We start from the raw sequence: 112029 nt of genomic DNA on the forward strand, positions 1-112029 counted from the left end.
TCGCCGGATGCGGGTTCTGATTCTGGGCGGCAACGGTTTCATCGGGGCGGAAGTGGCGCGGTCGCTGGCGGCACGCGGACTGTCCGTCACGGCACTTGCGCGAGACACGGCGACTGCCGCCCGCCGCCATCAGGGGATCCAATGGGTCAAGGCTGACCTGGCGCACTTTCTGCGACCAGAAGATTGGCGCCCGTTGCTGAAGGAAATCGACGCCGTGGTCAATTGTGCCGGAGCGTTGCAGGACGGTCCGCGTGACAATGTCGCCGCAGTCCAGTTCGACGCCATGAGCGCGCTCTATGGCGCCGCCGCACCTTCGCTGCGTATCTTCGTCCAGGTCTCGGCGCGCACCGACGACGTCGCCACTGACACTCCGTTCTTCGCCACCAAACGCCGGGCCGACGCGGCCCTTCGCGCTTCCGGCCTGCCATTTGCCATCCTGCGCCCGGCCGTCGTCATCGGCCGGACGGCGCATGGCGGTTCCGCGCTCCTGCGCGCACTGGCCGCATTCCCGGTCATCACCCCGCTGGTCTTTGGCCAGAGCCGGATGCAGTTCGTGTCCCTCGACGATGTCACTGACGCCGTGTTCGATGCCCTGTCAGGCGACATCGCGCCAGGCAGCGACATCGACCTTGCAAGCGATCAGACGCTCTCGCTCGCCGAGGCCGTGGCCGTCCACCGCCGCTGGCTCGGCCTGACTGAAACGCGGACCGTGCGCTTGCCCGGCCTGTTCGCCCGCCTCACCGCACATATTGCCGATCTTCTCGGCCGTCTTGGCTGGCGCTCGCCCTTGCGTTCGACCGCCCTCGAAGTGGCAGCCGGTGGTATAAGCGGCCACGCACGGGATTCCGGCCGACGCCTCCTTACGCTGGCCGCAGCACTCGACCTCTACCCCGCCGGGGTGCAAGACCTCTGGTTTGCCAGGCTCTATCTGCTCAAGCCGGCGATGTTTGCAACGTTGAGCCTGTTCTGGCTGCTGTCGGGCATCATCGCTCTGCTGCGCTTCGACGTTTCGGCGGCACATCTGGTTTCAGCCGGCGCGACGCCCACACTCGCAGCCATCGCCACGGTGGGCACCAGCCTTGCCGATATCGCCCTGGGAATGGGTGTTGCCATCCGCCGCCACGCCAGGGCAGCGCTGATCGGCATGGTAACCGTGTCGCTCGGCTATCTCGCGGCTGCCACCGTGCTGGCGCCAAGCCTCTGGGCAGACCCGCTCGGGCCCCTGGTCAAGGTCCTGCCGTCGATCGCGCTGACACTCGCAGCGCTTGCCATCCTGGAAGAGCGCTGAGTCATGGAAGAGCTGCTGCGCCTTGTCCATGTCGTCGGCGCTGCGGTGCTCCTGGGCACCGGTGCCGGCATCGCCTTCTTCATGGTGATGGCCCATCGCACCCGGGACCCCACAATCATCGCCCATGTCGCAGGAACCGTTATTATCGCCGACTTCCTGTTCACGACGACGGCCGTAGTCCTGCAACCGGTCTCGGGAGCCTGGCTGGCACATGAGGTCGGATGGTCGCTCAGCGAAGGCTGGCTGCTGTGGTCGCTGGCGCTCTACGTCTTCACCGGCCTGTTCTGGCTGCCGGTCGTGTTCATCCAGATCGAGCTGCGCAAGCTTGCCCGCCAGTCCGCCGCCACCGCCAGGCCGCTGCCGGAACGCTATGACAGGCTCTACCGTATCTGGTTTGCCTGCGGCTTTCCGGCCTTCCTCGCCGTCATTGCCATTTTCTGGCTGATGCTGACGCGGCCGGCGATCGAATTGTTCTGACTATTTCAGCATCGGCCACAACGTCGCCGCCAACAGCAGGCCCATGCCGATGTTGAACCATTTCAGCCGTACCGGATCGGCAAGAAACCCGCGCAACACCATGCCAAATCCGGCCCAGCTCGACACGCTTGGCAGGTTGACCAGGGCAAAGGCTCCGGAAATCAGGAGGACGGAGAGAAACGGCGATTCCGGGCTGGTGTAGACGGCCATGGCAGTCACGGCCATCACCCATGCCTTGGGATTGACCCACTGGAACGCTGCGGCCTCGAGAAACGTCATCGGCCGCGCCTGCGCCTCGCCATCCTTGCCGAGCGAACGCGACATGCCGATGCGCCAGGCGAGATAGAGCAGATAGGCGCCGCCGGCAATCTTGAGGCCGCCATGCAGCATCGGAAAGGCAGATAGCACCGCTCCGAGGCCAAAACCGACGCCAAGCAGCAGTGTCAGGAAGCCGATGCCGATGCCCAGCATGTGCGGGATGGTACGCACGAAGCCAAAATTCACGCCCGAGGCAAGCAGCATGAAGTTGTTCGGCCCCGGCGTGATCGAGGTCACGAAGGCATAGACGAGCAGTGCCAGAAACGCTTCGGACGACATACGGCCTCCTCTGAATATGTCAGCAGTATTGTCTCTTTTTTGGGGGCGCGGAAAAACCAGGTCCGGACGGACCTTTGTACCAGATGCTGTTTGCAGGAAAGGTTGGCGGCGACCGAAGTCGCCGACCCCGATCACATGCCCTGCGGGCCGCGGTTCATCGCCGCCACGCCGGTGCGGCAGACCTCGACCAGGCCGAGCGGCTTCATGATGGCGATGAACTGCTCGATCTTCGACACCTTGCCGGTCAGCTCGAAGATGAAATGCTCGGTATTGGCGTCGATCACCTTGGCGCGGAAGGCGTCGGCCAATCTGAGCGCTTCGACGCGGGCGTCGCCGGTGCCGGAGACCTTGACCAGCGCCAGTTCGCGCTCCAGCGCGCCGCCGGTACCCAGTTCCTGCGCCGTGACGGTCAGGTCGACGACCCGATGCACCGGCACGATGCGCTCGAGCTGGTGCTTGATCTGCTCCAGCACGTGCGGCGTGCCGCGCGTCACGATGGTGATGCGCGACAGGTGCTTCTCATGCTCGGTTTCGGAGACGGTCAGGCTCTCGATGTTGTAGCCGCGGCCGGAAAACAGGCCGATGACGCGGGCAAGCACGCCCGGTTCGTTGTCGACCAGCACCGATAGGGTGTGGATTTCCGGCTTCTCGGTTTCCTTGGCGATGAAATAGGCCGAACCGGTGGGTTGTAGCTGTGCGTTCATAGAATGATTCTCGATCTCAGGCGGTTGCGCCAACTCGTTGATTGTGCGGCCTTCTTCGGAAGGCCGCACGCGATCCGTCAGACCAGTTCGCGGCCCTTGGCGTCGATGGCGTTGGCCACCGCCTCATCGGTCGCCTCGTCCGGCAGCAGCATCTCGTTATGCGCCTTGCCCGACGGGATCATCGGGAAGCAGTTGGCGAGCGTGGCCACGCGGCAGTCGAAGATCACCGGTTTCTTCACCGAAATCATCTCCTTGATGGCATCGTCGAGCTCATCGGGCTTTTCGCAGCGGATGCCGTGGCCGCCATAGGCTTCCGCCAGCTTGACGAAGTCGGGCATCGCCTCAGTGTAGGAATGCGACAGCCGGTTGCCGTGCAGCAGCTGCTGCCACTGGCGCACCATGCCCATGTAGGAGTTGTTGAGGATGAACACCTTGATCGGCGCATCGTACTGGAGTGCCGCGCTCATCTCCTGGATGCACATCTGGACCGAAGCGTCGCCGGCAATGTCGATGACCAGCGCCTCGGGATGCGCGATCTGCACGCCGAGTGCCGCCGGCAGGCCATAGCCCATCGTGCCCAGGCCGCCGGAGGTCATCCAGCGGTTCGGCTTCTCGAAGCCGTAATGCTGGGCAGCCCACATCTGGTGCTGGCCGACTTCCGTGGTGATGTAGGTATCCAGGTGCTTCGTGTTCTCGTAGAGCCGCTGGATGGCATATTGCGGCATGATCACGTCGCTGTTGGGCTTATAGGCATAGCTGTCGCGCGCGCGCCACTTGGCGATCTGTTCCCACCATGGATAGAGCGTCTTCTTGTCCGCCTTGGCGGTCGCCCGCCACAGCCGCACCATGTCTTCCAGCACCCGACCGACATCGCCCAGGATCGGCACATCGGCGCGCACGTTCTTGTTGATCGACGACGGGTCGATGTCGATGTGGATCTTCTTCGAGTTCGGCGAGAACGCGTTGAGACGGCCGGTGATACGGTCATCGAAGCGCGCACCGACGCAGATCATCACGTCGCAATCATGCATCGCCATGTTGGCTTCGTAGCTGCCGTGCATGCCCAGCATGCCGAGCCAGTTCTTGCCCGAAGCCGGATAGGCGCCCAGGCCCATCAGCGTCGAGGTGATCGGGAAACCGGTCAGGTCAACCAGTTCGCGCAGCAGGTGGCTGGCCTCGGGACCGGAATTCACCACGCCGCCGCCGGTATAGATGATCGGCCGCTTGGCCCCCGCCATCAGTGCGACCGCTTCCTTGATCTTTTCCAGGTCGCCCTGGACCTTGGGCTGGTAGGACGTGCGCGGCGCGGTCTGCGGCGGCGTATAGATGCCCTTGGCGAACTGCACGTCCTTGGGAATGTCGACCACGACCGGGCCGGGGCGGCCGGTGGTGGCGACATGGAAAGCCTCGTGCAGGATGCCGGCCAGGTCATTGACGTCCTTCACCAGCCAGTTGTGCTTGGTGCACGGCCGGGTGATGCCGACCGTATCGCACTCCTGGAAGGCGTCGGAGCCGATCAGCGAAGTCGGAACCTGGCCGGTGATGCACACCAGTGGGATCGAATCCATCAAGGCATCCTGCAGCGGCGTCACCGCATTGGTGGCGCCCGGCCCCGAGGTCACCAACATCACGCCTGCCTTGCCGGTCGAGCGGGCATAACCCTCGGCGGCGTGGCCGGCGCCCTGCTCGTGGCGCACCAGGATGTGCTGGACGTCGTCCTGCTGGAACAGTTCGTCATAGATCGGAAGGACGGCGCCGCCGGGATAGCCGAAGAGGTGCTGGACGCCGTTGTCCTTCAGCGCCTGCACCACCATCTCGGCGCCGGTCATTTCGCGTCGTCCGCTGTCACTATGTCCGCTCATCGGTCCGTCCCGTCTTCCTTTTCGCCGTTCTCGGCGGTTGCTGCTCGTTTAGTCCTGTTTCGGGCAATAAAAAAGGCCCCCGAGGGAGCCTTCACATTTGCGCATGGGGGATTTCGCCCGGCGGTTACACCGCCTTGCCCATGCGCAATCCTACTACGAGAATGAGTATCGTGTTCATGGGCGCGGACGTTAATGCGCATGACCGCGAACTGTCAACCTGACCTGAGCAAATTTTCCGCAGCGTCAGCTGCCGGCACAACGGTCGAATTGCAGCTTTCCGGTTAACCCCGGCTATACCATCCGCCATCACCCGACCTTAACCGCGCTGCGCTAGCCTTGCGGCTTGGGGAATAAGGGACGTGGCATCAATGTACATCGAACGTCAGGCGGCGGGTGGCGAAACCACCTCGCAGGAGCGGCGCGATCCGAAACAGGATGACGCCCGCATCCTCGGCAACGTCGTGCAGTGCGACGGTGCGCGCGCGGTGATCAGCGCCTATGCCGAGACCGGCAGCGCAAGCATGGTCGGCCTCTGGACGGTCGGGCGCATGATCTGCATCAATCTCGGCGAAACCCGGACGATCGGACTGGTCTATTCCATCGCCAAGTCGGATCGTTCCTGGAGCAGCGAGGGCGACAACCCCATCGAGGTCAATGTCGAGCTGATCGGCGAAGTCCGTGACGTCGGCGCGGACAAGAAGCCTGTCTTCGACCGCGGCATCACTGCCTATCCCTATATCGGTGCCATCGCCCACCGCATCCGCAGCCGCGACCTTCAGGCCGTCTACGACCTTGCCGGCCGCCACACCGTGACCATCGGGCAATTGTCGCAGGACGACAGCATCGATGCCTGCATCGCCATCGATGAGACATTGGCCCGCCATTTCGCCGTCGTCGGCACCACCGGCGTCGGCAAGTCGACTGCCGTCTCGCTGTTGCTGCGCAAGGCCATCGCCGCGCGGCCGGACCTGCGCGTGCTGATCATGGACCCGCACAACGAGTTCGCCGGCTCGCTGCCCGAATACTGCGTCAAGGTCGACAGCAACACGCTCGACCTGCCGTTCTGGCTGTTCCGCCTCGAAGAATTCGCCGAAGTGCTGTTTCGCGGACGCGAGACCGACGCCGACGAGATCGACGTGCTGCGCGACCTCATTCCGGTGGCGAAAAACCTCTACCGCAGCCCGCAGGGCGGCGCCTTCCTGCGGCGCGGCGTCGATGCGCTGACCGCCGACACGCCGGTCCCCTACCGCATGGCTGACCTCATCAAGCAGATCGACGAGCGCATGGGCCTGCTCGAATCCAAGAACGAGCGGCCGATCCTGAAATCGCTCAGGACGCGCATCGAATCCGCCCTCGCCGACCCGCGCTATCGCTTCATGTTCCATTCCAGGCTGATCGAGGACACCATCCACGAGACGATCGGCAACATCTTCCGCGTCCCCACCCATGGCCGCCCGGTCACATGCTTCGAGATGGCCGGCATGCCGTCGGAAGTGGTCAATTCGGTCTGCTCGGTGCTGGCCCGCCTCGCCTTCGATCTTGCCCTGTGGAGCGAAGGCCGGCTCAAGCTGCTGCTTCTGTGCGAGGAAGCCCATCGCTACATGCCCGCCGACCACCGCCTCGGCTTTGCGCCGACCCGGCACGCCCTGTCGCGCATCGCCAAGGAAGGCCGCAAGTATGGCTGCTATCTCGGCGTCGTGACCCAGCGGCCTGGCGAACTCGACCCGACGATCCTTTCGCAGTGCTCGACCGTTTTTGCCATGCGGCTCGCCAACGAGCAGGACCAGGCGATCATCCGTTCGGCGATTGCCGACTCGTCCGCTTCCAGCCTGTCATTCCTGTCCTCGATGGGCCAGCGCGAAGCCATCGCCTTCGGCGAAGGCGTTGCCACCACCATGCGGCTGAAGTTCGAAAAGCTCTCGGCCGAACTCATTCCCGGCACCGGCAAGCGGGCCGCGGAGGCCCCGTCCGGCAGTGGCGACGACGTCGATCTTGTGGCAGTGGTCGAGCGCCTGCGCAACGTGCCCAAGCCGCAGGCAGCAGCCATGGGTTTCACCGAGGTCGTCGACAGCCAGCGCCAGGCTGGCGACAGCGACTATCAGAAGCCTCCGGCCAAGCCGCAGCCCGACGACGATTTCGACACCCGCTTCGGCTTGCGTCCGTCGACGTTTGGCGGACGCCCGCCAAACGGCTGAGATTTCTGAGGAAGGCTGCCGGTGCAGGCGGCAGGCCAAGCCGGCTATAGCGCCTCAGATTCCCGAGCCGTCCAGTTGCTCCTCGTCCTCGCCTTCCCAGGGCGTCGGCATCAAGGGCGAATTCTTGCTCAGATTGGCCTTCGGCAACGGCATCCAGCACTTCAGTTCCGGGTCGGCGTAGCCGATCACGCAACCCGGATAGGAGTCTGCGGCACGCCAGCCTTCGATGCCGAACGCGTCGGGCCTTGCCCAATAGGCGACATCGACCTCGGCCGGTCCCTGTTCCGACGAACGCACCGTCACCAGGATGCGGCTGCCGTCCTTCGGCGCGCTCGCCATGTTTCGCCACCGATCGGGTTCGTCCATCGCATTCCTCCTATGCACTCGGGCACCCGCAGCCTTGGCCGGCAAGCGGACAAGCCAGTGTTGCTGCGATGAAGAAGGACGTCCAGCGGCAAGTTCAGGGAAAAAGCCGGCATGGCGAGATCGGGGATGGCGAAAGTCAGGCGCAGACGCGGTTGCGGCCCTGCCGCTTGGCCTCGTAGAGCTGCTTGTCGGCGCGGCGGTAGAATTCCTCGGCGGTCTCTTCCTTGTCCCACAAGGCCAGGCCGACGCTGGACGTCACGTTGAGCTGGGCACCACCGGTCTCGATGGCGAGCGAGGCGATCGCCTTGCGCATGCGCTCGGCAACGCGTTGCAGCAGCTCCAGGTCCATGTTGGGTGCGACGATGGCAAATTCCTCGCCGCCGAGCCGCGCCACCACGTCGTGGTAACGCGTCATGCTCTGCAGGCACTTGGCGACGGAGCGCAACACCTCGTCGCCGGCATCATGGCCGTAGGTGTCGTTGACCTGCTTGAAATGATCGAGATCGAGGATCATCAATCCGACCGGCTTGTCGATGCGACCGAACTCCCCGAGATACTCCCTCAGCGCGTCGTCGAAATAGCGCCTGTTCTGCATGCCGGTGAGCCCGTCGGTCAGGGCCGCCTGTTCGAGATTGCGCGAGCGCGCACTCAGCGAAGCCGTCATCTCGCGCAGCTTGCCGCCTTCCTTCACCTGGGTTCGTATCTCGGGGAAAATGAAGAACAGCCCATAGACCAGCGTGCCAGCCAGGAGCACGGCGATGGCCAAAAGCAGCTTCTGGAGAATTTCGATGCTCTCGACGCGCCCGGGCATGTACAGCGCATCAGCCGGACCCTCGACAAGCGTCCAGGCATAGAAGGTCGCCAGCGCTGCGGTCAAAATCAGCGCTATGAAGACGAAAAACGCGGTTTCAGCCTTGTGAAAGCGCATGGCTACCCTGATTGATCCCTAAGGGCCTTATGCCATGCCGCGACTTACGGAGGGTTAATCCGTCGCGCGCAAATGGCTATGTCGCAGCGGTTTCGTCCGCTCTGCCGGCCTCGCCGCCGATCCTTTGCCATTCCGGTCCGAACTGGTTGCGGAACCATGTCGACTGCCGCTTGGCATATTGCCGGGTCGCGATCTTGGCCCGTTCGATCGCCTCGTCGAAGCTCGTTTCGCCAGCGATTGCGGCAGCAAGCTCGCGCACGCCAATGGCCTTCATCGCCGGCAGTTCAGGCGCAAGCCTCATCGCCGTGATCGCCTTCACCTCGTCCAGCGCACCATTGTCGAGCATCCTGTCGAAGCGCAGGTCGATGCGCTTGACCAGCAGGTCGCGCTCCGGCTCGATGACGATGAACCGCGCTGTTGCCAGGTCGATCATCGGATGGCCGCGATCGGCCTGCCACTTCAGGATCGAGCGCCCCGATGCCTCGAGCACCTCCAGCGCGCGCACGATACGCTGGCCGTCGCTGGCCTTGAGCCGCATCGCCACCTCGCTGTCGACCCGCATCAGCAGCCGGTGCAGCCTGGGTGCGCCTTCCTCGTTCAGCCGCCAGCGCCAGCGGTCGCGGATTTCGGTCGGAATTTCGGGCATCTCCGAGATGCCTTCTGCCAGCGCCCGGAAATAGAGTCCGGTCCCGCCGACGAAGATCGGCGGCCTGTCGTCGAACAGGCCGCTGTCCGCCAGAACCGCCACGTCGCGCAGCCATGTCCCCGTGGAATAGGCCGTCGCCGGCGACACGTGGCCGTAGAGGAAATGCCGCGCGCGGCGGAGATCATCGGTGCCCGGCCGGGCCGTCAGCACGCTGAGCACGTCATAGACCTGCATCGAATCGGCATTGACGATCACGCCGCCGTCGCGCTCGGCAAGCTTAAGCGCCAGCGCCGACTTGCCGCTGGCCGTCGGCCCGGCTATCAGGGTCGCGTTCTTGATGCGCCCCTCGCTTGTTCCGGAATTTTCGATGCCGCTCGTCGCCACGCTCATGTCCCATCCCGACCGCGCTCTGCTGCTGCCGTCCCTTGCCGATAAGGCCTGCCGCGCCCTCGGTGCAAGCGCCATTGTGTGGCTCGACGCCAACATCGCCTGCGACATGGCCTTGCCATCGGGGCTTTCGGTCGACGACGCGAACGCAGCGCTGGCTGCCTCCCTTGCCGGCGAAACCATCGACTTCGTCGTCCAGGACAACGCGACGCGTAGGAAAAAGATCCTCATTGCCGACATGGATTCGACCATGATCGACCAGGAATGCATCGACGAACTGGCCGACGAGATCGGCGTCAAGGATCGTGTCGCCGACATCACCGCACGCTCGATGAATGGCGAAATCGCCTTCGAGCCGGCACTGCGCGAGCGCGTGGCCCTGCTTGCCGGCCTCGACGCCTCCGTCATCGACCGCATTATCGACACCCGTCTGACCCTCGCCTCGGGTGGCCAGGCGCTGGTCGCAACCATGAAGGCGCACGGCGCCTACTCAGCGCTGGTCTCCGGCGGCTTCGACGTGTTCACCTCGCGCATCGCGGCCAAGCTTGGCTTCGACGAAAACCGCGCCAACCACCTGATCGAAGCCGACGGCCGCCTCGCCGGCAAGGTTTCCGAGCCGATCCTCGGCCGCGCCGCCAAGGCCGATGCGCTGAACGAGATTTCCCGGCGCCTCGGCCTCACCGTGGACGATGCCATCGCCGTCGGCGACGGCGCCAACGACCTCGACATGATCCGCCTGGCCGGCAGCGGCGTTGCTCTCCACGCCAAGCCCTCCGTGGCCGCTGAAGCCAGGATCCGCATCGACCACGCGGATCTCACCGCCCTGCTCTATCTCCAGGGCTACAGCCGCAGCGACTTCGCCTGATGGAACCGCTCCGCACCCACCGCCTGATCCTGCGCAACTGGGAGGAGCGCGACCGCGTACTTTTCCATCGCATCAACGCCGACGACACGGTGATGGAGTTCTTCCCGATGCGCCGCAACCGTGCCGACAGCGACGCGCTGCTCGACAGGCTGGCGAGCGGCGTCGATCGAGATGGCTTCGGTTTCGCCGCCGCCGAGATTGCTGGGACCGGTGAATGCATCGGCTTCGTCGGCATCACTCGTACCGATCTGGAGCCCTTCATCCCACAGGGAACGATGGAGATCGGCTGGCGGCTTGCCCCCGAATTCTGGGGCAAGGGTTATGTCACCGAAGCGTCCGAGGCCTGGCTCGCTCACGCCTTCGACGTGATTGGCGAAGACGAGGTCGTTTCCTTTGCCGTCTGGAACAACCATCGTTCGACCGCCGTCATGCAGCGGCTCGGCATGCAGCACGACCCGTCTGGCGATTTCGACCACCCGCGCGTGCCCGAGACACATCCCGAATTGAAGCGGCACCTGCTCTACAGATTACCGCGCAGCCTGTGGCAGGAACGAAAAAAGGCGGCCAGATAACCGCCTTTTTCTTTTGTTTCAGTGAGTTGTCGCCGTTTCCGGACTCAGTCCATGCGGATCGTCACGAACCGCAGCTCGCCGGTCTTGGAGGCGAGCATCAGCAGTGCGTTCTTGCGGCCCTGTTCCTTCAGCGCGGTGATGCGGTCCATCACCTCCTTGGGCGTCGACACCGATTCCTGGGCGATCTCGGTGATCACCTCGCCGGCGACGATGCCGCGCTCCGCGGCAGCCGAATCCTTGGCGACCGCCGTCACCACCACGCCCGACACGTCGGCCGCGATGCCGAATTTGGCGCGCGTATCGTCGTTGAGCTCGCCGATGGTCATGCCGAGCATGCTTGCGGTTGCGACTTCGGCGCCCTTGTCGGCGCCCTCGTCCGGCTTGGCCGCTTCGCCTTCGGCCAGCTTCTCGCCATCCTCCAGCCTTCCGAGCGTGACCTTTACCGTCTGCTCGACGCCTTTGCGCACGATCACCACATCGACCGCCTTGCCCACCGGGCTCTCGGCGACGACGCGCGGCAGGTCGCGCATCTCGACGACATCCTTGCCGTCGAACTTGATGACCACGTCGCCCGGCTGGATGACGCCGTTGTCGACAGGTCCGCCCTTGATGATGCCGGCCACCAGGGCGCCCTTGGCGGTCGTCATGCCGAGGCTTTCGGCGATATCGTCGGTCACCGGCTGGATGCGCACGCCAAGCCAGCCGCGGCGCGTCTCGCCGAACTCGGTCAGTTGCTGCACCACGCCCGTCGCGATTTCGGCCGGGATCGAGAAGCCGATACCGATCGAGCCGCCCGACGGCGAAATGATCGCCGTATTGATGCCGATCACCTCGCCCTCCATGTTGAACAGCGGTCCGCCAGAATTGCCACGGTTGATCGCAGCGTCGGTCTGGATGAAATCGTCATAGGGGCCGGAATTGATGTCGCGGTTGCGCGCCGAGATGATGCCGACCGTCACCGTGCCGCCGAGGCCGAACGGGTTGCCGATGGCCATTACCCAGTCGCCGATCCGCATCTTGTTGGAATCGCCGAACTTCACCGCCGTCAGCTTCTTGGCCTTCGGGTCGATCTTGAGCACGGCAATGTCGGTCTTGGTGTCGGTTCCGACCAATTCGGCCTTCAGCTTCGAACCGTCCGAGAAATTCACCTCGATCTCATCGGCGTCGGCAATGACGTGGTTGTTGGTCACCACGATGCCTTGTTCGGCATCGACGACAAAACCGGAGCCGAGCGACTGCACCTTCTGCGAGCCGCCATTGTTCTGGCCTTCGCGGTCCTTGAAGAAGTCGTCGAAGAAGTCCTGGAACGGCGAGCCCTCGGGCAATTGCGGCATCGGGACAGCATTCTCGCCCTCCCCGCCCTTCACCGTCTGAGAGGTCGAGATGTTGACCACCGCGCCCAGCAGGCCCTCGGCGAGATTGGCGACCGATTCCGGCCCTTGCGCGAATGCAGGTGTCACGAAGGACGGGGCGGCGGTCGCACCGATCATCAGCGCCGTCGTGGCGGCCAGAGAGGCCTTTCGCATGGCGCGCAAAAGGGGCGTGGAAATCATCGATGAAGCCTCCCGGGCTGTCTTGGCTTTCAGCGCGCCGGGCCGTCCGGACGCGAAGCGCCATGATCAAAATAAATAAGGCCTGTTTGCGGCTATTGCCATCGGCGCGGAATAAATCATCCGTTATCCCCGGATGAGCCAGACAATGCCGACGCCGATGGCGATTGCGGCAAGGCCGACTGTCCTGAGGACGGCGTCGGGCATGTCGGTCACCTGCGCCGCCATCTTCCTGGCGGCGGCAGGAAAGCCACCATAGACCAGGCCCTCCAATACGAGGACCAGGCCTATGGCGACGATAAAGTCCCGCACCTGCTTAGTTGCTGGTGCTGGGGGCTGCAGCGCCGGCGGCGGGAGCCGGCGTTGCGTTGTTGCTGCTGTCAGGGCTGCGGAAGTAGCGGAAGAATTCCGATTCCGGCGACAGCACCATGGTCGTGCCGTCTGCATTCAGCGCGGTTCCATAGGCGCTCATCGAGCGGTAGAAATCGAAGAACTCCGGATCGCGGTTGAACGCATTGGCAAACACCGCGGAGCGTTGGGCTTCGCCCTCACCGCGCAGGATTTCCGATTCCTTCTGCGCCTCGGCGACGATCTCGACCACTTCGCGGTCGGCACGGGCGCGAATACGCTGTGCCGCTTCGCGGCCGCGCGCCCTCAGCCTTTCGGCCTCGGCCAGACGCTCGGCCTTCATGCGGTCGAAGGTCTGCTGCGACACCTCCTGGGTAAGGTCGGTGCGGCGAATGCGGACGTCCTGGATTTCGAGACCCAGCGACGTCGCGTCCGGCTGCAGCTGGTCGCGAACCTCGCGCATCATTGCCGCGCGCTCTTCCGAAAGTGCCGCTTCGAAGCCACGCACGCCGTAGACACGGCGCAGGGCCGCATCGAAGCGGGTGCGCAGGCGCTGTTCGGCCAGTTCCACGCTACCCGAAACCGTCGAGCGGAACCGGCGGGCGTCGTTGATGCGATAGGCGATGAAGGCATCGACGTCGTAGAACTTGCCGCCCGAAACCTGGACGCGGATGTCGTCGAGGTCGAGACGCAGCACGCGGTCCTCGATGACCTGCACATTGTCGGCCTCGAACATCGAGAACGGCGCCTTGAAGTAGATCCCCGGCTCGGTCTTGACGTCGACGATCTCGCCGAAACGCAGCACGATGGCTTGCTGGCGCTCGTTGACCACGAAGATCGACGACCAGATCAGGAACAGGATGATCGCGGCGAAAACGCCGATGATGGGAAGACGATTGGACATTAGTTGCCTCCCGCCGCCGGAGCGCGCTTCTGCAGTTCGGGCAATGGCAGATAGGGCACCACGCCCTGTCCGTTGCCCTGCTCGACGATCACCTTGCCGGAGCCCTGGAGCACCTTTTCCATCGTTTCGAGATAGAGGCGCTTGCGGGTCACGTCGGGCGCCTTGGCATATTCGTCATAGACCGAGATGAAGCGCTGGGCCTCACCTTCGGCTTCCTGCACGACACGGTTCTTGTAGGCGGCGGCGTCTTCGCGGACTTGCGCCGCCTCGCCTCGCGCCTGGCCGAGCTTCTGGTTCGAATACTGGTTGGATTCCTCGACGAAGCGGTCTTCGTCCTGTTCGGCACGCTGCACCTCGTCGAATGCATCGGCCACTTCGCGCGGCGGCGCAGCATCCTCGATCGAGATCGCGTTGACGGCGAGGCCCGCGCCATACTGGTCGAGCGTCGCCTGGATGATGTCGCGAACGCCGGCGGCAATGCCCTGGCGGTCGTCGCGGAAGATGTCCTGAGCCGGACGGCGCCCGACCACTTCGCGCATCGCGCTTTCGGCAATCTGGCGAACCATCACGTCTGGTTCGGAAACCTTGAACAGATAGGCTTGCGGGTCGGAGACCTGGTAGGCAACGGAGAACTTCACGTCGACGATGTTCTGGTCCCCCGAAAGCATCAGGCCGGACGAGGTGCTGCCGCGTACTTCGCCGATATTGACCAGCTTTTCAGCCGTGTTGACCTTCTCGACGGTTTCGATCGGCCACCAATGGAAATGCAGGCCCGGCTGCGACAGTTCCTGCTTCGGCTTGCCGAAGCGCAGTTCGACGGCCAATTCGTCAGGCTGGACGGTGTAGATCGACTGGAATGCCCACAGCGCCAGCAAGCCCGCGCCAATCAGGCCGAACACCATGGCGCTCGAACCGCCGCCGCCCGGAAGCGCACGCTTCAGCCGGTCCTGCCCCTTGCGGATGATGTCTTCGAGATCGGGAGGCGAGCCCTGCGGTCCACCTGGCCGCGGTCCCTGCCCCCAGGGGCCACCGCCGCCGCCGCCACCGCTGCCGCCGCCCCATGGGCCGCCGCCGCCTCCATTTTGATTGTTCCAGGGCATGAAAGTCCTTTCGACTACGTATTATTGGCGGCCGCGCCTGAAACGGCCGGATATTTCCTACCACCATCTATAGGCATGCGATCAAGCGCTTTCAACGCAATGGGCCGTAAGCGCTTCTGATTTCACTACATATGTATGAAACCACGACCTCAATGCACCTCGTGGCGCTTCTCGTAAACTGTATAGCGTGTCGCATGGCTGTCTTTTTCGCCGGCGGGCAATTCCTCCGAACGGACAACCGTCCAGACCGCCGGGTCGATCGTCGGGAAGCGTGTGTCGCCGTCGGGGCTGGCCAGCACATGCGTGACATGCAGCCGGTCGGCCAGCGGAAGCGCCTGGCGATAGATCTCGCCGCCACCGATCACGCAGATTTCGGTGACGCCCGGCTTCAGGCGTCCCTTCGCGGTGGCCAGTGTGATCGCGTCTTCGACCGATTGTACCGTCTCGGCGCCCTCGACCCGGTAGGCCGGATCGCGGCTGACGACGATGTTGAGCCGGCCCGGCAAAGGCTTGCCGATGCTCTCATAGGTTTTTCGCCCCATGATGATCGGTTTGCCCATCGTGTCGGCCTTGAAGCGCTTGAGATCGCTCGACAGCTTCCACGGCAGGCCGTTGTCGCGCCCGATCACCCCGTTTTCGGCAATCGCCACATAGATCGCTACGTCCATCAGCCGCCGCTCCCTTTGCCCGCGGCCTTGGCCTTGGCACGTTCGAACCCTCGTCAGGGCAATTTCGCTGCTCCCGCCACAATATGGACGGTCGCTTGCCATGACAGGCAAACTGTATGTTGCCCCCCGGCCATAGTCCAGATTCAGCCAAGGTTGTCCGCACCTTGAGACTGCGGCAATTGTGCAGGCCCGGGCCGTCGGCTTGCACAGATACGGTTGATGCTAGGAGTACAGGTAACCCACGCCGCGTATCGTCTTGATCACTTCCGGCTTGGAGGGATCGTTCTCGATCTTCTTTCGCAACCGGGAGATCCGGATGTCGATGCTGCGGTCGAAGGGATCCCAGCCGCGATCGTGGGCGAGTTCCAGCAACTGGTCGCGATTGAGCGTCTTTCCGCGATTGTCGGCGAAGACTTTCAGCAGCCGGAACTCCATCGGCGTGATGGCGATGTCGGCGCCCTCGGGATCGGACATCTTGTGGGTTTCCAGATCGAGCCGGCAATTGCCGAACCTGACGACATGCGGGCCCAGATGGTCGCCCAGGCCAATCGCCTGCTCGTGCCCCGATGTGCGCCGCAGCACGGCCTTGACGCGCGCAAGCAGTTCCCTGAGGTCGACGGGCTTGGCGATGTAGTCATCCGCGCCGACCTCCAGGCCGACCACCCGGTCGATGATCTCAGCCGAGCCGGTCAGCATGATGATGGCGACCTTCGAATGCTCGCGCATGTAGCGGGCCAATGACAGGCCGTCTTCGCCCGGCATCCGGATGTCGAGGATGACGACGTCGATGGGCTGGGTGTCGACGAGCTCGCGCAGCGCCGGCCCGGCGTCGGCGGTCGTCACGGCGTAGCCATTGCGTTCCAGATACTCCGCGACCGTGTCGCGTAAATCCGGCTCGTCGTCGCAGACAACGATGTGCGGGTTAGCGGTCAACGATTCCTCATCTCTGCTAAAAATAGCCTTCTTCGCAAGGGCAGGCAAACGCTGGCTTTCAGGCGTCACGGTTGACCAGCCGGGAGACGAAGGTCCGGAGTTCGAACGGCTTGACGGGCTTTTCCAGGTAGGGCCGTTTCGTCGCGCGCAAGAACACCTGAGCGTCCGGACTGATCGTGTCTCCGGTCAGGAAAGCCAGTCTGTCAGCCTCCGCCGGATGGAAGTCGGAGACATGATTGTAGAACCTGCGGCCATCCATGTCGGGCATCTTCAGATCGCTAAGAATAACATCGAATGTCCGCGATTTCAGCTGTTTCAACGCCTCCTTGCCGGATCCGGCAACGATGACGGTGAACCCATCCTGGGTCAGGATCTCGGCAATCAGTTCGCGGACGTCCTTTTCATCGTCCACCACCAGGCAGACGCGTCCCGTCGATTTCGGCAGTTCGATGGCCTCGGCCTCGGACCGCTCGGCAAGCCGGTCGGACGCGGGCAGCGAGACCACGAAGGTCGACCCACCACCCTCCGCCGTCTCCACCTGGATGGTGCCCTGGTGGGATTGGATGATGCGATGGCAGAAAGACAGTCCGATCCCGGTACCGGCCCCGACCTCCTTGGTGGTGAAGAACGGTTCGAAGATGCGCGGCAGGATCTCGCTCGGGATCCCGGGACCGGTGTCCGCCACCTTGACGAGAATGTTGCCGCTCTCCGGCTGCAGTTCGGTCGACACCATGATCTGCCTTTGCCCCTCCCAGCCATGCACCGCATGCTCGGCATTGACCAAGAGGTTGATCAGCACCTGGGTCAGTTGGTCGGGGTCGGCCCAAATCGCCGGCAGGTCCGGCGCGCGCCGGACCGAAAGCGATATGTCGGACGACTTGATCGAATAGCCCACGACCTCGACCGCTGCCGTAACGATGTCGTCGATGACGACGTTCGAGGTTCTGGTCGGCTGCTGCCTCGCCATCGCCAGGAACGTCCTGACGATGCGCGCGCAGCGCTCCGCGGCCCTGCTGATCTTGTCGGCCCGTTCGACCGTCTTGGGATCGGACGCCGTCTCCTTCAGAGTAAGGGACATGCCGAGGACCACCGACAGCGGGTTGTTCAATTCGTGCGCCACGCCGGCCAGCAAGCCGCCGAGCGCGGAAAGCTTCTCGTTCTGGTGCAGGGTCTCGCGCTGGCGCTCCAGCTGTTGCTGCATCTCGATACGGTCGGAAAGGTCATAGGTGTGGGAAACAATGACCTTGTCGCCGTGAAAATCGATCAGCCTGGCCGAGAGCGAGCACCAGCACGCGTCTCCGTTCTTGCGCTTGAGCTGCGTTTCGAAGTCATCGACCTCTCCCATCAGCAGCAGCCGTTCGACGAACTGCTTGCGATGCGCAGGATGGAGGTAGCTGTCGAAGGCGTTGTCGACGTCGCCGAGCAACTCATCCGAGGCCGGGCTCCGGTAAAGCAGCTTTCCATCGTCAGCGCGGGTCATCTGGATGCTGGCCGGGCAGGCCTCCAGCACCCTGCGAACCAGTTCATCGGCCTCCTTCGCAGCCAGTTCTGCGCGCTTGCGTTCCGTGATGTCGACGCGCGTGACCACGAAGCCGCCCTCGCGGGTCGGACAGTTCGAAACGAAGAACCAGCCACCATCGGTATGCTGGAACTCCTGCTGCCGAAACTCGCGCCGATCCTTGGCCCGCTCGACCAGCCAATCGTCGATCCTGTCCTGTGAAACCGGAAACTGGTTGCGCTGTGCGGTGACGCGCAGGAAGTCGAACCAGTTGACACCGGGAACCAGCACATCCGCGCTGAGGGCGTGCATCTTCCGGTACTGGCTGTTGGCCAGGACAAGGCGGTCGTCCTTGTCATAGAGCGCAAAACCTTCGGCAAGGGATTCGATGGCATCGATCAGGCGCTCGCTCGCCTGTCGGGTCTGGGTCTGGGCTTCGATGATGTCGGTGATATTGGACGCGTTGGAAACGATCACCGGCCGCCCCTGGAAATCGATCAGCCGCGCCGAGATCGAGCCCCAGAAGACATTGTCGTTGCTATCGTACTGCCGCACCCGAAAATCATCGATGCAGCCCTTGTCGAGAAGGACGCCGACCAGCGTCTTGCGATCGTCGGGATTGACGTAGTAGCCGCCGATCTGGCCGCGGTCGCCGTAAAGTTCCCTGCTGGCAGGGTTGCGGTAGAGCGTTTCGCCCTCGATCGTCGACATCCGCGTCGGCACCGGGCAGGCGTCGAGCACCTTTTGCATAAGTGCTGTGGCTTCATGCTTGATGGCTTCCGCCTTCTTGCGCTCTGTGATGTCGAGAACGCCGATGACCAGCGACGGCCGGCCGCGATAGTGGCTGCGGCGGCAATTCGTCGAACACCAGACGCTGGAGCCATTCGGCCGCCTGAGCTCGATTTCGTGATCGCGCAGGATGTCGTCATGGCCGACGCGTTCCGTGATCTTCTCGAAATCGTCGGGGTCGGCGAAATGATCGATGATGAACTGCGGCTCGTTCGGCCGCCACTTGCGCCCCAGCAGGCGCGAACCGTCGAGGCTCTCGTAGACGATCTGCTTGCTTTCCTCGTCGACGACCCAGACCGGAAGCGGATGGCTGTCGGTGATGCAGCGAAAGATTTCGGCACTGTCGAGATGTGCGATCTGGATACGCTTCATCTCGGTGATGTCGGTGCTGATGAGAGCGACGCCGCCATTGGGCCTGGGATGGCTGGTCAGCAGCCGCCAGCCGCCATCGACCGTCTGCGCTTCGAACGGGGGCACGTTGTCCTGGCGCCAGCGCGTCGCGACGTGGCGCGCAAATTCGTCCGTCGGCTCGACCTCGATGCCGTCGAAGCTCTTCAGATTCCGGAGAACCTTGCCGACGACGCCACCGACATCGGCCGGCCCGTCCTCTCCAGCAATGCTGGCGCCGCTGTCGCCGTAGATTGCGGCATTGGCGTCCTCGAGCACGTCGTGGATATCGAACAGCGCGTAGCCTGTTCGCGCATCCGCAACTCGGCATTCAGCTTGCATAGGTCGTCTCCTCGACGGAAGCCCGGCATCGTCTTCACGGCGGCGTGATCGCCGATCGCTGAATAGTCGCGCTTTGTTTCGACTTGAGGTCGAACCAAACCGATTTGTTTCAGTCTTTCCGGCATCCGGGCCGCCTGGGTGAACAAACGAAACTTTTTTCCCGCGACGCCGAGAACGAACTGAAACACGCGCGCGCTACGCTCAATTGCATCGACTTCGCTGGAAACGGTCTGCGCAGCGGACCCGACAGCCTACCAAAAAACCGGCAGGCTGTTGATGCCGTTGGCCGCAGGGCTCGAACGAGGTCAATCGACCATCCCAAGAGGAGAATTGAGATGAGACGGACCCTGATGGCGTTGTCCGCCATTGTTTCGGCATGCGGCGCGGCAGATGCCACCGACCTCGCATCGATCATGCAGTTTCCAAGCTTCCAGGGCATCGCATCGTATCAGCCCCACCAAGCGCCACGCTCGAAAGGCACCGAACCGAAGTCCGCGGCAACGGCGTCGCTCGGAGCCCCGTTCGTGCCAGGGCGATTGCGCTACATGTTCAAGGGCGCGCCGATGCGCTCCACCATTCATGGCGCGCCCGGTCTTTCTCCCGAGATGATGGCACCCCGCGGCGCCAATCGGCTCGTTCCGTGCCCGGCCATGCACCCGCCTGGCGATTGAGCGGCAAGCCACGGCGCCTCTGGCAATGGCCAGATTGAAACAAACGAAACACTTCCATCGCCTCCCTGAAAACGAGCTGAAATGAAAATGAACTATTCCTGAAGTGTCGCCGGTCCCTGGCGTCGCCAATTGACGGAGTCCTCCCAAATGTCTGCCCTTGCCATTCGGTCCCCCGCTGTTGCTTTCGTCCTCTCCCAGGGGGCAAGAATTCGCCTCGTCATCGAGGCATATCTCGCCCGCCGGGCCCATCACCGCGCCGTTCGCAACCTGTCCGAGCTGGACGACTACCTGCTCAAGGACATTGGTGTCGCGCGCTGCGAGATCGACTCGCTTGCCTACGGTTCGTCGGAACGGAAGCGTGGCCATGAACACGACATGGGCTGAGTTGAGCAGGTCGACCTTCACCGAGGTCGAGTTTCGGCTGCCCGTACTTGCGTTGCATGGCGCAGCCAGCAGCAGCACGCAATGGCATGGCCTGTCGGACTATCTCCGGGGCAGCTACCATGTCGTTGCGCCCGATCTGTCCGCCTTTGCCAGTTCCGATTCCGCAAAAAGCGCGATCGAGGCGATGGTCGACGAGCCCGTGCATCTCGTCGGCCATCTGCACGGCGCTGCGCTCGCGCTCGAGATCGCCCTGGAGCGGCCCGAGCTGGTGCGCAGCCTGACGCTGATCGAACCGACGGCTTTTCACCTGCTGCGGGACGGCGCCCCGTCCGACCGGGCACTGTTCGCCGAGCTTGTCGGGCTGGCCAACAGGATGAAAATTGCCGTCGAGGCGCATGACCCGGCAGGCGGCATGAGCGCCTATGTCGACTTCTGGTACGGCCGCGGCGCCTGGCAGCGAACCAGCCCGGGCCTGCGGCAGATGCTCGCCTCCCATCTGCCCCGGACTGCCGCGGGTCTGGCCGCTTCCCTTGTCGCCTCCTGGCCGGCCGACGGCTGTGCCCGGATCCGATGCCCGACGCTCGTGGCGATGGCGCTGGAAAGCCCGGCGGTCAGCCTGCGCGTAACCGAGATCGTCGCCGAAACGATCCCCGGCGCGCGCCTTGCCATGATTGCGGATGCCGGACACATGGCTCCGCTGACCGATCCGCACATCGTCGACCCCATGATCGGCGCGCATCTGAAGGCGGTGGACCGCCCAAGGCGCAAGCGCCGGCCATGGCACAAAGCCAGCCCGCGCAGCCCCGCGACCTGCCTGCCGGCGATCTGACTTTTCCCGCCTTCGACACGTTCAATCTCCACCTGTTGCCTGCACGGCGACAGGTGGAGATTTGCGTTTCGGCACCGCCAGCCTGCCCCAAGGAGCAACCGGCTTGATCGCCTGTCGCCCCTACCCGTCGAAGCCGGCGCCGCTGCCGAAGATTCCCTGCTGTTTCCCTGTCGCTCGCCCTGCCTGCTGCTCCAGCCGCCACCAGGCGACATCTTTCGCGGCCATGCCAGGCAGCCGCTGTGGCGGTCGATCCCTCCATATTTCCGCACCCGACGCAGATCTGAAACAAACGAAACACTTCTCCCCGGCGACAGAAAACGCCCCGCAACAGGAGACCGCTAGAAATGGGACGTCGCCGACATTGGCGTCACTCCCAAGAAAGGAATACTCGATGAAGACTCTGGTTCTCGCCGCCGCCTCACTCGCCATGATGTCCGGCGTCGCACTCGCCTCCTCGCAGAACGGCATGATCGCCAAGTTCAATTCGTCCGCTCGCGTCATCACTCTCGAGAGCGGCAAGAGCTTCACCATCCCGCGTGACGTTGCCCTTCCGCCCGTCCAGGTCGGCGAGCAGGTCTCGATCCAGCTCAACGACGAAGGCGACAAGGTTACCACCGTCCTGCGTTAATTCGAATCTCGACTGCCGCAGCGGCCGGACCAGCCGCCACAAAAGCCATGGACGCTGACGCGCTCCATGGCTTTCTTGTTCAGGCCGACAATGTCGCCGCGCACATGTCCGGTTTGGGCTGCCGTCAGACGGCCACGTCCGCAAGGATCGGTGGATAAGGATCGTAACCGCTCACCTCGAAGTCTTCGATCCTGTAGCCGTCGATGCTGTCCGGCTTCCGGAGCAACTTCAGGGTTGGGAACGGCCTCGGCTCCCTCGTCATCTGTTCGCGGGCCTGGTCGAGGTGGTTGAGGTAGAGGTGGATATCACCGCCCATCCAGACGAGGTCGCCGAGTTGCAGCCCCACCTGCTGCGCAACCATCGCCTGCAATGCCGCTCCACCGATGCAATTGAACGGCGCGCCGAGCAGCAGGTCGCAGGACCTCTGGAAGATCAGCATGTTCAGCCGCCCGGCGCTGGTGACATGGAACTGATACACCATGTGGCAGGGCGGCAGCGCCATCTGCCCGATCTCGGGCACGTTCCATCCATGGAAGAGCATCCGCCGGCTCGAGGGGTTCGTCTTCAGCGTCTCGATGACACTGGCGATCTGGTCGTGCTCGACCCCGTTGGCGTCCTGCCAGCGGCGCCACTGCTTGCCGTAGACCGGGCCGAGCTCACCCCATTTGAGCGCAAACGCCTGGTCTTCGACGATCCGCTGTTCGAAATCCTGCTGGGAAATGCTCTCGCCCGTCTCCTTCCGGTACTTGGCCAGCGGCCAGTCCGTCCAGATGCGTACCTTCTCCTGCAGCAGTGGCCGGATGTTGGTTTCGCCAGTCAGGAACCAGAGCATCTCCTTCACCGCCAGCTTCCAGTAGACCTTCTTGGTCGTGAGGATCGGCACAGTGCCATCGGACAGGTCGAAGCGCAGCATCGCGCCGAATGTCGACAAGGTGCCAACGCCCGTGCGGTCGATCCGCTTGTCCCCCTTTTCGAGGATGTGGGACATCAGGTCGAGATACTGGAATTCCGGATGGCGCAAGTTCGCTCCTTTGGACGGAGTTAGGCCCGCGTACTCGGGCAGGAAGCGGCTACGGCATTCCTTGGAAAGCCTCTAGCCATGTGGACGGAACTACTGGCTGCCGTCCGCTGCGCCCATGTCGGCAAAGTCGAGATCAAGGCGCAATCGGTCGGGCTCGATTCGGGAGTTCCCGATCATAGCGGAGCTGCCGGGCCTGAGGCAACGCGAGGCTGCGGCACCGCGCTGCTGCGCAGGCAAGTTGCCCACACGTCAAAACAACCAACGCCGGGCGGCAAAGCCCGGCGCTGGACGATCGACTTGAAGCAATGCGGCTTAGAGCGCGCCGAGCTTTCCCAGTTCCTTGGCCACCAGATAGTAGAAGGTGACACGGTTCTTGGTGTTGTCGGCCGACATCGCCTTGCAGACCTTCTCGAGCGCGCCGTCGGCCTTCTTGGCATCCTCGACGCCCAGCTTCTTGGCGATCCAGCCTGCCTTCACGCGGTCCAGTTCCTTGGGATCGGTGCACGAGACCAGCGAGGAATCGCGGTTCCGAAGCGCGATGCCCAGGTGCTTGACGATCTTGCTCACCACCTCTTCCTTGGCGCCGGCATCGTATTTCTTCACGTCTGCAAGATAGTCGCTCATGTGAATTCCCCTCGTCGACGAATTGGACTCATCTCGTGGGGACGGCCGGCCTTGACCGGTTCACGCAACGCAGGCTCCCCCAGCGCCGGGAGCTTCGGTTCGCGCAACGCGCGAGTCAACCCTGCGCCTTCGCGTGGTCTGATAAAACTGTTGCATATGGCTGCCTTGACTGGCCGTTCGACCTTTTCTTTTGCGCCGAGCCTCCCTATATTCGACGCGTCAGCTTGACTGACTATGGCGATAAACTGCCGATGAAATAAGCCATTCGGACCCGGGGGCGGTACCCGGCGCCTCCACCAAAATCCGCCGCGCAATGAGCGACGGTTTTTGCTGGGGGCGAAATAGGATCGACGAGGGTGTAAAGATCGGACTTTTGCTCGGCATTGTACCACCGTTATCGGGCTAAACTTGTAGTTGCAAACGACAACTATGCGGAAGCACGTCTCGCTGCTTAATGCGGCGCGATAGCTTCAAATCAAGTCCTAGCGGTTCGCACTGCTAGGCGGGGTTCGGAGGTACCTGGCAACAGAAACCTCCACTTCCCTCCCCCCATCTGCTTTCCCCAAGATATCAATTGCCGGCCTGCGTTGGCTTGCCGTTGCGTGGTTGATCCCGCAACGCCAGCCATCCTGTGCATGGCCGGTCCCCTTTTGCCTGGAGACCTTTCGATGACCCTGTATACCGATCGCTTTTTCGTGCTCACCGGCGGCCCCGGCTCGGGCAAGACCACGCTCGTCTCGGCACTGGCCGAAGCCGGCCATGCCACGTCGGTCGAGGCGGGCCGCGGTGTCATCAAGGATCAGGCCGCGATCGGTGGAACCGGCCTGCCCTGGCACGGTCGCGCACTCTTTGCCGAACTCATGCTGTCATGGGAAATGCGCTCGCACGCGATTGCCGGCGAGGCATCCGGGCCGGTCTGGTTCGACCGCGGCGTGCCCGACGTCATTGGCTATGCCAGGCTCGTCGCGCTGCCTGTTCCGGCACATTTCGAGCGCGCCGCACGGGAGTTCCGCTACAATCGCCAGGTCTTCATCCTGCCGCACTGGCCCGAAATCTTCACCCAGGACAGCGAGCGCAGGCAGGACGAGGATGAGGCCCGGCGCACCCACGCAGCGATGATCGAAAGCTATGCGGCGTGCGGCTACGATCTCGTCGAAGTGCCGAGGGCACCGGTCGCGGAACGGCTCGCCTTCGTCCTGGAACGCTCGCGCCAGCCCTGAACCTGGCTCATGCAGCACTTGGCAGTTGCAACCCTTCCGCGAACGTCCGGTTGCGGCCGGCGCGCTTGGCGGCATAGAGGATCTTGTCGGCGCGGCCGATCACGTCCCACAGCCCCTCGCCGGGATGGGCCTTGGCGATGCCGAAGCTGCAGGTCACCGCGAAATCCTGGGGCAACCCGGAAAAATGGGCGATTGCGATCTCGCGGCGCAATTTCTCGGTCAGGCTGTATGCCTGGTCCAGGGAACAATTCAGCACCATGATGAACTCTTCGCCTCCCGTCCGCGCGGCTACGTCGCCGGCCCGCAGCCTTTTCCTCATGATCCCGGCGAAGGTCGCCAGCACGAGGTCGCCGGCGGCATGGCCGAACCGGTCATTGATGTCCTTGAAACGATCGATGTCGCAGGCAACGACGCCGAGCGGCTTGCCCCGACTGGCCGACAGCAGGCGTGCTTCCCGTCCCTGCAGGCCGCGGCGATTCAGCAATCCCGTCAGCGGATCGGTGTCGCGTTCGCTCTTCAGCGCCAACACGATGTCGGCGCAGGCGACCACCAGCAGACCGAGACCTAGCGCTGCGCCAATCAGGGACATGCTGAACTGCGCCCAGATCCAGAACTTGGATTCGAAGAATGCGTCGACATCGTCGGTCGGAACCGAATTGCCGTCGAGCAGGACGCGCGCGAAAAAGGTCAGCCCCAGTCCAAGAAACAGCCAGACCATGGCGCGGTCAACGACATTGCCGCGCATCAGGTCCCTCAGTTTCCACGCTCCGCTCAGGATGATGCTGCCCATGCCGATGTTGAGGGCGTAGACGCGGACCTGGAGATTGTTGTCGACGAAATAGAAATAGCACAGCAGGCCAACGATTGCCGCGAACCAGGCCGCATGCAGGGCCGCCGGCATCGACCTGCTTGAGCGCGCCAGCGCGCCTTCGACCAACAGCAGCGGCCCCGCGGCATAAAGCATGGCCGAGACGATGGTGTTGTAGCCGATATCGGGAGGCCAAAGGGCGAACTGCACGATAGTGGCGCTTCCGACTGCCGCAAAGGCAAGCGAGAAGAACAGCAGATGCCGCCGGCGTCGCTCAAGCAGCCACACGCAAAAGAACGTTGCCGCAAACAGCAGCAGCAAGGCGGAGGGGATAAGCTTCAAGATTTTCGATGGCCTCGGCGTCGTCGCTCTACTTCCGGTGGTCTTGGCAATGACTTACCGACCCATAGGTAAATAAGACGATATCAAGGCTGCATGAAGGTAGGCGCGACATTTCGGCTCGATCCCGACAGTCATCGCACGACCATCGGCACTGACGATTGCGGGGCCGGACGACCATCGTCCGGCCCCGCAAAGTTCATTCGGCCGGCGCCTCCATCGCCACGTCGCGATGACGGCCGAGCGTCACCTGGGCAAGCGCGAAGGCGATGACCGCCGACGTCGTGATGCCCACCACCATTGGCAGCGGCGTGCCATCGAAGAACAGGCCGGCTACCGCCATTGCGACCGCGCCGGTGGCAAAATGCAACGTTCCCATCAGTGCCGACGCCGTTCCGGCAATCTCGCCATGCTCTTCCATCGCCAGCACCGAAGTCGTCGGGATGACCAAGCCGAGGAAGCCGTAACCGATGAACAGAAGAACAGCCAGCACATCGAGCCGGTCAACGCCCGAGGCGAATACGGCGAGCAGCACCACCATCATCGTGGCATAGCCGACCACCGCGACCCGCACCACGCGCCGCAGCCCGAATCGTTCGGTCAGGTATCCCGTCAGCTGCGACATGCCGATGAAAGCCACGGCATTGATCGAGAAGAACACGCTGTAGACCGACGGCGACAGGCCGTAATGGTCGATCAGGATGAACGACGAATTGGCGAGATAGACGAAGAAGCTGGCGATGCCGAAGCCGCCAATAAACGTCAGGCCGAGGAAATTGCGGTCGCCGAGCAGGAAGCGATAGCCGCTCAGCGCGCTGCGTACCGAGCTTTCGGCCCGATGCGCGGCCGGGCGCGTTTCCTTGAGCGAGGTCGACAGCAGGACGATCGCCAGTACCGCCGCACCGGTCACGACCCAGAACACGGCGCGCCAGCCGAAACCTTCGATCACCAGCGAACCGGTCAGCGGCGCCAGGATAGGCGAGACGGAAAAGACCAGCATCAGCAGCGACATCAGCCGTGCCGCCTCGGTGCCGGTGTGCAGGTCGCGCACGATGGCACGCGGCACCACCATGCCGGCCGAGGCACCTAGGCCCTGGACGACGCGGAAGGCGATCAGCCATTCGATGTTGGGCGCCAGTGCTGCCCCCACGCCGCCGATGGCAAACAGCACCAGCCCGATATAGAGCGGCGCCTTGCGGCCTATCATGTCGGAGATCGGCCCGACGACGATCTGGGCCAGCCCCATCGCCAGGAAGAAAACGAGCAGGCTCATCTGCACGGCGGCAGTGCTGGCATTGAGATCGGCGCCGATCGTCGGCAGCGCCGGAAGATACATGTCGATTGCAAACGGGCCGATGGCCGACAAAAGGCCGAGGACGACCGCTACGCGGAGGAATTGGGGTGTCATGGGCGTGATTCTTTCGGATCTGGTTTCCGCCGCGACAAGGCGGCGACGTGTAATCCAAGGACGTTCCGCAATCCGTGTTTCCGACTCCTCCCGAACCGGCCGCATCGAATTGAGTACATATTTTTAGACAGACTTGTCCAAATCGTCAATCACCTGTATATAAAAACTCCATGACACCTGCCATCGCTCCTGACATTGCGGTCGTCCCCCGCAGCCACACCGCCAAGCGCCTCTCGATCATCGATGCTGCGGCATGCGTCTTTTGCCGCGAAGGCTTTGCCGGCGCTAACATCGACCTCATCGCAGCCGAGGCCGGCGTCTCGCGCCAGACCGTTTACAATCATCACGGCGATAAGGAGAATTTGCTGGTTGCAGTAGTCCGAGAAATCACCGAACGGATCAATGCAGGCGTTTTCGACACGCTCGCCACCTTCCCCGACAAGCCGGTCGATCTCGAGGCCGACCTCGTGGCTTTCGCGGTGCGGCTCAACCAGAATTGCATCTGCAACCGCGACGGCAAGTTCCTGCGCAAGCTCCTGCATACGGAGGGCGAGCGTTATCCCGCGCTTTTCGCCGGCTGGCGCGAGGATGGTCCGGCAAAGACCTGGGCTGCCCTTGCCGCGCGCTTTGCCCGCCTGGCGCATGCCGGATGGCTTGAAATCGACGACCCCGACGTCGCCGCCCGCCAGTTCCTGGCCCTCGTCAACGCCGATCTGCAGATGGCGATGATCTTCGGCGACACCGTCTCGGAGGAGCAATTGAGGACCGCCGCGACCAACGCGGTGCGCTGCTTTCTCCGCGCTTACGGCAAGCCTCGCCCGGCTGCAATCTGATCATCTTCAATACCGCGCTATATCCGGTTTACGCCGGGCTCAAGCTTGATTACAGGTAAGGGGACGATTCAATCGGACCCGCATCGACATATGGCCGAAGACCAGATCCGCTACGATATTCTCGCCCAGGAGGCACTGCGCGGCGTTATGCGCAAGGTCCTGGCGGAAGTCGCGCGAACGGGCCTGCCGGGCAACCACCATTTCTTCATCACCTTCATGACCGGCGCGCCCGGCGTGCGCATCTCCAGCCGCCTGCACGAGCGCTACCCCGAACAGATGACCATCGTCATCCAGTTCCAGTACTGGGACCTGAAGGTCACCGATACCGGCTTCGAGGTCGGCCTGTCGTTCTCCGACGTGCCGGAAAAGCTCGAGATCCCCTTCTCCGCCGTGCGCGGCTTCTATGACCCCTCGGTCAATTTCGAACTCGAGTTCGAGGTCAAGGCCGAGCCAGCAGCCGCGGCAGAGGAAACACCGGCCAAGCCGGAACCGATCGCCGTCGTCAAGCCGGCCGAGCGCAAGGCTGCACCGAAGAAAAAGGCCAGCGCAGAGGCTGAAACGCCGGAAGAACCGGCTCATGGCAAGGGCGCCGACGTCGTATCGCTCGACGCTTTCCGCAAGAAGTAACCCCGGACGGGGCCGTCCATGGCCGACATCGTCAATCTTCGCCAGTTCAGGAAGCACAAGGCGCGTGCCGAGCGCGAGGCGCTTGCCGACCAGAACCGCGCTTTGCACGGCCGCAGCAAGGCTGAAAAGACGCGCGACCGGCTGACCGCCGACCGCGCCGAGAAATTCGTCGACGGCCATCGCCGCGACAGCGACCCGGAAAAACCCGGCCAGTGAGCCTCGTCGAAAAACGCTCGGTGACGATCCGCGGTCACCGCACCAGCTATTCGCTGGAAAAACCTTTCTATGACGACCTCGTCGCCATCTCGGCCATGCGCGGCATCACCCTTGCCGGCCTTGTTGCCGAAGTCGACGCCCAGCGCCCGCGCGAGGCAAACCTGTCCTCCGCACTCAGGCTCTTCGTCCTGGAACAGGCAAAGCTTGGCGCGACCGAACGGCCCGGCAGCTAGCCACCAGGCTGCAGGGGTACCATCCTTGCGAGACACATTTTTCGTAACACGTTTATTCTTGCCCCCGCCAATTAAAAGTAATACTTTTAATGAAGATCGTCTGGGACGAACCGAAACGGCTGGCCAATCTCGAAAAGCATGGCTTCGACTTTGCCGACGTCGTGTTTTTCCATTGGCATTCTGCAGTCATCCAGCCCGCTCGACCAGACAACGCTAGCCGTCGCCGCATGAAGGCAGTCGGATATTTCGACGATCGGATCGCTGTGGTGATCTTCGTCACGCTGGGCACGGAAGCGATGTCCGTCATCAGCTTCAGGCCGGCAAGCGCTCAGGAAAGGAAGGTTCTGTCATGACCGGCAAAGCACTGAAAAAGGCGTTCGAACCCGGACACGGCTATACCAAGGAAGATTGGGACGCCGTGGACAGCCCGGAACTGACTACAGAAGAGCTAGCCCAATTTCGCCCGGCTCGGGAAGTCTTGCCGCCAGAATTCTTCGAAGGCATCGAGAAAGCACGCCGCACCCGCGGTCGTCCTTCGGTCGAAGCGCCCAAGCAGGTCGTCTCGATCCGGCTCGATCCCGATGTGATCGCCAAGTTCAAGGCCACCGGCAAAGGCTGGCAAAGCCGTATCAACGACGTCCTGAAAAAGGCCAAGGTCGGCTGAGCCGAGACGAAGGCAGCGGCGCGAGCCGGTTCTCGTCTACTGGCTCTGCAGCGACTTGAAGAAATCGTCCAGGCTGAGCGGCTCGAGTTTTTTCACGGGAGTGTCCGTGGGAGCCGCCGCTGGCTCTTCGGGGGTCGTCTCGCCAGGCACGCCCATCGGCCGCACCCCAGGCAGCGGCGCGCGCTCGATGTCGGCGGCCGGCTTCGGCCTTTCTGCCTCCGCCTCCTGCCTTGCCTTCTGCTCGGCCTCCAGATGCGCCTTTTCCTCGGCATCCCGGCGCGCCTTCCCTGCATCCTCGAGCGCCTTTTGCCGGGCGGCTTCGGCCTGTGCATCGGCAGCAGCCTTCGCGGCGCGGGCTTCCTCCTCCGCCTTGAGCCGCGCTTCCTCGGCTCTCGCCTTGGCTTCTTCCTCGGCGCGGATGCGGGCTTCCTCGGCCAGCCGCGCCTCTTCGGCGATCCGTTCGCGCTCGGCCTGAAGCCCGGCGAAATAACGCACCTCGCGCCGCAGCCGCTGCTTTTCCAACAACACCGCCTGCATCGCCTCGACGCGGGCCTGCTCCTTTTCCAGCGCGCGCTGAGTCAGGAACTGGGCCATCGGTTCGCTGTCGAACAGCAACACGGTAGCCTCCGGCGGGCCTTCTATGCGGAAGCCAAGCACCGGCTCCGAACCCACCAACGCCTCCTTGCCCGGCGCGTAGGTGATGTTGCCATCCGCGGCAACGACCCCGTCGTTGAGATCGGCACGTAGCTCCGCCGTCAAGGTGGCTGACGGATTCTTCAGCGTCAGCGGTGGTGCCCGCAGGATGCCGCCGGCAATGGTGAAAGCGACCTCGGCCTTTGTCGCAGCGAAGCTGCCGTCGCCGGCGATCTCGGGGGCGAACTCGGCAACCCGCGCCCCGTTGATGTCACGGCCCAGCGCATCGGCCTTGACGATCAGCGGAGCGAACGCATCCGGGTTCAAGCCTGGCACTGTCAGCCCGTCGACGTCGGCGGTGCCGGAGCCCGACAAGGACGCGACCAATCCCTCGACCGACTTGCCGCTGCCGGAGAAGGTCGCCGAAAAATCGCCCTTGCCGCCCAGCGAACCCGCACCGGGAACCTGGGCAATGTCGGCGGAGCCGAGTTTCAGCTGGCTGGTCAGCAGGGCGGTGCCGTCATTGTTCTTGAGTTCGACCAGCCCTTCAAGCGCGCCGCCGAACAGCTTCGCCCTGAGATTTGCGAGCCTGAGCGACTGGCCGTCGAGCTTCAGCGCCAGCACCGCATCATTGGCAGTCGCCAGCGGTTCGGCGGCAAGCGTACCCGCAATGATTTCAAGATCGGCGGTGAACGGCGCCACCGGCTTCTGCTCGAACGGCACTGCCGGCCAGGCGCCGTCGCCGCTCTCCAGCGCCCTGGCGCCCAGCATCATCTCGGCAAAGGGCGCGAGGTCGAGTTCGTCGAGCGTCAGCGAACCGCCGAGATGCGGCACGCCCCCGACCAGTTCCGCCCTGAGGTTGCCGACCATGGCCCCTTCGTTCACGGTTCCGTCCAGCCTGTCGAGCAGCAACGGCCCGCCGGCATAACTTGCGTCCGCGGCAAGATCGACCGCCTTGCCCGTGCCCATGCCCGGCAAGGCCACCCCTGCCGTCATCAGCCACGGCTCGATGTCGGCGGCGCGCAACGTCGCCCTGCCCTTCAGGCTCGCGCCCTCGTCGCGCAGCGCAACCGTTCCGGCAAAACCCGCGGCCGCGTCGTCGCCCTTCAGGCTTGCAGTGACCTCGAGGCCGCTCTGGGCCGCGCCCTTTGCTGCCACGTCCATTTCACCCGCTCCGATCACCCCAAGCGGCAGCGCCGGCAGGCCGGCAAGCGCCATCAGGCTGGTCGCGTCCTCGTTGCGGGCAGAAAAATTGAGCGTGACTTGCGATGCTTGCATCGAGCCGTCAAAGGCAGGCGCGGAAAGGGTCGCCACCAGATCGGAACCGCCGGCCTTGCCCTGCGCGCTCAGGGCGACGCCGGTCGAACCGTTGCCGTTTTCCACAGCACTTGCCACGAAATCGATCCGGGCATCGGCAAGCAGCCCCGGATAGGCCGCGGCGCGCTCGGCAAGCTCCGCAAGCAGCCTGTTGTCGGGCGACTGCGCGGCAGCGAGCGCAACCAGCGGTGCGAGATCGACCGCCACCACCGAAGCATCGAGGTTGCCGGTCGGCGTGGCGGGAAAATCCCTGATCCGGCCGGTAGCGCTCAGCGATGCGCCGGCCAGCCCGCCTAGCGACAGCTTGTCGATCTCCAGCACGCCCTCGCGCAGGCGCAGCGCGGTGTCCAGGCTGTCGGCGCTCAGGCCGCCAAAACTTACCGGTCCGGCCTTCACCGCCAGATCGAGATCGCTGTCGGCAAAGCGATTGGCCCCCTGGTCGGTCACGAACAGCGAAGCGAAGGCGCGCAGGCCTTCGAGGTCGAGTTCGCCACCATCGAGCTTCATCATCACCGAGGCCCGTGCGTCGCCCGGCTGCAGGCTGTCCAGTTCGCCAGTGAACTTGGCCTTGCCCAGGATCAGTTCGATGTCATCCAGTTTCTGCTGTTCGCGCGTCAGCGCCACCTTGGCCTTGAACCCGGCGGCAGGCAGCCGGCGCACCGCCTCGTCGACATCCTTCGCCACCCAGGCGGCAAAACCCGAGGGCTGTCCGACCGCCAGCAGCAACTGGCCATCGAAGCCCAGGCTATCTTCGGTTTTCAGGAAGCCGTCGGCCTCGAGCCGGGTGCGGCCGGGCAGCGTCGCTGCCACCGAATTCAGCTTCCAGCCTCCCTCGCCCGGCTCTGCGGACAGCTTGACGTCGCGGACCGTCGTGTCTCCGGCGACGATCGCCGGCAGGTCGACGTCGACGGTGCCCGGTATCGTCGGACGCGGCAGGTCGACCAGCACATTCTCCAGCGCCGTCAGGCGCTGTGTGATCGAAAACCCAGCACCTGTCGCTTCTCCGCCCACCGCCTCGTCGAAGCGCACCTGCGCACCGTTGGCGGCAATGGAGAAATGCGGCGAGGATCCAAGGTCGATCTCGGCCGTGCCGTCGGCGGTATAGGGATTGTCGAGCGGCCCGCTTTCGAAGCGGAACTCCTCAACCCCGAGCTTGGCGTGGTCGAGCGCGAACTTGCCCTTCAGCCTGAACCCTGGACCCTCCGCCTTGCTTTGCGCCTTGGGCTTGTCGCCCTTGGCGGCCGGCGGCTCGGCTTGGGCCTCGATGACGCTGAAATTGCCGGCATAGAGCCCGCGTCCCTTGTCCATGCTGGCATTGCCGTCGCTTTCCAGCACGAAACCCCGGCGTTCGGGCGTCGCCCGCAACCTGAGCCGCATCTGGCCGCTCGGGTCAACCGAACCGGTCGAGGCCGACAGCTGCGTCTTCATGCCATTGACGCGCAGCGAGCCGTCCATCCGCCACGGGCCGGCCAGCGACTTGGCCGAAACCTCGGTGTTGATTTCCGACAGAAGCTGGTCGCGCCCGCTCGTCGCATGCCGCACCCTCACCTGCCCTTCGGTGACGGTCAGCTTCTCGATGGAGATCTGCCTGGCATCGAAAGGCGCCGATGGCCGCATCGCCCAGTCGACGGCGCCATCGGCAGCGACATCGATCGTTGCCTTGGGCCGCACGAGCCGCATGTCGTAGATCAGGAACTCACCGCGCAGCAGCGGCGCCAGTTCGGCATCCATCGAGAACGTCTCGACGGTCATCGCGTCTTCGCCGTCGGCCCCGCCCCCGACTGTCACATCGGAAAACGTCACCGAGGGAAACGGCAGGATTCGCGCGCGCACGTCGCCCTGCACGGCCACCTTGCGGCCGAGGATGGTGCCCGCCTCGCGCTCGAAGTCGGCCTTGTAGCCGGACCAGTCGATAAAATACGGTCCCACCAGAGCCGCGAGCAGCGCCAGTACGAACAGTCCACCGAATATTACGAACAGGCGAGCGAGCATTGCCTCGGGGCAAATCTTTTCAGGCGTCCCAGGCGTCTAGCGCAGGAGCATGGTCATTTGGTGACATGTTGGGCTGTACGCCGCGGCGCGTCAACGCCGCGGCGTAGCCTGTCCCGCAAAAAGCGACGGCTGGACCCTACGCCGGTCGGCGCATGCGAACCACTTGCAGCGGCCGCTCCTCCTCGTCCTGGTCATGGCGCTGCGTTTCGGCGAAGCCCAGGCGGCGATAGAATACCAGCGCAGGCCCGTTGTCGGCATAGACCTCGACGTCGAGCGCTCCCTTCAGCCTGGCGGCGTGCAGGACCAATGCCTTGCCGAGACCACGGCCATGGCACGCCGGATCGATGAACAGGCCGCCGATGAAGTCGTTGTCGAGCAGGCCGATGAAGCCCACCGTCCGGCCATCGAGCTCGATCACCCAATTTTCGGCTTGCGGCAGATAATCCTCCCGAACGTTGGCCTGCTGATCGAGCAGTCTTGCCTCGCCCAGGAATGGATGGCCGACACGCGATGCCTCGAGCCAGATATCTGCCAGGCGGTCGCGGTCGGTTGCGGAATAGGCGCGGATCGTCGCGCCGTGAGCGTGTGTCATGGATTTGTCCTTGGATATGCATTTCAGAGAAGGCGCAAGCACCCGTTGGCCTTTCAGCCACCATCGGCTCGGGGCCGACGCTTCAGCGATGGAAGTCTCTGCGCATAAGTTTCCTGGTTGGACTGGGCCGCACTAGCAAGCCGGCGCGGTCGGGTCAACGCCCGTCCTATCCTGCCGGCAGGATCTTGCCGGGATTCATGATGTTGTTCGGATCGAGCGCCTGCTTGATGGCCCGCATCACCGCCACGCCATGGCCGTGCTCGCGCTCCATCAGTCCCATCTTGCCCTGGCCGATGCCGTGTTCGCCGGTCGAGGTGCCGTCCATGGATATCGCCCGCTCGGCCAGCCGCTTCACGAATTCCTCGGCCCGGCCGATGTCTGCCGGATCGTTCGGGTCCATCAGCACCAGCGTGTGGAAATTGCCGTCGCCGACATGACCGACGATCGGGGCGATCAGGCCCAGCCGCTCGATGTCGGCTTCGGTCTCGGCGATGCATTCGGCCAGCCGCGAAATCGGCACGCAGGCGTCGGTCGACAGCGCGCGCGCACCGGGACGCAGGGTTTGCGACGCCCAGTAAGCGTCATGCCGCGCCTTCCACAGCTTGGCCCGCTCCTCGGTCACCGTGGTCCACAGGAACGGCCCGCCGCCATATTCGGCGGCGATCTCGCCAAAGCTTTCAGCCTGCTCCGCCACGCCGGCATCCGAGTCGTGGAACTCGAGGAACAGGCACGGGCTCTCGGGATAGTCGAGCTTGGAGTAGATCTTCATCGCCCGCATCTGCAGCGCGTTGACCAGTTCGATGCGCGCCACCGGGATGCCCATCTGGATGGTCGTGATCACCGCCTGGCACGCCGCCTCGACGCTCGGAAACGGACAGACGCCGCCCGAAATCGCCTGTGGGATGCCCTGCAGCTTGAGCGTCACTTCGGTGATGATGCCGAGCGTTCCCTCCGACCCGACAAGCAGCCGCGTCAGGTCGTAGCCGGCCGAGCTTTTCCTGGCCCGGTGCGAGGTCGTGACCTCGCTGCCGTCGGCCATGACGGCGCGCAGCGACAGCACGTTCTCGCGCATGGTGCCGTAGCGCACCGCATTGGTACCCGAAGCGCGCGTCGCCGCCATGCCGCCGAGGCTGGCATTCGCTCCGGGATCGATCGGAAAGAACAGACCGGTGTCGCGCAGGTAGGTGTTCAGTGCCTCGCGCGTCACCCCGGCCTCGACCGTGCAGTCGAGATCGTCGGTATTGACGGTGACGATCTTGTCCATGCGCGAGGTGTCGACCGAGATGCCGCCGGCCGGTGCGTTGACATGGCCTTCCAGCGACGTGCCCGTGCCGAAGGCGATGACCGGCACGCGATGCGCCGCGCAAGCCCGTACCACCCCCTGCACGTCCGCCGTGCTTTCGGCGAACACCACGCCATCGGGCGCCTGGTTGGGCAGGTAGGTGGTGGTGTGGCCATGCTGTTCGCGGATCGCCTGGCTGGTCTGGAAGCGCTCGCCGAATTTCTGCTTGAGGATGCCGAGCGTCGTGGCGATCCCCGCCTCGTTCCGCGCCATCGCCTTCAGGTCGCTCAGAGCCATGTTTTCCTCCGCGATTGGAACAGCCTGGCGCCTTGCCGGCACCTTATGCTCGGGTAATCTGCCACCCCGTCCGGTTTGTCCAGCGCAACCAAAGACCAAAGGATCAAGCCATGCCAGCTCCGTTCGTGTCGCGCGTCATGGAGATCGAGAAAGACTGGATCGACTATAACGGTCACCTCAACATGGCCTACTACAACGTCCTGTTCGACCGCTGCAGCGACGAGGCGCTCGATCTGCTCGGCATGGGGGCTGCTTACGTCCGCGACAGGAAGCTCACCATCTACACGGCGGAAGTTCACGTCTGTTATGTCCGGGAACTGCATCTCGAACACCGCGTCACCGCGAGCTTCCAGTTGCTTGACCATGACGACAAACGCCTGCGCGTCTACCAGGAACTGCGCCACGTCGATGGCTGGCTGGCGGCGACCTCGGAATATCTCGCTTTGCATGTCGACATGACCGGTCCGAAGGTCGCGCCCTTCCCCGAAGACATCATGGCGAGCCTGCAGGAAATGGGCGCCGCCCATGCCGCACTGCCCATGCCCGAGCGCGCCGGCCGCTCGATCGGCATCAGGCGCAAGCCGGCATAGTGGCTGAAGGGCCACAGGCGGTTAACCTTACCTGTTCATAACCTGCATCACAGCCTGCGGTTCGTTGATCGGCCGCACCCTCACCCCGACAATCCCACACAGCGAAATTGAGTCGCGGCGGGCACCGGACGGCTTGAGGCAAGGCATGCAACCAGACATCGAAGCGACAGCCAACAAGCTCGCCTGCGACCCGCGCATCAGCGACTACGACTTCTGGCGTTCGCTCCGCAACATCAACAACGAAATCTTCGAGATCGCCAACAACAACGGGCCGATCCCGATCGAGATGTTGCGCTGGCGCGTCATCCTGCGCCAGGCCCGCTCCAAGCGCGGCGTGGCCTGAGCTTCGTACGGCCAGGCGCGCGAACGGTCGGCGCGCCTGCCACCAGACGGATCAGGACAGTTTTTCCCTGAAGAAGGCAATCGTCCGACCCCAGGCCAGGTCCGCTGCCTCCTTGTTGTAGCGCGCTTCGGAGGTGTCGTTGTTGAAGGCGTGCTGGGCGCCGTCATAGACGTGGACCTGGAAATCCTTGCCGCCTTTTTCCAGCGCCGCCTTGTAGGCGTCGATACCGGCGTTGATGCGCTCGTCCATGCCGGCATAGTGCAGCAGCAGGGCCGCCTTGATGTTGGCGACTGCCGCCTCGTCCTTGGGCTGGGCGCCGTAATAGGCGACGCCGGCGCCGAGATCCGGCGAATTGACGGCGAGCAGGTTGACGGTGCCGCCGCCCCAGCAGAAGCCGACCGCGCCGACCTTGCCGTTGCCGCTCTCATGGCCCTTCAGGAACGCCACCGTCGCGATGCCGTTGGCCACGGTCTGCGCAGCGTCCAGCTGGCCGAACATCTCGCGCGCCTTCTCCTCGTCCGGCGGCGTGCCGCCGAGCGGCGACAGATAGTCGGGCGCCAGCGCGACGAAGCCTTCGAGCGCGATGCGCCGCGCCACGTCGCGGATATGCGGGTTGAGGCCCCGGTTTTCGTGGATGACGATGACCGCCGGCAGCTTGCCGGCACGATCGGCCGGCTGGACGAGATAACCCTTCATCTCGCCGGCACCGCCGGGATAGGCGACATCCTCGGCCTTGAGCCGCGCGTCGTCGTCGGCAACGATGGCCGCCTGCGCTTGGCTGGCCGCGAGCATCGGCGCGATCACAGCCGCCGCCGCGGCCGATCCGGTCAGCTTGGTCAGCGTCTCCATGAAATTGCGCCGGTCGAGCGTCAGGTGGGTGTATTCGTCATAGGCATCGATCATCGCCTGGGTGATGGCAGGTCTGGTCATGGCTCGCTCCCTGTCTTCGACATCGGGCGGCGAGTTTAGCGTATGCAAATGTAGTTGGTGTCACTGTTGCGTGAACGGCGCCCGCGCCATCGGGCGCGAGCGCGCACGGGACGTCGGTCAGTCCTCGCCTTCCATGAAGCGGATGCGGTTGCCGAACGGGTCGATCACCTCGCACTCCAGCCCCCAGTCCTGATGCTGCAGGCCCGGCCGATTGTATTTGTAGTCCTTGGCGATCAGCCCCTTCTGGAAGGCTTCCACGCCTTTCATGTAGCAGACCGCCGTGGCACCTGGACTGGCGTCGCCCGAATGCTCCGACAGATGCAGCTTCAAACCGCCGCGCGACACCTGGCAGTAGAGCGGCGCGCCGGGATGGAAACGATGCTCCCAGTCGACCGTGTAGTCGAGGAACCCCTCGTAGAAGCCCCGCGCCTTGTCCTCGTCGAAGATGCGAAAGATCGGCACCGGCTGGGTGAAGGATAATGAGCCTGCGGAAGGCTCTTCCCCCTTGTCCAGCTTGCTCGACAGGATGTTCCAGTTGTCGACGCCGAACTGCCGGGCGACGATTTCGAGCGCCTCGCTGTGGCTGACATCGAGGTTCTTGGCGCCAAGCGCCTCGCGCATGGCCTTCGCCATCGCCTTTGCATCACGATAGGTTCGCATGATCTTCCGATCCCAGGGTTCCGGTGAGCCTGTCCATCAGTGCCCGCATTGCCGATGCCCTCACCGTCCGTTGGACCGGGTTCAGGAAGCGCTCGGATGTGTTCGCCATACCCCTGCGGGCGCGGACTGCCGGCCACGTCCAGCCGTGCGGTTACCTAGCCACGCCCCCGGCATCCCGGTCAAGGGTGCCACTTTCCCCGGCTAAACGAGAACAAAACAGAGACACTTCTGGCCTTTCCGCCCCGAATCACTACATTCGGGGCAAATGTCAGACTTTCCGGACGACATGCCGTTTTTCGACGAGCCCGGCGGAATGCCGCCCCGGACCGCTGGTGCCTCTGCGCCGGGCGGCATTGCCGCGCGCGCCATGGCCGCCCGCCAGGCGCCGCATGCGCCGGACTACCTCAAGGGCCTGAACCCCGAGCAGCGCCAGGCCGTCGAGACCACCGAAGGCCCGGTCCTCGTGCTTGCCGGCGCCGGCACCGGCAAGACGCGCGTGCTCACCACCCGCATCGCCCATATCCTCAGCCAGGGCCGCGCCTGGCCCAGCCAGGTTTTGGCCGTCACCTTCACCAACAAGGCGGCGCGCGAGATGAAGCAGCGCATCGGCCATCTCGTCGGCGAGGCGGTCGAAGGCATGCCCTGGCTCGGCACCTTCCACTCCATCGGCGTCAAGATGCTGCGCCGCCATGCCGAACTGGCCGGCCTGCGCTCCGACTTCACCATTTTGGACACCGACGACGTCATCCGCCTGATCAAGCAGCTGATCCAGGCCGAGGGCCTCGACGACAAGCGCTGGCCGGCGCGCCAGTTCGCGATGATGATCGACGGCTGGAAGAACAAGGGCCTTGGCCCGGCCGAAATCCCCGAGGGCGATGCCCGCGCCTTCGCCAACGGCAAGGGCCGCGAGCTTTACAGGGCTTATCAGGACCGGTTGCAGACCTTGAATGCCTGCGACTTCGGCGACCTCTTGTGCCACCCGATCCGCATCTTCCGCGCCTATCCGGACGTGCTCAAAGAATACCACAAGCGCTTCAAATACATCCTGGTCGACGAGTACCAGGACACCAACACCGCGCAATACATGTGGCTGCGGCTCCTGGCGCAGGAAACCGGCGCCCCCGGCCAGAAGAATGTCTGCTGCGTCGGCGACGACGACCAGTCGATCTATGGCTGGCGCGGCGCCGAGGTCGACAACATCCTGCGCTTCGACAAGGATTTCCCGGGCGCCGTGGTCATCCGGCTTGAGCGCAACTACCGCTCGACCGCGCACATCCTCGGTGCCGCCGCCCATCTCATCGCCCACAATGAGGGCCGTCTCGGCAAGACCCTGTTCACCGAGCAGGCCGACCCCGACGACGCCAAGGTCAACGTCCACGCCGCTTGGGATTCCGAGGAGGAGGCCCGCGCCGTCGGCGAGACCATCGAGCAGTTGCAGCGCCAGAAGCACAATCTCAACGACATGGCGATCCTCGTTCGCGCCTCGTTCCAGATGCGCGAGTTCGAAGACCGCTTCGTCACGCTCGGCCTCAACTACCGCGTCATCGGCGGCCCGCGCTTCTACGAACGCCAGGAAATCCGCGACGCCATGGCCTATTTCCGCGTCGTTGCCCAGGGCGCCGACGACCTCGCCTTCGAGCGCATCGTCAACGTGCCCAAGCGCGGCCTCGGCGAAGCCGCCATCCGCCAGGTCCACGACACCGCCCGCGCTCTTGGCGTGCCGATGCTCCAGGCAGCCGCCCAGTTGGCCGAAAGCGACGAGCTCAAGCCCAAGCCGCGCGCCGCGCTGCGCGAAGTCGCGGCCAATTTCGAGCGCTGGCAGAAAGCGCTCGACAACACGCCCCACACCGAACTCGCCGAGATCATTCTCGAAGAGAGCGGCTACACCGACATGTGGAAGAACGACCGTTCGGCCGAGGCACCGGGCCGGCTCGAAAACCTCAAGGAGCTGATCCGCTCGATGGAGGAATACGAATCGCTGCGTTCCTTCCTCGAGCATGTCGCGCTCGTCATGGACGCCGAGCAGGACGAGCAGCTCGACGCCGTCTCGATCATGACGCTGCATTCGGCCAAGGGCCTCGAATTCGAGACCGTGTTCCTGCCCGGCTGGGAGGAAGGCCTGTTCCCGCACCAGCGCGCACTCGACGAAGGCGGCCGCTCAGGCCTCGAGGAAGAACGCCGCCTCGCTTATGTCGGCCTGACCCGCGCCAAGAAGAACCTGCATCTGTGGTTCGTCTCCAACCGCCGCATCCATGGGCTGTGGCAATCGACGATCCCCTCGCGCTTCCTCGACGAACTGCCCGAGGCCCATGTCGAGGTGGCGGATGCCGGCAATTCCTATGGCGGCTATGGCGGCGGCCGCCAGAACCCCTACGGCGCCTCGCGTTTCGACGACGTCGGCCAGAAATCCTTCTCCAACACCTATGCCACGCCGGGCTGGCAGCGGGCGCAGCAGAACCGCACCGAAGCCACCGACCGCAACTGGGGATCGCGCTCCGGCCATTCGGTCGAACGCATCGGCTATGGCGAAACCGATTCCGGCTTCGGCGCCGGCCGCGGCTCGGTGAAAGGCCGCACCATCGAGGGCGAGCTGATCGCTAAGTCGGTCGCGACCGAGCCCTCGCGCTTCAAAGTCGGCGACCGCGTCTTCCACCAGAAGTTCGGCAACGGCAACATCTCGGCCATCGACGGCAACAAGCTCACCATCGACTTCGACAAGGCCGGCCAGAAGAAGGTGCTGGACGGCTTCGTGAACCCGGTGTGATGAAAATAACGGATTTTCAACCAGAACCTTGGGTCCGCAATTTCGATGTGCATACTAGCGATCCTGGTTGGCTCTACGTTCTAAAGAGCGGTAGCCGCCTGAAGATTGGAACGACTACAGATTTCAACTCCCGTTTCAGGACAGCGCGTACGTGGATACCCGATATCCAAGTTGTCGGTGTCAAGCCGTTCTGGGAATGTATCCATCTAGAAAGAATTCTCCACATAGCGTTGTCAGATTACTGGATAGGGGGCGAGTGGTTTAATTTTGACAGAGATGAATTCGAGCAGTATTTCCTGGAAACATTTTGCGAATTTTATGACAAAGACATAAACCGAAACTCTGTTGAGTTTACATATTGGATGAACAGTACGGGAATGTCTGAGTTTACGATTGAATATAGCAGACGAGGCGTATCGCTTCCGGAATGGAGGAGACAAGAAAACTATCGGCGGCGAAATAGCCGCAACGGGGCGTAAACCCCGCATAAAGTGCTTCATCGACGCTTCCGCCCAGGATGCAAGGTCACTGCTCGCGCCGGGTTCGCCGCAAAACTCCTGAGCATCTTGTCGTTCCAGGTCACCAAACGCTTGGTGAGCGCAGCCACATATCGGTTGCCGCCCTCTCGCCACAGGCATAAAATTAGCAAGTGCTAATTTTTAATCATAGGGAGGCGAAGACGATGCGCCAGTATATCGATTGCCGTGAATTCCCGAGCGAAATGAAGTGCACGGTGGCGATTGCCGCGGACAACGAGGACGAACTGGTCAATGCCGCCGTCCAGCACGCCGTCACCGTTCATGGCGAGCACGACACGCCCGATTTCCGTGCCGAAGTCAGGAAAGCCATCCACGTCGGAACTCCGCCGGCCTGAGCAACGCCAGCTCGCCCGCGTCGGACGCACCCAACTGTCGGCAGAAGCTTTGCTATTGCTGGCGAGTCGCCGTGCCGCTGCGCATGGCTTTCAGCCGCTCGGCCGCGGAGGCCGCCAGTTCGGCATAGCGGTCTTCCAGCTTTTCGGCGGCAACCAGCACCTCGGGCTCGAAATCATTGGCCTCGAGCACCTGCCGCAGCCTTTCGACGAATTCGGCCTGCTGCTCGAGCGCGGCAAACAGCTTCTTCACCTGGTCGCGACTGATGTCGGGGTTGGCCAGCGTCGTGGGCACCTCGCGCGCCATCTCCGCGCCGGTCCTGGCCTGCTCTTTCAGGATGTCCAACCAATCAGTCACGCCACACAACACCCTACCCGCACCGATCTTGTTCCCCTCGCCGCCCAGCGTCAACCTTCCAGAGGCTGGACGGCGCCGCAGTCACGCTTTCGCACCCGCTTTCGCGTCGTGCCGCTTGGCTGCTTCCTCGCATTTGCGCCTGATTTCCTCGACCTCGGTCTCGGTCAGGTGCTCGATGCCGATGAAATGGTTCTGTGCCCTGCCGACGCGGATGAGCTCGTCGAGCTTCGCCTGCATCGCCGCGCCATCGCGGTTCTGCGTATTTTGGATCAGGAACACCATCAGGAATGTGATGATCGTCGTGCCGGTGTTGATGACCAGCTGCCAGGTGTCGGAAAAGCCGAACACCGGACCGGACACCGCCCAAGCCACGATGATGAGGCAGCACATCACGAACGACAGCGGCGTGCCTGAGGCATAGGCAACCTTGTTGGCGACACGAGTGAACAGGCGTTCGAACATCGCGGCTTTTCCTGACAATGCAGGAAAACCGCCGGAATGCCGGCTGGTTCCATCGCGCAGGTGCTACAGGCCTTCCAGCACGTCCCTCAGCACGACGGCCTGGTTTTGGATCTGGTCGCGGGCCGAATAGACCAACGTCAGCCGCCTGCCGCCGGCCTGCTTGCGCATTGCCTCCAGCCGCTCGTGCTGGCCGTCGAGTTCGGCCAGGTATCGCCTGCGGAATTCGCCCCACCGGGCCGGGTCATGGCTGAACCACCGTCGCAGTTCGGTCGAGGGCGCGATTTCCTTCGCCCACAGCTCCACCGCCGCGGCTTCCTTGCTGATGCCACGCGGCCAGATGCGGTCGACAAGCACCCGGAACCCATCCTCCGGCGCCGGTGCGTCGTAGACGCGCTTGATACGGAATTCCGGCATGCCCTCCTCCTGGGATATGGCCAGGCGCAGTTCCGGCCGTCCTAGCTCCAGCGGTCGAGAAACGCCTCGATCGGCAGGCTCTGCATGTCCGGAATGGCCTCGAACAGCCGCTCGGCCGGCCAGTCCCACCACGCCAATGCCTCGATGCGGGCGGCGATTTCGGCGGGAAAGCGCAGCTTCAACCGCCTCGCCGGCACCCCGGCGACTATCTCGAACGGCGCCACGTCCTTGGTCACCACCGCATTCGCCCCGACAACCGCGCCATTGCCGATCGTCAACCCGGGCATGATCACCGCGCCATGACCGATCCACACGTCATGGCCGACCGTCACCGGCTTTGCCCTGCGGCGTTCGCGGAAATCGCCGTCGACACCGAGATAGCGGAAGTATTCGTTGGGCCGGTAGCTCACCTTGTGGGTGGTCAGCCGCTCCATCGGATGATCGAGCGCATTGATGCGGGTATTGGCGGCGATCGAGCAGAATTTTCCGATGGTGGTGTAGATCGCCTCGGCGTGGCGCTCGAAATAGGAATAGTCGCCGACGACGACCTCGCGCAGCACGACGCGTTCGCCGATGGCGACATGACGGCCCAGCCGGCAGCCTTTCAGCTCTGACGTCGGGTGGATGCGCGGCTCGTCATCCTTGAAGCGAAGGTCTGCAGGTGTGTCCATGACGCGGATTTACGCCCGCGCCACCTTGCCCGCAAGCTATTGCGGCTTGCCCTTGGTCCAGGTGACGTTCTGGTTGTACAGCGGCACGGTCGTCATCGACATCTTCGCCGAGCCGTCCTGCACCTGGCGCGAATGCGCGAGATAGATCAGCGTCTCGTTCTTCTTGTCGTAGATGCGGTTCACCACCTGCTCCTTCCAGATCAGGCTGATGCCCTGCTTGAACACCTCCTCGCCCTCTTCGCTGAGATCGATCTCGCCGATGGTGATCGGCCCGGTCTGGCGGCAGGAGATCGCGCTGTCGGAGGGATTCTCGAACCAGTTGCCCTTCTGCAGCCGGTCAATCACGCCGCGGTCGAAATAGGAAACGTGGCACGTGATGCCCTCGACCTCGGGATCCTTGATCGCCTCGACGATGATGTCGTTGCCGAGCCAGTCGACGCCGACCTCGCCCACCTGCTGGGCATTGGCGGGGGCCGCAGCCGCGGGCGCAAGGGCGGTAGCTAGGACAAAAAAGGCAAGCCTCATCGAAACCTCCTGGAATGCTGTCCGCCCACACTTGGGTCGGCGGTCCGCGCGTTGCAAGCCGCATCGTCATGCATCCTGCTCGCGAAAAGGTGTCTTGTGGGCAAATGAGGGCGTCAACATGTCCCTTTTGGCAACGCGCGTAGCGCGCTATGTAGGGTGATGAAACAGGCTCTGCCCATATCGCTTTCGACGACCGCGTGGATCGCGCTCGGCCTGACGGCGTTTGCGGCTGCCACCGGCCTCGCTTTCGCCTCCTGGCTCGACAAGGACGCCGGCATCTTCATGTCGCTGGTCGAAGCAGGCATGTCCTGGTGCTTCTGAGGCGGTCACAAATCACACCATGGAATCACAATCGATGATGCGCACGATCCTTGCCGGCATTCTGATCCTGATGGCAGCCGGCGTCGGCTGGCTGACTTTCGACTGGTACAGCAGCAGGAACAGCGCTCAGGCCTTCGGCGCGCCATTCGTGCTGGTCGACCAGAAGGGCGGCGAAATCACCGAAGCCGCCTTCCGCGGCCAGCCAAGCGCCGTGTTCTTCGGCTTCACCCATTGCCCCGAGGTTTGCCCGACGACGCTGTTCGAACTCGACGGCCTGCTCAAGCAGATGGGCGACGAGGGCAAGAACATCCGCGCTTATTTCGTCTCGGTCGACCCCGAGCGCGATACGCCCGAGGTGATGAACACCTACGTCACCAACGTCTCCGACCGCATCACCGGCATCACCGGCTCGCCCGACAAGATCGCCGCCATGACAAAGTCGTTCGGCATCTACTCCAAGAAGGTCGAGACCGAGGGCGGCGACTACACCATGGACCACACCGCATCGGTCCTGCTGCTCGACAGCAAGGGTGATTTCTTCGGCACCATCGCCTATGAGGAAAAGCCAGAGACTGCGCTCGCCAAGCTCAAGCGCCTGGCGAACGAAGGCTGACCCTCCTCGACCGGACCCGACATGACCCAGACACGGCTCTACCTCACCACCGGCCGCGAAGCTGCGAACCGCATCTTCTCGGCCCTCGAAACCGCCTTCGAGGAAGATGGCTGGCCGATCGCCGTGATCGAGGTCGATGAGGACCGCGACATCCACGAGGTCTCGCTCTACACCGACGGCGATGTCGAAGACATCGCCCGCCGCATGGCCGAGGTCGTTGCCGAAGCCGGCCACAAGGGCGCCCTGGACCGCGAGGTCCTTCCCGACATCGACTGGGTGGCGAAGTCGCTCGAAGGCCTGAAGCCGGTCCAGGCCGGCCGCTTCATCGTCCACGGCAGTCATGACCGCGACGACGTGCGCCCCGGCCAGATCGCCATCGAGATCGAGGCCGGCCTTGCCTTCGGCACCGGCCACCACGGCACCACGGCTGGCTGCCTGGAAATGATCGAGAAGGTCGTCGCCGAGGAGCATCCGGCCAACGCGCTCGATCTCGGCACCGGCAGCGCGGTTCTCGCCATCGCCGTCGCCAAGCTGGCGCCGATCCCGGTGCTCGCCACCGACATCGACCCGGTCGCCACCGACGTCGCTGCCGCCAATGTCCGCCTCAACGGCGCCGGCGACCATGTCGAGACCGCGACGGCGGCAGGCTTCGACGATCCGATCTTCGCCGCGCGCGGCCCGTTCGACCTGATCGTCGCCAACATCCTGGCGCAGCCGCTGATGCAGCTTGCGCCCGACATGGCAGCGCATCTCGCGCCAAACGGCTCGCTGGTCCTTTCGGGCATCCTCGACCGTCAGCACGACGCGGTGGTCGAAGCCTATGTCGCGGCGAAGTTCCGCCATGTCGAGACCTTCCACAGGGAAGGCTGGGTGACGATCCACCTCAAGAACTGACGGCCGTGGCACAAGCCGGCGGCGTTGCCAGTGGTGGCGCACGAAGATAGGTTCGCCGGACATCCAGATTCCGGGAAACCACCATGTTCCAGTCCTTCGATTCAGCAGGCGATCCCTCCGTCGGCAAGCCGCGCACCGCGCTCCTCAGGCAGTGGCTCAGGGTGAACGGCCTCGACGGCTTCATCGTGCCGCGTGCCGACGAGCACCAGGGCGAGTATGTCGCGGCGCGCTCGAACAGGCTGCGCTGGCTGACCGGCTTCAGCGGTTCGGCCGGCGTGGCGATCGTCCTTGCCGACAGCGCCTATGTCTTTGTCGACGGACGCTACACCCTGCAGGTGCGCGACGAGGTCGATCTCGGCATCTTTTCGATCGAGAGCCTGATCGAAAACCCGCCGTCCGCCTGGATCAGGGACAGCCTGCCCGCCGGCGCGCGGCTGGGTTTCGACCCATGGCTGCACACCATCGGCGACGTCAAGGCGCTTTCCGCCTCGGCGGAGAAGGCAGGTGCAACCCTGGTTCCCCTCGCCCGCAACCCGATCGACGCGATCTGGGAAGATCAGCCCGACGCGCCGCTGGCCCCGGTCGAGATCCATCCCGAGGCTCTGGCGGGCGAGCTCGCCAAGGACAAGCTCAAGAGGCTGGCTGCGGCGATCGATGCCGAAGGCGCAACCCACGCGATCCTCACTGACCCGTCGTCGCTGGCCTGGGCCTTCAACATCCGCGGCGGCGACGTGCCGCACACCCCGCTCGCGCTCGGCTTTGCCATTCTGGCGGCCGACGGCGCGCATGCCGTCTTCATCGACAAGCGCAAGCTCGGCCGCACCGAGGAGGCCTATCTCACCCAGCTCGCCGACATCAAGGCGCCAGGCAAGCTCGACGACGCAGTCACGGCCCTCGCCAAGGCGGGCGCGAGGATCGCGCTGGATCCCGTGCTCGCCGCCGACAGGCTGCGTGCCCTGATCGAGGACAATGGCGGCACAGTCGTTGCGTCGCCAGATCCGGCCCGCCTTCCCCGCGCCACCAAGAACGCCGCCGAGATCGCAGGCTCCCGCGCTGCCCATCGCCGCGACGGTGCGGCGGTGGCCAAGCTGCTCTGCTGGCTCGACCGGCAGGAGCGGGGCAAGCTCGACGAGATCGCGGTGGTGACCAGGCTGGAGGAATGCCGCCGGCAGACCGGCGAAGAGACCCAGATGCCGCTGCGCGACGTCTCCTTCGACACCATCTCGGGTGCCGGACCCAACGGCGCGATCATGCACTACCGCGTCTCGCGCGCCACCAGCCGCGTGCTCGGCGACGGCGAGCTGTTCCTGCTCGATTCGGGCGCGCAATATCAGGACGGCACCACCGACATCACCCGCACCATGCCGGTCGGCCAGCCGACGGAGGAGATGCGCGAGCGTTTCACGCTGGTGCTCAAGGGCATGATCGCGATCTCGGTCGCCCGGTTCCCGGCCGGCACGCGCGGCGCCGACATCGACGCCATGGCACGCATCGCCTTGTGGAAGCATGGGCTGGACTATGCCCACGGCACCGGCCACGGTGTCGGCTCCTACCTTGCCGTGCACGAGGGTCCGCAGCGCATCGCCAAGACGGGCATGGAGAAGCTGCTCGCCGGCATGATCCTCTCCAACGAGCCAGGCTACTACAAAGAAGGCCACTACGGCATCCGGCTCGAGAACCTGATCCTGGTGACCCCGACTGCGGCGATTCCGGGCGGCGATATCGCCATGCACGGTTTCGAAACGCTGACTCTGGCCCCCTTCGACCAGCGCCTGCTGCGCGCCGATCTCCTGACCCGAGAAGAACTGGATTGGCTCAACGCCTACCATGCACGCGTGCTGGCCGAGATCGGACCGATGCTCGACGGCGAAACGCTGGCATGGCTGGAAAAGGCGACGGCACCGATCGTCTGAGGGGTGCCGCAGACCGGCCCTGTCAGGGGCCGTTATCTGCAGCGCTGTGGCTCGGCCGTGCGTCCTTCGACAAGCTCAGGATGAAGATCCTTTGCGCTCGTCAATTGTGGCGTTGCGCGCATTTGAAGATGTAGACTTGCCCTGCTTCGATAGCGCTGACGCAAGGCAACGGCGCCAACACTCCTCATCCTGAGCCTGTCGAAGGACGCACAGCGCTCCAACAGCGGGACATCGCCGCCCCGACCAACTCAGCCGATGAAGTGCCTGAGTGCGATCAGCACGGCAGCGCCGGCCAGGAACATCGTCATCAGGCCGCCGCGCAGCCCGACGACGGCCGCCACGGCAAGTGCCGCCAGTTCTGCCGGCCCGGCCGAGAGTGCCGCCGGCGCCACCAGCGTCGTCAGCACGGCCGCCGGCACGGCATTGAGACCCGCCTCGACGCGCGGATGCAGGCGTTCGAAACGGGACAGCAGGAGATGCCCGCCCACACGCGTCAGATAGGTCGCAACCGCTCCCGCGATGATGATCCAGAAGGTCGTGCTCATGTCGAAGCCTCTGCCGGCTCTTCGATGCGGATGGGCATCGCTGCGGCAAACAGCACGCCCGCAAGCGCGCCAAGCGAAACATGCCAGGGCGAGCCCACGGTCTTGTAGGCCACCATCGAAGCGATTGCGCTGGCGATCACGATGGGCAGCCAGCGCGGCCGATTGCGGAAGCTCATGACGATGCCGAGGAAATAGATCGGCAGCAGGAAGTCGAGCCCCAGCGCATGGGTGTCGGGGATCAGCCGGCCGAACAGCGCACCGATGCAGCTTTCCACCACCCAGAACACATAGAGCGTCAGCCCCATGCCCATGTACCAGGCGAAGCTGACCTTGTGGCCTTGCTCGCGAATGCGCTCCGCTTCGGCATATTGCGGATCGGTCAGGAAGAAATAGGCGATCGCCTGCTGGGCCCAGGGCCAGTGCGCGATGTGAGGGCCGATAGCGGCTGAATAGAGCACGTGGCGGAAGTTGACCGCAAAGATTGACAGCACGACAAGCCAAGGCGCGACATGCTGGCCGAACAGTTCGATGCCGACCAGTTGGCTGGCGCCGCCGAAGATGGTGGCGCTCATCAGCGTCGCCTCGGCCACCGTGAACCCGTTATCCACGGCCAGTGCTCCAAATAGCACGGCAAAAGGCGCCGATGCGACCACCACCGGCACGCTCATCCGGGCACCGCGCGAAAACTGCGCCAGCCGATCGCTCATTTGTCCAACCTCCCTGAGCATTCTGCAGCCAGACGGAACGTCTGGCGTCGCACAAATGCGACCCAAGAACAGATAGAGCAGCAGATCTGCACTCGTCGGAATGCCCGCCGCCTTGCGCTTCGGCGCGAAAATCGGAACCGATTTTCGGAGTGCACGATGCACAGATTCACTTTAGAGCGTCCTTTGTACGTCTATTCGGATGCACCGCGCTCTCGAAAGAGGCCCTGAATAAGTCAGCCGGCTTGCCCTGTCACATCAATTCGCTTGAGCCAACCATCAGCGGAACTCAGCGCTTTTTGGCGGCCCGCTTCACCGAACAGGGCGTGTAGCCGCCGGCATGGAGCCGGCCCGTGGTCATCTCGAGCCTGATCGGCAGGTCGCGCATCGCCGACACGTTCAGCTTGCGCGCGGCCGCCAGCGCCACCTCGCCGCAGGCATGCGCGTCCTCGGCCGCATTGTGGTGCTTGAACGAGAAGTCGATGGCGCGACACCTCGTTCAGCCGGTGCGAGGCAAGATCCTGCCACACCGCCTTTGCCATCTTGAGCGTACAGGCATAGTCGATGCTGGGACAGCTGACCCCGTACAACTGATAGCTCGCCCTCAGCACGCTCATGTCGAACGACGCATTGTGGGCGACGAGCAGCGTGTCCGAGAGGTCGGCCTCGAACTCCTCCATCACCTCTGGAAACTCGGCAGCATCCTCGACATGCTCCGGACGGATGCCGTGGACGGCGATGTTGAAGCGCGAGAAACGCATATCTTTGGGGCGGATCAGCCGCTCCTCGACGCGGATCACCGCGCCGTCCTCGATCCAGGCCAGGCCGACGGAACAGGGGCTGCTGCGCTGCTCGTTGGCAGTTTCGAAGTCGATGGCAAGTGCACGCATGAAGTCGATCAGCCCGCCTGCCCGACGCGCTCGAACCACTGGTCCTCGGTGATGACCTCAATGCCGAGGTCGGTCGCAGCCTTGAGTTTCGAGCCCGCCCCCGGCCCTGCCACCACCAGATCGGTCTTCTTGGACACCGAGCCTGCCACTTTGGCTCCCAGCTTCTCGGCCATCGCCTTGGCCTCGTCGCGCGACATCTTTTCGAGCGAGCCGGTGAAGACCACGGTCTTGCCCGATACCGGCGACGACACGTCGCCGATGCGTTCCTCGTCGAGCGGGGTCACTTCCGCCAGCAGCGCATCGAGCACCTGACCATTGTGCTCTTCGGCAAAGAACTCGACCACCGCTTCGGCGACGATGCCGCCAATGCCGTTGACGCCGGTCAGTTCCTGCCAGGCGGCGTTGCCCTTGTCGCCCTTGCCCTCGGGCATGGCGGCAGCCGTTCCCGCCTGCCGGAAGGCATCGAAGCTGATGTAGTGGCGTGCCAGTCGCTTGGCGTTGGTCTCGCCGATGTGGCGGATGCCCAACGCAAACAGGAAGCGAGAGAACTCGACCTTTCGCCGATCGTCGATGGCGGCAAACAGCTTGCGCGCCGAGGTCGCGCCGAAACCGTCGATGTTCTCCAGCTTGGTGAGCGATCCCTCCTGACGCCGCTTGAGCGTGAATATCTCGGCCGGCGAGCCGATATGCAGCGCCGGATCCTGCGACTGGAAGAAGAATTCGATCTGCTTTTCGCCCAGCCCCTCGATGTCGAAGGCGTTGCGCGAGACGAAATGGCGGAGCCGCTCGACCGCCTGTGCCGGGCAGATCAGGCCGCCGGTGCAGCGCCGCACCACCTCGCCCTCCTCGCGCACCGCGTGGCTGTCGCACGCAGGGCAGCGGATCGGGAACTGGTAGGGCTGGGCGTCGACCGGGCGCTTTTCCATGACGACGTCGAGGATCTGCGGGATGACGTCGCCCGCGCGCTGGACGATGACGGTGTCGCCGACCCTGATGTCCCGGCCTTCGCGGATCGGCTGGCCGCTATTGCCGATGCCCTTGATGTAGTCCTCGTTGTGCAGCGTCGCGTTGGTCACCACCACGCCGCCCACCGTCACCGGCTGCAGCCGCGCCACCGGCGTCAGCGAGCCGGTGCGGCCGACCTGGATGTCGATGCCGAGAAGCGTCGTCGTCGCCTTCTCCGCCGGAAACTTGTGCGCGATCGCCCAGCGCGGCGAGCGGGAGACGAAGCCCAGTCGCTGCTGCAGGTCGAGGCGGTCGACCTTGTAGACCACGCCGTCGATGTCGTAGCCGAGCGTCGCCCGGTTGGCCTCGATCATGCGGTATTGCGACAACAGCCCCTCGACGCTGTCGAACACCTTCATCAGCGGATTGATCTTGAACCCGTAGCTGTCGAAGGCCCGGACCATGCCCATCTGCGTGTCGGCGGGCATCTCGCTCACCTCGCCCCAGGCATAGGCAAAGAAGCGCAGCGGCCGGCTGGCGGTGATCGAGGTGTCGAGCTGGCGCAGCGAGCCGGCGGCCGCGTTGCGCGGATTGGCGAAGATCTGCTTGCCGGCTTCGGCATTGCGCCGGTTGAGCTCGGCGAAGTCGGCATGGCTCATATAGACCTCGCCACGCACCTCCAGCACCTCAGGGAAATCGCCCTTCAGGACGTTCGGAATGTCGGCGATGGTGCGGGCATTGGGCGTCACATTCTCGCCGACCTGGCCGTCGCCGCGTGTCGCCGCCGTCACCAGCCGCCCGTTCTCATAACGAATCGACAACGACAGGCCATCGATCTTGGGCTCGGCGGTGATCACCACCGCCTCGTCCGCACCGAGCCTGAGGAAGCGCCGGATGCGGCCGACGAACTCGCTCACGTCCTCGTCGGCGAAAGCATTGTCGAGCGACAGCATCGGCACGACATGGGCGACCTTGCCGAATTTTTCCGAGACGGCAGCTCCCACCGATCTGGACGGAGAATCCTCGCGCACCAGGCCGGGAAAGCGTTGTTCGATGGCGAGGTTGCGTCGCCGAAGAGCATCATAGTCCGCGTCCGAAATCGTCGGCGCGTCCTCGGCGTGATAACGCAGGTCATGGCCTGCGATTTCTTCGGCCAGCCGCGCAAGTTCCGCCGCGGCTTCTGCCTCGCTCAGCGAATCGACTGGTTTCTCGGACATTGTGCGACTCCGGCTGACGTGCGGCGCCACCATAAATGAGGATGCGCCCGGGCGGGAGCCGCCCACCCCGAATTCCACGTCAAATCAGCAGGATCGCGATCGCTCCTGACATAGACCTGTCAATGATGCGGCTCAGGAAGCAGCGGCAACATTTTCGCGCAGCAGCCGCTCTGCGGCGGCGCGAGCCTCTTCGGTGATCGACGCGCCCGAGAGCATGCGCGCGATCTCCTCCTGCCGCGCCGTGCGGTCCATCTCATGGATGCCGGTCGCCACCTTGTCGGTGTTGCCCTTCTTGGAGATGAGGAAATGCGTCGCAGCCCGTGCCGCGACCTGCGGCGCATGCGTCACCGACAGCACCTGAACCCGGCTGGCAAGACGAGCCAGGCGCTGGCCGATGGCATCGGCCACAGCACCGCCAACGCCAGAGTCGATTTCGTCGAACACCAGGGTCGGTGCCGAGCCGCGATCGGCAAGCGCCACCTTGAGCGCGAGCAGGAAACGCGACAGCTCGCCGCCCGACGCGACCTTCATCATCGGACCAGGACGCGTGCCCGGATTGGTGCGCACCCAGAACTCGACCTGGTCGATGCCCTCGAGCATGCGGTTGTCGGCTTCGCTCGATATCTCGACTATGAACTCGGCCCGCTCCAGCTTGAGCGCCGGCAGCTCGGCCATGACCGTCTTGCGTAAGCCTTCGGCTGCCGTCTGGCGCAGTTCCGACAGGCTGGAAGCGATGCGGTCATAGGCATCGCGCGTCGCCTTCGCCTGCTGCTCCAGCACCTGCAGCCGTCCCTCGCCCGCATCGAGGTCGGCCAGGTCGGCAACCATCGTGTCGCGCAGCTGCGCCAGATTGTCGACGGCGACATTGTGCTTGCGGGCGGCGGCGCGCAGCGCAAACAGGCGCTCTTCGGCCTTTTCCAGCCGCTGCGGATCATATTCCGTTGCGCGCAGCGCCGCATCGACGCCGGATTGCGCGGCATCGAGCGAGATCATCGCCTCGTCGAGCGACTTCACCACCTCGTCGAGCAGGCCGGGCACCTCGGCCGCCTTGCGCTGCAGCCGGCGCAACAGGCTGGCCAGCTGCGGCAGCGGCGACGACGAGCCGGACAGCACGTCCTGCGCGTCCTGGATCTCGGAAGCGATCTTTTCGACCCGCATCATGGCGGCGCGCAATTCGGCGAGTTCGCTTTCCTCGCCCGGTTGCGGATCGAGCTTGGCCAGTTCGGTGACCGACGCGCGAAGATATTCGGCCTCGCGCGCCGCAGCCTCGACGCGGGCGCGATGGCGCGACAGCTCCTGCTCGGCCGTACGCCAGAGTTTCCAGGCCTCCGCCGTCGCCCTCGCCTCCCCGACATGGCCGCCGAACGAATCGAGCACCTCGCGGTGGGCGCCACCATCGACCAGTGCGCGATCGTCGTGCTGGCCATGAATCTCGACCAAAGCGCGGCCTATGTCGCGCATCAGGGTCACGCTGGAAGGTTGGTCGTTGACGAAGACACGCGTGCGCCCGTCGGCGGTCTGCACCCGGCGCAGGATGATGTCGCCGTCGTCGTCGATGGCATTGTCGGCGAGCAGCGTCCGCGCCGGATGGTTGCGCGCAACGTCGAAGACCGCCGTCACCTGGCCCTGTGTGGCACCGTGGCGGACGAGCGAAGCATCGCCGCGCGCGCCGAGCGCGAGCGACAATGCGTCGAGAAGGATGGATTTGCCGGCACCGGTCTCACCCGTCAGCACCGACAGGCCCGGCATGAAATCGATGTCCAGCCGTTCGATCAGGACGATATCGCGGATCGACAGGCGCGAGAGCATCTATCGAAGGTCAGGCGCCGGAGAACATCTTCCCGGCCTTGGAAATCCATGAGCCGGCATTTTCACGCGGCTCGAGACCGCTGGTCTGCAGCAGCTTGTACGAATCCTTGTACCACTGGCTGTCAGGATAGTTCTGGCCGAGCACGGCAGCTGCCGTCTGGGCTTCCGAGGTCAGGCCCATCGCGTAGTAGGTCTCGACAAGACGGGCGAGCGCTTCTTCGATATGTCGGGTGTTCGAGTAGTTTTCGACGACATTGCGGAACCGCTTTGCCGAGGCGATGTATTCGCGGCGCTCGAGATAATAGCGGCCGATCTGCATTTCCTTGCCGGCGAGTTGGTCGCGGGCGAAGCGGATCTTGGCGTTGGCGTCGTCGACATATTCCGACGCCGGCCAGCGCTGCACGACCTCGGTCATCGCCTCGATGGTGCGGCGGGCTTCCTTCTGGTCCTGCGTCACGTCGCGGATCTGGCGGAAATAGCTGAGGCCGATGATGTATTGCGCGTAGGCCGCGTCATCGGTCGACGGGTAGAGCGCGAGGTAGCGCTTGGCCGAATTGATGGCCTCTTCATAGGAACCCTGGCGATAGCTGGCGAAAGCGCCCATCACCATCGACTTGCGTGCCCACTCGGAATACGGGTGCTGGCGGTCGACCGCCTCGAACTTGCGGCTGGCCTCCTTGAGGCGGCCTGCATTGAGGTTGGCGAGGCCCTGATTGTAGAGCACGTCGGCCGGTTCGGTCTGCTCGACATAGGTTGCCAGATCGACATCGGCTTCGCCCGACATGCAGCCGGACAGCGCAAGCGTCGGAGCGACGAGCGAAAGCGCCACAACCAGAGGCTTCACGCGCAATTTCGATCGATCGGCTCGTATCAATGACATCACAGAGTTTCGCCCCTTTGGCGCTGTTTCGCTTTTAGGCAATGGCCATAGATCACAACTGGCCGTGCCGGGCAACGCTATCAGCCGGCAATCGCGCAATTTTGTGGCAGGTCAAGATGCATGCCATTTCGCCGGGCGAGTGGTGCAGCCACGCCACACCGTCAAACCGGCGATTTGCCTTCCGTCAGAGGGTCCAGGGCGCGTGGACTGCGGCACTGACGGCAATCAGTTCGGCCGAACGGCCGCGCTCGCGGCGCGACGTCTCGACGACCTCGAAGGCGGACCGGTCCGAAAGCAGGCGGCGCAACGCAGCCGCGTTCAGCCTGTGGCCGCCGCGATAGGAACGGAAGCAGCCGATGAACCGCGCACCTCCAAGGGCAAGGTCACCCATCGCATCGAGCGTCTTGTGGCGCACGAATTCGTTCGGAAAACGCAAGCCTTCGATGTTGATGATCTGGTTGTCGTCGCCGATGACGACGGAATTCTCGAGCGACGAACCGAGTGCGTAGCCGGCTGCCCACAGGCGCTCGACGTCCTTCATGAAGCCGAAGGTGCGGGCACGCGAGATGTCGCGGCGGAAGATGTCGTCGTTGATGTCGGAAGCAAAGGACTGGCGGCCGATCGCCGGGCTTTCGAAATCGATCTCGACCTCGAATCGCGTGCCGCCATAGGGGCGGAACTCGGCCCACGAGGCGCCGCTTTCGATTCGCACCGGCTTGAGAACGCGGATGTAGCGGCGCTTGACGCCCTGCACCTCGATGCCCGCTTGGTCGATGGCTTCGACAAACTGCGCAGCACTGCCGTCGAGGATCGGAATTTCGGCGCCTTCGACTTCGATCACCAGATTGTCGATGCCGAGGCCGAACAGGGCGGCCATCAGATGTTCGATCGTGGCGACATGCTGGCCGGCGGGGTCACCAAGCAAGGTGCAAAGGTCGGTCGCACCCACTTCTGACACAATTGCGCGGAATTCTCGGTCAGCAACCTGAAACACCACGCCCGTATCCGCGTCTGCCGGCGCGAAATGGATGGCTACCGGTTTGCCGCTATGAACGCCAATGCCCGACAGCGTGACACGCGATTTGAGTGTTGTCTGATAGTCCTGCAAGTCGATCCCCATATGCCCGTCCAATCAGGCCCGTTCCATCGCGTTGCAGCGACGGGCCCTTGTCGGCTCTGATGGACGGGGCCTCATCCCCACTGCACCCGTCCGGCCGACCTTGAGGCGCCATGCATCCGCCTGAACCGGCGAAAGACGTCCCAACATTCCAACTCTGCATGCATCACGCAAAATCCAGGACAGACGTCCCGTCGGATGCACCAATCGGCGCGAAGATAGTCTTCCGGATGATAGACTCCAAATCACGGTTTCTTACTCTGTGTAACTGCCGAGACGCTTCGACTCGCCCCGTCAAGTCAATGATTTGACTGATCTTTTCAGATCAAAAGGCGGGCGTCGAGACGCCCGCCTTTCAAACAGTGTTACTGCTCGTTCACAGTTCAGTTGGCTTGCCGGCGAAGGAACGCCGGAATCTCCAGCTGGTCGTCTTCCTGAGTCCGTGCCTGCGGTGCCAAGCGGCCGTGCTCATCGAGCTGTCCGCGGCGCGGCGCGTAGAGCTGCGATTCCTGGCCGGTGACGCGGCGCTGCTCCGGCGCGGGCTGGCGCAGCTTCGGCTCGCGCGGCTGCGCGGGCTGCAGGCGTGCCGGCTCTTCCTCGCGGCGGGTCAGGCCGCTCGTCAGGCGCTTGAGCAGGCCCATCGGACCGCGGTCCTCATGGTCCGCCGGCTGGGCCTTGGCTTCCACCTCGGCCTTCACCATCGGCGGGAAGTCCTCGACGCGCGGCATGCGGGCCTGGACCGGCGCTGGCTGCATCATTTCGCGCTGCGGTGCCACCTGCGGCTGGGCCACCGGCTGCGGAACCGGCTGGTGGAACTGCTGCGGCTGCGGCTGGTACTGCTGGACCTGCGGCTGGGCAGGCGGAGCGGCAAACAGCTTGCTCTGCGGACGGAACTCTTCACCCTGCGGTGCGGCCGGGCGTGGCTGGGCCATGGCTGCGGCGTTGGTCTCGGCGAGGCGGATGGCCTCGGCGACCGGGTCGTTGGTGCGCACTTCCATGCGCGGCTGCTCGACCGGTGCCGCCTGCACGACGGGACGAGGTGCCTCGACCTGACGCTGGGCCGGCTTCGGTGCCTGGCGGATGGTCAGAGGTGCAGCGGCCATGTCGGCGGCCGACTTGTCGATGCCGGTGGCAACGACCGACACGCGGATGACGCCTTCCAGGTCCTCGTCGAAGGTGGCGCCCAGGATGATGTTGGCGTCCTGGTCGACTTCTTCGCGGATGCGGGTCGCAGCTTCATCGACTTCGAACAGGGTCAGGTCGCGGCCGCCGGTGATCGAGATCAGCAGGCCCTTCGCACCCTTCATCGAGGTCTCGTCGAGCAGCGGGTTGGCGATCGCAGCTTCCGCGGCGGCCATCGCACGGCCCTCGCCCGAGGCTTCGCCCGTGCCCATCATCGCCTTGCCCATCTCGCGCATCACCGAACGGACGTCGGCGAAGTCGAGGTTGATCAGGCCTTCCTTGACCATCAGGTCGGTGATGCAGGCAACGCCCGAATAGAGCACCTGGTCGGCCATGGCAAAGGCGTCCGCGAAGGTCGTCTTGTCATTGGCCAGGCGGAACAGGTTCTGGTTCGGGATGACGATCAGCGTGTCGACGCACTTCTGCAGCTCTTCGATGCCGTAGTCCGCCGTCTTCATGCGGCGCTGGCCTTCGAAGTGGAACGGCTTGGTGACGACGCCGACGGTCAGGATGCCTTTTTCGCGCGCGGCGCGGGCAACGACCGGAGCAGCACCCGTGCCGGTGCCGCCGCCCATGCCTGCGGTGACGAAGCACATGTGGGTGTTCGACAGGTGATCGATGATCTCGTCGATGCACTCTTCAGCTGCGGCGCGGCCGACTTCCGGCTGCGAACCGGCGCCGAGACCCTCGGTGACATGCGCGCCGAGCTGGATCAGGCGCTCGGCCTTCGACATGGTCAGCGCCTGGGCGTCGGTGTTGGCCACCACGAACTCGACCCCGCGCAGGCCGGCAGTGATCATGTTGTTCACCGCATTGCCGCCGCCGCCGCCGACACCGAACACGGTGATGCGGGGCTTGAGCTCGGTGATGTCCGGCTTTTGCAGATTGATCGTCATAGTCCTCGTCCTTTTTGCCTTTCAAGCCGCTTCGCCGTGCGGCCGCCAATGGGGCTGTCCCCGTCAATTCCTAAAAACTGTCTCTCAACCACTGACTCATGCGATGCAGTTTTCCGCCAGTTCCCGTCGCCCTGAAACGGGAAATCCCTTGCGCCGATTGGCTCTCGATGCCAGCCATCTGCGGGTAGATGAGAAGCCCGACGGCGGTCGCGAAAGCCGGCCCCTTGGCCGCCTCCGGCAGACCTGCCACGCCGAGCGGGCGGCCGATGCGCACATTGCGGCCGAGAATGCGGCGCGCTGCCTCGGGCAGCCCGACGAGTTGACTGGCGCCGCCGGTCAGGACGACGCGCTTGCCGACGGCATTGCCGTAGCCAGACTTGTTGAGCCGGTCGCGCAGCAGTTCGAGCGTCTCGTCGATGCGGGCGCGAATGATCCGCGTCATCACAGAGCGCGGAATCTGCAGCGGCACTTCGTTGTCGTCGACGCCGATCGGCTGGATGCTGATCATGTCGCGATCGTCGGTGGTGCCGGGCAGTGCCGAGCCGTGCATGACCTTGAGACGCTCGGCGTCGTCGAGCCGGGTCGACAGCCCCTTGGCCATGTCCATGGTGACGTGGTTACCGCCGACCGGAATGGCGTCGGCATGAACGAAGCGGCCTTCCGAGAAGACCGACAGGGTCGTGGTGCCGCCGCCCATGTCGATGCAGGCGGCGCCCATTTCGAGCTCGTCGTCGACCAGTGCTGCCAGGCCGCTGGCATAGGGCGTCGCCACCAGGTGCTCGACCGACAGGTGCGAACGGTTGATGCAAAGCTCGAGATTGCGCATCGGCGCCGAATCGCCGGTCAGCACATGCATGTCGACGCCAAGCGTGTCGCCGACCATGCCGCGCGGATCGCGCACGCCACGTTCGGCATCGAGCGAAAACGCCACGGGCAGCGAATGGATGACGTCCCGCTCGGCCTTCAGCGCCTGCTTGGCGCCGGCAGCCAGCACGCGCCGGACGTCGGCTTCCTCGACCGCGTGGCCGCCGAGATTGATCGTGGCGGTAAAAGCCTCGCTCTTGATGCGGCCGGCCGAGAGATTGACGATCAGCGAGTCCGCCGTCAGCCCGGCCATGCGCTCTGCAGCGTCGACTGCCAGGCGGATGGCGTGCTCGGCGCGATCGAGATCGACGACCACGCCCGACTTCACGCCTTGCGATTTCTGGTGGCCGATGCCGATGACCTGGGCCTGGTGAGTACGCCCCTTGAGCAACTGGCTACCTTCGGCCGGCTTCAGCTTGGCCACCACGCAGCACACCTTGTTCGAACCGACATCGAGCACCGTGAGGATGCCCGAGCGACGCGAAACCGGATCTTTTTGACCGCCAAGCCAGCTCATGTTCTGCTCCCCGCCTTCGCCTTGACGACCTTCGGCTTGGCCTTCAGCGCGTCGGCACGACGCTCGACCGCTTCCGGCGTGAGCTGCACCACCAACCTGTCACCGAAACGCATGTCGATCGCCGAGATGTCGCGCGTCAGGATCGCGTCGTCGCGATCGAGTGCAGCAAGATCGGCAAGAGCCGTATCGACCCTGTTTTCCGGCAGCTTGACGGTGATGCCGTTGTCGAGACGCAGGTCCCAGCGCCGCTCACCGATGCGGATGTAGCCCCGCACGCGCGACGCCAGCTCCGGATAGGCCTGGACCTTGGCGACGAAATCGGACCCGCGCTCGGCGGCACCGAAACCAATGACGAGCGGCAGGGAGACCTGGCGCCCGCCCGTGAAGGGAGCAATGACCTTGCCGTCCTTTTCAACGACGCTGAGCTGGCTGCCATGCTGCCAGATGGCAAACGCATCGCGCTCGTCGACACGCACCTCGATGGTGTCGGGATAGACCTTGCGGACGGCGGCATCGCGAACCCAGGGCAGGCTGACGATGCGCTCGCGCGCTTCTTCGGGGTTGAAGCCGACCAGCGACGTCCAGCCATCGAGCTCGAGCTTGTCGAGAATGTCGATTTCGGATGTCTCGCGGTTGCCCGAGACCTTGATCTGGTCGACGGCAAAACCGCTGCGCGCCGTCACGCCCTGGACCAGCGCCGGGAAATGACCGCCGACATAAGCACCATAGAGCGAGCTCGCGGCCAGGAACGCCGCAGTCAGCATCGACGCGGCATAGGGCGGAGGAGTGAACTCCCCACGCCCGAAGCGCGACAGCATGCGAACCGGTTTGCGCAGCAGCCGCGGCAGCACGAAATGCTCCGCGGACAGGGACAGCCCGAAGACGCGCGGCGTTGCGCCGTTCACCCTCCCGCTATCTCCTGATCTCAACGCAAACACGAAGCGTCCTCCACCATCCAACTCAACAACTCACCAAACGTATGCCCGGCATGGGCAGCAATCTCAGGCACCAGCGACGTCGGCGTCATGCCGGGTTGCGTGTTGACCTCCAGCCAGACGACCTCTCCATTTTCGGAATGGCGGTCGTCGTACCGGAAGTCAGACCGGGAGACGCCCCGGCACCCGATCGCTTGGTGAGCCTTGAGCGCCAGTGTTTGTATTTTTTGGTAAATATTCGGTGAAACTTTCGCGGGGCATTCGTGCTTTGATCCCCCGGCAACATATTTTGAATCATAATCGTAGAAGGCGTGCCCGGTCGGGATGATCTCGCAGACGCCGAGCGCGACATCGCCCATCACGGCGCAGGTCAGCTCCCGTCCATGGACGTAGCGCTCGACCATCACAGTGTCGCCGTAGCGCCACTCCGAAGACGAGATCACCTGCGGCGGATGCGACTGATCCTCCTTGACGATGACCACGCCGAAGCTTGAGCCTTCCGACACCGGCTTGACCACGTAGGGCGGCTTCATCGGATGCTGGTCGCCGATCGCGAAACGGTCGAGGACCCGGCTTTCGGCAATCGGAATCCCGGCAGCCTTGGCAACCTTCTTCGACTGCTCCTTGTTCATGGCAAGCGCCGACGCCAGCACGCCGGAATGGGTATAGGGAATGCCGAGATATTCGAGGATGCCCTGGATCGTGCCGTCTTCGCCAAAGGGACCATGAAGCGCATTGAACGCGACGTCCGGCTTGAGCTCGGCAAGCACCGCGCCGACATCGCGACCGACATCAACCCGGGCGACCCGATACCCCACCTGCTCGAGCGCATCGGCACAGGCATTTCCGGACGACAGGGACACAGGCCGCTCGGACGAAAACCCGCCCATCAGGACAGCGACATGCTTCGACTTCATCCCCGGCAATCCCCTCTCAACTCCGAACACAACGCCTTGTTTCCAAAGACCGAATCGCTGCCGTCCGGAAGTTGACGCTCCGGATGAAAACGCGGGTTACGCGTCACGCGACTCAAATCAGGAAACGCTTTAGGTCAGAGAATCAGAGACTTGATTCCGTGGCAAGTGCCGATTGAAATTCATTGCCATTTCGTGACCTCGGGCGAATCCCGGGAACACCTGGATGACAGTGGTGGAAGGCAAAAATCGGGCAGCAAAAAGCCCTCGCTGCGCCACGCATCGAGGGCTGAAATGATTGTCCGGACGGCTGCCCGGAACGGAGTTTCCTAGAGCATTTGCCCAAGAAACTCCTGCACTTCGCGGCCGGCCTTGAACTGGCCGATGCGCTTGATTTCCCAGTGCAGGCGGATGCCCGAATTCTCCAGCACCCGGCTGCGCACCGTCTCGCCGAGAAATTCGAGGTCGTAGCCGGTCGCATTGCCCGTGTTGATCATGAAGTTGCAGTGCATCGGCGACATCTGCGCGCCGCCGATCATCAAGCCACGGCAGCCGGCATTGTCGATTTCCTTCCACGCCGAGCTGCCCTCGGGGTTCTTGAAGGTCGAGCCGCCGGTCTTCTCACGGATCGGCTGCACCGTCTCGCGATGGTGCTGGACCGCATCCATCGCCGCCTTGATGGCGTCCTTGTCTTCCGCGTAGCCCTCGAAGGTCGCCGACGTGAAGATCAGGTCGGCAGCCGCCGACGAGTGGCGATAGCTGTAGCCCATGTCGGCGTTGGACAGCACATGCAGCTTGCCCTGGCGATCGAGCGCACGGACCTCGACGACCCGTTCGCGCGTCTCGACGCCGTTGGCGCCCGCATTCATGCGCAAGGCGCCGCCGATGGCGCCGGGGATGCCGTGGTAGAAATGGAAGCCGCCGATGCCGCTGTCATGGGCGAGTGCCGCGACGCGCTTGTCGGGCGTCGCCGCCCCTGCCCGGATGCCGGTCGGCGAGATCGCCACAGCCTCGCCGAAGCCCTTGGCCGACAGCCGCACGACGAAACCGGGAATGCCGCCCTCGCGCACCAGCAGGTTGGAGCCGATGCCGACGACCATCACCGGGACCTCTTCCGGCACCGCCTTCAGGAAGGCCGCGAGGTCGTCTTCGTCGGCCGGCTGGAACAGCGCCTGGGCCAGGCCACCGGCACGAAACCAGGTGATCTTTTCCATCTCGGCGCTGGGCGTGATGCGCCCGCGAAGTCCGGACAGGCGGTCGCCGAGCTTTTCGATCAGCGCCTCGCCACCCGTCACGATCCGCCCCCGGCGAGTTCGCCCGGCAACGCATAGGCCCATTGCGTGATGTTGCCGGCGCCGAGGTAGACGACGAAGTCGCCCGGCTTGGCCAGTTCGCGCACGATCGGAGCCACGGCAGCGGCACCTTCGATGAAGCGGGCGTCGCGATGGCCGCCGGCGCGGATGCGCGCGGTCAGCGTCTCGGAACTGATGCCGTCGATGGGGTCTTCGCCGGCCGCATAGACGGGTGCGACCATCACGGTGTCGGCGTCGTTGAAGCAAGCGGAGAAATCGTCGAACAGGTCGCGCAGGCGGGTGAAGCGATGCGGCTGGGCAATGGCGATGACGCGGCCCTTGGTGGCCTCGCGCGCCGCACTCAGCACCGCCTTGATCTCGACCGGATGATGGCCGTAATCGTCGAACACCTCGACACCGTTCCACGAACCGGTATGGGTGAAGCGCCGCTTGACGCCACCGAACGAAAGCAGCCCCTGTTTCACCGCCTCGGCGGAAATACCGAGTTCGGTGGCGACAGCGATGGCGGCAGTCGCGTTGGAGACGTTGTGGCGTCCCGGCATCGGCAGGCGCAGGCCCTCTATGGTGGTCGCCGTCGCCGACTTGCGGCTGCGGATCACCACGTCGAAGACCGAAACCGCGCCGTCCATGCGGTGGTTGGTGAAGCGCACATCGGCCTGGGCGTTTTCGCCATAGGTGATGACGCGGCGATCCTCGATGTGGCTGACCAGCGCCTGCACTTCGGGATGGTCGGTGCACATCACGCCGAAGCCGTAGAACGGAACGTTCTCGACGAACTGGCGGAACGCCTCGCGCACCTTGTCGAAGGTGCCGTAGTGGTCGAGGTGCTCGGGATCGATGTTGGTGACGACGGCGACATCGGCCGGCAGCTTGAGGAACGTGCCGTCGCTCTCGTCGGCTTCCACCACCATCCACTCGCCCTCGCCCATGCGGGCGTTGGTGCCGTAGGCGTTGATGATGCCGCCATTGATGACTGTCGGATCGAGCCCGCCGGCGTCGAGCAGCGTCGCCACCATCGAGGTCGTTGTGGTCTTGCCGTGAGTGCCGCCGATGGCCACCGCGTTGCGGAAGCGCATCAGTTCGGCCAGCATCTCGGCGCGGCGCACGACCGGCAGCAGCCTCTCGCGCGCGGCCATCAGTTCCGGATTGGTTTTCTTGATCGCCGTCGAAACGACGATCACCTCGGCGTCGCCGAGGTTCTCGGCCCTATGGCCGACGAAGCACTCGATGCCCTTCTCGCGCAGGCGCTGCACGTTTGCGCTCTCCGACTGGTCGGAGCCCTGCACCTTGTAGCCGAGATTGTGCAGCACTTCGGCAATGCCACTCATGCCGATGCCGCCAATGCCGATGAAATGCACGAGGCCTATCGTCTGCGGCATCTTCATGGCCGCACTCCCTTCCTGAACTCCGCAACGGGTATTTTCGACGCAATAGCCTCTGCGAGATCGGCGAGCAACCGTGTGGCGTCCGCTTTGCCGACTGACTTTGCGGCAGCTGCCATGGCAGCCATGCGCGCCGGGTCGTCCATGGCTCCGCCTATGAGCCCCGCGATCCGCTCGACGGAAAGCGTCGATTGCGGGTGAACTTCGCCGCCGCCGGCCGCAGCCAGGCGCGCCGCATTCGCGGCCTGGTCGTGGTCGAGGGCATGCGGATATGGCACCAGCAGCGCCGGGCGGCCGATGACCGCGATCTCCGAGACGGTCGAAGCCCCCGAGCGCGACATCACCAGATGGGCAGCGGCCATGCGCTGTGCCATGTCGTTGAAGAACGGCGACACATCTGCCGCGATGCCGAGCCCGGCATAGGCCGCCTTGACCTTGTCGGCATCCTCGACACGGGCCTGCTGGGTGATGCGCAAGCGCTTGCGCTGCGCTTCGGGCAGCAGCGCTATGGCGCCAGGCACCGCATCGGAAAAGAACTGCGCGCCCTGGCTGCCGCCGAACACGAGAAGATTGAACGCGTCCGAAGCGCCGGATGCCACGTAAGGCGTGTTCGACGCTTCGATCACCGCCGGCCGCACCGGATTGCCCGTGACCACGATCTTGGCGCTGTTGCTACCCGAGTTTTCCGGCAGGAAGCCGCCGGCAATCGCGTCGACCTTGGCGGCCAGCGCCCTGTTGGCGCGGCCCATCACGGCATTCTGCTCGTGCACCATGGCCGGCACGTTGCGGCGGGTTGCGGCATAGAGCGGCGGCAGCGTCGGATAGCCGCCGAAGCCGATGACCACGGACGGCTTGATCCTGGCAATCACCTGCGAAGCCTGGCGCACGCCGCGCCAGATGCTCCAGAACGCGCGCATCAGCGCAACGGGGTTTTTCGAGCCGATCGTCGACGATGATATCGGATGGATGGCGGCGGCCGGAAACTTGCCGGCGAAGCGCTCGGCGCGGTCGTCGGTGGCGAGATGCACCTGCCAGCCGCGCGCCGTCAGTTCATGCGCCAGCGCCTCGGCTGGAAAGAGATGGCCGCCGGTACCCCCGGCGGCAAGCATGACAGTTCCCTTGGCCATGTTATTCCGCCGGCATTGCGTGCCGCGGCATGGCGGAAAATCCGGTCGGCCTGAGCTTCTCGGGCTTCTTGCGGGTCAGTGCCAGCACCATACCCATCGAGATGGCGATCGCGATCAGCGAAGAGCCGCCATAGGAAATGAACGGCAGCGTCATGCCCTTGGCCGGCATCAGCTGCAGGTTCACGCTCATGTTGATGATCGACTGGAAACCGAACACCACCACCAGGCCGGCCACAGCGTAGCGGGTGAAGTCATCGTGCTCCTTGAGCGCGGTGCGCAGGCCGCGCAGCACGATGAAGGCGAAGATCGACATGATGATCAGGAGCAGCACGATGCCAAACTCCTCGCCGGCCACCGAAAAGACGAAGTCGGCATGGCTGTCGGGAATGACGCGCTTGACCGTACCTTCGCCCGGCCCGACGCCGAACCAGCCGCCATTGATGATCGCATCGCGGCCCATGTCGACCTGGAACGTATCGCCTTCGCCGGTGAGGAAGCGGTCGATACGGCCCGCGACGTGCGGGAACATCGTGTAGGCGGCAAAGCCGCCGCCGAGGCCGACGGCGCCTAGGGTGATGATCCAGAACCACGACATGCCGGCCATGAAGAACATCACGCCCCAGGTGCCGAGCACGAGGATCGTCTGGCCGAAGTCCGGCTGCGCCATCAGGAGCGCCAGGACCACGCCGAGCAGTATCATCGCAAACAGGTTGCCGGGAATGTCGGGATGGCGCTCGTTCTGGGCGAGCAACCAGGCCGAAATGACGACGAAGGCCGGCTTGAGGAACTCCGACGGCTGGATCGAGATGCCGGCCAGCGAGAGCCAGCGCCGGGCGCCCTTGACCTCGACGCCGACGAACAGCACCGCAACCATCATCACCAGCATGATGCAGAGCATCACCAGTGCCATGCGCCTGATCTGCCTGGTGTCGAGGAACGACACCGCGATCATCACCGCCAGCGCCGGGATCGTGAAGATGATCTGGCGTGTGGCGAAGTGGAAGCTGCCCAGGCCGATGCGCTCGGCGACCGCCGGGCTTGCAGCGAATGAAAGCACGATGCCCAGTCCCATCAGCGACAGGAATGCCGCGAGGAACCAGCGATCGACCGTCCACCACCACAGGGCGACGGGACTTCTGTCGAGACGGCTGGCCATTATCTTGCCCCTCCGATAGCGCTGACGCCATCAATAGCATTCACAGCTTGCCTGAAGGCTTCGCCGCGAATCTCGAAGTTCTTGAACTGGTCGAAGCTGGCGCAGGCCGGCGACAGCAGCACCACCGCCTCGCTGGTGTCGTCCCTGGCCGCGTCTTCGGCGGCATGTTCGACCGCAGCCGCAAGCGTGCCCGAAATCTCGTAGGGAACCGCCTCGCCCAGCGTGGCCGAGAATGCCGGGGCTGCCTCGCCGATCAGATAGGCGCGCGCGATGCGCGGGAAGAAGCTGCGCAGCGGCTCGATGCCGCCTTCCTTCGGCAGGCCGCCGGCGATCCAGTAGATGCGCGGGAAGCTTGACAGCGCCGGCGCTGCGGCGTCGGCATTGGTCGCCTTGGAATCGTTGACGAACAGCACATGGCCCTTGCGTGCGACCTGCTCCATGCGGTGGGCAAGGCCGGGAAAGGATTCGAGGCCCGCCTGGATCTCGCCGAGATCGAGCCCGACCTTGAGACAGGCAACGACGGCGGCAAGCGCGTTCTGGGCATTGTGCTGGCCGCGCAACGAGCCGATGCCTTCGAGGAAGGCGATGCGGCTGTAGCGGCCGTCGATTGCCTCCATCAGGTTGCTGCCGTCGGCGAAATAGCCGTCGGTCAGCGGCAGGCGCTTGGAGATGCGCACCACGTTCTTGCCGGCCCGCTCGAGCCGGTCGGCGATCTGGGCGCAATAGACGTCGTCGACGCCGATGATGGCGGTTTCGCTGCCCGCCACCAGCCGCTCCTTGATCGAGGCGTAGTGCTGCATGGTGCCATGACGGTCGAGATGGTCGGGCGTCAGGTTGAGCAGGATGCCCGCCGTCGGGTTGACCGAAGGCGCGAGATCGATCTGGTAAGACGAGCACTCGACGACATAATGCCGCTCCGGCTGCGGCGGATCGAGCGTCATCACGGCGCGGCCGATATTGCCGCCCATCTGCGTGTCGCGTCCGGCCGACTGCAGGATGTGTGCCGTCAGCGCCGTCGTCGTCGACTTGCCGTTGGTGCCGGTGATCGCGATGAACGGTGCGGTCGGCGCGGTGGCGATGCGCTCGCGAGCAAACAGCTCGATGTCGCCGATCACCTCCACGCCGGCGCCGCGCGCCAGTTCCACGGTCCAGTGCGGCTTGGGATGGGTCAGCGGCACGCCTGGCGACAGCACGAAGGACGAGATGCCGGCCCAGTCGGCACCGCGCAGGTCACCCGTGGCGATGCCTTCGGCGGCGGCCTTGGCGACGCTTTCGGGATTGTCGTCCCAGGCCAGAACCTCCGCCCCGCCTTCCGCCAGCGCGCGCGCCGTGGCGATCCCCGAGCCGCCGAGGCCGAAGAGCGCTACTCGCTTTCCCTGAAATGAGGTGGCGGGGATCATGTTGGCCTCAGCGCAGCTTGAGGGTGGAAAGGCCGATCAGCGCCAGGATGACGGCGATGATCCAGAAGCGGATGACGACCTGGCTTTCGGTCCAGCCGAGTTTTTCGAAATGGTGGTGGATCGGCGCCATCAGGAACACCCGCTTGCCGGTCATCTTGAAGAAGCCGACCTGGATGATGACCGACAGCGCCTCCATGACGAACAGGCCGCCGACGATCGCCATGACGATCTCGTGCTTGGTGGCCACCGCAACCGTGCCGATCAGGCCACCCAGGGCCAGCGAGCCGGTGTCGCCCATGAAGATGGCGGCGGGCGGCGCGTTGAACCACAGGAAGCCGAGGCCGGCGCCGATGACAGCACCCAGGATGACGGCGAGTTCGCCGGTGCCGGGCACGAAGTGGATCTGCAGGTATTCGGCGAAAACCGCGTTGCCCGAGAGGTAGGCGATGACGCCGAACGACGCCGCGGCGATCATGATCGGAACGATTGCCAGGCCGTCGAGCCCGTCGGTCAGGTTCACCGCATTGCCGGCGCCGACGATGACGAAGCAGGCGAACGGGATGAAGAACCAGCCGAGATTGAGCAGGAAATCCTTGATGAAGGGGAAGGTCAGCGACGACGAGAACGGCGACTGGCCGTTGTGCATGATGATCCAGGCAGCGATACCGGCGATCACGAACTCGATGCCGAGGCGCGCCTTGCCGGACAGGCCGAGATGCGACTGCTTGGTGACCTTGAGATAGTCGTCATAAAAGCCGATGGCGCCGAAGCCGAGCGTTACGAACAGCACCACCCAGACATAGACGGAGGTGATGTTGGCCCAGAGCAGGGTCGAGCCGATGATGCCGCAGAGGATCATCAGGCCGCCCATCGTCGGCGTTCCGGCCTTCTTGAAGTGCGTCTGCGGGCCGTCGGCGCGGATCGGCTGGCCCTTGCCTTGCCGCAGGCGCAGCGCGTTGATGATCGCAGGGCCAAAGATGAAGACGATCAGCGCCGAGGTGATCAGCGCGCCGCCGGTACGGAAGGTGATGTAGCGGAAGACGTTGAAGAACGACACCTTGTCCGCAAAGTCGACAAGCAAAGTTAGCATGCGTATCCGTCCCCCGAGACCCCGTCAGGTCGGTGTGGTGTTGCCGGCATGCGCCGGGAATGTCTTGATGAGTGCATCGACGAGCCTGGAAAAGCCGATGCCTTTCGACGATTTGATCATGACCGCGTCGCCGGGCTGAAGTGTCTGCAACAGGACGGACTTCAACTCGTCGACACCGGCGCGGTATTCCGACTTGACCCCCTCGGGCAGCGTATCGGCAAGCGCCTTCATCTCCGGCCCGGCCATCAGCACCACGTCGGTCCTGGTCGAGCCGATCAGTTCGGCAAGGCCGGCATGCAGTTTGGCCGAATGCGCCCCCAGCTCCAGCATGTCGCCAAGAACGGCGATGCGCCGCCCTGCCCCGTGGATCGGCGTTGCGTCGAGCAGTTCGATCGCAGCCTTCATCGAAGCCGGATTGGCGTTGTAGCTCTCGTCGATCAGCGTGATCGGCCCATTGGGCAGGGCCAGCACGTGGCGTTGCCCGCGTCCGCTTTCGGCGGTCATCGATGCCAGTGCGGTGGCAACCGTCGGCACGTCGGCACCGCAGAGATGGGCCGCCCCCATGACGGCGAGCGCATTCTGTACTATGTGGCGGCCTGGCGCGCCGATGCGGGCGGGCACGTCGCGGCCACCGATGCGCGCCACGATCATCGAATGGTCGGCCTCCAGCGTGCATTTCAGCAGCCGGAAATTGGCACGCGCGTTCTCGCCATAGCTCATGACGTTGTCGACGCCTGTCGCGCGGGCGAATTTTTCGAGAAGCTTGTAGCGGCCGTCGTCGCGGTTGAGCAAAACCGCCCCGCCGGGTTCGACGCCCTCGAAAATCTCCGCCTTGGCCTTGGCGATCTCGTCGAGGTTGCGGAAGAAGCCGAGATGCGCCGCGGCAATCAGCGTCACGATCGCGATATGCGGCCGAACCATGCGCACCAGCGGACTGATTTCGCCCGGATGGTTCATCCCGATCTCGAAGACTGCGTAGTCGCAATCCTCCGGCATGCGCGCCAGCGTCAGCGGCACGCCCCAATGATTGTTGAAGGATGCCGCCGAAGCATGCACCTTACCGACCGACGACAGTGCATGGCGAAGCGCTTCCTTGGTCGAGGTCTTGCCGACCGAACCGGTGACCGCGATGATCCGCGCCCGCGAACGGGCACGCGCCGCAACACCGGCCTTTTCGAGCGCCGCCAGAACGTCGGGCACCACTATCATCGGCGCCGTCAGCCGGCCGAGCGCCGGCAGTTTGCCTTCAGCGACGACAAGCAGTCCGGCTCCCGCCTTGATGGCGGCGGTGGCGAAGTCGTGGCCATCCATCGCATCGCCCTTGATGGCGAAGAAGGCTTCGCCCGGCTTCAGGCTGCGGCTGTCGATGGAAATGCCCGATATGCCTTCAGGCATCTGGCCGAACGGACGGCCGCCTGTCGCTTCGACCAGGGCCTCGGAGGTCCACAGCAGGCTCATGCCGGGCTCCCGGCGAGCGCGTTGCGCACTTCCTCATGATCGGAGAAATGCAGCGTCTCGGTACCGATCGTCTGGCCTTCCTCGTGGCCCTTGCCGGCGACGATCAGCGTGTCGCCTGCATGCAGCATGCCCACGGCCTCTTGGATCGCTAGCCTGCGGTCGCCGATCTCGATGGCGCCGGGCGCGGCAGCCATGATGGCGGCACGGATCGTTTCAGGCACCTCCGAGCGCGGATTGTCGTCGGTGACGATGGTAACGTCCGCCAGCCTCGTGGCGATCTCGCCCATGATCGGGCGCTTGCCGCGGTCGCGGTCGCCGCCACAGCCGAAAACGACGATGACGCGGCCGGTCGTGAAGGGCCGAACCGCCGCCAGCACGTTCTCCAGCGCATCGGGCTTGTGGGCATAGTCGACATAGACGGGCGCGCCGGCAGCGGTGGTGCCGACGAGGTCGAGGCGGCCAGGCGCGCCTTCGAGATATTCCAGTGCCCCAAGCGCCTTGCCGACGTCGGTGCCGGTGGCGATGGCAAGGCCGGCAGCCACGAGCGAGTTGGCGACCTGGAAATCGCCGGCCAGCGGCAGGTCGATCTCATGGATCGCGCCGTCGCACTCGATCTCGGCGCGTTGGCGATGGCGCTCGTGCTCCACCCGTTTGAGGCTGAGGAAATCGCCATGGCGGCCGACTGTGAGCACCTTCAGGCCGGCGGCACGCGCCGCGTCGATGGTCGGCTTCGACCATGGGTCGTCGGCGAAGACAATCGCCGGAGCGCCCTTCGGCAGCAGGGTGTCGAACAGGCGCAATTTGGCGCGGTGATACTCTTCGACCGTCGGATGATAATCCATATGGTCGCGACCGAGATTGGTGAAACCCGCCGCAGCCAGCCGCACGCCGTCGAGGCGGCGCTGGTCGAGACCGTGGCTGGACGCCTCCATCGAGGCATGCGTCACGCCCGAGGCGGCCAGTTCGGCGAGCAGCTTGTGCAATGCGACCGGGTCCGGGGTCGTCAATTGCCCGTATTCGTTGCGGCCAGGCGCCACCACGCCGGTGGTGCCGATGCTGGCGGCGGCATAGCCCGCATGCTTCCAGATCTGGCGGGTAAAGGCTGCGACCGAGGTCTTGCCGCTGGTGCCGGTGACGGCGACCATCGTTTCGGGCTGGCGGCCATAGAACTTGGCGGCACTCAGCGCCAATGCCAGGCGCGGATCGTCGACGGAGATCACCGGAATGCCGGCCGAGGCAAGGCCCGCCCCCTTGGCGGCGACAATGGCAACGGCACCGCGTTTGGCCGCATCGCCGGCATAGGTGGCACCGTCGGCCTTGCTGCCGGAGACGGCGAAGAACAGCGTTCCTGCCGTCACCTGCCGCGAATCCGACGAAACCCCGTTCACCTCGACATCTCTGGGCAGAACCCCATCGACGGGCAGGATACCGGCAAGGTCAATCAGTTTCATCGAGTTCCGTTCGCTACATACAAAGCGGCGCGCCGCCGGCGCGCCTGCAGAATCAGGGATAAGAAGCCAGAGTTGCACTACCTTCTTGGCCGAATTCTGGCTTCACGCCAAGCAGGGACGCCGAACGCCGGATAATGTTTGCCACCATCGGCGCGGCGGTGAAGCCGGCCGTGGCCGAACGGGTCGAGCCTTCGAGCTTCGGTTCGTCGATGATGGTCAGCACCACATATTGCGGATCCTCCATCGGGAAGGCGGCGATGAAGGCGTTGAAGTTCTTTTCCTTCGAATAGCGCCCGTTGACGACTTTTTCGGCCGTACCGGTCTTGCCGCCGACCCGATAGCCGGCAACCGTGCCGCGCTTGCCGGAACCGCCCGGCGCCGTCGCGTTCAGGTTGTACAGGTAGCGCATGTCATTGCTGGTCTGCTCGTTCACCACCTGCGTCGAGGCTGCGATCGCCTCGTCCAGGGTGCGCGGCAGGAAGGTCGGGGTCATGTAGCGGCCGCCATTCATCAGCGCGACGACGCCGGCCGCCGTCTGCAGCGGCGTTGTCGAGAAGCCGTGCCCGAATGCCGCGGTGATCGAATGCACCTTCTTCCAGACCTTCGGCTCGGTGGGACGTGCGGATTCGGGAAGTTCGGTCTGCAACCGGTCGAGCAGGCCCAGGCGCTTGAGGAACTCGCGATGTCCCTCGATGCCCACGACGTCGGCCTCCTTGGCCGAGCCGATGTTGGACGAATAGATGAACACTTCCGGCACAGTCAGCACGCGGCCCTTGCCGTGGAAGTCGCGGATCGTCTGGCGGCCGATGGTCAGCGGGCGGCTGGCATCGACGGTGCTGTTGAGCGTCATTTTGCCCGAATCCAGCGCCATCGCCGTGGTGAAGCTCTTGATGGTCGACCCCATCTCGAACAGGCCCGCCGACATGCGGTTCAGCCGGTCCTTGTCCTGGGCATTGAACGGATTGTTTGGATCGAAGTCCGGCACCGAGCCCATGCCGAGGATTTCGCCGGTCTTGGCGTTGATCACCACCGCACCGGCGGCCACCGCACGGTACTTTTCCATCGCCGCCTGGATCTCGTCGCGGACGATGTGCTGGACGCGCAGGTCGATCGACAGCCTGACCGGCTTGAGATCCTTGGCGATCGCCAGTCCCGAGGCCTGCAGGTCGGCAAGCCCCTGGTCGTCGATATACTTCTCGAGACCGGAAATGCCCTTGTTGTCGATGTTGGTCAGGCCGACGATGTAGGAAGTCGTTTCGCCGCCTGGGTAGAAGCGGCGCTTCTCGGTACGGAACGCGATGCCGGGAATGCCCAGCGCCAGGATGTCGGCCTGCTGCTTCGGCGTCAGCTGGCGCTTGAGCCAGACGAAGCCGGTGCCGCTCTTGAGCTTGTTGTAGGTCTGCTCGACATCGAGGTCCGGCAGCACCGTCGTCAGCTTCTCGATCGCCTCGTCGGCGTCGACGATGCGGCGCGGCTCGGCAAACAGTGAAGCGGTCTTGATGTCGGTGGCGAGCACTTCGCCGTTGCGGTCGACGATGTCGGGGCGCGATGCGGTCACGCGGCTTTCAGGCCCGTTAGACATCTCGGGGTCCTGCATGGCCAGATAGACGAGACGGCCACCGATCGTCGCATAGATGCCGAAGAACACCGCCATCGTCATGACGACGCGGTTGCGGGTGCGTCCGCCGGTGGTCTTGCGCGCGCTGTCGACGACGATGGAGCTGTCGCCCGCGCTGCGCTTCTTGCCGAACAATCCGATCACTGGGCGATCCCTCCGGTCGTCGTCTGGTCCGGCGCGATTTCGGCGACGCCGCCGAAACGCTCGCTGGTGATGTCTTCGATGGTCAGCGGGCGCACCGGCAGGTCCTGGAGGCTGACGATCTGGCGGGCATCCACCGGCAGAAGCTTGAGCTCCGTCTCATAGACTTGCGCCAGCTTCTGCAGCCGTGACGGCTGGGTGAGCAGGCTCCAGTCGGCCTTCAGCAGGTCGATGGTGTCTTCCTCGAAGCGGATCTGCGCCTGGATCTTGTCGACGGCCTTGAGCTGGTTCTCGGCCTCGTCCTTGGTCTTGTAGGTGAATGCCGCGGCGCCAACCATCACGGCGATCAGCACGATGTCAGTGGTGCGGAACATGGGCTCACCTTTCTCCCGACTGGCTGACGTCGGGAAGCTTCGGAAGTCCGAAGATGGAAAAGTCTTCGCCGCGAGGTGCGACGCTCGTGCGAACCGCCGCACGCAGCTTGGCCGAGCGTGCGCGCGGGTTGACGGCTGTCTCGGCGTCGCTCGGGCCGACGGCATTGCCAGCCTTGATGAAGGTCGTCGCGATCACCTCGAGCTCCGGCATGTAGCGCGACCGCGACGGCGCGCTCGAGCGATCGGCGATGAAGCGCTTGACGATGCGGTCTTCGAGCGAATGAAAGGTGACGACGACGAGGCGCCCGCCGGGCTTCAGCGCGCGCTCGGCGGCAAACAGCGCCCGCGCCAGCTCGCCCAGTTCGTCATTGACATAGATGCGCAGCGCCTGGAACACGCGCGTCGCCGGGTGGATCTTGTCCTTGGGCGCACGGCCGATATGGGTCTCGATGGCATCGGCGAGATCGAGCGTGCGCTCGAACGGACGCTTTTCGCGGCGGCTTTCGATCATCCGGGCAATGCGGCCGGCATGGCGTTCCTCGCCGAGGAAACCGAAGATGCGCGCGAGATCGCCCGCCTTGAAACGATTGACGACGTCGGCGGCACTTGCGCCTGCCTGGGCCATGCGCATGTCGAGCGGCCCGTCGGCGCGGAACGAAAACCCGCGCTGCGCCTGGTCGAGCTGCATCGAGGAAACGCCGATGTCGAGAACGACCCCGTCGACCAGTTCGACATGCTCGTCGAGGCTGGAGAACGGCGCCTGCACCAGGCGCAAGCGCCCGCCCGAGTGCGCCTCCAGTTCGCGGCCGGCAGCAATGGCATCGGGGTCGCGGTCGATCGCCACGACGGAAGCTCCGACGGCCAGGATGGCCTTGGTGTAGCCGCCTGCGCCGAATGTGCCGTCAATGAAGACCTCGCCCGGCTGCGGCTTGAGCGCGGCCAGGACTTCGGCGAGGAGAACCGGAATGTGGCGGGCCGGTCCGCCGACAGCTTGATGGCCATCGCCGTGACCCGCCATCATTCCGGTCGCTCCCCAGGCTTCGTCCCCTGCCGAAGCTTCAGGAGCCGGGCACGAACGTCCGCGCCATGGCTGCGCAGCCGCTCCGGCTCCCACATCTGAAAAAACTGCCCGCGCCCGACGAAGGCCACGTCGGTCGTGATCCCCGTATGCTCGCGCAGGAAATCCGAGACCGAGATGCGCCCGTCCTGGTCGAGTTTCAGGAACGTGCTGTCGCCATGGATGAAGAAGGACATGTCGTCCGCCGTCTGCAGGAACGGATCTTCTTGCGCGATACGCTGCTCGTAGCGGTCGAGCAGGTCGAGCCCGCCGACGTCGAGCGCCGGAACGTCGAGCGCCCTCAGGGCATAGAGCTCGGCATAGCCGCGCTTCTGCAATACGGCACGGAAATGCGCCGGAACGGAGACCCGTCCCTTCGCATCGATCCTGTTCACCGCATTTGACAGAAACCGGTCCATCGCATGATCCGGCCGCTTCCGCGGCCGCGCCCCTCGTCGTCATGTCGCCCGCGCCCCAATGGCCCGGTCCAACCGCAAATCCAGACTCTCCGTCGACCGACACGCCTCGCCATCCGCAGTCGCCGCGACTGCCGGATCGGCGAACGCCTCACCCTCTACTGGAACGAAATCATGGTTACCGATTTGGGATAACATGGGGTAATATGGGCGTCAACGGGAACTAGGCACACTACACACCAGGATCAGCCTTTCCGGCCCTTTCGCGGCGTCCCGTTTTTTATGGTCCATTAAGGCTAACGAAGGGTTATCGACTGGCCCAGCGCGCCAGCGCTCTTGCCCGGGTGCAGCAGTCGCCCTAGCGTCGGGGTGAAGGTCCCTGCCCGGAAAGTCCGCATCCATGACCAACGCTTCCAATTCCCGCGCCGCCTCTCTTGCCCATCTGCGCCGCGCCAGGCTCTCGGTCGGCGATCCCATTCCCCTGCCCTTGACCATGGCGGCGATCTTTCACGCCCCCGGCGACGCCACCGGCTTCAACCAGTACGGCCGCTTCAGCAATCCGGTCTGGGACGCGGTCGAAGAAATGCTCGGGCATCTGGAAGAGGCCCCCTGCGTGGGCTTCCCGTCGGGCATGGGAGCAATCTCGGCGGTGTTTTTCGCCTTGCTCAAGTCGGGCGACCGCATTCTGCTGCCCTCGGACGGCTACCACACCACCAGGATTCTGGCGGACCGCTTCCTCGGTGCCTTTGGCGTTGCCTGCGACGTCAGGCCGACATCGTCATTCCTCGACGGCGGCTTCGACGGCTATCGGCTGGTCTTCGTGGAAAGTCCGTCCAACCCGGCGCTCGACATCTGCGACATAGCGGCCGTGGCCGCCGCGGTCCGCAAGTCTGGCGGCCAGTTGGTGGTCGACAACACCACCATGACGCCCTTCGGCCAGCGTCCGCTCGACCTCGGCGCCGACATCGTCGTCGCCGCCGACACCAAGGCGCCCAACGGTCATTCCGACGTGCTGTTCGGCCACGTCGCCAGCCGCAACCCGGAAATCATCACCGCCGTTGCCGAATGGCGGCAGAACGCCGGCGGCATCCCGGGACCGTTCGAAGCCTGGCTCGTCCATCGCGGCTTGGAGACGCTCGAATTGCGCTTCGACCGCATGTGTTCGTCGGCCGAAGTCATCGCCCAGAGGCTGCAGCAGCATCCAGCCGTCGGCGGCCTGCGCTTTCCGGGCCTTGCCGACGACCCGTCCCACAATCTGGCCCGCGCCCAGATGGAGCGCTTCGGCTTCCTGATCAGCTTCGATCTCGGGTCGGAAGCCAGGGCCGAGGACTTCATCAACGGCTGCGAATTGATGCATGCGGCAACATCGTTCGGCGGCGTTCACACAGTCGCCGAGCGGCGCCTGCGCCGTGGCGACGCAGTGACGCCGGGTTTTGTCAGGCTATCGGTCGGCTGCGAACCGGTGGAAGAGCTCTGGGCCGCCATGCAGGCCTCGCTGGACCGGCTTTCGGCGTGAAGTGTCTATGACTTCACTTCGTCACTGGTGATGTTGCGCCGACCGTGGAGGACTCGAAGATGACTACCTCCCCGTCAGACACCTTGTAGAAGGTGACGTATTCACCCTCGACGACGTGCCGCACTTCTGGCAGCACATCCTCACGCGAAGCGCCGGATCGAGGTGTTGAGTTGCCAACAACTCCGACCGATCCGACAGACGCGTCATGAGCCGGAGCGCCGCCCGTAGAAGTACTGGTCGAAATCGCGACGCCGCTTACAAAATTCCCGAAAGCTAGCTGGGTTTGGCGGATGGAAAAGGAACCTCGCGGGCTCTCAAGGCTAACTGACATTATCCCTTCCCTTTGGATTTTGTGTTTTTTCAAATTCTTCGACTAAATTCCTTAGATAGTCTATGAGTATATTTACATTTTTGATACTTAGCATGTGATATCTATTGATCTCATCAAGTGTATACATGAATATCAATCTGGATTCGTCGCTTGAGCTTGAGTCTTTCGATATATTGAACTCGGCAACAGGCCGGCCGTTCCAGTCCCTGAGAGGGATTCGTGAAACAACTGAATAGTTGTATCGCCGATTGAATAGTCGCATGAGTCGAGTGACTAATAGCATCTAATTCTCGCTTACTTGTCTAGAAGAAGTACTGAAACCTGACGATTCCTGGACGTTCCCACGTAACATATTTACCTCTCATGGAAGGCCTCATCTGTCATTTCCATCAGCGGATCGAGCAGGAACTCGATCACGCGCCGGCTACCCGTCTTGATCTCGGCGGTGACTGACATGCCTGGGATGAGCGACACGTCTTGTCCGTCTACGCGTATTGACGACTGGTCCAGAGTTATGCGTACCGGAAACACCAGCGGTCCCGCGGCGCCGCCGACGGACTATGCTGCGCGAGGTAGTCGCCGATCGCCTCGACATCGGCTATAGCCCGAGGCGTCAGGCGATAGCTCATCGGCCGCCTTCGCGTTTGTCGAGTGCCTCGTACTTGCCGGAGAGCCGCGCCATGAAGCTGGCGCCATCCTCACCCGGCCCGCTATCGATGCCTTCCTGGATCAGGGCACGCAATTCCTCGAGGGTGTAGCCGAAGAGGTCGCGGCGCTCTTTCCACAATCGCAATGCGTCGCGGATGACTTCGCTGGCTGAGGCGTATTCACCGGCATCGACCGCACCATCGACGGCGGCGGCAAGTTCGGGCGACAGCGTGATGCTGCGCTTGTCGACATGACCCATGGCACTGCTCCCGTTTGCGGCAACGGTACGATCAAATCGCACCGAACTCAACAACAGCAGCAGGTTTGCCTTGGCTGGACAACATCGAAGCGCTGAATCAAGACAAGCGAACATCGCCGCAAGTCACTGAATTCATATGGCTGAAGGCAGCGCCAGCTGGCCTGTAAGCCGGGTTCTGTATGGCCCCCGCGCCTTGCGGCACGGGAACGTGGCGACCATTCTTCTTGGACGCATGTTGCCATGCGCCTCACGCAACCTACCCGGGCGGTGAGCCGGAAACAGCCCTGAGGGTCGCCCCTCGTACCACCCCTATTCGGTTTTGCTCCCGGTGGGGTTTGCCGTGCCGCTCCTGTTGCCAGTCGCGCGGTGGGCTCTTACCCCACCCTTTCATCCTTACCGCGGAATCCGCGGCGGTTTGCTTTCTGTGGCACTTTCCCTGGGGTCGCCCCCGCCGGCCATTAACCGGCACCGTGTATCCATGGAGCCCGGACTTTCCTCACCCGCGGCCTTTCGGCGATTGCGGGTGCGGCCGCCCGGCCAGCTGGCAAGGGCGTATAGAATGGTTCGCACGGCAAAAGGCAAACAAAAACGTGCGCCGTCCCGGGAACCATCCCTGTCCTTGGGCCGTTAGCTGCCGATACGGGCCTGTACTTTTTTGCAATAGGCGGCAGAAACCGGGTTCATGCGCTTGGCGCCGTGGCCGGCATTGTACCTGAGGATCGTGCCGCAGGTCGTGCCGCCAGCGAGTTCATGTGCCTTGGCGAGGTACTTGATGCCAAACTTGATGTTGGTCTCGGGGTTGAACAGGCCCTTGGCCGAGCCGCTGTAGCCCATCATCCGCGCGGTTGCCGGCTTGATCTGCATCAGGCCGATTTCGCCGGCCTTGCCGCGGGCGTTCGGGCGATAATTGCTCTCGACGCTGATCACCGCATGCGCAAGCGACACCGGCACGCCGTAGGAAGAAGCATAGCGCGCGACGATTTCGCCGAACGGCGCATTCGACTTGGTTGCCTTGGCGGTCTTGCCGGCCTGGTCCTTGAGCGTCTTGGCGCCCTTGGCGCCGATCGAGGCGGTCTTGAAGTTGTCGACGGCAGCTTCCTTCTTGGAGCTGCAACCGAAGAGATAGGGGCAGTCGTCTGCAGCCTTGTTTGTCTTGGCGTTTTTGGTGGTTTCGATGATCGCCTTCGAGGCCCTGACTGCTCCGTCCTGGGCGTGAGCGGCAAAAGAAGTCAGGCCGGCGGCTAACGCCACCGCAACAACGGTCAGATTCTTCATGTTATCCTTGTTCTCGAACAGGCCGCGCGAAAGCTATCGCGCAGCATCCCTTCCTGACGCCGGGGCCCTCTTCGGGGCATTGCAGGATTAGCCGGCGCCTTGCACGGGGATGCATGTGACGGGCGAACTGGCGGGAAAAATGACCGGGCAAGTCACAAAGGGTGACAGGTTGTAATCTGGCGAATCAGCCACCTGGACTAGTCAAGGCTGCCTTCGAGGGAGGAAAGCAGCCGCCGCAGGGTCGAAACTGTCGAGGCATCGGCCACCCCGTCGACGCAGCTGGTGCGGAAATGTCGTTGAAAAGCTTGGACAGTTACCGCTGTCTGCGCATCGAAATGGCCGGTGATTTCGACACCGTAGCCATAGAATGCCAGCATCGACTGCAGTTCCTCGACAGCGCTGCCGCTCTCGCCAGGTTGCAATTCGCGGCGCCCGTTGCGCGGCGAAGGTGCGACCCAATGACCTATGCCGGCCTCGTGCAGCATGCGCCACGAAAACTTCTCGCCCGGGTCAACCTTGCGCCCCAGCGCCACATCCGAGTGCGCCAGCACGCGTTCTGGCGGCACATTGTGACGCCCGGCAATGCCGAGGCAAAGCGCGACGACCGCCTCCATCTGCCGCCTTGGAAAAGAGCGATAGCCGAAGGCATGGCCGGGATTGACGATCTCGATGCCGATCGAGCAGGAATTGATGTCGGTCTGGCCCTGCCAGGAGCTCTTGCCGGCATGCCAGGCCCGGTCGCTCTCGCGCACCATCTGCACGATGCGGCCGTCCTCGTGCACGAGATAGTGCGAAGACACCTCGCTCACCGGGTCGCACAGCCAGGCTTCAGCGCCCGCCCCGGTTTCCATGCCGGTGTAGTGCAACACGATCATGTCAGGCTTCACACCCTCACGCCGCAGCCCGAAATTGGGCGAAAGCCGGACCTCGGCATGCGGGTGGTCGGGTTGGAAACCGCTCATGCGTGCCGCAGCCCCCTTTCGATCATTTCGTAGGCCGCATTGATTGCGGCGATGCGCGTAGTGGCGATTCGGATGAACTCTTCCGGCAGGCCGCGTGCAATCAGCTTATCGGGATGGTTGTTGGCGACAAGCTTTCGATAGTGCTTGCGCACATCCTCGAACGATTTTCCGCGCTCGATGCCGAGTACCCGGTATGGATCGGCCTCGCCGAGATCGAGATGCCGCGCCAGGATGGTCTGGTAGTGGGATTCCTCGATGCGGAAGATCTCCGACACCCGATGCAGGAACGTGCCCTCGCGCTGGTGCAGCATTCCATCCGACTTGGCGATGTGGAACAGCCCGTCGAGAATGTCCTCCAGCATGCCGCAGTTGGTATGGCCCGAGCCGCACAGCCGGGCCATGCGCTGGGCGTAGAGCTCGAAGCCGGCAACATCCTGCTGGGCGATGTCGTAGAGGCGCGCCACGTCGCGCGCATGCTCGGGCGGAACCGCGAAAATCTCGTAGAAGGCGCGAACCTCGTCCTGCGACACCACGCCGTCCGCCTTGGCCATCTTGGCCGAAAGCGCGATCATCGCCACCGAAAAGGCGACGCGGCGGCGCAACTCGGCATCGCCTGAAAAGACGGTCCTGACAGCCTCGACGACATCGGCCACGCCGTTTGCCGCCGACGCCGAGATACGCGCAATGAAGTCGCCGAGGCGGTCCCAAATCGACATGGCCGCTTCTTAGGATGAAACATTCGCAAATGCGAGATGCCATTGCGCCCCAGGCATAACTTTGTCGGCACTGTAGTCCCTGGACCAAAACTCTGGACCAACGGAAAATCCACGACGCGAAAGCCCGGCCCCGCTAACGGTTGCGCCATGGACGCACGCAACGCCACCCAGTCGCCCTCCAGGATTTCCCGCGAGACCATGGGGCTCGCCCTGGGCACGCTTGGCGTTGTCATTTTCGGCGGGACCCTGCCGGCGACACGGGTCGCCCTCACGACCTTTTCGCCCTGGTTCGTCACCCACGGACGCGCCGCCATGGCGTCCCTTGCCGCGGCACTGCTGCTCGTCATCCTGCGCAAGCGCCTTCCCAGGGGCGATGCGCCTGCTCTGTTCCTCGCGGGCCTCCTGCTGGTATTCGGCTTTCCGATCTTTTCGTCGATCGCCATGCAGACGGTCCCGGCATCGCATGGCGGCGTCGTCCTCGGCGTGCTGCCTTTGATCACCAGCATATTTGCGGCTCTGATCGGCGGCGAGCGCCCGTCGGTGCTGTTCTGGATTTGCGGCGTGGTGGGTGCGGCACTGGTGGTGGCGTTCGCCATGCGCGACAATGGCATGACCCTCTCGACCGGCGATCTGTTCCTGTTTCTCGCCGCGCTGTCCGCCAGCCTCGGCTATGTCGTGTCGGGCAAGCTGGCGCGCCACATGCCGGGCTGGGAAGTGATCTGCTGGTCGCTGATCCTGACGGCACCGATTTCGGTCCCGGCCGCCATCTGGAGCTGGCATCCTGAATTCTCCAACGCTTCGGCCGCCGCCACCTTTTCGTTCCTCTATCTGAGCTTCGGCTCGATGTTCCTTGGCTTTTTCGCCTGGAATGTCGGCCTCGGCATGGGCGGCATCGCCCGCGTCAGCCAGGTCCAGCTGCTGCAGTCCTTCGTCACCCTGGCGATTTCGGCCTTCCTGCTCAAGGAATATGTCGGCAGCGAAACCGTGCTGTTCGCACTCGCGGTGATTGCCATCGTGGCGCTCGGCCGACGCGCGCGCGTCTCGCGCTGATATCATAGAAAAAGCCGGAGCAGTTGCTCCGGCCCTTCCCTTGGCTTGTCGGTCGCCGCTTACTGAGCCGGGGCTGCCGGTTCGACCGGCTTCGGCTGCGTCGGCTCGCTGTTCTGCATGTCGCCGCCAGTACCGGTTTCCGGCGTCGGCGTGATGCTCTGCGTCGTCGAGTTGTCGGTAGCCGGAGGGGTCGCCTCGGGCGTCGCGGGTGCTGGCGTCACCGGTGCCGGCTCTTCGGTCGCGGGCGGCTGCACGCTCTGCGTGGTCGTGTCGTCGGTGTCGCTGCAGGCGGCGACGCCAAGCAGTGCGAGGGCAGCGACCGAACCAAGAATGAGCTTCTTCATGACAATCTCCTTGCGTAACGGCCCGTCAGGCGGGCGTCGGAGAAGAAATGCATGGGGCCGGGCGCGGTTTCATAACGTTCGGAGTCCCGCTGTCACATTCCCGGGCAGCGTGGGATGTCGCACAGGCGTCATTGGCGCGTCACCGCGCTGTCACGCCGGTGCGCTACCCCGCGGCCAACAACGAAGCGGGGAATCGCATTTCCATGACCGACGTTTCCGGAGAACTTGTCTTTCGTCGCGGCAAGAAAGTTGGAAAGGCTGTCTACCAGAACCGGCCGCTTTCCAGGGAAGGGCTTTCCGAGCGCCTGTTCGCGCTTTTGTTTTCCGGCCTGGTGTACCCCCAGATCTGGGAAGATCCCGACGTCGACATCGAAGCGATGCAACTCGCCGAGGGCCACCGCATCGTCACCATCGCCTCCGGCGGCTGCAACATCCTCGCTTACCTCACCCGCTCGCCGGCGAAGATCGATGCCGTCGACCTGAATGCCGCGCACATCGCCCTCAACAAGATGAAGCTGGCCGCCGTCCGGCACCTGCCTTCGCAGGCCGACCTGTTCCGCTTCTTCGGCACCGCTGGCACCGAGCACAACTCGCATGCCTATGACCGCTTCATCGCCCCACACCTCGACACCGCCACCCGCGGCTACTGGGAGCGGCGCAACTGGCGCGGCAAGCGGCGTATCGCGACCTTCGACACCAATTTCTACAAGACCGGACTGCTTGGCCTGTTCATCGCCGCCGGCCACCGCACCGCCAGGCTCTACGGCGTCGATCCAGCCGGCATCATGGCGACCGGCAATCGGGCCGAGCAGCGCCGCTTCTTCGACGAACACCTCGCCCCGATCTTCGACCGCCGCGCCCTGCGCTGGATCACGTCGCGAAAGTCGTCGCTGTTCGGCCTCGGCATCCCGCCCGCGCAATACGACTCGCTGCTGACCTCGGGCGACGGCTCCATGGCCGGCGTGCTTCGGGCGCGCTTGGAAAAGCTCGCCTGCGACTTCCCGCTCGAAAGCAACTATTTCGCCTGGCAGGCCTTCGCCCGCCGCTACCCCGAGCCGGGAGAGGCAGCCCTGCCCGCCTATCTCGAACAGGCCAATTACGCGACGATCCGTGCCAATGCCGACAAGGTGGCAATCCACCACGCCAACTTCACCGAACTGCTCACCGGCAAGGACGCCGGTACGGTCGACCGATACGTCCTGCTCGACGCTCAGGACTGGATGAGCGACTCCCAACTCAACGCGCTCTGGACCGAAATCACCCGCACGGCAGCTCCCGGCGCGCGCGTCATCTTCCGCACCGCCGCCGAACCGAGCCTGCTTCCCGGCCGGCTGTCGCCTGCCCTGCTCGACCAGTGGAGCTACGCCGACGAGATGTCGCGCGATTTCACCGCTCGCGACCGTTCGGCGATCTATGGCGGCTTCCACCTCTATGTGAAGAAGCCCTGATGAGCGCGCCCGATGTCTCGACCAATCACTCCGGCTTGATGGACCGCGTCTACCGGCATCAGCGCCATATCTATGATCTGACGCGCAAATATTACCTGCTCGGTCGCGACCGCATGATTGCGGAACTGTCCCCGCCCGTCGGCGGCACGGTGCTCGAATTGGGCTGCGGCACCGGGCGCAACCTGATCCTCGCCGCCCGCCGCTTTCCCAACGCTCATTTCTACGGCCTCGACATTTCCGCCGAGATGCTGGCCACCGCCAGGGCGTCGATCGCCCGGGCCGGCCTGTCGGACCGTATATCGCTGGCCCAGGCGGACGCGACCGCCTTCGACGCCGCCGCCCTGTTCGGCCGCAGCGGCTTCGACCGAGTCTTCGTTTCCTACGCCCTGTCGATGATCCCGGGCTGGGAACGCTCGGTGTCGGCGGCGCTTTCCGTGGCGGACGGCTCGGTCCACATCGTCGATTTCGGCCAGCAGGAAGGCCTGCCCGGATGGTTCCGCAACCTGCTTCGCGGCTGGCTTGGAAAATTCCACGTCTCGCCGCGCGAGAGCCTGGCGACGGAGATCGCACGCCAGGCCCAGGCAACCGGCAAGAGCTTTCGCTTTTCCTCGCTGTACCGCGGCTACGCCTGGCTCGTCGTCGTCGGCGGACCGAAGCCTATTTGAGCGCCGCCGCCAATGCCGCGAGCATGGCTTGCGGCTTGTAGTGCAGCTTCGAGGGTGTGAGCCCCATGCGCACCACCACCAGCCCGGCCGACGGCACCATCGCCACCGTCTGGCCGTCATGGCCCTGCATCCAAAACGTGTCCGACGGCAGGTCGAAGCCGGCGTCGGGATCCTCGCCTTCGGGCGAGCCGCCCTCCGGTCCGCGCAGCCAGAGCTGGCCACGGCCATAGTCGCCGTTCGAGGCGGGAGCCACCTCCCGCATCCAGGCGACATAGCCCTCCGGCAGAACGCGCGTGCCGTTCCAGACGCCGTCCTGCAGCAGGAACTGGCCGAAACGCGCCCAGTCATGCGCCGAGGCGTAAAGATAGGACGATCCGGCGAAGGTGCCGCGCGCATCGGCCTCCAGCACCGCACTCGTCATGCCGAGCGGCCCGAACAGTTTTTCCTGCGGCCAGGCCAACGCCGTGGCGGGATCGCCGACCGCATCCTGCCACAGCCGCGACAGGATCAGCGTCGTGCCGCTGGAATAGGAAAACACCTTGCCGACATCGCCGGCCAGCGGCTTGGCCGCCGCGAAGCTCGCCATGTCGGGCTCGAGATAGAGCATGCGGGTGACGTCGGTGACGTCGCCATAATCCTCGTTGAACTCCAGCCCGCTCGACATCGCCATGAGGTCCGCCAGGCTGATGGCGTTGCGGCCGTCCGCCTTCCACGCCTCGAACAGCCCGGTCTTGTCGACCGACATCCTGCCGTCGCCGACCAGCGTGCCGATGATCGCCGCCGTCACCGTCTTGGTCATCGACCAGCCCAGCAGCGGCGTCGCCGCACCGAAACCCTCGCCATAGCGCTCGCCGACGATGCGTCCGTTCTGCACCACCACGATCGCCCGCATGTCCGGGCCTGCCAGCCCGGCGTCGTCCAGGATCGCCGCGATGGCCGGGTTCTGCGAGGCATCGACCTTGTCGCCCTCCGGCCACAGCCCGTCGCTCTTGGCCGCGGTTGCGGCCGGAACCACCCCGAGTGCTGCCGCCGCGACATCGCCATCCGGCACATTGCTGCAGCCGGCACCGTCATGCACCACTGCCAACCCCCGGCCGAAGATGCCGAACAGCCCCGCCCGCACCGTGCCCGCACTGTCGTCGACATCCACCGACATCAGTCGGAGCAACGGATGCCCCGGCGCCTGGACATCGTCGGCCAGCACCTCGCCGGCATCCCGATTTGCAATGAACACGTTGGAGCAGACGATCTTGGCGGCATAGCCCGAGCCGACCCGGATCAGTGCCGGCGGCGCGAAATAGAGCCATGCCGAGAGCCCTGCGACCGCCGCCACGACAAGAGCCACCAGCCACTTCAGGATCTTGCCGACCATGCGCATTGCCGTCCCCCGCCCCGCCATCTTGCTTCCGCCATGGAATTGCCGTCATTCCTCACGCAAATCCCGGAGGCTGTCGAGCGCGATCAACGGTTTATCAACCATGATCGGCGATCACAGGAGGGGATGCGCGGTGTCTTGGGGAAACCGCCGGTCCATCAGGCTAACATCCGGCCGCGAGGCCGACCCCGCAACGATATGCACTGGCCAGCCCCGTCTGGCCGCAAGGAGAGGTAATGCGCCGCGCTCCGGCTCTTTTGCTGCTCGCCTTTCTCGGCGCCTGCTCGACTTCCGACACCTTGTCGCTCGCCCCCGCCGGCAAGTCGACGACCATGGCCAGCGTTTCGGTCAAGAACCCGCGCTTCAGCGACAGCGATCCACATCAGTGGGAAAGCGGCGCGCCCTGGACCTACGCCGTCCACGGCACCGACGTTTCGAAGTACCAGACCTCGATCGACTGGCAGCAGGCCAAGGGCAGCGGCATCTCCTTCGCCTTCATCAAGGCGACCGAAGGCGGGGACCGCGTCGACGACTATTTCGGCGAACATTGGCGTGAGACCAAGGCTGCCGGCGTACCGCGCGGCGCCTATCACTTCTATTATTTCTGCCGGCCGGCGGCCGAGCAGGCGCGCTGGTTCATCCAGAACGTGCCCAATGAGCGCTCGTCGCTGCCGCCGATCCTCGACATGGAATGGAACCCGCTGTCGCCGTCCTGCAAGCTCCGCCCGCCGGCGGCCACTGTGCGTAGCGAGATGAAGATCTTCCTCGAAATGGTCGAGAAGCATTACGGCAAGAAACCGATCATCTACACCTCGATCGACTTCTTCGACGACAACGACCTGTCGACCTTCCGCGGCTATCCCTACTGGCTGCGTTCCGTCGCCGGCCATCCGACCTCGCGATACGGCAGCCACCCCTTCACCTTCTGGCAGTACACCGGTACCGGTGTCGTGCCCGGCATCAGGGGCGACGCCGACATCAACGTGTTCAACGGCACCGAAGCGCACTGGAAGAAGTGGCTCGCCGCCAACACGAGATAGCCTACGACCAGCCCTGCCTGCACCGCCGGGCTGCATATTTCGCATGGCAGATGCGACAACAAGAGGGGGTGCGGCCCTCGCCCCGGTTCTGTAGAAGGCGCGGCAGAGACATCGACTTGGCCGTCTGCCTGCATGTCGCCATCCGGCGAAGGCAAGAACCCGAAACGACGGGCCAAGCAGGAGACCTGCCCAATGAATCTGCTGAGCAAAGCGCTGGCCGCCGCCCTGTTCGCCACCGCCTCAATGCCTGCGATCGCGCAGGAAACCGCCGCAGTGCCCCAGGGCGCTCCGACCGTAACCTCGGAATGCGGCGACGATTTCGCCACCTGGAAGCAGAACCTCGCCAACGAAGCCCGCGCCGCCGGCGTCGGCGAGAAGGGCCTGTCGGCGCTGGCAAACGCCACCATCGACCCCAAGGTGCTCGAGCGCGACCGCGCCCAGGGCGTGTTCGCCCAGACCTTCACCCAGTTCTCCGAACGCATGATCAGCGACTACCGGCTCAAGCACGGAGCTGCCAATCTGCAGAAATATGGCCAGTATTTCGCCAAGGCCGAACAGGACTACGGCGTGCCCGGCCCCGTGATTGCCGCCTTCTGGGCGCTGGAAACCGACTTCGGCGCGGTGCAGGGCAATTTCAACGCGCTCAACGCGCTGGTCACGCTGGCCCATGACTGCCGTCGCCCGACGCTATTCCGGCCGCAGGTCGTGCCGCTGCTGACCCTGATCGACCGCAACGTGCTGCCCGCCGACGTCAAGGGCGCCTGGGCCGGCGAAATCGGCCAGACCCAGATCCTGCCGTCCGATTACCTGGCGCGCGGCGTCGACGGCGACGGCGACGGCATTGTCGACCTGCGCAACACCCCGGCCGACGTCATCCTCACCACCGGCAAGAAGATCCAGTCGCGCGGCTGGAAGCGAGGCGAACCCTGGATCGAGGAAGTCCGCGTGCCCACCGAAATGGCCTGGGAAGAAACCGGCCGCACCAACAAGCAGCCGCTCTCCCGCTGGGCGGCGATGGGCGTCACCATGCGCGACGGCACCGCACTGAAAGACACCGGCCTCAAGGCCGGCATCGTCCTGCCGATGGGCCGCAAGGGCCCTGCCTTCCTGACCTATGACAATTACGACGTCTACCTCGAATGGAACCAGTCGGCGACCTACACGCTGACGGCCGCGAACCTTGCCACCCGTCTCGCCGGCCAGCCGGCCTTCGAGCGCGGCAATCCCGACGCCGGCCTGACCGGCGACGCGATGAAGGCACTGCAGCAGAAGCTGCACGACAAGGGCTACGATGTCGGCGGCATCGACGGCATCCTTGGCACCAACACCCGCGAAGCCATCCGCCAGGAGCAGATGCGCCTCAAGCTGCCGGTCGACGGCTGGCCGACGGACGAACTGTTGGCGAATCTGTGAGGGAATAGGGAATAGGGAATAGGGAATAGGGAATAGGGAATAGGGAATAGGGAAGGATTACCAACGTCTTGCCGTTGGAACCTCCCCTTCACTATTCACTATTCGCTCTAAAACAACGTCGCCGCGTCGCCATGCACCGGCTTCCAGCCAAGCTCGCGGCGCGCCTTTCCCCCGCTCAGCCGCTGGCTGATGGCGTAGCCCCGCGCCCATTCGCCAAGGCGTTCCGCCGCACGGTCGGCGCTGACGATGCGAATGTCGGGACGCTCCGTTCCCATCTGCCGAGCCACTGCCGCCACGATCTCGGCGACGGCAAGCCCGTCCATGGCCGAGCCGTTGTAGACCGAACCGGGCTGTGCCTTTTCGAGCACCCGCAAGTACAGTTCGGCCAGATCCTCCGCATGGACCAGCGGCCAGACCACCTGCTCCGAACCGATGACATCGACCGGCACCCCGTCCCGCATCGCTTCCATGTACGAGGAAAACACCCCGCCTGCTGCCGAATAGACCATCGCCGGATGGATCGCCGCAGCAGAAACCTCCGGCGCATCGAGCACGCGCCGCATGTTGTCAATCATCCAGCCGAACGCCGGCAGCGGCGCAAACGGGCTGTCTTCGGTGGCCACCCGCTCACCGGTGGCACCAAACAGCCAGCAGCCGCCGGTGTAGATAAAGCGCGGCGATTTCGGCATCGCCCCCAGCGCGGGCAACAGTGCGTCGAGCAACGCGGTCTCGACCGGCCCCATGTCGTCGCCGAAGTCCGACGCGGCATGAATGACCCCGTCCACCGCCGGTATCTCCGCCACCCATTGCGCCGGCGCGCGCAGGTCGCCGCGCAGCGGCACAGCCCCTGCAGCCCTCAGGCGATCTGCCGAGGTCTCCGAGCGGGCCAGGCCGATGACCTCATGTCCGGCCTCGACAAGCCGCCGCAGCACGTGACTGCCGATGAAGCCGGTGCCGCCGAGAAGGAAAATGCGCATGCGAATGGTCACTTAGCGAGTAGCGAGTAGCGAGTAGCGAGTAGCGAGTAGCGAGTAGCGAGTAGCGAAGATCGGAGCAGCCACCCGGCAATTCAAGCCGCGCCTTGCCCTGCTCGCCGCGCTAGCCTCAGTCAGCCATCGTTTCCAGGCTGGCGAGCCCGACGGGCGCCTCGCCCTCGTCGAAGGGCGTCGTCACCTCGACGAAGGTGTCGGGATAAAAGCCGTTGAAGCGGGTGCGCAGCGACAGCGAGTAGGCGCCGATATGGCCGATCTCGATCCAGTCGCCGGTGTCGATCGTCTCCGGCAGCCAGAACGGCCGCGACAGGATGTCGACCGAATCGCAGGTCGCGCCGCACACCTTGAACGGCACGATGCTGCCGGAGTCGCCATTGCGCGTGCGGATCGCCGGATCCGGGATGAAGCGCGCCGGCAGTGTGATCTTGCCGGTCCAGGAATCCGACAGCGACGCCCAGATGCCGTCGTTGATGTAGAGCCGCCTGCCCTTGCGCAACAGCACCCGCACGATCAGCGAAAGGCAGCGCGCCACGATCACCCGGCCCGGCTCGGCCACCAGCGGCATCTCGTCGAAATTGTATTCCTTCAGGTCGCCTCGGAAGCGCGACATGATCTGCCCGATCGACGGCATCGCCGGCTTCTTGCTGTTCGGATCATGGCCGTATTCGGCCGGGAAGCCGCCGCCGACGTCGAGGCCGGCGAGATCGAACGACACGCGGTTGCGCACCCAGTCGACCGACGCCAGCGCGCGCTCGTAGGTGTCGGGATCCTCGATCTGGCTGCCGACATGGAAGCACAGCCCCACCTTGTAGCCGTTGCGGTTGAGCCGCTCGGCCAGTTCGACGGCATTGGCCGGTCCTGCGCCGAACTTCTTCGACAGTTCGTAGGCCGCAGAGCCCTTGGTCTGCACGCGCACGAACACGGTGATCGCACCGGGATCGATGTCGAGCGCCCGCACCACGCGGTTGAGCTTGTTGATCTCGTCCTCATGGTCGACGGCGATCACCCGGATGCCATAGGTCTCCAGCGCCAGCCTGATGTCGGACTGCGCCTTGACCGGGTGCATGTAGATCATTTCGGCCTCGGCCGAGACCTCCCGCACCGCCGCGAACTCGCCGGGCGATGCCACGTCGAACATCGTCACCCCGGCCTCGACCAGCGTCTTGAGCACGATCAGCTCGCCGTTCGTCTTGACGGCATAGGCGGTCCTGCCGGGGAACATCTCCATGAAGTTCCTGGCATCGGTCTTGAGCACTTCGGGCCGGAAACAATAGACCGGGGCATCCGGACGGAGCGCCAATGCGGCCTCGCGGGCGTTCTCGAATCGCTGCATGGATGCTCCTCGTTGCCGGCCGAAATCTAAACCAAGCCGCCGATGATGCAACCCGAGCGGGTTTGGCAGGAGCGTTGCGTCACCTTTTGGATTCGGGTGGCCCTACCCGAGAACCGCGCGTAGCTGTCGAATGTGACGAAGCGAAGAAGGAAGCCGAAATGAGTGCACGCGATTGGGCAAGACTGCTGCTCCTGGGGGTCATCTGGGGCGGTTCGTTCTTTTTCGTCCATATCGCAGTGGCCGAGATTGCACCGCTCAAGCTCGTGCTGTTCCGGGTGATGATCGCCGCATGCGCGCTGCACCTCTATCTGCTCGTCCGCGGCCCTTCCTTCCGCCTTGCCCTGCCGCTGGCAGCGACGCTGTTCGGGCTGGCACTGGTCAACAACGTCATTCCCTTCTCGCTGATCTTTGTCGGCCAGACCGAGATCGGCGCCGGTCTCGCATCGGTGCTCAACGCCACCACGCCGTTCTGGACGCTGGTCATCGCCAACATGATGACCACCGACGAGAAGCTGAACTGGAACAAGCTCGCCGGCATAGCGCTCGGCATACTGGGCACCGCGGTGATGATCGGGCCCGGGCTGATCGCCGGCCTCGGCGGGCCGGTCTGGGCCAAGCTGGCGCTCATCGGCGCATCGCTGTCCTACGCCCTTGCGCTGATGGTGGCGCGGCGACTCAGGGGCGTGCCACCGGCAGTCGTGGCGACTGGCCAGCTCACCGCGTCCACCATCATCATGATACCGGTCGTGCTCGCCGTGCATGGGACCGGCGGCCTGTTTGCGGCGAGCAGCGGCGCCTGGATGGCCGTCTTCGCCCTGGCGCTCGTTTCGACAGCCTGTGCCTATCTGCTGTTCTTCGGCCTGGTCGCCTCGGCGGGCGCCACCAACACGTCGCTGGTCACCCTGGTCGTGCCGGCGAGCGCCATCCTGCTCGGCGTGACCTTCCTTGGAGAACGCCTCGAAGCCTTCGAACTGGGCGGCATGGCGCTGATCGCGCTGGGGCTCGTCACCATCGACGGACGCCTGTTCAGGCGCCGGGCAGCCGCTGCGGGCTAGGAGTTTGCCACAATTTCTCCACAACCTTGGCCGGCCGTTTTGGTAAACAAAACCAAAGGCTAAGAGCGGAGAATGCGTCGCATTTCTCACAATCTTGTCGCAATGCAGCACATTTTTCGCTTGTGTGTGACCGAAATGACCCTAGATTCCGGCCTGTGGCTTGCGCAGAGGAGGCTATGCATGGGACTGACTAGGTCAATCAATGCACTCATGATTTGCGCCGCGTTTGCTTTTATCGGCGCGCTCATCGTTGGAGTTCTTCCATAAAAGGCCGCTAGACGGCGGAAGACGATAGCACCTCTAAGGTGGACAGCTTCGAAAAGGCCGGGATGAATGTCCCGGCCTTTTTGGTTCTACAGCGCTGCCCATCCGCGGGCGCGCAAACTACTTTGCAGCTTCTTGGGCAGCCGCTCAGGCGGCCGCAGAGCCCTGCACCGCCGGCTGCGGCCGGATGCCGATCATGTGGCACACCGCCACCACGAGGTCGGCGCGGTTCATCGTGTAGAAATGGAAGTCGCTGACGCCGCGTTCGACGAGATCGAGCACCTGCTCGACCGCCACTGCCGCAGCCACCAGCGCATGCGTTTGCGGGTCCCGGTCCAGCCCCTCGAAACGCTCCGCCAGCCAGTACGGCACATGCGCCCCGCAGCGCGCCGAGAAATTCGCCACCTGCGCGAAGCTGTGGATCGGCAGCACGCCCGGCACGATCGGAATGTAGATGCCGGCCTTGCGGGCACGCTCGACATAGCGCTCGTAAAGGTCGTTGTCGAAGAAGAACTGGGTAACGGCCCGTGTCGCGCCCTTGTCGACCTTGCGCTTCAGCATGTCGAAATCGGTGGCGAAGTCGGGGCTTTCGGGGTGCTTTTCCGGATAGGCCGAGACCGAGATGTCAAAATCGCCCTGCGCCTTCAGCGCGCCGACCAGCTCGGCGCCGTTGGCATAGCCGCCCGGATGGGGCTGGTAGGCCGCACCGACGCCTTCCTTCGGGTCGCCGCGCAGCGCCACGAAACGCTTGACGCCCATGGCGGCAAACTCCGCGATCACCTGGTCGACCTCCTCGCGCGTGGCATCGACGCAGGTCATGTGCGCGGCCGGCGTCAACGTCGATTCCTGCAGGATGCGCTTCACGGTGCGCGCGGTGCGCTCACGCGTCGTGCCGCCGGCACCGTAGGTCACCGACACGAACTGCGGCTTCAACGGCTCGAGCCTGGTCACCGTGTCCCACAGCCGCGCCTCCATCTCGTCGTTCTTGGGCGGGAAGAACTCGAACGACACCCGGATCTTGTTGCCGATGTCGGAACGCCTGGACAGGGGGTATTGATTCATCAGGCGGTTTCCCTTGCGGCTTGAATGTCTGGAGTTGGTTCGGCGATCAGCTGGCGGCGGTCATGCGCCAGCCAAAGCTTGACGGTCAGGCTGGCCTTGGACGATCCGCGCGGCTCGAACTCCTGCGTATCGTCGAGCTCCAGCCCTGCCTCGGCCAGCCAGTCGGCAATTTGCCGGTCCGAGAATCCGAGGCGGGCATGCGCATGTTCTGAGCGCAGGAAATCGAGGCCGTGCGGCGCGAAATCGACGATCACCAGCCGCCCCGACGGGCGCAGCAGGCGTGCCGCCTCCTGGATGGCACGGGCCGGATCGTCGAGGAAATGCAGCACCTGGTGGACGGTGACGAGATCGAAGGCGTCGCGCTCGACCGGCGGCGAGAAGATGTCGCCCTGGCGTACCTGCGCATGCGCCACGCCCGCCTTGTCGAGATTGGCGCGTGCCACCGCCAGCATCTCGCGCGACATGTCGATGCCGACGCCGCGGCGATAGAGCGGCGCAAAGATTTCGAGCAGCCTGCCGGTGCCGGTGCCGAGGTCGAGCATCGACTGGAACGGCCGCTTGCCGACCAGCTTCAGCAGGGCGGCCTCGACGGCCCTGTCAGGCGCATGCAGTGTACGGATCTCGTCCCAGCTCGCGGCATTGGCGCTGAAATAATGAGCCGCCCTCTCCTGCCGCTTGCGCTTAACGTCGACGAGGCGCTCGAAGTCGCGCACCACCTGGCCGTCGCCCGTGTCGATGCCCGACACCAGACCCTGCACGAAGCCGCGCGCCTGGTCGGCGTCGGAGAGGCGGAAGAAGGCCCACGAGCCCTCTTGGTAGCGGTCGATCAGGCCTGCCTCGAGCAGCAGCTTGAGATGACGCGACACGCGCGGCTGCGACTGGCCGAGAATTTCGGTCAGGTCGGAAACCGTCAGGTCGCCGCGCGAAAGCAGCGTCAGGATGCGAAGGCGGCTGGATTCGGCGGCCGCCTTCAAGGTATCTACCATGGTGTCGAGCGTAACGTGCATCGGCTTTGGTTCTCGCCAAAAGACATAAACATATCTTTATGTGACGTAGCGAGTGATTGCAACGCCCAATGTCGCATGCGGGCAAGAAAATGGCGCGACGGTGGGAGGACGCCATGCAGATGTTCGAACAACGCGAGGGCGAAGTGGCGTTGTCGGTCGATCCTGCCGGCCAGCCGGGCGACGCCAGTCTCGTCTTCATCGGCCGCATCGCCTCGCCGTGGAAGCTGCGCGAGGAATGCCCCAAGAACATGGATGCCGCGCGCGAGCGTGGCGGCGGCGCAACCGTGACCGTCGACACGCTCTATCGGCCGGGCCTCGCCGGGCTGGCTGGCTTCAGCCACGTCGTCATCTTGAGCTGGTTCGAGAAGGCGCCGCGGAATCTGATTGTACAGAAACCGCGCCATGCATCTGACGCCAAAGGCGTTTTCGCCCTGCGCTCGCCTGCCCGGCCAAACCCGATAGGAATGCATGTCGCCCGCATCGTTGCGCTCGACGTCGATGCCGGCCGCATCGAGCTCGACGCCATCGACGCGCTCGACGACACGCCGGTCATCGACCTGAAGCCGTATTTCGCATCCGTCGATGCCTTCCCCGACGCTGCGCGTCCCGTCAAGGAAGGCCGTGCATGAATGCGCCGACCGGCCGCCGCCGCGCCGTTGCCAAGTCGCTGACAGCATTGCTGCCGCTGGCACCCTACGCCGACATCGAAGTCATCCGCGCCGACGCGCTGGCCGTGCACATGAAGACGCTTCCGCCGTCCATCGCCGTCTGGCTGGCGACCGTCGCCCATGTCCGCCACGCCCACAGCGACTACGAAAAGCTGCTGTCGGAGGGCTACGACCGCGATTCCGCCCGCTTCTTCGTCATCGACCAGATCAACGCCATCCTCACCCGCTGGCGCGCCACCCGCCTGCTCGATCCCGATGACGAGGATGTCTAGGGAGCAGAGTGCAATCAGCCCGTCGATGCGGCGGTGAACACCGCCAACTGGGCAGCGAATGCCCGCTTGAAAGCCGGCCGCGCCTCGCCGCGGGCAACGTAGGCGGCAAGGCTGGGATATTCCTCCAGCAACCCCGATCCGTTCAACCGGCGCAGCACCATCACCATCATCAGATCGCCGGCGCTGAATGCATCGTCAAGCCAGCCGGCATCGCCAAGGCGAACGGAAAGCTCGCCCAACCGGCCACGGATACGATCCTCGACGATCGGCATGCGCTGCGCGAACCACGGCTCGTCGCGTTCCACGAGCCGCGCGATTTCCCGATCGACGATCGGCGGCTCCAGCGTGCTCAGCGCGGCAAACATCCATGTGATCGCGCGAGCCCGGGCGTTGGCATCGTCCGGCAACAGACCCGCATGACGTTCGGCGACGTGCAAGACGATCGCCCCCGATTCGAACAGCACGAGATCGCCCTCCTCATAAGTCGGGATCTGCCCGAAAGGATGAAGCGCGCGATGCGCGGGCTTCTTCAATTCAGGGAACGACACGAGGCGAACGTCGTAGGACTGGCCGACTTCTTCGAGCGCCCAGCGAACACGCATGTCGCGCGCCTGTCCCCTGCCACGGTCGGGCGACCGCTCGAAGGCCGTGATGGTGGGGGTCATTTGAAGCCTCCGATTGCCGCGATCGTTTTCATGGTCAGGTATCCACTTCTCGCACTCTTCAGCCAAAGGACGAACGACAGGTGCGACTTCCGACAACTTGCTTGTTTTGTTCAGCCATCCCGGTCCGGACGCGACCCGCGCCGCCCCATTGCTCGCGCGCACCATCTCTGCTTTCCTCCACGGCCATCGCAGCTTGAGAGGAGCAGGCGCATGACGGAAAGCATCGAGCCCTACCGCCATCATCACAAGGACGGCAGCCTGTGGATCGTTGGTCAAACGCGCGACGGCCAGGCCGACGGCTACTGGGAATGGTTCCGCAAGGACGGCACGAAACTGCGCTCCGGCCATTTTTCCAAAGGCGTCCAGGTCGGAGAATGGACGACCTACGACAAGACGGGAAAGGTCTACAAGGTCACCACCATCAAGAAGACTGCGGCCTATGCGGCTGGCCCCCTCACGGATGCCAGCCTCCCTCGCTGACGGGCTACGCCCTGTAGATCCACTGCTCCGGCACGCGCACCGACACCTCTTCGCCGGCGAAGATCGCGCCGGGCTTTTCCACCCAGCCCACCAGCCCGCGCAGGCGCTTGGCCGCCTTGGGGAACATCAGCGAGCCGGCATCGTGGTCGGCCATGCCCGCATGCTCGGCGATCGAGCGCCCGGCGATGCGGCACGGCGCGTTCTGCCCGTCGATCTTGATCGTCACGCCGCCCTTGAAGAACAGCATGGTGCCCGACGGCAGCATCGACAGCATCGGCACGCCGTCGAGCAGGAGATTGGCGCCGATCCACTCCGGCTTGATCTCGCTGAGCCCCATGCGCCCGGCGACGATGGCGAGTTCGTCCGGCGCCACGATCGACAGCTGGCGCTCGTTGCGCATCTCGGTGCCGCGCGGATACCACGGCTCGCGCCCGCCTGAGCGGCGGGTGTGGCCGGCATGAAAATCGCCGTCGATGCCTTCGAAGCCGAGCGGCAGCGCCTCCACGGCGCGCGTGACGAAGTGATCCGATGGCGCGGTATAAATGCCGGCGACCCGCGCGGCGAGCTTCCTGCCGGGCAGGATTTCAGGTTCGCCTTCCCTGCGCAGTGTCGGATCGAGCATCGTTCGCCTCTCAATGTGAGGCGGCACCATGCCGATCGGGCAACAGAAAATCCAGACAAAAAGCCTGATCTGGGGATCACCCGGGCTGATGCGTCAGTGCATCCGCACCAGCGCGCCGCCGATCGAATAACCGGCACCGAAGGCGCAGATCAGTCCGTGCTCGCCCGGCTTCATGTCCTCGTGGTTTTCCTTGAGCGCGATGATGGCGCCTGCCGCCGCCGTATTGCCCAGCCGTTCCAGCACCATCGGGGCGGTGTCCTGGTTGGCCTCGTGGCCCAGCGCCAGCTTCAGGATCATCGCATTCATCCGCGCATTGGCCTGGTGCAGCCAGTAGCGCCTGACATCGGAGGGCGTCATGCCGTGGTCGGCAAGGAAGACGGTGATGAAGCGGTGCGCCGCATGCGTCACCTCCTTGAACACCTTGTTGCCGACCTGCTTGATCATGTTGCCCTCCATCGTAACGACGGAAGTGTGTTCCTGGCCGGCGCGCAGCAGGAAGCCGAAATTGGTGCGGATGTTGTTGGAGAACTGCGTCCAGTTGCGCGTGTCGAGAATTTCGAACCGCCCCGGCCGCGTCTCCTTCGGCCCGAGCGCCTCGACCACCATCGCCACCGACGCGTCGCCGAAGATGAAATGTGTCTGCCGGTCGCGGAAATTGAGATGCCCGGTAATGATCTCCGGCGTCACGATCAGCACCCGCTTCTGGCCGCCCGCGCGTACCAGGTTATAGGCGACATGCAGCGCCGCTGCCGACGACGAGCAGCCGAGGCTCATGTCGAAGGCCGCGCCCTCGATGCCGAGTTCCTTCTGGATCTCGATGGAGATCGCCGGATAGGGCCGCTGCTGGTGCGATGCCGCACAGATGACCATGTCGATGTCCGCGCCGGTCAACCCGGCATGGTCGAGCGCCTTTCGCGCCGAGGCGACGCCGAACTCGGCTTCGACCGACAGCGCATCGTCGGCCCGCGGCGCGATGCGCGGCGCCATACGCTCGGGGTCGAGAATGCCGTCGAGCGTATGCACATGGCGGTTTTTCACCCCTGAGGCATAGACGATGAAGTCGCTGTCCGACTTCTTGATCGGCTCTTCGCCCACCGACAAGCGCCTGGCGTTCTCGATGTCGGCCCAGGCGTTGAAGCTCTCGACCAGTTCGTCGTTGCTGATCGATGCATCAGGAATTTCAACGCCGATGCCGCTGATGATGACGCGATGCATGAAAACCGTCCGATGCCTGAAATCCGTCGCGAAACCTGCCCCGCCGCAGATTCGCCGAAGCCCAGTCTACGCCAGCAGGAGCGCTTCGAATACGCCTGCAGGACATTCGATCCCGAAACGAATTACGCCCCGCTTTGAGCGGGGCGTAATGAAAGTCCAGGAGATCAGCGCGTCAGGCGCTTGTGGCTCATCCGGTGCGGGGCGGCGGCCTCCGCGCCGAGGCGGCGGATCTTGTCCTTCTCATACTCTTCGAAGTTGCCCTCGAACCACTCGACATGCGCGTCGCCTTCATAGGCGAGCATGTGGGTGGCCATGCGGTCGAGGAACATACGATCGTGCGAGATGATGACGGCGCAGCCGGCATAGGCTTCGAGCGCGTCTTCGAGCGCGCCGAGCGTTTCGGTGTCGAGATCGTTGGTCGGTTCGTCGAGCAGCAGCACGTTGCCGCCGTTCTTCAGCATCTTGGCGAGGTGGACGCGGTTGCGCTGGCCACCCGACAGATTGCCGACCTTCTGCTGCTGGTCGCCGCCGCGGAAGTTGAACGACGAGCAATAGGCGCGGCTGTTCACTTCGTGCTTGCCGAGCTTGATGACTTCAGCACCGCCGGAAATCTCTTCCCACACGGTCTTGGTCGGGTCGAGCGCGTCGCGGCTCTGGTCGACATAGCCGAGCTTGACGGTCTCGCCGACACGGATCGAGCCGCTGTCGGGCGTTTCCTGGCCGGTGATCATCTTGAACAGCGTGGTCTTGCCGGCGCCGTTCGGGCCGATGACGCCGACGATGCCGCCGGGCGGCAGCTTGAAGTTCAGGTCCTCGATCAGCAGCTCGTCGCCGTAGCCCTTGTTCACGCCCTCGACCTCGATCACCACATTGCCGAGCCGCTCGCCGGCCGGAATGACGATCTGGGTGTCGGTCGGCTTGCGGTTCTGCGACTGCTCGACCAGTTCTTCATAGGCCTTGATACGGGCCTTCGACTTGGTCTGACGCGCCTTGGGCGAGGACGCGATCCACTCACGCTCGCGCCAGATTGCCTTCTGGCGCGAATCGTCCTCGCGGCCTTCCTGGATCAGGCGCTTGGCCTTGGCGTCGAGATATTTGGTGTAGTTGCCCTCGTAGGGAATGCCGCGGCCGCGATCGAGCTCGAGGATCCAGCCGGTGACGTTGTCGAGGAAGTAGCGATCGTGGGTGATGATCAGCACCGAACCTGGATAGTCGCGCAGGTGCTTTTCCAGCCACGCCGTCGTCTCGGCGTCGAGATGGTTGGTCGGTTCGTCGAGCAGCAGCAGGTCGGGCTGCTCGAGCAGCAGGCGGCACAGCGCGATGCGGCGGCGCTCGCCACCCGACAGCTGGGTCACCTCGGAATCGGCGGGCGGGCACTGCAGCGCGTCCATCGCCATCTCGACCTGCTGTTCCAGGTCCCAGAGGTTGAGGCGGTCCATCTCGTCCTGCAGACGCGCGCCTTCGTCGGCGGTCTCGTCCGAGTAGTTCATCATCAGCTCGTTGTAGCGCTCGATGATGGCGGTCTTTTTGGCGACGCCGTCCATGACGTTCTCGAACACGGTCTTGGCCGGGTCGAGATGCGGCTCCTGCGCCAGGTAGCCGACGGTCGCACCGTCGGCCAGCCAGGCCTCGCCCGACCATTCTTTGTCGAGGCCGGCCATGATCTTGAGCACGGTCGACTTGCCGGCGCCGTTGGGGCCCAAGATGCCGATCTTGGCGTCCGGGTAGAACGACAGGTTGAGATTATCCAGCACCTTCTTGGTGCCGTAGGACTTGGTCAGTCCCGACATGTGATAGATGAACTGGCGTGCCACGCGCGCGTATCCTGCTTCAGGTGAACGGAGATTTGCGCGCTATGTAGGCCATCCCACCCCAAACGGCAAATGCTTTCGGGGTGCCGTATCGGCCCGCCAACACGGTGCTCCTGACGCGACTGCAGGCGCAAAGCAAAATTTAACCATATTTGTCCATCCTTTCTCCATCGTTCTGTCGAGTTGGGGACATTCCGGAAATCACGCACTGCGGTCGCTCGCCGGCCGTACGACGTTTGCGGGACGACTGGTCTGCTACGCGTTAGTGAGTAAAACCGTTTATTTTCGGCCTCTTGGCCGTCTTTTGCGTCCATTGCTGATCGCTTCCCTCGGCACCGCCTTTGCGGGCGTGGCCGCGTGGTCGATGGCCGGCATGGTGGCGATGGGCAACACCCGCGCTTTCGATGCGACCCATTTCGCGCCCAAGCCGCAGGTCCACGTGGTCAAGGTCGCCAAGGCGTGGCCCACGGCCTATGTCAGCACCGACAAGGCGTCGCGACTGGTCGCCGCCGCCAAGCCCCGGATCACGGCCAAGGATGACAGGCCGGTCGCCACGGCCAGCCTGGCCGGCAGCCTGGGCAAATCCGCCCGCCATGCCGGCATCGCCCCCCCATCCGGCCATGCCGCCCGCTTCGACACCATCGCAAGGCAGGCCGATCTCAGCTCGAAGACGCTCGCCAGCCTGTTCGCCTCGGTCGACAAGGCCGCGCCAGAACGCATCGCCGCAACAGCGCCCAGCCAGGACGTGCCGCTGCCCGCCTCGACGACGCAGCACCCGACGATGCTCGCTTATGCCGATCCTTCGCCGGGAGGCGCCGCCGACACCGCGCTCTCCACGCTGCTGACCGGTCCTTCCGAGGACCTCGCCGCGGCACAGGCCGAAGCGGAAGCCGCCCTGCCCGACTATGCCGAGACCCCGTCCGCGGCCCCCCGGCCGGAGCTGCGCCCGCAAGCCAGGCCCGCCGAGGCGGACGCCGGCGAGCCCGAGGCGGATGCTCCGGAAGTCGCCGGCAAGCGCGAAACGAAGAAGCCTGAGAAGCTCGCCTATGCCCGCCCGGAGGTCCCGGAAGACAAGCCAGGCAGCACCCTTGGCCAGTCGCTGCGCAACATGTTCGGCGGCAAGACCAGGGCCGGCAATGGCGTCGCCGTCTACGACATCAGCGCTGCCAAGGTCTACATGCCCGACGGCAGCGTGCTCGAGGCGCATTCCGGCATCGGCAACATGGCCGACAACCCGCGCTACGTGCACGTCAAGATGAACGGCCCGACCCCGCCCCACACCTATAACCTCAGGATGCGCGAAAGCCGCTTCCACGGAGTCGAGGCGATCCGCATGCTGCCCGTCGACGGCAAGAACAAATATGGCCGCGACGGCTTCCTGACCCACAGCTACCTGCTGCGCGGCGGCCGCGAGGAGTCGCATGGCTGCGTCGCCTTCGCCGACTACAAGCGTTTCCTCACCGCCTTCAAGCAGGGCAAGGTCAAGCAGATGATCGTCGTGCCGAGCGGCGGACGCGAAAGCTTCCGCCTCGCATCTAACGGCAAGAGCATCTGACGGACGGCCCGCAATCGCCGGCTGGCCACAGCCGCCGGCGGCTGCCGATAGACATCGTCTCCGCGCCATTCCATAACCGGCGCCATGCTCAGCGAAACGAAGCTCCTTCGGATTTCCATCGCCGTGACCTTCGTCGTCGCGCTGTTCGGCATTGCCTTCGGCGTCTTGAGCGGTTCGTCCTCGATCGCCTTCGATGGCGCCTATTCCCTCGCCGACGCGACCATGACCATCCTGGCGTTGATCGTCGCGCGGCTCATCACCAGCAATGCCAACCACAATCGCCGGCTGCACAAGCGCTTTTCGCTCGGCTTCTGGCACCTTGAGCCCATCGTCCTGGGCATGAACGGCATCGTCTTGATGAGCGTGTCGATCTACGCCCTGATCAACGCCATCGCCAGCCTCTTGGCCGGCGGCCGCCAGCTCGAATTCGACTTCGCCATCGTCTATGCGGCGGTGACGCTCGCCGCCTGCCTGACCATGGCGTTCATCGGCAACCGCGCCAACCGGACCATCCAGTCCGACTTCGTCACCCTCGACGTCACCGCGTGGATGATGTCCGGCGGCATCACCGCGGCCCTGCTGGTTGCCTTCATCGGCGGCAGCCTGGTCGAAGGCACCGAGCTTGCCTGGATCGCGCCCTATGTCGACCCCGCCGTGCTGGCGCTCGTCTGCCTGATCATCATCCCGATGCCCGTCGGCACCGTCCGCCAGGCCTTCTCCGACATCCTCCTGATCACGCCGGAAGCCCTCAAGACACATGTCGACGAAGTCGCCCGTGCCACCGTGGCCAGGCACGGCTTCGTGTCCTACCGCGCCTATGTCGCCAAGGTCGGCCGCCTGATGCAGATCGAACTCTATTTCATCGTGCCGCCCGGCCTGCCCGCGAAAACCATCGAGGCATGGGACCGCCTGCGCGACGAGATCGGCGACGCCCTTGGCGATGAAGGTCCCGACCGCTGGCTGACCATCGCCTTCACCGCCGACAGGGAATGGGCCGAATAGCCGCCCGTCCTACGCCTTGATGCGCCAGCCGGTCCTGAAGATCCACCAGACCGCGATCAGGCAGGCCGCGAGGAATGCAAGCGTCATGCCGAGGCTGATGCCGACATTGACGTCGGACACGCCGAAGAAGCTCCAGCGGAAGCCGCTCACCAGATAGACCACCGGGTTGAACAGCGACACGGTGCGCCACAGCGGCGGCAGCATGTCGATGGAGTAGAAGCTGCCGCCAAGGAAGGTCAGCGGGGTCACGATCAGCATCGGCACAAGCTGCAATTGCTCGAAATTACCGGCCCAGATGCCGATGATGAAGCCGAACAGGCTGAAGGTGACGGCCGTCAGCACCAGGAACAGCAGCATCCAGCCGGGATGCTGGATTTGCAGCGGCACGAACAGCGAGGCGGTCGCCAGGATGATCAGCCCGAGGATGATCGACTTCGACGCCGCCGCCCCGACATAGGAGATGACGATCTCCAGATAGGACACCGGCGCCGACAGCAGTTCGTAGATGGTGCCGACGAATTTCGGGAAATAGATGCCGAACGAGGCGTTGGAGATGCTTTGCGTCAGAAGCGACAGCATGATTAGCCCCGGCACGATGAAGGCGCCGTAGCTGATGCCGTTGATCTCGCTGATGCGCGAGCCGATGGCCGCGCCGAAGACGACGAAATAGAGCGAGGTCGAAATGACCGGCGAAACGATGCTCTGCAGCAGAGTGCGCCAGGTGCGCGCCATTTCGAACAGGTAGATTGCGCGGATAGCGTGATAATTCATCGCCGTTCACTCACCAGGTTGACGAAGATCTCCTCCAGCGAACTCTGCTTGGTCTGCAGGTCCTTGAAGCGGATTCCGGCGTCGTTGAGATCCTTGAGCAGCGCGGTGATGCCCGTCCGCTCGCCTTGGGTGTCATAGGTGTAGACGAGCTCGTTGCCGTCGTCGGACAGCTCCAGCCCGTGGCTCGAAAGCTCCGCCGGCACCTGCTCCAGCCTCTGCTGCAGCTGCAGCGTCAGCTGCTTGCGGCCGAGCTTGTGCATCAGCTCCGCCTTGTCCTCGATCAGGATGATCTCGCCATGGCTGATCACGCCGACTCGGTCGGCCATCTGCTCGGCCTCCTCGATGTAGTGCGTGGTCAGGATGATGGTGACGCCGGTTTCGCGCAGCGAACGCACCACCTCCCACATGTCGCGCCTCAGTTCGACGTCGACGCCGGCGGTCGGCTCGTCGAGGAACAGTATCTGCGGTTCGTGCGACAGCGCCTTGGCGATCATCACGCGCCGCTTCATGCCGCCCGACAGCGTCATGATCTTGCTGTCCTTCTTCTCCCACAGCGAAAGGTCTTTCAGGATCTTCTCGATATGGGCCGGATTGGCAGGCTTGCCGAACAGGCCGCGGCTGAAGCTGACCGTCGCCCACACGGTTTCGAAGGCATCGGTGGTCAGTTCCTGCGGCACCAGCCCGATGCGCGAACGCGCGTCGCGGTAGTCGCGAACGATGTCGTGCCCGTCCGCCAGCACCGTGCCTTCGGTCGGGTTGACGATGCCGCAGATGATGCTGATCAGCGTCGTCTTTCCGGCGCCATTCGGCCCGAGCAGGGCGAAGATCTCGCCACGGCTGATGTCGAGATTGATGTTCTTCAGCGCCGAAAAGCCCGACGCATATGTCTTGGAAAGATTGGAAACGGAAATAATCGGCTGCATGGCGATCATCGCTTGAGATGTGAATGAAAATGGAAGCAAAAACCGGCTGGGGGCACGCCGGCGCTGGGGTTAGCGGAATATATGGGCTGATGTCGAGCGAACAAGTGCCCTGCCGCCGCCTCCTGACATTGTCGTGTTGATCCGCTGCCGCCGCCCTTGACGCGCAAGGCTTGCACCCTCAACAGTCCGGGTCGAGGGAAGACAACAATGCCGTTCGACAGCCGCATTCCGCTCGCATCGCCCACGGGTGCCCATATCAACCTGTTTGTCCGCCGCGCCGAGGTCCCTGCCCGGGCGGTGGTGCAGGTCAACCACGGGCTGGCCGAGCATGCCGCGCGCTATGGCCGCTTCGCCGACTTCCTCGCCGGCCACGGCTGCCACGTCTACGCCCATGACCATCGCGGCCATGGCGCGACCTCGGCGCCCGATGCGCCCACCGGGCGTTTTGCGGCCAGGGACGGCGTCGATCGCGTCCTTGCCGACGTCGGCGCCGTGCACGACTTCATCGCCGTCCAGCATCCCGGCCTGCCGGTGGTGGTCTTCGGCCACTCCATGGGTGGGCTGATCGCACTCAACTTCGTGCTGCGCCATTCTGAACAGGTCGCAGCCGCAGCCATCTGGAACGCCAATTTCTCCGCCGGCCTCCTCGGCCGGCTGGCACAGGCGATCCTCGCCTTCGAGCGCTTCCGGCTGGGTTCCGACGTGCCCTCGCGCATCCTGCCCCGGCTGACCTTCGGAGATTGGGCGAAGAAGATCCCCGGCCGCCGCACCGATTTCGACTGGCTGTCACGCGACGCGGCAGAGGTCGATGCCTACATCGCCGACCCGCTCTGCGGCTGGAATGCCTCGGTGTCGATGTGGACCGACATTTTCGAGCTGGTCTTTGCCGGTGCCGACGACCGCAACTTTGCAAGCGTGCGCAAGGACCTGCCGTTCAACCTCGCCGGCGGTGCCCACGATCCGGCAACCGATGGCGGCAAGGCGACCGAGGCGCTTGCTTCCCGCCTGCGCCGGATGGGTTTTTCGAATCTCGTTTCAACGGTTTACGCCGAAACCCGCCACGAAAGCCTGAACGAGCTGAACCGCGATGCCATCATGGCCGATTTCGCCGGCTGGCTCGACCTTACATTTCCGCGGTGAACATGGGTGCTGGCCCATCGCAACGTGGTGGCGGCACACCGGGACTCCTGATAGATCGTGGCGCGACCGAAATGATCTCTGGTGCCCCATGAGCCATCCGCCCCTTCACGGCGTCCGCGTCATCGAACTCGCCCGCATCCTCGCTGGCCCCTGGGCCGGACAGTTGCTCGCCGATCTCGGCGCCGATGTCATCAAGGTGGAAAACCCCGATGGCGGCGACGACACCCGCAAATGGGGGCCCCCCTTCGTCACCGGCCACGACGGCGAGAACCTGTCGGCCGCCTATTATCACTCCTGCAACCGTGGCAAACGCTCGATCGCGCTCGACTTCTCGACGCCGGAAGGCGCGGAGATCGTGCGCAAGCTGGTGTCGGACGCCGACGTTCTGATCGAGAACTTCAAGCTCGGCGGCCTCAAGAAATACGGCCTCGACTACGACAGCCTGAAGAAGATCAATCCGAAGCTGGTCTACTGCTCGATCACCGGCTTTGGCCAGTCGGGCCCTTACGCCCCACGCGCCGGCTACGATTTCATCGTCCAGGGCATGTCCGGCCTGATGTCGATCACCGGCCCTGCCGGCGGCGAGCCGCAGAAGGTCGGCGTCGCCGTCACCGACATCTTCACCGGCCTCTATTCGGTCATCGCCATCCAGGCGGCACTGCGCCACGCCGAAGCCACCGGCCAGGGCCAGCATGTCGACATGGCACTGTTCGACGCCCAGATGTCGGTGCTCGCCAACCAGAACCTCAACTACCTGGTCTCGGGCAATTCGCCGGTGCAGATGGGCAACGCCCATCCCAACATCTCGCCCTACGAGGTGCTGCCGGTGCGCGACGGCCACTTCATCCTCGCTGTCGGCAATGACGGCCAGTTCCAGAAATTCTGCGCCATCGTCGGCCTCGACGACCTCGCCGCCGACCCGCTCTTCGCCACCAATTCGGCGCGCGTCGCCAACCGTGTCGAACTGCGCGAAAAGATCGTCGCCGCACTCGCCGCCTTCGACCGCGAAACCTTGCTCGCCCGGCTCGAGGCATCAGGCGTGCCGGCAAGCCCCATCAACAACATCGGCCAGGCCTTCGCCGACCCGCAGGCGATCGCCCGCGGCATGCGCATGGATCTCGACGACGGCCACGGCAACAAGCTGCCCTCGGTGCGCGCGCCAATGGTCATGTCCGAGACCCCTCTTTCTTATGTCAGACCTTCACCGCGGCTGGGGGAACACACCGCGGAAATCCTTGCCGAACTGGAGAAGAAACAAAAATGAAGACCGGCGGACAACTGATCGTCGACGCGCTCGAGGCCAATGGCGTCGACCGCATGTATTGCGTGCCGGGCGAATCCTACCTGGCCGTGCTCGACGCCCTGCATGATTCCAAGATCCGCAGCATCGTCTGCCGCCAGGAGGGGGGTGCCGCGATGATGGCCGACTGCCACGGCCGCCTCACCGGCAAGCCCGGCATCTGCTTCGTCACCCGCGGCCCCGGCGCCACCAACGCGTCGGCCGGCGTGCACATCGCCATGCAGGATTCCATCCCGATGATCCTGTTCATCGGCCAGGTGGCCAGCCACGCCAAGGAGCGCGAGGCCTTCCAGGAGGTCAACTATCGCCGCTTCTTCGGCGACATCGCCAAGTGGGTGGTCGAGATCGACGATGCCGCGCGCATCCCCGAGCTGCTCACCCGCGCCTTTTCCGTCGCCACTTCCGGCCGCCCCGGCCCCGTCGTCATCTCGCTGCCCGAGGACATGCTGACCAGCGTCGTCGAGGCCCCGGTCGCCCTGCCCGCCGTGGCCGTCGAAACCCGCCCCGGCGAAGAGGAACTGGTCAAGCTGGAAGCGTTGCTCAACGGCGCCAAAAACCCCTTCGTCATCCTCGGTGGCACGCGCTGGAACGCCGAAGCCGTCGAGCGCATGAAGAAGATTTCCGAGGCCTGGTCGCTGCCGGTCGGCGTTTCCTTCCGCCGCCAGATGCTGTTCGACCACCTGCATGAAAACTACGCCGGCGACGTCGGCATCGGCGTCAACCCCAAGATCGCCAAGGCGATCAAGGACGCCGACGTGGTCCTGCTTGTCGGCGGCCGCTTCGGCGAGATGCCGTCCTCGGACTACACGCTGATCAAGAGCCCCTATCCCGACCAGAAGCTCGTCCACGTCCATGCCGACGCCGACGAACTCGGCCGCGTCTACCGCCCGACCATCGCCATCAACGCGTCACCGGCGGCCTTCGTCGAGGCCTTTGCCAAGCGCAAGCCGGCGGCAAAGCCGGCATGGAGCGAAAACACCAGGGCGCTGCACGCCGCCTATCTCGAATGGTCGACCCCGCCGCTCGCCGGCCCGGGTGCCGTCCAGATGGGCCCGATCATGAACTGGCTGGAAAAGGTCCTGCCCGAGGACGCCATCCTCACCAACGGCGCCGGCAACTACGCCACCTGGGTCCACCGCTTCCACCGCTTCCGTCGCTTTGCCACCCAGGGCGCGCCGACGTCGGGCTCGATGGGCTACGGCACGCCGGCGGCGGTCGCCGCCAAGGGCCTGTTTCCCGAGCGCGAGGTCGTGGCTTTCGCCGGCGACGGCTGCTTCATGATGAACGGCCAGGAGTTCGCCACCGCCGTGCAATACGGCCTGCCGATCATCGTCATCGTCGTCAACAACGGCATCTACGGCACCATCCGCATGCACCAGGAGCGCGAATATCCCGGCCGCGTCGAGGCGACCGACCTCAGGAACCCCGATTTCGCCGCCCTCGCCCGTGCCTATGGCGGCCATGGCGAGACGGTGCGCGAGACCGACGAGTTCGCCCCCGCCTTCGAGCGCGCGCGTGCCAGCGGCAAGCCGACGATCATCGAGATCAAGCTCGATCCCGAGGCCATCACGCCGACCCGCACGCTGAGCGACATCAGGGACAAGCGCTGATCCCCGCCCCCTGGGACAAGCGGGACTTGCCCCAGGGAAAGCGCGAGCGTCGTGGCAAATGCGCGGCTTTGGTGATATTGAGGCCGCGCATTCCACCATCCAATCTAACATGTCCCAGGCAAGCTGATGATTTCAATCGTCATTCCGTGCAAGAACGAAGCCGAGAACCTGCCGATCCTGGTCGGCGAGGTCCACGACGCCATGGCCGGCCGCGACTATGAGGTCATCGTCGTCGATGACGGCTCGACCGATCGCACGGCCGACGTTCTCGCCGAACTGGCGCGCAGCGCCGGCCGCCTGCGCCATGTCAGGCACGACCGCTCGGCCGGCCAGAGTGCCGCCGTCCGCTCCGGCGTCTTCGCGGCGCGCGGTAGCATCGTCGTCACCATGGATGGCGACGGCCAGAACGACCCCGCCTACCTGCCCAGGCTTGCCGACGCGCTGATCGCCGCCGGCCCCTCCGTTGGCATCGCCGCCGGCCAACGCCTCAAGCGCACCGACACCAAACTCAAGCAACTGTCCTCGCGCTTCGCCAACGGCCTGCGCGAGATGATCCTGCGCGACGGCACGCGCGATTCCGGCTGCGGCCTCAAGGCGCTGCACACCGATCTGTTCCGCCAGTTGCCGTTCTTCGACGGTTGGCACCGCTACCTGCCCGCGCTTTCGCTGCGCGAAGGCCGCGGCGTCGTCCATGTCGATGTCGTCGACCGCTCGCGCCGCCACGGCAAATCCAACTACGGCATCCTCGATCGCGGTCTGCGCGGCGTCCTCGACCTTTTCGGTGTCTGGTGGCTGCGCCGCCGCCGCAAGGTCGTGCCATCGGTCACGGAGCTTGGCCAATGAACCTGATTTCCGAACTCGGCACCTGGCTGCACGATGTCTTCGTCGCCCAGTTCGACGGCTGGATCCTGCTCGGTTTCCTTGCCCAGGGCATGTTCACCATGCGCTTCGTGGTGCAGTGGCTCGCTTCCGAGCGCGCCAAGCGCTCGGTCGTTCCCGTCGCCTTCTGGTTCTTCTCGCTCGGCGGCGGCGCCCTGCTCTTGATCTATGCCATCCAGCGCCAGGATCCGGTGTTCATTGCCGGACAGGGCCTCGGCCTGTTCATCTATATCCGCAACCTCTGGCTGATCGCCAATGAGCGGCGCGCCGCCATGGCCGACACCGAGTAGCCCGGGCATGCTGGAAACCGGAATCAACAACGCAGAGACCCAGCACAAGTCTTTGTCTCTACTCACCTATCTCCTGCTTGCGGCACTCTGCCTGTTTGCCTTTGCGCCCGGCATTTCCACCCTGCCGCCGACCGACCGCGACGAGTCGCGCTTCGTCCAGGCCACCAAGCAGATGGTCGAGAGCGGCGACTATGTCGACATCCGCTTCCAGGACGTGCCGCGCTACAAGAAGCCCGCCGGCATCTATTGGCTGCAGTCGGCCGCGGTCCTGGTCAGCGGAAAGGGCAGCGACGCCCCGATCTGGGTCTACCGCCTGGTCTCGGTACTGGCCGGCACCTTCTCCGTCCTTGCGCTCGCCTTCATCGGCGACCGCATGTTCGGCCGCACGGCCGGCGTCATTGCCGGCCTCGGCCTCATGGGCATCCTGATGCTCGGCGTCGAGGCGCGCATCGCCAAGACCGACGCGACATTGCTCGCCACGGCCCTGCTCGCACAGGGTGCGCTGGCCGCTGTCTATCTCGGCCACAAGGCCGGCCGGCCGCAGGGCAAGGCCAACTGGCTGTTCTGGATCGCCCACGGCCTTGCCCTGTTGATCAAGGGTCCGGTCATCCCGTTCCTGAGCCTGCTCACGGTCGCCGCCATCGCCATTCTCGACCGCGACCGCTCCTGGCTGCGCAAGCTCCGGCCCTTCACCGGCCTCCTTGTGATGCTGCTCGTCGCCGCGCCCTGGCTGATCCTGATCACCATCAAGACCGGCACCGAATTCTGGCAGGAATCGGTCGGCAAGGACCTGTTGAGCAAGGTTGGCTCCGGCCAGGAATCGCACGGCTTTCCGCCCGGCTACTACTTCCTGACCTATTCCGTGTTCATGTGGCCCTTCGCGCTCGTCGCGCTCGAAGGCGGTCTCAAGGCGCTCAAGCGCTTCCGTGACGACCCGCGCCTGCTGTTCTGCCTTGCCTGGTACCTGCCCTACTGGATCGCCATCGAGCTAATCCCCACCAAGCTGCCGCACTATGTGCTGCCGGCCTATCCCGCGCTGATCCTGCTCATGGCCTGGTCGCTGACCGACCCGTCCGCCGCAGGCATCGAGCTGTCGCGCTGGCAGCTCTGGATCCGCCGCGCCTGCGCCTTTGGCGTCTTCGGCATCAGTGCCGGCCTTGCCGCCATCGCACTCGGCATCACGCCCTACTTCCTCGGCCAGTTCTCCTGGTGGGGCCAATTGGCCGGGCTGCTGGTCCTGGTTGCCGCCACGCTCGGCGCCGGCATGCCGAGCGACATGTCGCCGCTCAAGCGCACCGGCATTGCCGCCGCCGCCGCAGCCGCGGCCTTCGGCGTGCTGACCCTGAAGGTGCTGCCGCCGCTCAAGCCGTTATGGCTCAGCCAGCAGATTGCCGCGCAGTTCGAGAAGCTGAAACCCTGCACCACCTCGGTGCTCGCTTCGGCCGGCTACAGCGAACCGAGCCTGGTCTTCCTCGCGGGCACCTCCACTGAACTCACCAATGGCAAGGGCGCCGCGGCAGCCCTGGCGGCAGATCCGGCATGTGCCATTGCAGTCGTTTCGGCAGCCGAGAGCGAGGCCTTCCTCGCCGCAGTGCCGGGCGGCGCAGCAGCACTCAAGGAGCGCGGCCGTATCGAGGGCATGAACTATTCCAAGGGCGAGCCGCGCACGCTGACCTTCTACACGGTGGCAAACTAGCGTCTGAACGGCGGTCGGGCCTTGCGCCCGAGCCGCTTGGAACTGTCGCCATGGTGGGGGTCGCGAGACCAGGTCGCGTTCCAGACAGTGCGCGACTTGATGCGACCGCCGTCCTCCCCTGGTTCCATGTCACCAACTAGGTATTCGCGCATGGACGGGATTGGGCATGAACAGGACAGCAGCAACCCTGATTGGCTTTGTCGCCATCCTGACCTGGTCGTTCCTTGCCTTGCTTTCGACCGCGGCGGGAGCCATTCCGCCGTTCCAGCTTGCCGCCATGACATTCGCCCTGGGCGGCCTTGTCGGCGCCTCAAGCTGGATCGCGCGCCCCCAGGCAATCAGGTCGTTGCGACAGCCATGGCAGGTGTGGGCGTTGGGCACGGCCGGACTGTGCATCTATCACTGCGCCTACTTTTTCGCGATCCAGTCGGCCCCACCCGTCGAGGTCAGCCTGATCGCCTATCTATGGCCGCTGCTGATTGTCGTGTTCGCCGCCTTCCTTCCCGGTGAAAAGCTGAAAACGCACCACGTGATCGGCGTCATCCTTGGACTTGCGGGCGCTATTGTCGTCATCACCAAGGGTGGCAGCGTCGGACTTGCCGACGGGATCAGGCCAGGGCATGT

The 112029-nt window shown here is 64.4% G+C and carries 109 protein-coding genes, 2 other RNA genes and 1 pseudogene (1 of these 112 only partly in view); 45 read left to right on the forward strand and 67 right to left on the reverse strand.

All coding sequences use genetic code 11. The features are described 5' to 3' along the window. Positions 1-7: 7 nt before the first annotated feature. Both GGR00_RS03310 and GGR00_RS03315 read left to right on the forward strand, forming a co-directional pair. Positions 8-1288 (forward strand): SDR family oxidoreductase, encoded by a 1281-nt coding sequence (locus tag GGR00_RS03310; RefSeq protein WP_055969524.1) that lies wholly within the window; start codon positions 8-10, stop codon positions 1286-1288. 3 nt (positions 1289-1291) lie between these two features. Beyond that, complete coding sequence (locus GGR00_RS03315) at positions 1292-1765, forward strand: DUF2269 family protein (protein WP_184697857.1); 474 nt, start codon at positions 1292-1294, stop codon at positions 1763-1765. Here GGR00_RS03315 and GGR00_RS03320 read toward each other — a convergent pair whose 3' ends face one another. The 3 genes from GGR00_RS03320 to GGR00_RS03330 form a co-directional block, all read right to left on the reverse strand. Then, a complete protein-coding gene (locus GGR00_RS03320; RefSeq protein WP_055969529.1) occupies positions 1766-2362 on the reverse strand; it encodes a LysE family translocator in 597 nt (198 codons plus the stop codon). A gap of 131 nt (positions 2363-2493) precedes the next feature. Further along, positions 2494-3066 (reverse strand): acetolactate synthase small subunit, encoded by a 573-nt coding sequence (gene ilvN, locus GGR00_RS03325; RefSeq protein WP_055969532.1) that lies wholly within the window; start codon positions 3064-3066, stop codon positions 2494-2496. 77 nt (positions 3067-3143) lie between these two features. After that, complete coding sequence (locus GGR00_RS03330) at positions 3144-4928, reverse strand: acetolactate synthase 3 large subunit (protein ID WP_280137921.1); 1785 nt, start codon at positions 4926-4928, stop codon at positions 3144-3146. A gap of 368 nt (positions 4929-5296) precedes the next feature. On the opposite strand from GGR00_RS03330, the gene GGR00_RS03335 reads away from it, so the two are divergent. Beyond that, entirely contained in the window at positions 5297-7123 is a 1827-nt protein-coding gene (locus GGR00_RS03335; protein WP_055969538.1) for an ATP-binding protein, read from the forward strand. A 54-nt stretch (positions 7124-7177) separates the two neighbouring features. Here GGR00_RS03335 and GGR00_RS03340 read toward each other — a convergent pair whose 3' ends face one another. The 3 genes from GGR00_RS03340 to miaA form a co-directional block, all read right to left on the reverse strand. Continuing rightward, positions 7178-7489 (reverse strand): hypothetical protein, encoded by a 312-nt coding sequence (locus GGR00_RS03340; protein WP_055969541.1) that lies wholly within the window; start codon positions 7487-7489, stop codon positions 7178-7180. 136 nt (positions 7490-7625) lie between these two features. After that, on the reverse strand, positions 7626-8417 hold the full coding sequence (locus tag GGR00_RS03345; protein ID WP_055969543.1) for a GGDEF domain-containing protein: 792 nt from the start codon (positions 8415-8417) through the stop codon (positions 7626-7628). Between the two features lie 76 nt (positions 8418-8493). Next, positions 8494-9453 carry a tRNA (adenosine(37)-N6)-dimethylallyltransferase MiaA gene (gene miaA, locus GGR00_RS03350; protein ID WP_184697859.1) on the reverse strand — a complete coding sequence of 320 codons (960 nt, stop codon included), beginning with the start codon at positions 9451-9453 and terminating at the stop codon, positions 8494-8496. On the opposite strand from miaA, the gene serB reads away from it, so the two are divergent. Together serB and GGR00_RS03360 are read left to right on the forward strand one after the other, a co-directional pair. Further along, on the forward strand, positions 9431-10315 hold the full coding sequence (gene serB, locus GGR00_RS03355; RefSeq protein ID WP_184697862.1) for a phosphoserine phosphatase SerB: 885 nt from the start codon (positions 9431-9433) through the stop codon (positions 10313-10315). The two genes, miaA and serB, sit on opposite strands and share 23 nt — an antisense overlap. Further along, positions 10315-10887: a GNAT family N-acetyltransferase gene (locus GGR00_RS03360; RefSeq protein ID WP_184697865.1), complete on the forward strand. Its 573-nt coding sequence runs from the start codon at positions 10315-10317 to the stop codon at positions 10885-10887. Before serB ends, GGR00_RS03360 begins: the two co-directional genes overlap by 1 nt. Positions 10888-10931: 44 nt before the next feature. Here GGR00_RS03360 and GGR00_RS03365 read toward each other — a convergent pair whose 3' ends face one another. The 7 genes from GGR00_RS03365 to GGR00_RS03395 form a co-directional block, all read right to left on the reverse strand. Further along, positions 10932-12440: a DegQ family serine endoprotease gene (locus tag GGR00_RS03365; RefSeq protein ID WP_055969548.1), complete on the reverse strand. Its 1509-nt coding sequence runs from the start codon at positions 12438-12440 to the stop codon at positions 10932-10934. 123 nt (positions 12441-12563) lie between these two features. Then, on the reverse strand, positions 12564-12749 hold the full coding sequence (locus GGR00_RS03370) for a DUF2065 domain-containing protein (protein ID WP_055969551.1): 186 nt from the start codon (positions 12747-12749) through the stop codon (positions 12564-12566). A gap of 4 nt (positions 12750-12753) precedes the next feature. Beyond that, positions 12754-13689 carry a protease modulator HflC gene (gene hflC / locus GGR00_RS03375; protein ID WP_055969554.1) on the reverse strand — a complete coding sequence of 312 codons (936 nt, stop codon included), beginning with the start codon at positions 13687-13689 and terminating at the stop codon, positions 12754-12756. Continuing rightward, positions 13689-14789 carry an FtsH protease activity modulator HflK gene (gene hflK / locus GGR00_RS03380; RefSeq protein ID WP_055969559.1) on the reverse strand — a complete coding sequence of 367 codons (1101 nt, stop codon included), beginning with the start codon at positions 14787-14789 and terminating at the stop codon, positions 13689-13691. The genes hflC and hflK overlap by 1 nt, the downstream gene beginning before the upstream one ends. A gap of 149 nt (positions 14790-14938) precedes the next feature. Then, positions 14939-15457 carry a dihydrofolate reductase gene (locus GGR00_RS03385; protein WP_184697868.1) on the reverse strand — a complete coding sequence of 173 codons (519 nt, stop codon included), beginning with the start codon at positions 15455-15457 and terminating at the stop codon, positions 14939-14941. A 222-nt stretch (positions 15458-15679) separates the two neighbouring features. Then, positions 15680-16390 carry a response regulator gene (locus GGR00_RS03390; protein WP_184697871.1) on the reverse strand — a complete coding sequence of 237 codons (711 nt, stop codon included), beginning with the start codon at positions 16388-16390 and terminating at the stop codon, positions 15680-15682. 58 nt (positions 16391-16448) lie between these two features. Then, the gene (locus GGR00_RS03395) at positions 16449-19406 is read right to left on the reverse strand and encodes a PAS-domain containing protein (protein ID WP_184697874.1); all 2958 of its coding nucleotides are present in this window, start codon (positions 19404-19406) and stop codon (positions 16449-16451) included. 104 nt (positions 19407-19510) lie between these two features. Here GGR00_RS03395 and GGR00_RS03400 point away from each other — a divergent pair, with 104 nt between their 5' ends. The 4 genes from GGR00_RS03400 to GGR00_RS03415 all read left to right on the forward strand — a co-directional run bounded on the left by GGR00_RS03400 (position 19511) and on the right by GGR00_RS03415 (position 21918). After that, on the forward strand, positions 19511-20077 hold the full coding sequence (locus GGR00_RS03400; protein ID WP_184697877.1) for a hypothetical protein: 567 nt from the start codon (positions 19511-19513) through the stop codon (positions 20075-20077). Between the two features lie 147 nt (positions 20078-20224). Next, positions 20225-20461: a DUF1127 domain-containing protein gene (locus tag GGR00_RS03405; protein ID WP_184697880.1), complete on the forward strand. Its 237-nt coding sequence runs from the start codon at positions 20225-20227 to the stop codon at positions 20459-20461. Beyond that, entirely contained in the window at positions 20442-21290 is an 849-nt protein-coding gene (locus GGR00_RS03410) for an alpha/beta fold hydrolase (protein ID WP_184697883.1), read from the forward strand. The genes GGR00_RS03405 and GGR00_RS03410 overlap by 20 nt, the downstream gene beginning before the upstream one ends. 391 nt (positions 21291-21681) lie before the next feature. Further along, positions 21682-21918: a DUF1344 domain-containing protein gene (locus tag GGR00_RS03415; protein WP_055969581.1), complete on the forward strand. Its 237-nt coding sequence runs from the start codon at positions 21682-21684 to the stop codon at positions 21916-21918. A gap of 124 nt (positions 21919-22042) precedes the next feature. Here GGR00_RS03415 and thyA read toward each other — a convergent pair whose 3' ends face one another. Further along, on the reverse strand, positions 22043-22939 hold the full coding sequence (gene thyA, locus GGR00_RS03420; RefSeq protein ID WP_156381058.1) for a thymidylate synthase: 897 nt from the start codon (positions 22937-22939) through the stop codon (positions 22043-22045). Positions 22940-23251: 312 nt separating this feature from the next. Continuing rightward, positions 23252-23563: a DUF2853 family protein gene (locus tag GGR00_RS03425; protein WP_055969586.1), complete on the reverse strand. Its 312-nt coding sequence runs from the start codon at positions 23561-23563 to the stop codon at positions 23252-23254. Positions 23564-23742: 179 nt separating this feature from the next. On the opposite strand from GGR00_RS03425, the gene ssrA reads away from it, so the two are divergent. Further along, positions 23743-24103, forward strand: a transfer-messenger RNA (tmRNA) gene (gene ssrA, locus GGR00_RS03430). 128 nt (positions 24104-24231) lie between these two features. Next, complete coding sequence (locus tag GGR00_RS03435) at positions 24232-24783, forward strand: AAA family ATPase (RefSeq protein WP_184697886.1); 552 nt, start codon at positions 24232-24234, stop codon at positions 24781-24783. A gap of 7 nt (positions 24784-24790) precedes the next feature. Here GGR00_RS03435 and GGR00_RS03440 read toward each other — a convergent pair whose 3' ends face one another. Together GGR00_RS03440 and GGR00_RS03445 are read right to left on the reverse strand one after the other, a co-directional pair. Beyond that, positions 24791-25933, reverse strand: a complete 1143-nt coding sequence (locus GGR00_RS03440) for a GGDEF domain-containing protein (protein WP_184697889.1) — start codon at positions 25931-25933, stop codon at positions 24791-24793. Between the two features lie 196 nt (positions 25934-26129). After that, positions 26130-27338, reverse strand: coding sequence for a multidrug effflux MFS transporter (locus tag GGR00_RS03445; RefSeq protein WP_184697892.1), 1209 nt, complete (start codon positions 27336-27338; stop codon positions 26130-26132). A gap of 170 nt (positions 27339-27508) precedes the next feature. Between GGR00_RS03445 and GGR00_RS03450 the strand changes: the two genes are divergently transcribed. The 6 genes from GGR00_RS03450 to GGR00_RS03475 all read left to right on the forward strand — a co-directional run bounded on the left by GGR00_RS03450 (position 27509) and on the right by GGR00_RS03475 (position 29911). After that, positions 27509-28171 carry a TetR/AcrR family transcriptional regulator gene (locus tag GGR00_RS03450; RefSeq protein WP_184697895.1) on the forward strand — a complete coding sequence of 221 codons (663 nt, stop codon included), beginning with the start codon at positions 27509-27511 and terminating at the stop codon, positions 28169-28171. Between the two features lie 90 nt (positions 28172-28261). Next, on the forward strand, positions 28262-28798 hold the full coding sequence (locus GGR00_RS03455) for an SspB family protein (protein WP_055969610.1): 537 nt from the start codon (positions 28262-28264) through the stop codon (positions 28796-28798). 18 nt (positions 28799-28816) lie between these two features. Continuing rightward, on the forward strand, positions 28817-29014 hold the full coding sequence (locus GGR00_RS03460; protein WP_184697898.1) for a DUF4169 family protein: 198 nt from the start codon (positions 28817-28819) through the stop codon (positions 29012-29014). Further along, positions 29011-29247 (forward strand): ribbon-helix-helix domain-containing protein, encoded by a 237-nt coding sequence (locus tag GGR00_RS03465; protein WP_055969615.1) that lies wholly within the window; start codon positions 29011-29013, stop codon positions 29245-29247. The genes GGR00_RS03460 and GGR00_RS03465 overlap by 4 nt, the downstream gene beginning before the upstream one ends. 89 nt (positions 29248-29336) lie before the next feature. Next, positions 29337-29600 (forward strand): BrnT family toxin, encoded by a 264-nt coding sequence (locus GGR00_RS03470; RefSeq protein ID WP_184697903.1) that lies wholly within the window; start codon positions 29337-29339, stop codon positions 29598-29600. Further along, positions 29597-29911 carry a BrnA antitoxin family protein gene (locus GGR00_RS03475; protein ID WP_055969620.1) on the forward strand — a complete coding sequence of 105 codons (315 nt, stop codon included), beginning with the start codon at positions 29597-29599 and terminating at the stop codon, positions 29909-29911. Before GGR00_RS03470 ends, GGR00_RS03475 begins: the two co-directional genes overlap by 4 nt. A 36-nt stretch (positions 29912-29947) precedes the next feature. Here GGR00_RS03475 and GGR00_RS03480 read toward each other — a convergent pair whose 3' ends face one another. The 3 genes from GGR00_RS03480 to GGR00_RS03490 form a co-directional block, all read right to left on the reverse strand. Next, complete coding sequence (locus GGR00_RS03480; protein ID WP_184697907.1) at positions 29948-33853, reverse strand: AsmA family protein; 3906 nt, start codon at positions 33851-33853, stop codon at positions 29948-29950. 136 nt (positions 33854-33989) lie between these two features. Then, a complete protein-coding gene (locus GGR00_RS03485) occupies positions 33990-34445 on the reverse strand; it encodes a GNAT family N-acetyltransferase (protein ID WP_055969627.1) in 456 nt (151 codons plus the stop codon). 166 nt (positions 34446-34611) lie between these two features. Beyond that, complete coding sequence (locus GGR00_RS03490) at positions 34612-36024, reverse strand: FAD-binding oxidoreductase (RefSeq protein ID WP_184697910.1); 1413 nt, start codon at positions 36022-36024, stop codon at positions 34612-34614. 110 nt (positions 36025-36134) lie between these two features. On the opposite strand from GGR00_RS03490, the gene GGR00_RS03495 reads away from it, so the two are divergent. Further along, complete coding sequence (locus GGR00_RS03495) at positions 36135-36614, forward strand: thioesterase family protein (RefSeq protein WP_055969632.1); 480 nt, start codon at positions 36135-36137, stop codon at positions 36612-36614. Between the two features lie 145 nt (positions 36615-36759). Then, positions 36760-36957 carry a hypothetical protein gene (locus tag GGR00_RS03500; RefSeq protein ID WP_055970609.1) on the forward strand — a complete coding sequence of 66 codons (198 nt, stop codon included), beginning with the start codon at positions 36760-36762 and terminating at the stop codon, positions 36955-36957. Positions 36958-37008: 51 nt separating this feature from the next. On the opposite strand, the gene GGR00_RS03505 is transcribed toward GGR00_RS03500, so the two are convergent. Together GGR00_RS03505 and GGR00_RS03510 are read right to left on the reverse strand one after the other, a co-directional pair. Beyond that, positions 37009-37887, reverse strand: coding sequence for a dienelactone hydrolase family protein (locus GGR00_RS03505; RefSeq protein WP_246441261.1), 879 nt, complete (start codon positions 37885-37887; stop codon positions 37009-37011). 117 nt (positions 37888-38004) lie between these two features. Further along, positions 38005-38547 carry a glyoxalase superfamily protein gene (locus tag GGR00_RS03510; protein WP_184697913.1) on the reverse strand — a complete coding sequence of 181 codons (543 nt, stop codon included), beginning with the start codon at positions 38545-38547 and terminating at the stop codon, positions 38005-38007. Between the two features lie 265 nt (positions 38548-38812). On the opposite strand from GGR00_RS03510, the gene GGR00_RS03515 reads away from it, so the two are divergent. The 3 genes from GGR00_RS03515 to GGR00_RS03525 all read left to right on the forward strand — a co-directional run bounded on the left by GGR00_RS03515 (position 38813) and on the right by GGR00_RS03525 (position 42185). Beyond that, entirely contained in the window at positions 38813-41311 is a 2499-nt protein-coding gene (locus GGR00_RS03515) for an ATP-dependent helicase (protein WP_184697916.1), read from the forward strand. Further along, entirely contained in the window at positions 41311-41790 is a 480-nt protein-coding gene (locus tag GGR00_RS28665; RefSeq protein WP_082496342.1) for a GIY-YIG nuclease family protein, read from the forward strand. Before GGR00_RS03515 ends, GGR00_RS28665 begins: the two co-directional genes overlap by 1 nt. A gap of 203 nt (positions 41791-41993) precedes the next feature. After that, positions 41994-42185, forward strand: coding sequence for a DUF1059 domain-containing protein (locus GGR00_RS03525; RefSeq protein WP_055969645.1), 192 nt, complete (start codon positions 41994-41996; stop codon positions 42183-42185). 52 nt (positions 42186-42237) lie between these two features. Here the strand turns inward: GGR00_RS03525 and GGR00_RS03530 are convergent, their stop codons facing one another. The 5 genes from GGR00_RS03530 to GGR00_RS03550 form a co-directional block, all read right to left on the reverse strand. Then, positions 42238-42540, reverse strand: a complete 303-nt coding sequence (locus GGR00_RS03530; RefSeq protein WP_055969646.1) for a hypothetical protein — start codon at positions 42538-42540, stop codon at positions 42238-42240. An 81-nt stretch (positions 42541-42621) separates the two neighbouring features. Then, complete coding sequence (locus GGR00_RS03535; RefSeq protein WP_055969648.1) at positions 42622-43002, reverse strand: low affinity iron permease family protein; 381 nt, start codon at positions 43000-43002, stop codon at positions 42622-42624. Between the two features lie 63 nt (positions 43003-43065). Beyond that, a complete protein-coding gene (locus GGR00_RS03540) occupies positions 43066-43416 on the reverse strand; it encodes a DUF488 domain-containing protein (protein WP_055969650.1) in 351 nt (116 codons plus the stop codon). 41 nt (positions 43417-43457) lie between these two features. Further along, complete coding sequence (locus GGR00_RS03545) at positions 43458-44087, reverse strand: DapH/DapD/GlmU-related protein (protein WP_055969652.1); 630 nt, start codon at positions 44085-44087, stop codon at positions 43458-43460. Positions 44088-44123: 36 nt separating this feature from the next. Next, the gene (locus GGR00_RS03550) at positions 44124-44612 is read right to left on the reverse strand and encodes a CreA family protein (RefSeq protein WP_055969654.1); all 489 of its coding nucleotides are present in this window, start codon (positions 44610-44612) and stop codon (positions 44124-44126) included. Between the two features lie 159 nt (positions 44613-44771). Here GGR00_RS03550 and GGR00_RS03555 point away from each other — a divergent pair, with 159 nt between their 5' ends. From GGR00_RS03555 to GGR00_RS03570, 4 genes are all read left to right on the forward strand, one after another. Further along, the gene (locus tag GGR00_RS03555; RefSeq protein ID WP_184117358.1) at positions 44772-44933 is read left to right on the forward strand and encodes a hypothetical protein; all 162 of its coding nucleotides are present in this window, start codon (positions 44772-44774) and stop codon (positions 44931-44933) included. 34 nt (positions 44934-44967) lie between these two features. After that, positions 44968-45546, forward strand: coding sequence for an SCO family protein (locus GGR00_RS03560; protein WP_055969658.1), 579 nt, complete (start codon positions 44968-44970; stop codon positions 45544-45546). A gap of 21 nt (positions 45547-45567) precedes the next feature. Continuing rightward, a complete protein-coding gene (locus tag GGR00_RS03565) occupies positions 45568-46440 on the forward strand; it encodes a 50S ribosomal protein L11 methyltransferase (RefSeq protein WP_055969663.1) in 873 nt (290 codons plus the stop codon). An 83-nt stretch (positions 46441-46523) separates the two neighbouring features. Then, a complete protein-coding gene (locus GGR00_RS03570; RefSeq protein ID WP_055969667.1) occupies positions 46524-48353 on the forward strand; it encodes an aminopeptidase P family protein in 1830 nt (609 codons plus the stop codon). Between the two features lie 248 nt (positions 48354-48601). On the opposite strand, the gene GGR00_RS03575 is transcribed toward GGR00_RS03570, so the two are convergent. The 23 genes and pseudogenes from GGR00_RS03575 to mraZ form a co-directional block, all read right to left on the reverse strand. Next, positions 48602-48898: an AzlD family protein gene (locus GGR00_RS03575; protein ID WP_055969670.1), complete on the reverse strand. Its 297-nt coding sequence runs from the start codon at positions 48896-48898 to the stop codon at positions 48602-48604. Next, on the reverse strand, positions 48895-49605 hold the full coding sequence (locus GGR00_RS03580; RefSeq protein ID WP_244487728.1) for an AzlC family ABC transporter permease: 711 nt from the start codon (positions 49603-49605) through the stop codon (positions 48895-48897). Before GGR00_RS03580 ends, GGR00_RS03575 begins: the two co-directional genes overlap by 4 nt. Before the next feature lie 286 nt (positions 49606-49891). Then, positions 49892-50492 (reverse strand): annotated as a pseudogene (locus tag GGR00_RS03585) (3'-5' exonuclease). Between the two features lie 8 nt (positions 50493-50500). After that, positions 50501-52654 carry an NAD-dependent DNA ligase LigA gene (gene ligA / locus GGR00_RS03590; RefSeq protein WP_055969677.1) on the reverse strand — a complete coding sequence of 718 codons (2154 nt, stop codon included), beginning with the start codon at positions 52652-52654 and terminating at the stop codon, positions 50501-50503. A 132-nt stretch (positions 52655-52786) separates the two neighbouring features. Then, the gene (gene recN, locus GGR00_RS03595; RefSeq protein ID WP_055969680.1) at positions 52787-54463 is read right to left on the reverse strand and encodes a DNA repair protein RecN; all 1677 of its coding nucleotides are present in this window, start codon (positions 54461-54463) and stop codon (positions 52787-52789) included. 10 nt (positions 54464-54473) lie between these two features. Next, entirely contained in the window at positions 54474-55343 is an 870-nt protein-coding gene (locus GGR00_RS03600; protein WP_055969683.1) for an outer membrane protein assembly factor BamD, read from the reverse strand. 184 nt (positions 55344-55527) lie between these two features. Beyond that, complete coding sequence (gene lpxC / locus GGR00_RS03605; RefSeq protein WP_055969686.1) at positions 55528-56463, reverse strand: UDP-3-O-acyl-N-acetylglucosamine deacetylase; 936 nt, start codon at positions 56461-56463, stop codon at positions 55528-55530. A gap of 380 nt (positions 56464-56843) precedes the next feature. Beyond that, complete coding sequence (gene ftsZ / locus GGR00_RS03610; protein ID WP_055969689.1) at positions 56844-58538, reverse strand: cell division protein FtsZ; 1695 nt, start codon at positions 58536-58538, stop codon at positions 56844-56846. 70 nt (positions 58539-58608) lie between these two features. Continuing rightward, positions 58609-59919: a cell division protein FtsA gene (gene ftsA, locus GGR00_RS03615; protein ID WP_055969692.1), complete on the reverse strand. Its 1311-nt coding sequence runs from the start codon at positions 59917-59919 to the stop codon at positions 58609-58611. Continuing rightward, the gene (locus GGR00_RS03620) at positions 59916-60857 is read right to left on the reverse strand and encodes a cell division protein FtsQ/DivIB (protein WP_055969695.1); all 942 of its coding nucleotides are present in this window, start codon (positions 60855-60857) and stop codon (positions 59916-59918) included. The genes ftsA and GGR00_RS03620 overlap by 4 nt, the downstream gene beginning before the upstream one ends. Beyond that, on the reverse strand, positions 60845-61771 hold the full coding sequence (locus GGR00_RS03625) for a D-alanine--D-alanine ligase (protein ID WP_055969698.1): 927 nt from the start codon (positions 61769-61771) through the stop codon (positions 60845-60847). The genes GGR00_RS03620 and GGR00_RS03625 overlap by 13 nt, the downstream gene beginning before the upstream one ends. 326 nt (positions 61772-62097) lie before the next feature. Beyond that, entirely contained in the window at positions 62098-63063 is a 966-nt protein-coding gene (murB, locus tag GGR00_RS03630) for a UDP-N-acetylmuramate dehydrogenase (RefSeq protein ID WP_184697919.1), read from the reverse strand. Beyond that, the gene (gene murC / locus GGR00_RS03635) at positions 63060-64466 is read right to left on the reverse strand and encodes a UDP-N-acetylmuramate--L-alanine ligase (RefSeq protein ID WP_055969706.1); all 1407 of its coding nucleotides are present in this window, start codon (positions 64464-64466) and stop codon (positions 63060-63062) included. The genes murB and murC overlap by 4 nt, the downstream gene beginning before the upstream one ends. Beyond that, on the reverse strand, positions 64463-65590 hold the full coding sequence (gene murG / locus GGR00_RS03640; protein ID WP_055969709.1) for an undecaprenyldiphospho-muramoylpentapeptide beta-N-acetylglucosaminyltransferase: 1128 nt from the start codon (positions 65588-65590) through the stop codon (positions 64463-64465). Before murG ends, murC begins: the two co-directional genes overlap by 4 nt. Position 65591: 1 nt before the next feature. Then, positions 65592-66746, reverse strand: coding sequence for a putative lipid II flippase FtsW (ftsW, locus tag GGR00_RS03645; RefSeq protein ID WP_055969712.1), 1155 nt, complete (start codon positions 66744-66746; stop codon positions 65592-65594). Next, entirely contained in the window at positions 66746-68146 is a 1401-nt protein-coding gene (gene murD, locus GGR00_RS03650) for a UDP-N-acetylmuramoyl-L-alanine--D-glutamate ligase (RefSeq protein ID WP_184697922.1), read from the reverse strand. The genes ftsW and murD overlap by 1 nt, the downstream gene beginning before the upstream one ends. A gap of 7 nt (positions 68147-68153) precedes the next feature. After that, positions 68154-69236: a phospho-N-acetylmuramoyl-pentapeptide-transferase gene (gene mraY, locus GGR00_RS03655; protein WP_055969718.1), complete on the reverse strand. Its 1083-nt coding sequence runs from the start codon at positions 69234-69236 to the stop codon at positions 68154-68156. A gap of 24 nt (positions 69237-69260) precedes the next feature. Then, complete coding sequence (locus GGR00_RS03660) at positions 69261-70694, reverse strand: UDP-N-acetylmuramoylalanyl-D-glutamyl-2,6-diaminopimelate--D-alanyl-D-alanine ligase (protein ID WP_055969721.1); 1434 nt, start codon at positions 70692-70694, stop codon at positions 69261-69263. Further along, positions 70691-72145, reverse strand: coding sequence for a UDP-N-acetylmuramoyl-L-alanyl-D-glutamate--2,6-diaminopimelate ligase (locus tag GGR00_RS03665; RefSeq protein ID WP_184697925.1), 1455 nt, complete (start codon positions 72143-72145; stop codon positions 70691-70693). The genes GGR00_RS03660 and GGR00_RS03665 overlap by 4 nt, the downstream gene beginning before the upstream one ends. A gap of 52 nt (positions 72146-72197) precedes the next feature. Then, positions 72198-73907, reverse strand: coding sequence for a peptidoglycan D,D-transpeptidase FtsI family protein (locus GGR00_RS03670; protein WP_055969728.1), 1710 nt, complete (start codon positions 73905-73907; stop codon positions 72198-72200). Beyond that, the gene (gene ftsL, locus GGR00_RS03675; RefSeq protein WP_184697928.1) at positions 73904-74278 is read right to left on the reverse strand and encodes a cell division protein FtsL; all 375 of its coding nucleotides are present in this window, start codon (positions 74276-74278) and stop codon (positions 73904-73906) included. Before ftsL ends, GGR00_RS03670 begins: the two co-directional genes overlap by 4 nt. A 4-nt stretch (positions 74279-74282) precedes the next feature. After that, positions 74283-75299, reverse strand: coding sequence for a 16S rRNA (cytosine(1402)-N(4))-methyltransferase RsmH (gene rsmH, locus GGR00_RS03680; RefSeq protein WP_184697930.1), 1017 nt, complete (start codon positions 75297-75299; stop codon positions 74283-74285). After that, positions 75296-75754 carry a division/cell wall cluster transcriptional repressor MraZ gene (mraZ, locus tag GGR00_RS03685; RefSeq protein ID WP_055969736.1) on the reverse strand — a complete coding sequence of 153 codons (459 nt, stop codon included), beginning with the start codon at positions 75752-75754 and terminating at the stop codon, positions 75296-75298. The genes rsmH and mraZ overlap by 4 nt, the downstream gene beginning before the upstream one ends. A gap of 397 nt (positions 75755-76151) precedes the next feature. On the opposite strand from mraZ, the gene GGR00_RS03690 reads away from it, so the two are divergent. Continuing rightward, on the forward strand, positions 76152-77267 hold the full coding sequence (locus GGR00_RS03690) for a cystathionine gamma-lyase (RefSeq protein WP_184697933.1): 1116 nt from the start codon (positions 76152-76154) through the stop codon (positions 77265-77267). Positions 77268-78223: 956 nt separating this feature from the next. Here GGR00_RS03690 and GGR00_RS03700 read toward each other — a convergent pair. From GGR00_RS03700 to GGR00_RS03720, 5 genes are all read right to left on the reverse strand, one after another. Then, the gene (locus tag GGR00_RS03700; RefSeq protein WP_055969742.1) at positions 78224-78505 is read right to left on the reverse strand and encodes a type II toxin-antitoxin system ParD family antitoxin; all 282 of its coding nucleotides are present in this window, start codon (positions 78503-78505) and stop codon (positions 78224-78226) included. A gap of 148 nt (positions 78506-78653) precedes the next feature. Continuing rightward, an RNA gene (gene rnpB / locus GGR00_RS03705) (RNase P RNA component class A) lies at positions 78654-79050 on the reverse strand. Between the two features lie 82 nt (positions 79051-79132). After that, positions 79133-79780, reverse strand: coding sequence for a lytic transglycosylase domain-containing protein (locus tag GGR00_RS03710; RefSeq protein ID WP_055969744.1), 648 nt, complete (start codon positions 79778-79780; stop codon positions 79133-79135). A 197-nt stretch (positions 79781-79977) separates the two neighbouring features. Continuing rightward, complete coding sequence (locus GGR00_RS03715; RefSeq protein WP_055969747.1) at positions 79978-80742, reverse strand: N-acetylmuramoyl-L-alanine amidase; 765 nt, start codon at positions 80740-80742, stop codon at positions 79978-79980. Continuing rightward, a complete protein-coding gene (locus tag GGR00_RS03720; protein WP_055969750.1) occupies positions 80739-81458 on the reverse strand; it encodes a J domain-containing protein in 720 nt (239 codons plus the stop codon). The genes GGR00_RS03715 and GGR00_RS03720 overlap by 4 nt, the downstream gene beginning before the upstream one ends. A gap of 147 nt (positions 81459-81605) precedes the next feature. On the opposite strand from GGR00_RS03720, the gene GGR00_RS03725 reads away from it, so the two are divergent. Further along, positions 81606-82508, forward strand: a complete 903-nt coding sequence (locus GGR00_RS03725) for a DMT family transporter (protein WP_184697935.1) — start codon at positions 81606-81608, stop codon at positions 82506-82508. Positions 82509-82567: 59 nt separating this feature from the next. On the opposite strand, the gene GGR00_RS03730 is transcribed toward GGR00_RS03725, so the two are convergent. After that, on the reverse strand, positions 82568-82852 hold the full coding sequence (locus GGR00_RS03730) for a hypothetical protein (protein WP_055969756.1): 285 nt from the start codon (positions 82850-82852) through the stop codon (positions 82568-82570). A 203-nt stretch (positions 82853-83055) separates the two neighbouring features. Here GGR00_RS03730 and GGR00_RS03735 point away from each other — a divergent pair, with 203 nt between their 5' ends. Then, positions 83056-84300: a BtaA family protein gene (locus tag GGR00_RS03735; RefSeq protein WP_184697938.1), complete on the forward strand. Its 1245-nt coding sequence runs from the start codon at positions 83056-83058 to the stop codon at positions 84298-84300. Beyond that, positions 84300-84965: a class I SAM-dependent methyltransferase gene (locus tag GGR00_RS03740; RefSeq protein WP_184697941.1), complete on the forward strand. Its 666-nt coding sequence runs from the start codon at positions 84300-84302 to the stop codon at positions 84963-84965. Before GGR00_RS03735 ends, GGR00_RS03740 begins: the two co-directional genes overlap by 1 nt. Here GGR00_RS03740 and GGR00_RS03745 read toward each other — a convergent pair. Then, complete coding sequence (locus tag GGR00_RS03745; RefSeq protein WP_184697944.1) at positions 84958-86343, reverse strand: serine hydrolase domain-containing protein; 1386 nt, start codon at positions 86341-86343, stop codon at positions 84958-84960. The genes GGR00_RS03740 and GGR00_RS03745 overlap by 8 nt on opposite strands. A gap of 233 nt (positions 86344-86576) precedes the next feature. On the opposite strand from GGR00_RS03745, the gene GGR00_RS03750 reads away from it, so the two are divergent. Further along, positions 86577-87380 (forward strand): glycoside hydrolase family 25 protein, encoded by an 804-nt coding sequence (locus GGR00_RS03750; RefSeq protein WP_055969766.1) that lies wholly within the window; start codon positions 86577-86579, stop codon positions 87378-87380. Positions 87381-87572: 192 nt separating this feature from the next. Further along, on the forward strand, positions 87573-88793 hold the full coding sequence (locus tag GGR00_RS03755; RefSeq protein ID WP_184697947.1) for a lytic murein transglycosylase: 1221 nt from the start codon (positions 87573-87575) through the stop codon (positions 88791-88793). A 107-nt stretch (positions 88794-88900) separates the two neighbouring features. Here the strand turns inward: GGR00_RS03755 and GGR00_RS03760 are convergent, their stop codons facing one another. Together GGR00_RS03760 and GGR00_RS03765 are read right to left on the reverse strand one after the other, a co-directional pair. Further along, entirely contained in the window at positions 88901-89770 is an 870-nt protein-coding gene (locus GGR00_RS03760) for an NAD-dependent epimerase/dehydratase family protein (RefSeq protein WP_184697951.1), read from the reverse strand. 127 nt (positions 89771-89897) lie between these two features. Further along, positions 89898-91118, reverse strand: a complete 1221-nt coding sequence (locus GGR00_RS03765; protein WP_184697955.1) for an alanine racemase — start codon at positions 91116-91118, stop codon at positions 89898-89900. A 158-nt stretch (positions 91119-91276) separates the two neighbouring features. On the opposite strand from GGR00_RS03765, the gene GGR00_RS03770 reads away from it, so the two are divergent. Then, a complete protein-coding gene (locus GGR00_RS03770) occupies positions 91277-92173 on the forward strand; it encodes a DMT family transporter (RefSeq protein ID WP_184697958.1) in 897 nt (298 codons plus the stop codon). Positions 92174-92584: 411 nt separating this feature from the next. Here GGR00_RS03770 and metF read toward each other — a convergent pair whose 3' ends face one another. Together metF and GGR00_RS03780 are read right to left on the reverse strand one after the other, a co-directional pair. Then, a complete protein-coding gene (gene metF, locus GGR00_RS03775) occupies positions 92585-93499 on the reverse strand; it encodes a methylenetetrahydrofolate reductase [NAD(P)H] (protein WP_184697961.1) in 915 nt (304 codons plus the stop codon). After that, positions 93499-94506: an ArsR/SmtB family transcription factor gene (locus GGR00_RS03780; protein ID WP_184697964.1), complete on the reverse strand. Its 1008-nt coding sequence runs from the start codon at positions 94504-94506 to the stop codon at positions 93499-93501. Before GGR00_RS03780 ends, metF begins: the two co-directional genes overlap by 1 nt. Positions 94507-94625: 119 nt before the next feature. Here GGR00_RS03780 and tsaA point away from each other — a divergent pair, with 119 nt between their 5' ends. Further along, a complete protein-coding gene (tsaA, locus tag GGR00_RS03785; RefSeq protein WP_184698098.1) occupies positions 94626-95135 on the forward strand; it encodes a tRNA (N6-threonylcarbamoyladenosine(37)-N6)-methyltransferase TrmO in 510 nt (169 codons plus the stop codon). After that, positions 95132-95446, forward strand: coding sequence for a DUF2293 domain-containing protein (locus GGR00_RS03790; protein ID WP_184697966.1), 315 nt, complete (start codon positions 95132-95134; stop codon positions 95444-95446). The genes tsaA and GGR00_RS03790 overlap by 4 nt, the downstream gene beginning before the upstream one ends. Positions 95447-95460: 14 nt before the next feature. Here GGR00_RS03790 and GGR00_RS03795 read toward each other — a convergent pair whose 3' ends face one another. Beyond that, the gene (locus GGR00_RS03795; protein ID WP_184697969.1) at positions 95461-96111 is read right to left on the reverse strand and encodes a glutathione S-transferase family protein; all 651 of its coding nucleotides are present in this window, start codon (positions 96109-96111) and stop codon (positions 95461-95463) included. Between the two features lie 210 nt (positions 96112-96321). Here GGR00_RS03795 and GGR00_RS03800 point away from each other — a divergent pair, with 210 nt between their 5' ends. Continuing rightward, the gene (locus GGR00_RS03800) at positions 96322-96591 is read left to right on the forward strand and encodes a toxin-antitoxin system YwqK family antitoxin (RefSeq protein ID WP_184697972.1); all 270 of its coding nucleotides are present in this window, start codon (positions 96322-96324) and stop codon (positions 96589-96591) included. A gap of 4 nt (positions 96592-96595) precedes the next feature. Here the strand turns inward: GGR00_RS03800 and GGR00_RS03805 are convergent, their stop codons facing one another. The 3 genes from GGR00_RS03805 to ettA all read right to left on the reverse strand — a co-directional run bounded on the left by GGR00_RS03805 (position 96596) and on the right by ettA (position 100242). Further along, positions 96596-97213 carry an MOSC domain-containing protein gene (locus GGR00_RS03805; protein ID WP_184697976.1) on the reverse strand — a complete coding sequence of 206 codons (618 nt, stop codon included), beginning with the start codon at positions 97211-97213 and terminating at the stop codon, positions 96596-96598. 93 nt (positions 97214-97306) lie between these two features. Beyond that, the gene (locus tag GGR00_RS03810) at positions 97307-98428 is read right to left on the reverse strand and encodes a beta-ketoacyl-ACP synthase III (protein ID WP_184697979.1); all 1122 of its coding nucleotides are present in this window, start codon (positions 98426-98428) and stop codon (positions 97307-97309) included. Between the two features lie 164 nt (positions 98429-98592). After that, the gene (gene ettA, locus GGR00_RS03815) at positions 98593-100242 is read right to left on the reverse strand and encodes an energy-dependent translational throttle protein EttA (protein WP_055969806.1); all 1650 of its coding nucleotides are present in this window, start codon (positions 100240-100242) and stop codon (positions 98593-98595) included. 310 nt (positions 100243-100552) lie between these two features. On the opposite strand from ettA, the gene GGR00_RS03820 reads away from it, so the two are divergent. Further along, positions 100553-101794 carry a tlde1 domain-containing protein gene (locus GGR00_RS03820; protein WP_246441262.1) on the forward strand — a complete coding sequence of 414 codons (1242 nt, stop codon included), beginning with the start codon at positions 100553-100555 and terminating at the stop codon, positions 101792-101794. Positions 101795-101878: 84 nt separating this feature from the next. Continuing rightward, a complete protein-coding gene (locus tag GGR00_RS03825; RefSeq protein ID WP_184697982.1) occupies positions 101879-102796 on the forward strand; it encodes a cation diffusion facilitator family transporter in 918 nt (305 codons plus the stop codon). A 9-nt stretch (positions 102797-102805) separates the two neighbouring features. On the opposite strand, the gene GGR00_RS03830 is transcribed toward GGR00_RS03825, so the two are convergent. Beyond that, positions 102806-103567 carry an ABC transporter permease gene (locus GGR00_RS03830; RefSeq protein WP_055969815.1) on the reverse strand — a complete coding sequence of 254 codons (762 nt, stop codon included), beginning with the start codon at positions 103565-103567 and terminating at the stop codon, positions 102806-102808. Continuing rightward, positions 103564-104490 carry an ABC transporter ATP-binding protein gene (locus GGR00_RS03835; RefSeq protein WP_055970611.1) on the reverse strand — a complete coding sequence of 309 codons (927 nt, stop codon included), beginning with the start codon at positions 104488-104490 and terminating at the stop codon, positions 103564-103566. The genes GGR00_RS03830 and GGR00_RS03835 overlap by 4 nt, the downstream gene beginning before the upstream one ends. Positions 104491-104697: 207 nt before the next feature. Here GGR00_RS03835 and GGR00_RS03840 point away from each other — a divergent pair, with 207 nt between their 5' ends. From GGR00_RS03840 to yddG, 7 genes are all read left to right on the forward strand, one after another. Beyond that, positions 104698-105630 (forward strand): alpha/beta fold hydrolase, encoded by a 933-nt coding sequence (locus GGR00_RS03840; protein WP_184697984.1) that lies wholly within the window; start codon positions 104698-104700, stop codon positions 105628-105630. An 88-nt stretch (positions 105631-105718) separates the two neighbouring features. Then, entirely contained in the window at positions 105719-106894 is a 1176-nt protein-coding gene (locus tag GGR00_RS03845; RefSeq protein ID WP_184697986.1) for a CaiB/BaiF CoA transferase family protein, read from the forward strand. Next, positions 106891-108540 (forward strand): thiamine pyrophosphate-binding protein, encoded by a 1650-nt coding sequence (locus GGR00_RS03850; protein ID WP_184697989.1) that lies wholly within the window; start codon positions 106891-106893, stop codon positions 108538-108540. The genes GGR00_RS03845 and GGR00_RS03850 overlap by 4 nt, the downstream gene beginning before the upstream one ends. Positions 108541-108666: 126 nt before the next feature. Beyond that, the gene (locus GGR00_RS03855) at positions 108667-109383 is read left to right on the forward strand and encodes a glycosyltransferase family 2 protein (protein ID WP_055969827.1); all 717 of its coding nucleotides are present in this window, start codon (positions 108667-108669) and stop codon (positions 109381-109383) included. Further along, positions 109380-109709: a lipid-A-disaccharide synthase N-terminal domain-containing protein gene (locus tag GGR00_RS03860; protein WP_184697992.1), complete on the forward strand. Its 330-nt coding sequence runs from the start codon at positions 109380-109382 to the stop codon at positions 109707-109709. Before GGR00_RS03855 ends, GGR00_RS03860 begins: the two co-directional genes overlap by 4 nt. 7 nt (positions 109710-109716) lie before the next feature. Further along, entirely contained in the window at positions 109717-111405 is a 1689-nt protein-coding gene (locus tag GGR00_RS03865; RefSeq protein WP_184697995.1) for an ArnT family glycosyltransferase, read from the forward strand. Positions 111406-111571: 166 nt separating this feature from the next. Continuing rightward, positions 111572-112029, forward strand: partial view of an aromatic amino acid exporter YddG gene (gene yddG, locus GGR00_RS03870; protein ID WP_184697998.1) — the 5' portion only. It continues 448 nt past the right edge of the window; 458 of the gene's 906 nt are visible here — the first part of the coding sequence; its start codon is at positions 111572-111574; the stop codon falls past the right edge of the window.

The sequence above is a fragment of the Aminobacter aganoensis genome (genome assembly GCF_014206975.1).
Taxonomy (GTDB): Bacteria; Pseudomonadota; Alphaproteobacteria; order Rhizobiales; family Rhizobiaceae; genus Aminobacter; species Aminobacter aganoensis.

Excerpts from the sequence above, each read along its gene's own strand:
- GGR00_RS03310 (WP_055969524.1), top strand. The coding sequence starts at position 8 with ATGCGGGTTCTGATTCTGGGCGGCAACGGTTTCATCGGGGCGGAAGTG.
- GGR00_RS03315 (WP_184697857.1), top strand. The coding sequence starts at position 1,292 with ATGGAAGAGCTGCTGCGCCTTGTCCATGTCGTCGGCGCTGCGGTGCTC.
- GGR00_RS03320 (WP_055969529.1), bottom strand. The coding sequence starts at position 2,362 with ATGTCGTCCGAAGCGTTTCTGGCACTGCTCGTCTATGCCTTCGTGACC.
- ilvN (WP_055969532.1), bottom strand. The coding sequence starts at position 3,066 with ATGAACGCACAGCTACAACCCACCGGTTCGGCCTATTTCATCGCCAAG.
- GGR00_RS03330 (WP_280137921.1), bottom strand. The coding sequence starts at position 4,928 with ATGAGCGGACATAGTGACAGCGGACGACGCGAAATGACCGGCGCCGAG.
- GGR00_RS03335 (WP_055969538.1), top strand. The coding sequence starts at position 5,297 with ATGTACATCGAACGTCAGGCGGCGGGTGGCGAAACCACCTCGCAGGAG.
- GGR00_RS03340 (WP_055969541.1), bottom strand. The coding sequence starts at position 7,489 with ATGGACGAACCCGATCGGTGGCGAAACATGGCGAGCGCGCCGAAGGAC.
- GGR00_RS03345 (WP_055969543.1), bottom strand. The coding sequence starts at position 8,417 with ATGCGCTTTCACAAGGCTGAAACCGCGTTTTTCGTCTTCATAGCGCTG.
- serB (WP_184697862.1), top strand. The coding sequence starts at position 9,431 with ATGCCGCTCGTCGCCACGCTCATGTCCCATCCCGACCGCGCTCTGCTG.
- miaA (WP_184697859.1), bottom strand. The coding sequence starts at position 9,453 with ATGAGCGTGGCGACGAGCGGCATCGAAAATTCCGGAACAAGCGAGGGG.
- GGR00_RS03360 (WP_184697865.1), top strand. The coding sequence starts at position 10,315 with ATGGAACCGCTCCGCACCCACCGCCTGATCCTGCGCAACTGGGAGGAG.
- GGR00_RS03365 (WP_055969548.1), bottom strand. The coding sequence starts at position 12,440 with ATGATTTCCACGCCCCTTTTGCGCGCCATGCGAAAGGCCTCTCTGGCC.
- hflC (WP_055969554.1), bottom strand. The coding sequence starts at position 13,689 with ATGTCCAATCGTCTTCCCATCATCGGCGTTTTCGCCGCGATCATCCTG.
- hflK (WP_055969559.1), bottom strand. The coding sequence starts at position 14,789 with ATGCCCTGGAACAATCAAAATGGAGGCGGCGGCGGCCCATGGGGCGGC.
- GGR00_RS03385 (WP_184697868.1), bottom strand. The coding sequence starts at position 15,457 with ATGGACGTAGCGATCTATGTGGCGATTGCCGAAAACGGGGTGATCGGG.
- GGR00_RS03395 (WP_184697874.1), bottom strand. The coding sequence starts at position 19,406 with ATGCAAGCTGAATGCCGAGTTGCGGATGCGCGAACAGGCTACGCGCTG.
- GGR00_RS03405 (WP_184697880.1), top strand. The coding sequence starts at position 20,225 with ATGTCTGCCCTTGCCATTCGGTCCCCCGCTGTTGCTTTCGTCCTCTCC.
- GGR00_RS03410 (WP_184697883.1), top strand. The coding sequence starts at position 20,442 with ATGAACACGACATGGGCTGAGTTGAGCAGGTCGACCTTCACCGAGGTC.
- GGR00_RS03415 (WP_055969581.1), top strand. The coding sequence starts at position 21,682 with ATGAAGACTCTGGTTCTCGCCGCCGCCTCACTCGCCATGATGTCCGGC.
- GGR00_RS03425 (WP_055969586.1), bottom strand. The coding sequence starts at position 23,563 with ATGAGCGACTATCTTGCAGACGTGAAGAAATACGATGCCGGCGCCAAG.
- GGR00_RS03435 (WP_184697886.1), top strand. The coding sequence starts at position 24,232 with ATGACCCTGTATACCGATCGCTTTTTCGTGCTCACCGGCGGCCCCGGC.
- GGR00_RS03445 (WP_184697892.1), bottom strand. The coding sequence starts at position 27,338 with ATGACACCCCAATTCCTCCGCGTAGCGGTCGTCCTCGGCCTTTTGTCG.
- GGR00_RS03450 (WP_184697895.1), top strand. The coding sequence starts at position 27,509 with ATGACACCTGCCATCGCTCCTGACATTGCGGTCGTCCCCCGCAGCCAC.
- GGR00_RS03455 (WP_055969610.1), top strand. The coding sequence starts at position 28,262 with ATGGCCGAAGACCAGATCCGCTACGATATTCTCGCCCAGGAGGCACTG.
- GGR00_RS03460 (WP_184697898.1), top strand. The coding sequence starts at position 28,817 with ATGGCCGACATCGTCAATCTTCGCCAGTTCAGGAAGCACAAGGCGCGT.
- GGR00_RS03470 (WP_184697903.1), top strand. The coding sequence starts at position 29,337 with ATGAAGATCGTCTGGGACGAACCGAAACGGCTGGCCAATCTCGAAAAG.
- GGR00_RS03475 (WP_055969620.1), top strand. The coding sequence starts at position 29,597 with ATGACCGGCAAAGCACTGAAAAAGGCGTTCGAACCCGGACACGGCTAT.
- GGR00_RS03480 (WP_184697907.1), bottom strand. The coding sequence starts at position 33,853 with ATGCTCGCTCGCCTGTTCGTAATATTCGGTGGACTGTTCGTACTGGCG.
- GGR00_RS03485 (WP_055969627.1), bottom strand. The coding sequence starts at position 34,445 with ATGACACACGCTCACGGCGCGACGATCCGCGCCTATTCCGCAACCGAC.
- GGR00_RS03490 (WP_184697910.1), bottom strand. The coding sequence starts at position 36,024 with ATGGCTCTGAGCGACCTGAAGGCGATGGCGCGGAACGAGGCGGGGATC.
- GGR00_RS03495 (WP_055969632.1), top strand. The coding sequence starts at position 36,135 with ATGCCAGCTCCGTTCGTGTCGCGCGTCATGGAGATCGAGAAAGACTGG.
- GGR00_RS03500 (WP_055970609.1), top strand. The coding sequence starts at position 36,760 with ATGCAACCAGACATCGAAGCGACAGCCAACAAGCTCGCCTGCGACCCG.
- GGR00_RS03505 (WP_246441261.1), bottom strand. The coding sequence starts at position 37,887 with ATGACCAGACCTGCCATCACCCAGGCGATGATCGATGCCTATGACGAA.
- GGR00_RS03510 (WP_184697913.1), bottom strand. The coding sequence starts at position 38,547 with ATGCGAACCTATCGTGATGCAAAGGCGATGGCGAAGGCCATGCGCGAG.
- GGR00_RS03515 (WP_184697916.1), top strand. The coding sequence starts at position 38,813 with ATGTCAGACTTTCCGGACGACATGCCGTTTTTCGACGAGCCCGGCGGA.
- GGR00_RS28665 (WP_082496342.1), top strand. The coding sequence starts at position 41,311 with ATGAAAATAACGGATTTTCAACCAGAACCTTGGGTCCGCAATTTCGAT.
- GGR00_RS03525 (WP_055969645.1), top strand. The coding sequence starts at position 41,994 with ATGCGCCAGTATATCGATTGCCGTGAATTCCCGAGCGAAATGAAGTGC.
- GGR00_RS03535 (WP_055969648.1), bottom strand. The coding sequence starts at position 43,002 with ATGTTCGAACGCCTGTTCACTCGTGTCGCCAACAAGGTTGCCTATGCC.
- GGR00_RS03540 (WP_055969650.1), bottom strand. The coding sequence starts at position 43,416 with ATGCCGGAATTCCGTATCAAGCGCGTCTACGACGCACCGGCGCCGGAG.
- GGR00_RS03545 (WP_055969652.1), bottom strand. The coding sequence starts at position 44,087 with ATGGACACACCTGCAGACCTTCGCTTCAAGGATGACGAGCCGCGCATC.
- GGR00_RS03550 (WP_055969654.1), bottom strand. The coding sequence starts at position 44,612 with ATGAGGCTTGCCTTTTTTGTCCTAGCTACCGCCCTTGCGCCCGCGGCT.
- GGR00_RS03555 (WP_184117358.1), top strand. The coding sequence starts at position 44,772 with ATGAAACAGGCTCTGCCCATATCGCTTTCGACGACCGCGTGGATCGCG.
- GGR00_RS03560 (WP_055969658.1), top strand. The coding sequence starts at position 44,968 with ATGATGCGCACGATCCTTGCCGGCATTCTGATCCTGATGGCAGCCGGC.
- GGR00_RS03565 (WP_055969663.1), top strand. The coding sequence starts at position 45,568 with ATGACCCAGACACGGCTCTACCTCACCACCGGCCGCGAAGCTGCGAAC.
- GGR00_RS03570 (WP_055969667.1), top strand. The coding sequence starts at position 46,524 with ATGTTCCAGTCCTTCGATTCAGCAGGCGATCCCTCCGTCGGCAAGCCG.
- GGR00_RS03575 (WP_055969670.1), bottom strand. The coding sequence starts at position 48,898 with ATGAGCACGACCTTCTGGATCATCATCGCGGGAGCGGTTGCGACCTAT.
- GGR00_RS03580 (WP_244487728.1), bottom strand. The coding sequence starts at position 49,605 with ATGAGCGATCGGCTGGCGCAGTTTTCGCGCGGTGCCCGGATGAGCGTG.
- ligA (WP_055969677.1), bottom strand. The coding sequence starts at position 52,654 with ATGTCCGAGAAACCAGTCGATTCGCTGAGCGAGGCAGAAGCCGCGGCG.
- recN (WP_055969680.1), bottom strand. The coding sequence starts at position 54,463 with ATGCTCTCGCGCCTGTCGATCCGCGATATCGTCCTGATCGAACGGCTG.
- GGR00_RS03600 (WP_055969683.1), bottom strand. The coding sequence starts at position 55,343 with ATGTCATTGATACGAGCCGATCGATCGAAATTGCGCGTGAAGCCTCTG.
- lpxC (WP_055969686.1), bottom strand. The coding sequence starts at position 56,463 with ATGGGGATCGACTTGCAGGACTATCAGACAACACTCAAATCGCGTGTC.
- ftsZ (WP_055969689.1), bottom strand. The coding sequence starts at position 58,538 with ATGACGATCAATCTGCAAAAGCCGGACATCACCGAGCTCAAGCCCCGC.
- ftsA (WP_055969692.1), bottom strand. The coding sequence starts at position 59,919 with ATGAGCTGGCTTGGCGGTCAAAAAGATCCGGTTTCGCGTCGCTCGGGC.
- GGR00_RS03625 (WP_055969698.1), bottom strand. The coding sequence starts at position 61,771 with ATGAAGTCGAAGCATGTCGCTGTCCTGATGGGCGGGTTTTCGTCCGAG.
- murC (WP_055969706.1), bottom strand. The coding sequence starts at position 64,466 with ATGAAGATGCCGCAGACGATAGGCCTCGTGCATTTCATCGGCATTGGC.
- murG (WP_055969709.1), bottom strand. The coding sequence starts at position 65,590 with ATGGCCAAGGGAACTGTCATGCTTGCCGCCGGGGGTACCGGCGGCCAT.
- ftsW (WP_055969712.1), bottom strand. The coding sequence starts at position 66,746 with ATGGCCAGCCGTCTCGACAGAAGTCCCGTCGCCCTGTGGTGGTGGACG.
- murD (WP_184697922.1), bottom strand. The coding sequence starts at position 68,146 with ATGATCCCCGCCACCTCATTTCAGGGAAAGCGAGTAGCGCTCTTCGGC.
- mraY (WP_055969718.1), bottom strand. The coding sequence starts at position 69,236 with ATGCTAACTTTGCTTGTCGACTTTGCGGACAAGGTGTCGTTCTTCAAC.
- GGR00_RS03660 (WP_055969721.1), bottom strand. The coding sequence starts at position 70,694 with ATGAGCCTGCTGTGGACCTCCGAGGCCCTGGTCGAAGCGACAGGCGGC.
- GGR00_RS03665 (WP_184697925.1), bottom strand. The coding sequence starts at position 72,145 with ATGAAACTGATTGACCTTGCCGGTATCCTGCCCGTCGATGGGGTTCTG.
- ftsL (WP_184697928.1), bottom strand. The coding sequence starts at position 74,278 with ATGTTCCGCACCACTGACATCGTGCTGATCGCCGTGATGGTTGGCGCC.
- rsmH (WP_184697930.1), bottom strand. The coding sequence starts at position 75,299 with ATGATGGCGGGTCACGGCGATGGCCATCAAGCTGTCGGCGGACCGGCC.
- mraZ (WP_055969736.1), bottom strand. The coding sequence starts at position 75,754 with ATGGACCGGTTTCTGTCAAATGCGGTGAACAGGATCGATGCGAAGGGA.
- GGR00_RS03690 (WP_184697933.1), top strand. The coding sequence starts at position 76,152 with ATGACCAACGCTTCCAATTCCCGCGCCGCCTCTCTTGCCCATCTGCGC.
- GGR00_RS03700 (WP_055969742.1), bottom strand. The coding sequence starts at position 78,505 with ATGGGTCATGTCGACAAGCGCAGCATCACGCTGTCGCCCGAACTTGCC.
- GGR00_RS03710 (WP_055969744.1), bottom strand. The coding sequence starts at position 79,780 with ATGAAGAATCTGACCGTTGTTGCGGTGGCGTTAGCCGCCGGCCTGACT.
- GGR00_RS03715 (WP_055969747.1), bottom strand. The coding sequence starts at position 80,742 with ATGAGCGGTTTCCAACCCGACCACCCGCATGCCGAGGTCCGGCTTTCG.
- GGR00_RS03720 (WP_055969750.1), bottom strand. The coding sequence starts at position 81,458 with ATGTCGATTTGGGACCGCCTCGGCGACTTCATTGCGCGTATCTCGGCG.
- GGR00_RS03725 (WP_184697935.1), top strand. The coding sequence starts at position 81,606 with ATGGACGCACGCAACGCCACCCAGTCGCCCTCCAGGATTTCCCGCGAG.
- GGR00_RS03730 (WP_055969756.1), bottom strand. The coding sequence starts at position 82,852 with ATGAAGAAGCTCATTCTTGGTTCGGTCGCTGCCCTCGCACTGCTTGGC.
- GGR00_RS03735 (WP_184697938.1), top strand. The coding sequence starts at position 83,056 with ATGACCGACGTTTCCGGAGAACTTGTCTTTCGTCGCGGCAAGAAAGTT.
- GGR00_RS03740 (WP_184697941.1), top strand. The coding sequence starts at position 84,300 with ATGAGCGCGCCCGATGTCTCGACCAATCACTCCGGCTTGATGGACCGC.
- GGR00_RS03745 (WP_184697944.1), bottom strand. The coding sequence starts at position 86,343 with ATGCGCATGGTCGGCAAGATCCTGAAGTGGCTGGTGGCTCTTGTCGTG.
- GGR00_RS03750 (WP_055969766.1), top strand. The coding sequence starts at position 86,577 with ATGCGCCGCGCTCCGGCTCTTTTGCTGCTCGCCTTTCTCGGCGCCTGC.
- GGR00_RS03755 (WP_184697947.1), top strand. The coding sequence starts at position 87,573 with ATGAATCTGCTGAGCAAAGCGCTGGCCGCCGCCCTGTTCGCCACCGCC.
- GGR00_RS03760 (WP_184697951.1), bottom strand. The coding sequence starts at position 89,770 with ATGCGCATTTTCCTTCTCGGCGGCACCGGCTTCATCGGCAGTCACGTG.
- GGR00_RS03765 (WP_184697955.1), bottom strand. The coding sequence starts at position 91,118 with ATGCAGCGATTCGAGAACGCCCGCGAGGCCGCATTGGCGCTCCGTCCG.
- GGR00_RS03770 (WP_184697958.1), top strand. The coding sequence starts at position 91,277 with ATGAGTGCACGCGATTGGGCAAGACTGCTGCTCCTGGGGGTCATCTGG.
- metF (WP_184697961.1), bottom strand. The coding sequence starts at position 93,499 with ATGAATCAATACCCCCTGTCCAGGCGTTCCGACATCGGCAACAAGATC.
- GGR00_RS03780 (WP_184697964.1), bottom strand. The coding sequence starts at position 94,506 with ATGCACGTTACGCTCGACACCATGGTAGATACCTTGAAGGCGGCCGCC.
- tsaA (WP_184698098.1), top strand. The coding sequence starts at position 94,626 with ATGTTCGAACAACGCGAGGGCGAAGTGGCGTTGTCGGTCGATCCTGCC.
- GGR00_RS03790 (WP_184697966.1), top strand. The coding sequence starts at position 95,132 with ATGAATGCGCCGACCGGCCGCCGCCGCGCCGTTGCCAAGTCGCTGACA.
- GGR00_RS03795 (WP_184697969.1), bottom strand. The coding sequence starts at position 96,111 with ATGACCCCCACCATCACGGCCTTCGAGCGGTCGCCCGACCGTGGCAGG.
- GGR00_RS03800 (WP_184697972.1), top strand. The coding sequence starts at position 96,322 with ATGACGGAAAGCATCGAGCCCTACCGCCATCATCACAAGGACGGCAGC.
- GGR00_RS03805 (WP_184697976.1), bottom strand. The coding sequence starts at position 97,213 with ATGCTCGATCCGACACTGCGCAGGGAAGGCGAACCTGAAATCCTGCCC.
- GGR00_RS03810 (WP_184697979.1), bottom strand. The coding sequence starts at position 98,428 with ATGCATCGCGTCATCATCAGCGGCATCGGCGTTGAAATTCCTGATGCA.
- GGR00_RS03825 (WP_184697982.1), top strand. The coding sequence starts at position 101,879 with ATGCTCAGCGAAACGAAGCTCCTTCGGATTTCCATCGCCGTGACCTTC.
- GGR00_RS03830 (WP_055969815.1), bottom strand. The coding sequence starts at position 103,567 with ATGAATTATCACGCTATCCGCGCAATCTACCTGTTCGAAATGGCGCGC.
- GGR00_RS03835 (WP_055970611.1), bottom strand. The coding sequence starts at position 104,490 with ATGCAGCCGATTATTTCCGTTTCCAATCTTTCCAAGACATATGCGTCG.
- GGR00_RS03840 (WP_184697984.1), top strand. The coding sequence starts at position 104,698 with ATGCCGTTCGACAGCCGCATTCCGCTCGCATCGCCCACGGGTGCCCAT.
- GGR00_RS03845 (WP_184697986.1), top strand. The coding sequence starts at position 105,719 with ATGAGCCATCCGCCCCTTCACGGCGTCCGCGTCATCGAACTCGCCCGC.
- GGR00_RS03850 (WP_184697989.1), top strand. The coding sequence starts at position 106,891 with ATGAAGACCGGCGGACAACTGATCGTCGACGCGCTCGAGGCCAATGGC.
- GGR00_RS03855 (WP_055969827.1), top strand. The coding sequence starts at position 108,667 with ATGATTTCAATCGTCATTCCGTGCAAGAACGAAGCCGAGAACCTGCCG.
- GGR00_RS03860 (WP_184697992.1), top strand. The coding sequence starts at position 109,380 with ATGAACCTGATTTCCGAACTCGGCACCTGGCTGCACGATGTCTTCGTC.
- GGR00_RS03865 (WP_184697995.1), top strand. The coding sequence starts at position 109,717 with ATGCTGGAAACCGGAATCAACAACGCAGAGACCCAGCACAAGTCTTTG.